Source organism: Pimelobacter sp. 30-1, assembly GCF_018831735.1.
Taxonomy (GTDB): Bacteria; Actinomycetota; Actinomycetes; order Propionibacteriales; family Nocardioidaceae; genus Nocardioides.
This window is the reverse complement of sequence record NZ_NHTS01000006.1, coordinates 246,433-358,661: the sequence shown is the minus strand read 5'-3', so window position 1 is coordinate 358,661 and position 112,229 is coordinate 246,433. Positions and strand designations below refer to the sequence as shown.

111 protein-coding genes and 1 riboswitch are annotated in these 112,229 nt (G+C 73.2%); of the genes, 62 read left to right on the top strand and 49 right to left on the bottom strand.

What is annotated here, in order from left to right; genetic code table 11:
• Nucleotides 1-22 precede the first annotated feature (22 nt).
• Entirely contained in the window at nt 23-1,033 is a 1,011-nt protein-coding gene (locus CCO04_RS16645; protein ID WP_215815245.1) for an aldo/keto reductase family protein, read from the top strand.
• 83 nt (nt 1,034-1,116) lie between these two features.
• Here CCO04_RS16645 and CCO04_RS16640 read toward each other — a convergent pair whose 3' ends face one another.
• From CCO04_RS16640 to CCO04_RS16615, 6 genes are all read right to left on the bottom strand, one after another.
• Nucleotides 1,117-1,674: a DUF2690 domain-containing protein gene (locus CCO04_RS16640; protein ID WP_215815244.1), complete on the bottom strand. Its 558-nt coding sequence runs from the start codon at nt 1,672-1,674 to the stop codon at nt 1,117-1,119.
• 314 nt (nt 1,675-1,988) lie between these two features.
• Nucleotides 1,989-2,657 (bottom strand): EthD domain-containing protein, encoded by a 669-nt coding sequence (locus CCO04_RS16635; RefSeq protein ID WP_215815243.1) that lies wholly within the window; start codon nt 2,655-2,657, stop codon nt 1,989-1,991.
• Nucleotides 2,658-2,710: 53 nt separating this feature from the next.
• The gene (locus tag CCO04_RS16630; RefSeq protein WP_215815242.1) at nt 2,711-3,298 is read right to left on the bottom strand and encodes a DUF3043 domain-containing protein; all 588 of its coding nucleotides are present in this window, start codon (nt 3,296-3,298) and stop codon (nt 2,711-2,713) included.
• Between the two features lie 2 nt (nt 3,299-3,300).
• A complete protein-coding gene (locus CCO04_RS16625; protein WP_308281290.1) occupies nt 3,301-3,681 on the bottom strand; it encodes a zinc ribbon domain-containing protein YjdM in 381 nt (126 codons plus the stop codon).
• A complete protein-coding gene (gene nadA, locus CCO04_RS16620; protein WP_215815241.1) occupies nt 3,674-4,849 on the bottom strand; it encodes a quinolinate synthase NadA in 1,176 nt (391 codons plus the stop codon). Before nadA ends, CCO04_RS16625 begins: the two co-directional genes overlap by 8 nt.
• A gap of 28 nt (nt 4,850-4,877) precedes the next feature.
• The gene (locus CCO04_RS16615) at nt 4,878-5,741 is read right to left on the bottom strand and encodes a GNAT family N-acetyltransferase (RefSeq protein ID WP_308281289.1); all 864 of its coding nucleotides are present in this window, start codon (nt 5,739-5,741) and stop codon (nt 4,878-4,880) included.
• 35 nt (nt 5,742-5,776) lie between these two features.
• Here CCO04_RS16615 and CCO04_RS16610 point away from each other — a divergent pair, with 35 nt between their 5' ends.
• The 4 genes from CCO04_RS16610 to erpA all read left to right on the top strand — a co-directional run bounded on the left by CCO04_RS16610 (nt 5,777) and on the right by erpA (nt 8,960).
• Nucleotides 5,777-6,862, top strand: a complete 1,086-nt coding sequence (locus CCO04_RS16610) for a glycerate kinase (protein WP_215815240.1) — start codon at nt 5,777-5,779, stop codon at nt 6,860-6,862.
• A 40-nt stretch (nt 6,863-6,902) separates the two neighbouring features.
• Entirely contained in the window at nt 6,903-7,373 is a 471-nt protein-coding gene (locus tag CCO04_RS16605; protein WP_215815239.1) for a DUF4334 domain-containing protein, read from the top strand.
• Nucleotides 7,370-8,473, top strand: a complete 1,104-nt coding sequence (locus CCO04_RS16600) for an NAD(P)-dependent alcohol dehydrogenase (protein WP_215815238.1) — start codon at nt 7,370-7,372, stop codon at nt 8,471-8,473. The genes CCO04_RS16605 and CCO04_RS16600 overlap by 4 nt, the downstream gene beginning before the upstream one ends.
• A gap of 70 nt (nt 8,474-8,543) precedes the next feature.
• Nucleotides 8,544-8,960: an iron-sulfur cluster insertion protein ErpA gene (gene erpA, locus CCO04_RS16595; protein WP_252373353.1), complete on the top strand. Its 417-nt coding sequence runs from the start codon at nt 8,544-8,546 to the stop codon at nt 8,958-8,960.
• A gap of 92 nt (nt 8,961-9,052) precedes the next feature.
• On the opposite strand, the gene CCO04_RS16590 is transcribed toward erpA, so the two are convergent.
• Nucleotides 9,053-9,265, bottom strand: coding sequence for a hypothetical protein (locus CCO04_RS16590; RefSeq protein ID WP_215815237.1), 213 nt, complete (start codon nt 9,263-9,265; stop codon nt 9,053-9,055).
• Nucleotides 9,266-9,348: 83 nt separating this feature from the next.
• Between CCO04_RS16590 and CCO04_RS16585 the strand changes: the two genes are divergently transcribed.
• Entirely contained in the window at nt 9,349-10,338 is a 990-nt protein-coding gene (locus CCO04_RS16585) for a carbohydrate kinase family protein (RefSeq protein WP_308220370.1), read from the top strand.
• Here CCO04_RS16585 and CCO04_RS29845 read toward each other — a convergent pair.
• Together CCO04_RS29845 and CCO04_RS16575 are read right to left on the bottom strand one after the other, a co-directional pair.
• Nucleotides 10,331-10,555, bottom strand: coding sequence for a sulfurtransferase TusA family protein (locus CCO04_RS29845; RefSeq protein ID WP_308281287.1), 225 nt, complete (start codon nt 10,553-10,555; stop codon nt 10,331-10,333). The genes CCO04_RS16585 and CCO04_RS29845 overlap by 8 nt on opposite strands.
• Entirely contained in the window at nt 10,552-11,670 is a 1,119-nt protein-coding gene (locus CCO04_RS16575) for an aminotransferase class V-fold PLP-dependent enzyme (RefSeq protein ID WP_215815235.1), read from the bottom strand. The genes CCO04_RS29845 and CCO04_RS16575 overlap by 4 nt, the downstream gene beginning before the upstream one ends.
• Before the next feature lie 293 nt (nt 11,671-11,963).
• On the opposite strand from CCO04_RS16575, the gene coxB reads away from it, so the two are divergent.
• From coxB to CCO04_RS16540, 7 genes are all read left to right on the top strand, one after another.
• Nucleotides 11,964-12,704 carry a cytochrome c oxidase subunit II gene (gene coxB / locus CCO04_RS16570; protein ID WP_215815234.1) on the top strand — a complete coding sequence of 247 codons (741 nt, stop codon included), beginning with the start codon at nt 11,964-11,966 and terminating at the stop codon, nt 12,702-12,704.
• Nucleotides 12,705-12,769: 65 nt separating this feature from the next.
• The gene (gene ctaD, locus CCO04_RS16565) at nt 12,770-14,392 is read left to right on the top strand and encodes a cytochrome c oxidase subunit I (protein WP_215815641.1); all 1,623 of its coding nucleotides are present in this window, start codon (nt 12,770-12,772) and stop codon (nt 14,390-14,392) included.
• Nucleotides 14,392-14,808, top strand: coding sequence for a cytochrome c oxidase subunit 4 (locus CCO04_RS16560; protein WP_215815233.1), 417 nt, complete (start codon nt 14,392-14,394; stop codon nt 14,806-14,808). The genes ctaD and CCO04_RS16560 overlap by 1 nt, the downstream gene beginning before the upstream one ends.
• A gap of 164 nt (nt 14,809-14,972) precedes the next feature.
• The gene (locus CCO04_RS16555) at nt 14,973-16,187 is read left to right on the top strand and encodes an Ig-like domain-containing protein (protein WP_308281286.1); all 1,215 of its coding nucleotides are present in this window, start codon (nt 14,973-14,975) and stop codon (nt 16,185-16,187) included.
• A 26-nt stretch (nt 16,188-16,213) separates the two neighbouring features.
• Nucleotides 16,214-17,401, top strand: coding sequence for a glycosyltransferase family 4 protein (locus CCO04_RS16550; protein WP_215815232.1), 1,188 nt, complete (start codon nt 16,214-16,216; stop codon nt 17,399-17,401).
• Nucleotides 17,398-18,492 (top strand): glycosyltransferase family 1 protein, encoded by a 1,095-nt coding sequence (locus CCO04_RS16545; RefSeq protein WP_215815231.1) that lies wholly within the window; start codon nt 17,398-17,400, stop codon nt 18,490-18,492. The genes CCO04_RS16550 and CCO04_RS16545 overlap by 4 nt, the downstream gene beginning before the upstream one ends.
• A 10-nt stretch (nt 18,493-18,502) precedes the next feature.
• A complete protein-coding gene (locus tag CCO04_RS16540) occupies nt 18,503-19,099 on the top strand; it encodes a bifunctional 2-polyprenyl-6-hydroxyphenol methylase/3-demethylubiquinol 3-O-methyltransferase UbiG (protein WP_215815230.1) in 597 nt (198 codons plus the stop codon).
• Between the two features lie 158 nt (nt 19,100-19,257).
• On the opposite strand, the gene CCO04_RS16535 is transcribed toward CCO04_RS16540, so the two are convergent.
• From CCO04_RS16535 to CCO04_RS16500, 8 genes are all read right to left on the bottom strand, one after another.
• Nucleotides 19,258-19,593 (bottom strand): DUF2304 family protein, encoded by a 336-nt coding sequence (locus tag CCO04_RS16535; protein ID WP_215815229.1) that lies wholly within the window; start codon nt 19,591-19,593, stop codon nt 19,258-19,260.
• On the bottom strand, nt 19,590-20,291 hold the full coding sequence (locus tag CCO04_RS16530; protein WP_257750460.1) for a glycosyltransferase family 2 protein: 702 nt from the start codon (nt 20,289-20,291) through the stop codon (nt 19,590-19,592). Before CCO04_RS16530 ends, CCO04_RS16535 begins: the two co-directional genes overlap by 4 nt.
• A 74-nt stretch (nt 20,292-20,365) precedes the next feature.
• Entirely contained in the window at nt 20,366-21,727 is a 1,362-nt protein-coding gene (locus CCO04_RS16525; protein ID WP_215815228.1) for a hypothetical protein, read from the bottom strand.
• Nucleotides 21,728-21,744: 17 nt separating this feature from the next.
• Complete coding sequence (locus CCO04_RS16520; protein ID WP_215815227.1) at nt 21,745-23,076, bottom strand: hypothetical protein; 1,332 nt, start codon at nt 23,074-23,076, stop codon at nt 21,745-21,747.
• A 44-nt stretch (nt 23,077-23,120) separates the two neighbouring features.
• On the bottom strand, nt 23,121-24,836 hold the full coding sequence (locus CCO04_RS16515) for a cytochrome bc complex cytochrome b subunit (RefSeq protein WP_215815226.1): 1,716 nt from the start codon (nt 24,834-24,836) through the stop codon (nt 23,121-23,123).
• The gene (locus CCO04_RS16510) at nt 24,826-25,926 is read right to left on the bottom strand and encodes a ubiquinol-cytochrome c reductase iron-sulfur subunit (RefSeq protein ID WP_215815225.1); all 1,101 of its coding nucleotides are present in this window, start codon (nt 25,924-25,926) and stop codon (nt 24,826-24,828) included. Before CCO04_RS16510 ends, CCO04_RS16515 begins: the two co-directional genes overlap by 11 nt.
• Nucleotides 25,923-26,798 (bottom strand): cytochrome c, encoded by an 876-nt coding sequence (locus CCO04_RS16505; protein ID WP_308281284.1) that lies wholly within the window; start codon nt 26,796-26,798, stop codon nt 25,923-25,925. Before CCO04_RS16505 ends, CCO04_RS16510 begins: the two co-directional genes overlap by 4 nt.
• A gap of 34 nt (nt 26,799-26,832) precedes the next feature.
• A complete protein-coding gene (locus CCO04_RS16500) occupies nt 26,833-27,486 on the bottom strand; it encodes a heme-copper oxidase subunit III (RefSeq protein WP_215815224.1) in 654 nt (217 codons plus the stop codon).
• Between the two features lie 102 nt (nt 27,487-27,588).
• On the opposite strand from CCO04_RS16500, the gene CCO04_RS16495 reads away from it, so the two are divergent.
• Genes CCO04_RS16495 through trpD form a run of 3 tightly spaced genes read left to right on the top strand, consistent with a single transcriptional unit; the run spans nt 27,589 to nt 29,978 of the window.
• The gene (locus tag CCO04_RS16495; RefSeq protein ID WP_215815223.1) at nt 27,589-28,539 is read left to right on the top strand and encodes a cytochrome c oxidase assembly protein; all 951 of its coding nucleotides are present in this window, start codon (nt 27,589-27,591) and stop codon (nt 28,537-28,539) included.
• A 10-nt stretch (nt 28,540-28,549) separates the two neighbouring features.
• On the top strand, nt 28,550-28,951 hold the full coding sequence (locus CCO04_RS28645) for a hypothetical protein (RefSeq protein ID WP_257750465.1): 402 nt from the start codon (nt 28,550-28,552) through the stop codon (nt 28,949-28,951).
• Between the two features lies 1 nt (nt 28,952).
• Nucleotides 28,953-29,978, top strand: coding sequence for an anthranilate phosphoribosyltransferase (trpD, locus tag CCO04_RS16490; protein ID WP_257750466.1), 1,026 nt, complete (start codon nt 28,953-28,955; stop codon nt 29,976-29,978).
• Between the two features lie 91 nt (nt 29,979-30,069).
• Here the strand turns inward: trpD and CCO04_RS16485 are convergent, their stop codons facing one another.
• Genes CCO04_RS16485 through CCO04_RS16470 form a run of 4 tightly spaced genes read right to left on the bottom strand, consistent with a single transcriptional unit; the run spans nt 30,070 to nt 34,215 of the window.
• Nucleotides 30,070-31,512: a hypothetical protein gene (locus CCO04_RS16485; RefSeq protein WP_215815221.1), complete on the bottom strand. Its 1,443-nt coding sequence runs from the start codon at nt 31,510-31,512 to the stop codon at nt 30,070-30,072.
• A gap of 19 nt (nt 31,513-31,531) precedes the next feature.
• The gene (locus CCO04_RS16480; protein ID WP_038678258.1) at nt 31,532-31,810 is read right to left on the bottom strand and encodes an Lrp/AsnC family transcriptional regulator; all 279 of its coding nucleotides are present in this window, start codon (nt 31,808-31,810) and stop codon (nt 31,532-31,534) included.
• 5 nt (nt 31,811-31,815) lie between these two features.
• Nucleotides 31,816-33,543, bottom strand: a complete 1,728-nt coding sequence (locus tag CCO04_RS16475; protein ID WP_215815220.1) for a DEDD exonuclease domain-containing protein — start codon at nt 33,541-33,543, stop codon at nt 31,816-31,818.
• 48 nt (nt 33,544-33,591) lie between these two features.
• Nucleotides 33,592-34,215: a histidine phosphatase family protein gene (locus CCO04_RS16470; RefSeq protein ID WP_215815219.1), complete on the bottom strand. Its 624-nt coding sequence runs from the start codon at nt 34,213-34,215 to the stop codon at nt 33,592-33,594.
• A 69-nt stretch (nt 34,216-34,284) separates the two neighbouring features.
• Here CCO04_RS16470 and CCO04_RS16465 point away from each other — a divergent pair, with 69 nt between their 5' ends.
• The 4 genes from CCO04_RS16465 to CCO04_RS16450 all read left to right on the top strand — a co-directional run bounded on the left by CCO04_RS16465 (nt 34,285) and on the right by CCO04_RS16450 (nt 38,491).
• The gene (locus CCO04_RS16465; RefSeq protein WP_038678262.1) at nt 34,285-34,491 is read left to right on the top strand and encodes a hypothetical protein; all 207 of its coding nucleotides are present in this window, start codon (nt 34,285-34,287) and stop codon (nt 34,489-34,491) included.
• 243 nt (nt 34,492-34,734) lie between these two features.
• A riboswitch (cyclic di-AMP (ydaO/yuaA leader) is annotated at nt 34,735-34,897 on the top strand.
• Nucleotides 34,898-34,995: 98 nt separating this feature from the next.
• Nucleotides 34,996-35,919 carry an NlpC/P60 family protein gene (locus tag CCO04_RS29840; protein WP_308281283.1) on the top strand — a complete coding sequence of 308 codons (924 nt, stop codon included), beginning with the start codon at nt 34,996-34,998 and terminating at the stop codon, nt 35,917-35,919.
• 28 nt (nt 35,920-35,947) lie between these two features.
• Nucleotides 35,948-37,156, top strand: a complete 1,209-nt coding sequence (locus CCO04_RS16455) for a basic secretory family protein (RefSeq protein ID WP_215815218.1) — start codon at nt 35,948-35,950, stop codon at nt 37,154-37,156.
• A gap of 30 nt (nt 37,157-37,186) precedes the next feature.
• Nucleotides 37,187-38,491 (top strand): M48 family metalloprotease, encoded by a 1,305-nt coding sequence (locus tag CCO04_RS16450; RefSeq protein ID WP_215815217.1) that lies wholly within the window; start codon nt 37,187-37,189, stop codon nt 38,489-38,491.
• Nucleotides 38,492-38,512: 21 nt separating this feature from the next.
• Here the strand turns inward: CCO04_RS16450 and CCO04_RS16445 are convergent, their stop codons facing one another.
• From CCO04_RS16445 to CCO04_RS16400, 10 genes are all read right to left on the bottom strand, one after another.
• Nucleotides 38,513-38,680 carry a Flp family type IVb pilin gene (locus tag CCO04_RS16445; protein WP_215815216.1) on the bottom strand — a complete coding sequence of 56 codons (168 nt, stop codon included), beginning with the start codon at nt 38,678-38,680 and terminating at the stop codon, nt 38,513-38,515.
• Nucleotides 38,681-38,773: 93 nt separating this feature from the next.
• Nucleotides 38,774-38,959, bottom strand: a complete 186-nt coding sequence (locus CCO04_RS16440; RefSeq protein WP_215815215.1) for a Flp family type IVb pilin — start codon at nt 38,957-38,959, stop codon at nt 38,774-38,776.
• 155 nt (nt 38,960-39,114) lie between these two features.
• Nucleotides 39,115-39,765 carry a response regulator transcription factor gene (locus CCO04_RS16435; RefSeq protein WP_215815214.1) on the bottom strand — a complete coding sequence of 217 codons (651 nt, stop codon included), beginning with the start codon at nt 39,763-39,765 and terminating at the stop codon, nt 39,115-39,117.
• A complete protein-coding gene (locus tag CCO04_RS16430; RefSeq protein WP_215815213.1) occupies nt 39,762-41,348 on the bottom strand; it encodes a sensor histidine kinase in 1,587 nt (528 codons plus the stop codon). Before CCO04_RS16430 ends, CCO04_RS16435 begins: the two co-directional genes overlap by 4 nt.
• A 31-nt stretch (nt 41,349-41,379) precedes the next feature.
• Nucleotides 41,380-42,300, bottom strand: a complete 921-nt coding sequence (locus CCO04_RS16425) for a type II secretion system F family protein (protein WP_215815212.1) — start codon at nt 42,298-42,300, stop codon at nt 41,380-41,382.
• Nucleotides 42,300-44,231, bottom strand: a complete 1,932-nt coding sequence (locus tag CCO04_RS16420; RefSeq protein WP_215815211.1) for a type II secretion system F family protein — start codon at nt 44,229-44,231, stop codon at nt 42,300-42,302. The genes CCO04_RS16425 and CCO04_RS16420 overlap by 1 nt, the downstream gene beginning before the upstream one ends.
• On the bottom strand, nt 44,231-45,787 hold the full coding sequence (locus tag CCO04_RS16415) for a CpaF family protein (RefSeq protein WP_215815210.1): 1,557 nt from the start codon (nt 45,785-45,787) through the stop codon (nt 44,231-44,233). The genes CCO04_RS16420 and CCO04_RS16415 overlap by 1 nt, the downstream gene beginning before the upstream one ends.
• 2 nt (nt 45,788-45,789) lie before the next feature.
• Nucleotides 45,790-46,923, bottom strand: a complete 1,134-nt coding sequence (locus tag CCO04_RS16410) for an AAA family ATPase (protein ID WP_215815209.1) — start codon at nt 46,921-46,923, stop codon at nt 45,790-45,792.
• Nucleotides 46,924-46,984: 61 nt separating this feature from the next.
• Nucleotides 46,985-47,701 (bottom strand): hypothetical protein, encoded by a 717-nt coding sequence (locus CCO04_RS16405; RefSeq protein ID WP_215815208.1) that lies wholly within the window; start codon nt 47,699-47,701, stop codon nt 46,985-46,987.
• 266 nt (nt 47,702-47,967) lie between these two features.
• The gene (locus CCO04_RS16400) at nt 47,968-49,758 is read right to left on the bottom strand and encodes a long-chain fatty acid--CoA ligase (RefSeq protein WP_215815207.1); all 1,791 of its coding nucleotides are present in this window, start codon (nt 49,756-49,758) and stop codon (nt 47,968-47,970) included.
• A gap of 285 nt (nt 49,759-50,043) precedes the next feature.
• Here CCO04_RS16400 and CCO04_RS16395 point away from each other — a divergent pair, with 285 nt between their 5' ends.
• The 6 genes from CCO04_RS16395 to CCO04_RS16370 are packed head-to-tail and all read left to right on the top strand — an operon-like array spanning nt 50,044 to nt 55,206.
• A complete protein-coding gene (locus tag CCO04_RS16395) occupies nt 50,044-50,499 on the top strand; it encodes an SRPBCC family protein (protein WP_215815206.1) in 456 nt (151 codons plus the stop codon).
• A gap of 11 nt (nt 50,500-50,510) precedes the next feature.
• The gene (locus CCO04_RS16390) at nt 50,511-51,713 is read left to right on the top strand and encodes an ArsA family ATPase (RefSeq protein ID WP_215815205.1); all 1,203 of its coding nucleotides are present in this window, start codon (nt 50,511-50,513) and stop codon (nt 51,711-51,713) included.
• Nucleotides 51,703-52,098 (top strand): hypothetical protein, encoded by a 396-nt coding sequence (locus CCO04_RS16385; RefSeq protein WP_215815204.1) that lies wholly within the window; start codon nt 51,703-51,705, stop codon nt 52,096-52,098. The genes CCO04_RS16390 and CCO04_RS16385 overlap by 11 nt, the downstream gene beginning before the upstream one ends.
• Complete coding sequence (locus CCO04_RS16380; RefSeq protein WP_215815203.1) at nt 52,095-53,030, top strand: ROK family glucokinase; 936 nt, start codon at nt 52,095-52,097, stop codon at nt 53,028-53,030. The genes CCO04_RS16385 and CCO04_RS16380 overlap by 4 nt, the downstream gene beginning before the upstream one ends.
• 2 nt (nt 53,031-53,032) lie before the next feature.
• Nucleotides 53,033-53,947, top strand: a complete 915-nt coding sequence (locus tag CCO04_RS16375; RefSeq protein ID WP_215815202.1) for an ROK family protein — start codon at nt 53,033-53,035, stop codon at nt 53,945-53,947.
• Entirely contained in the window at nt 53,944-55,206 is a 1,263-nt protein-coding gene (locus CCO04_RS16370) for a glycosyltransferase 87 family protein (RefSeq protein WP_215815201.1), read from the top strand. The genes CCO04_RS16375 and CCO04_RS16370 overlap by 4 nt, the downstream gene beginning before the upstream one ends.
• Here the strand turns inward: CCO04_RS16370 and CCO04_RS16365 are convergent.
• Together CCO04_RS16365 and CCO04_RS16360 are read right to left on the bottom strand one after the other, a co-directional pair.
• Entirely contained in the window at nt 55,151-55,579 is a 429-nt protein-coding gene (locus tag CCO04_RS16365) for a hypothetical protein (protein WP_215815200.1), read from the bottom strand. The genes CCO04_RS16370 and CCO04_RS16365 overlap by 56 nt on opposite strands.
• Nucleotides 55,580-55,603: 24 nt before the next feature.
• Nucleotides 55,604-56,383: a carboxylesterase gene (locus CCO04_RS16360; RefSeq protein ID WP_215815199.1), complete on the bottom strand. Its 780-nt coding sequence runs from the start codon at nt 56,381-56,383 to the stop codon at nt 55,604-55,606.
• A gap of 123 nt (nt 56,384-56,506) precedes the next feature.
• On the opposite strand from CCO04_RS16360, the gene CCO04_RS16355 reads away from it, so the two are divergent.
• From CCO04_RS16355 to CCO04_RS16335, 5 genes are all read left to right on the top strand, one after another.
• Nucleotides 56,507-57,226 carry a 1-acyl-sn-glycerol-3-phosphate acyltransferase gene (locus tag CCO04_RS16355; RefSeq protein WP_215815198.1) on the top strand — a complete coding sequence of 240 codons (720 nt, stop codon included), beginning with the start codon at nt 56,507-56,509 and terminating at the stop codon, nt 57,224-57,226.
• A gap of 59 nt (nt 57,227-57,285) precedes the next feature.
• Nucleotides 57,286-58,374: a MacS family sensor histidine kinase gene (gene macS / locus CCO04_RS16350; protein WP_252373351.1), complete on the top strand. Its 1,089-nt coding sequence runs from the start codon at nt 57,286-57,288 to the stop codon at nt 58,372-58,374.
• Nucleotides 58,371-58,880 (top strand): flavin reductase family protein, encoded by a 510-nt coding sequence (locus CCO04_RS16345; RefSeq protein WP_215815197.1) that lies wholly within the window; start codon nt 58,371-58,373, stop codon nt 58,878-58,880. Before macS ends, CCO04_RS16345 begins: the two co-directional genes overlap by 4 nt.
• Before the next feature lie 223 nt (nt 58,881-59,103).
• Nucleotides 59,104-60,468, top strand: coding sequence for a S9 family peptidase (locus CCO04_RS16340; protein WP_215815196.1), 1,365 nt, complete (start codon nt 59,104-59,106; stop codon nt 60,466-60,468).
• A 207-nt stretch (nt 60,469-60,675) separates the two neighbouring features.
• Nucleotides 60,676-61,329 carry a response regulator transcription factor gene (locus CCO04_RS16335; RefSeq protein WP_215815195.1) on the top strand — a complete coding sequence of 218 codons (654 nt, stop codon included), beginning with the start codon at nt 60,676-60,678 and terminating at the stop codon, nt 61,327-61,329.
• Nucleotides 61,330-61,363: 34 nt separating this feature from the next.
• Here the strand turns inward: CCO04_RS16335 and CCO04_RS16330 are convergent, their stop codons facing one another.
• A complete protein-coding gene (locus CCO04_RS16330; protein WP_215815194.1) occupies nt 61,364-62,584 on the bottom strand; it encodes an oxygenase MpaB family protein in 1,221 nt (406 codons plus the stop codon).
• Between the two features lie 56 nt (nt 62,585-62,640).
• Between CCO04_RS16330 and CCO04_RS16325 the strand changes: the two genes are divergently transcribed.
• The gene (locus tag CCO04_RS16325; RefSeq protein ID WP_215815193.1) at nt 62,641-63,243 is read left to right on the top strand and encodes a TetR/AcrR family transcriptional regulator; all 603 of its coding nucleotides are present in this window, start codon (nt 62,641-62,643) and stop codon (nt 63,241-63,243) included.
• 9 nt (nt 63,244-63,252) lie between these two features.
• On the opposite strand, the gene CCO04_RS16320 is transcribed toward CCO04_RS16325, so the two are convergent.
• Together CCO04_RS16320 and CCO04_RS16315 are read right to left on the bottom strand one after the other, a co-directional pair.
• Nucleotides 63,253-64,539, bottom strand: coding sequence for a hypothetical protein (locus CCO04_RS16320; protein WP_215815192.1), 1,287 nt, complete (start codon nt 64,537-64,539; stop codon nt 63,253-63,255).
• The gene (locus CCO04_RS16315) at nt 64,536-65,555 is read right to left on the bottom strand and encodes a hypothetical protein (protein ID WP_215815191.1); all 1,020 of its coding nucleotides are present in this window, start codon (nt 65,553-65,555) and stop codon (nt 64,536-64,538) included. The genes CCO04_RS16320 and CCO04_RS16315 overlap by 4 nt, the downstream gene beginning before the upstream one ends.
• A gap of 236 nt (nt 65,556-65,791) precedes the next feature.
• Between CCO04_RS16315 and CCO04_RS16310 the strand changes: the two genes are divergently transcribed.
• The 3 genes from CCO04_RS16310 (at nt 65,792) to CCO04_RS29835 (ending at nt 70,441) form a co-directional block, all read left to right on the top strand.
• The gene (locus CCO04_RS16310; protein ID WP_215815190.1) at nt 65,792-67,111 is read left to right on the top strand and encodes an FAD-binding oxidoreductase; all 1,320 of its coding nucleotides are present in this window, start codon (nt 65,792-65,794) and stop codon (nt 67,109-67,111) included.
• 73 nt (nt 67,112-67,184) lie between these two features.
• Nucleotides 67,185-68,441 (top strand): BTAD domain-containing putative transcriptional regulator, encoded by a 1,257-nt coding sequence (locus tag CCO04_RS16305; RefSeq protein ID WP_215815189.1) that lies wholly within the window; start codon nt 67,185-67,187, stop codon nt 68,439-68,441.
• Nucleotides 68,438-70,441: a histidine kinase gene (locus CCO04_RS29835; RefSeq protein WP_215815188.1), complete on the top strand. Its 2,004-nt coding sequence runs from the start codon at nt 68,438-68,440 to the stop codon at nt 70,439-70,441. The genes CCO04_RS16305 and CCO04_RS29835 overlap by 4 nt, the downstream gene beginning before the upstream one ends.
• On the opposite strand, the gene CCO04_RS16295 is transcribed toward CCO04_RS29835, so the two are convergent.
• Nucleotides 70,397-71,095, bottom strand: a complete 699-nt coding sequence (locus tag CCO04_RS16295; protein WP_215815187.1) for a hemerythrin domain-containing protein — start codon at nt 71,093-71,095, stop codon at nt 70,397-70,399. The genes CCO04_RS29835 and CCO04_RS16295 overlap by 45 nt on opposite strands.
• Nucleotides 71,096-71,183: 88 nt before the next feature.
• Here CCO04_RS16295 and CCO04_RS16290 point away from each other — a divergent pair, with 88 nt between their 5' ends.
• A complete protein-coding gene (locus CCO04_RS16290) occupies nt 71,184-72,080 on the top strand; it encodes a hypothetical protein (RefSeq protein ID WP_215815186.1) in 897 nt (298 codons plus the stop codon).
• A gap of 31 nt (nt 72,081-72,111) precedes the next feature.
• On the opposite strand, the gene CCO04_RS16285 is transcribed toward CCO04_RS16290, so the two are convergent.
• Nucleotides 72,112-72,933 carry a DUF1028 domain-containing protein gene (locus CCO04_RS16285; RefSeq protein ID WP_215815185.1) on the bottom strand — a complete coding sequence of 274 codons (822 nt, stop codon included), beginning with the start codon at nt 72,931-72,933 and terminating at the stop codon, nt 72,112-72,114.
• A 46-nt stretch (nt 72,934-72,979) separates the two neighbouring features.
• Between CCO04_RS16285 and CCO04_RS16280 the strand changes: the two genes are divergently transcribed.
• The 4 genes from CCO04_RS16280 to CCO04_RS16265 all read left to right on the top strand — a co-directional run bounded on the left by CCO04_RS16280 (nt 72,980) and on the right by CCO04_RS16265 (nt 77,992).
• Nucleotides 72,980-74,008, top strand: a complete 1,029-nt coding sequence (locus CCO04_RS16280) for a 6-phosphofructokinase (protein ID WP_215815184.1) — start codon at nt 72,980-72,982, stop codon at nt 74,006-74,008.
• Between the two features lie 111 nt (nt 74,009-74,119).
• Nucleotides 74,120-75,580 (top strand): APC family permease, encoded by a 1,461-nt coding sequence (locus tag CCO04_RS16275; protein WP_215815183.1) that lies wholly within the window; start codon nt 74,120-74,122, stop codon nt 75,578-75,580.
• Between the two features lie 77 nt (nt 75,581-75,657).
• Nucleotides 75,658-76,995: a class II 3-deoxy-7-phosphoheptulonate synthase gene (locus CCO04_RS16270; RefSeq protein ID WP_215815182.1), complete on the top strand. Its 1,338-nt coding sequence runs from the start codon at nt 75,658-75,660 to the stop codon at nt 76,993-76,995.
• Between the two features lie 4 nt (nt 76,996-76,999).
• Entirely contained in the window at nt 77,000-77,992 is a 993-nt protein-coding gene (locus CCO04_RS16265) for a low specificity L-threonine aldolase (protein ID WP_215815181.1), read from the top strand.
• A gap of 18 nt (nt 77,993-78,010) precedes the next feature.
• Here the strand turns inward: CCO04_RS16265 and CCO04_RS16260 are convergent, their stop codons facing one another.
• The 5 genes from CCO04_RS16260 to pknB all read right to left on the bottom strand — a co-directional run bounded on the left by CCO04_RS16260 (nt 78,011) and on the right by pknB (nt 83,538).
• Nucleotides 78,011-79,024 carry a zinc ribbon domain-containing protein gene (locus tag CCO04_RS16260; RefSeq protein ID WP_215815180.1) on the bottom strand — a complete coding sequence of 338 codons (1,014 nt, stop codon included), beginning with the start codon at nt 79,022-79,024 and terminating at the stop codon, nt 78,011-78,013.
• A gap of 62 nt (nt 79,025-79,086) precedes the next feature.
• Nucleotides 79,087-79,569: an SRPBCC family protein gene (locus tag CCO04_RS16255; protein WP_215815179.1), complete on the bottom strand. Its 483-nt coding sequence runs from the start codon at nt 79,567-79,569 to the stop codon at nt 79,087-79,089.
• 71 nt (nt 79,570-79,640) lie between these two features.
• The gene (locus CCO04_RS16250; RefSeq protein ID WP_215815178.1) at nt 79,641-80,549 is read right to left on the bottom strand and encodes a DMT family transporter; all 909 of its coding nucleotides are present in this window, start codon (nt 80,547-80,549) and stop codon (nt 79,641-79,643) included.
• Entirely contained in the window at nt 80,542-81,447 is a 906-nt protein-coding gene (locus tag CCO04_RS16245; protein WP_215815177.1) for a deoxyribonuclease IV, read from the bottom strand. The genes CCO04_RS16250 and CCO04_RS16245 overlap by 8 nt, the downstream gene beginning before the upstream one ends.
• Before the next feature lie 3 nt (nt 81,448-81,450).
• The gene (gene pknB / locus CCO04_RS16240) at nt 81,451-83,538 is read right to left on the bottom strand and encodes a Stk1 family PASTA domain-containing Ser/Thr kinase (RefSeq protein ID WP_308281279.1); all 2,088 of its coding nucleotides are present in this window, start codon (nt 83,536-83,538) and stop codon (nt 81,451-81,453) included.
• Nucleotides 83,539-83,674: 136 nt separating this feature from the next.
• Here pknB and CCO04_RS16235 point away from each other — a divergent pair, with 136 nt between their 5' ends.
• From CCO04_RS16235 to CCO04_RS29260, 3 genes are read left to right on the top strand one after another with little or no spacing between them, the layout of a single operon-like run.
• The gene (locus CCO04_RS16235) at nt 83,675-84,049 is read left to right on the top strand and encodes an Rv2175c family DNA-binding protein (protein WP_215815175.1); all 375 of its coding nucleotides are present in this window, start codon (nt 83,675-83,677) and stop codon (nt 84,047-84,049) included.
• A gap of 5 nt (nt 84,050-84,054) precedes the next feature.
• Nucleotides 84,055-84,558: a ribonuclease domain-containing protein gene (locus tag CCO04_RS28630; RefSeq protein ID WP_252373350.1), complete on the top strand. Its 504-nt coding sequence runs from the start codon at nt 84,055-84,057 to the stop codon at nt 84,556-84,558.
• Nucleotides 84,555-84,965 carry a barstar family protein gene (locus CCO04_RS29260; RefSeq protein WP_215815174.1) on the top strand — a complete coding sequence of 137 codons (411 nt, stop codon included), beginning with the start codon at nt 84,555-84,557 and terminating at the stop codon, nt 84,963-84,965. The genes CCO04_RS28630 and CCO04_RS29260 overlap by 4 nt, the downstream gene beginning before the upstream one ends.
• 3 nt (nt 84,966-84,968) lie before the next feature.
• On the opposite strand, the gene CCO04_RS16220 is transcribed toward CCO04_RS29260, so the two are convergent.
• Nucleotides 84,969-86,057 (bottom strand): polyprenyl synthetase family protein, encoded by a 1,089-nt coding sequence (locus CCO04_RS16220; protein ID WP_215815173.1) that lies wholly within the window; start codon nt 86,055-86,057, stop codon nt 84,969-84,971.
• A gap of 75 nt (nt 86,058-86,132) precedes the next feature.
• Between CCO04_RS16220 and metF the strand changes: the two genes are divergently transcribed.
• Nucleotides 86,133-87,023, top strand: a complete 891-nt coding sequence (metF, locus tag CCO04_RS16215; protein WP_215815172.1) for a methylenetetrahydrofolate reductase [NAD(P)H] — start codon at nt 86,133-86,135, stop codon at nt 87,021-87,023.
• Nucleotides 87,024-87,040: 17 nt separating this feature from the next.
• Here the strand turns inward: metF and CCO04_RS16210 are convergent, their stop codons facing one another.
• Nucleotides 87,041-88,357, bottom strand: a complete 1,317-nt coding sequence (locus CCO04_RS16210; protein ID WP_215815171.1) for an NAD(P)/FAD-dependent oxidoreductase — start codon at nt 88,355-88,357, stop codon at nt 87,041-87,043.
• Nucleotides 88,358-88,361: 4 nt separating this feature from the next.
• Nucleotides 88,362-88,841 (bottom strand): YbaK/EbsC family protein, encoded by a 480-nt coding sequence (locus tag CCO04_RS16205; protein WP_215815170.1) that lies wholly within the window; start codon nt 88,839-88,841, stop codon nt 88,362-88,364.
• 52 nt (nt 88,842-88,893) lie between these two features.
• On the opposite strand from CCO04_RS16205, the gene CCO04_RS16200 reads away from it, so the two are divergent.
• The 5 genes from CCO04_RS16200 to CCO04_RS16180 all read left to right on the top strand — a co-directional run bounded on the left by CCO04_RS16200 (nt 88,894) and on the right by CCO04_RS16180 (nt 92,601).
• Entirely contained in the window at nt 88,894-89,415 is a 522-nt protein-coding gene (locus CCO04_RS16200) for a hypothetical protein (protein ID WP_215815169.1), read from the top strand.
• Nucleotides 89,416-89,491: 76 nt separating this feature from the next.
• On the top strand, nt 89,492-89,956 hold the full coding sequence (locus CCO04_RS16195) for an SAV_6107 family HEPN domain-containing protein (protein WP_257750516.1): 465 nt from the start codon (nt 89,492-89,494) through the stop codon (nt 89,954-89,956).
• A 56-nt stretch (nt 89,957-90,012) separates the two neighbouring features.
• On the top strand, nt 90,013-90,726 hold the full coding sequence (locus CCO04_RS16190) for a methyltransferase domain-containing protein (protein ID WP_215815168.1): 714 nt from the start codon (nt 90,013-90,015) through the stop codon (nt 90,724-90,726).
• A gap of 45 nt (nt 90,727-90,771) precedes the next feature.
• Nucleotides 90,772-92,037 (top strand): DNA polymerase IV, encoded by a 1,266-nt coding sequence (dinB, locus tag CCO04_RS16185; protein WP_215815167.1) that lies wholly within the window; start codon nt 90,772-90,774, stop codon nt 92,035-92,037.
• Nucleotides 92,038-92,145: 108 nt separating this feature from the next.
• The gene (locus CCO04_RS16180; protein ID WP_215815166.1) at nt 92,146-92,601 is read left to right on the top strand and encodes a DUF3040 domain-containing protein; all 456 of its coding nucleotides are present in this window, start codon (nt 92,146-92,148) and stop codon (nt 92,599-92,601) included.
• 226 nt (nt 92,602-92,827) lie between these two features.
• Here CCO04_RS16180 and CCO04_RS16175 read toward each other — a convergent pair whose 3' ends face one another.
• From CCO04_RS16175 to CCO04_RS16165, 3 genes are read right to left on the bottom strand one after another with little or no spacing between them, the layout of a single operon-like run.
• The gene (locus tag CCO04_RS16175; protein WP_215815165.1) at nt 92,828-95,197 is read right to left on the bottom strand and encodes a DUF3488 and transglutaminase-like domain-containing protein; all 2,370 of its coding nucleotides are present in this window, start codon (nt 95,195-95,197) and stop codon (nt 92,828-92,830) included.
• A complete protein-coding gene (locus tag CCO04_RS16170; RefSeq protein WP_215815164.1) occupies nt 95,194-96,420 on the bottom strand; it encodes a DUF58 domain-containing protein in 1,227 nt (408 codons plus the stop codon). Before CCO04_RS16170 ends, CCO04_RS16175 begins: the two co-directional genes overlap by 4 nt.
• Nucleotides 96,421-96,436: 16 nt before the next feature.
• Nucleotides 96,437-97,441 carry a MoxR family ATPase gene (locus CCO04_RS16165; RefSeq protein WP_215815163.1) on the bottom strand — a complete coding sequence of 335 codons (1,005 nt, stop codon included), beginning with the start codon at nt 97,439-97,441 and terminating at the stop codon, nt 96,437-96,439.
• 459 nt (nt 97,442-97,900) lie between these two features.
• Between CCO04_RS16165 and mraZ the strand changes: the two genes are divergently transcribed.
• The 13 genes from mraZ (at nt 97,901) to CCO04_RS16100 (ending at nt 112,209) form a co-directional block, all read left to right on the top strand.
• Nucleotides 97,901-98,314 carry a division/cell wall cluster transcriptional repressor MraZ gene (gene mraZ, locus CCO04_RS16160; protein ID WP_374197009.1) on the top strand — a complete coding sequence of 138 codons (414 nt, stop codon included), beginning with the start codon at nt 97,901-97,903 and terminating at the stop codon, nt 98,312-98,314.
• Nucleotides 98,315-98,594: 280 nt separating this feature from the next.
• Nucleotides 98,595-98,750: a hypothetical protein gene (locus CCO04_RS16155; protein ID WP_215815161.1), complete on the top strand. Its 156-nt coding sequence runs from the start codon at nt 98,595-98,597 to the stop codon at nt 98,748-98,750.
• Between the two features lies 1 nt (nt 98,751).
• A complete protein-coding gene (gene rsmH / locus CCO04_RS16150) occupies nt 98,752-99,726 on the top strand; it encodes a 16S rRNA (cytosine(1402)-N(4))-methyltransferase RsmH (protein ID WP_215815160.1) in 975 nt (324 codons plus the stop codon).
• On the top strand, nt 99,726-100,265 hold the full coding sequence (locus CCO04_RS16145; protein ID WP_215815159.1) for a hypothetical protein: 540 nt from the start codon (nt 99,726-99,728) through the stop codon (nt 100,263-100,265). Before rsmH ends, CCO04_RS16145 begins: the two co-directional genes overlap by 1 nt.
• Before the next feature lie 73 nt (nt 100,266-100,338).
• A complete protein-coding gene (locus CCO04_RS16140; RefSeq protein ID WP_252373349.1) occupies nt 100,339-102,162 on the top strand; it encodes a penicillin-binding protein 2 in 1,824 nt (607 codons plus the stop codon).
• A gap of 53 nt (nt 102,163-102,215) precedes the next feature.
• A complete protein-coding gene (locus tag CCO04_RS16135) occupies nt 102,216-103,688 on the top strand; it encodes a UDP-N-acetylmuramoyl-L-alanyl-D-glutamate--2,6-diaminopimelate ligase (RefSeq protein WP_252373430.1) in 1,473 nt (490 codons plus the stop codon).
• Nucleotides 103,685-105,055: a UDP-N-acetylmuramoyl-tripeptide--D-alanyl-D-alanine ligase gene (gene murF, locus CCO04_RS16130; RefSeq protein WP_215815158.1), complete on the top strand. Its 1,371-nt coding sequence runs from the start codon at nt 103,685-103,687 to the stop codon at nt 105,053-105,055. The genes CCO04_RS16135 and murF overlap by 4 nt, the downstream gene beginning before the upstream one ends.
• Complete coding sequence (gene mraY, locus CCO04_RS16125) at nt 105,052-106,122, top strand: phospho-N-acetylmuramoyl-pentapeptide-transferase (RefSeq protein ID WP_215815157.1); 1,071 nt, start codon at nt 105,052-105,054, stop codon at nt 106,120-106,122. The genes murF and mraY overlap by 4 nt, the downstream gene beginning before the upstream one ends.
• A complete protein-coding gene (gene murD, locus CCO04_RS16120; protein WP_308281277.1) occupies nt 106,104-107,594 on the top strand; it encodes a UDP-N-acetylmuramoyl-L-alanine--D-glutamate ligase in 1,491 nt (496 codons plus the stop codon). Before mraY ends, murD begins: the two co-directional genes overlap by 19 nt.
• Before the next feature lie 88 nt (nt 107,595-107,682).
• The gene (ftsW, locus tag CCO04_RS16115) at nt 107,683-108,942 is read left to right on the top strand and encodes a putative lipid II flippase FtsW (RefSeq protein ID WP_308281275.1); all 1,260 of its coding nucleotides are present in this window, start codon (nt 107,683-107,685) and stop codon (nt 108,940-108,942) included.
• A gap of 9 nt (nt 108,943-108,951) precedes the next feature.
• Nucleotides 108,952-110,049: an undecaprenyldiphospho-muramoylpentapeptide beta-N-acetylglucosaminyltransferase gene (gene murG, locus CCO04_RS16110; RefSeq protein ID WP_215815155.1), complete on the top strand. Its 1,098-nt coding sequence runs from the start codon at nt 108,952-108,954 to the stop codon at nt 110,047-110,049.
• On the top strand, nt 110,046-111,452 hold the full coding sequence (gene murC / locus CCO04_RS16105) for a UDP-N-acetylmuramate--L-alanine ligase (RefSeq protein ID WP_215815154.1): 1,407 nt from the start codon (nt 110,046-110,048) through the stop codon (nt 111,450-111,452). Before murG ends, murC begins: the two co-directional genes overlap by 4 nt.
• Nucleotides 111,445-112,209, top strand: coding sequence for a cell division protein FtsQ/DivIB (locus tag CCO04_RS16100; protein WP_215815153.1), 765 nt, complete (start codon nt 111,445-111,447; stop codon nt 112,207-112,209). The genes murC and CCO04_RS16100 overlap by 8 nt, the downstream gene beginning before the upstream one ends.
• Nucleotides 112,210-112,229 lie beyond the last annotated feature (20 nt).

Genomic DNA, 112,229 nt, shown 5'->3' with positions numbered 1-112,229 from the left:
GCAGCGCACTAGGGTCGGGACCATGGAGATGCGCAACCTCGGCGCGAGCGGTCTGAGGATCTCGGCCCTCGCCTACGGCAACTGGATCACCCACGGCTCCCAGGTCGAGGAGGACGCCGCGCTCGCCTGCGTGCGCCAGGCCCTCGACGAGGGGATCACCACCTTCGACACCGCCGACGTCTATGCCAACACCGCCGCCGAGACCGTCCTGGGCAAGGCCCTGGCCGGCGAGCGGCGCGCCGGGCTCGAGATCTTCACCAAGGTCTTCTGGCCCACCGGCCCCGGCAAGCACAACGACCACGGCCTCTCGCGCAAGCACATCATGGAGTCGATCGACGGCTCGCTGCGCCGGCTCGGCACCGACTACGTCGACCTCTACCAGGCCCACCGCTACGACCACGAGACGCCGCTCGAGGAGACGATGCTGGCGTTCGCGGACGTCGTGCGCGCCGGCAAGGCGCTCTACATCGGCGTCTCGGAGTGGCGGGCCGAGGAGATCCGCGCCGCGGCGGACCTGGCGCGCGAGCTGCGGGTCCCGCTGATCTCGAACCAGCCCCAGTACTCCATGCTCTGGCGCGTCATCGAGTCCGAGGTGGTCCCCACCTGCCGCGAGCTCGGCATCGGCCAGATCGTCTGGTCGCCGATCGCCCAGGGCGTGCTCACCGGCAAGTACCTGCCCGGTCAGCCCCCGCCGGCCGGCTCCCGGGCCACCGACGACAAGGGCGGCGCCAACGACATCAGCCGCTGGCTGCGCGACGACGTCCTGGAGCGGGTCCAGCAGCTGCGCCCCATCGCCGAGGGCGCGGGCCTGACCCTCGCCCAGCTCGCCGTGGCCTGGGTCCTGCAGAACGACAACGTCTCCGCGGCCATCATCGGCGCCAGCCGGCCCGAGCAGGTCACCGAGAACGTCAAGGCCGCCGGGGTCCGCCTCGACGCCGACACGCTCGCGGCGATCGACCGGGTGCTCGAGGGCGTCGTCACCACCGACCCGGCGCTGACGAGGTCGCCGCGCCGCTCGGAGATCCTCGGCTAGCAGCCGGTGTGCTCGCGCGACCGCACGCGCGAGCACACCGGCGAGTTCTCGTGAACCTCAGACGCCGCGATCCGGACGAAGAGCTAGTTGACATGGATCCAATCGCACCTGGCCCCGCAGCGAACCTGCCACCACTGCGAGCTGGTCGGCTGGGTCCCAGGGAAGATGTAGAACGATCCGGTGACCTTGGTGTTCCCAGGTGCATAGAGCATGCGGCTGTACGACCACGTCGCCACGTCGTTCTCCCACGCGGTCTGACCCGCCGCGTTGTCCTGGAACCCCGGGACCATCTTCTTCTTGATCAGACGCTTGGGGCCCCACCACTCGATCCAGTTGGTCTGGCACCTCGGTGAGTAGACCATGCTCGCGGTGCCGCCCATGATCGCCTTAGACGTGATGACGTACGCGCCGGACCCGCAACCGGACTCGTACGGCAGCTTGTTGTTGTAGCTGGCGCCGGCGAGTGCCGCGCCAGAACGGAAAGACGCAGTGCTGGGCAGCCTGGAGTCGGACGTGGCTGCGGCCGGCTGGAGTCCCGTGAAGATGAGAGCCAGCAGCGCGACGAGGCCGAGGGCGGCTGTGGTTCCGACCAGCCGTGGAGTTCTGGTGCCGGTGGCTGAGTCGGGCTGTCTTCCTGTCATGTGCATTGGTTTCCTCGCTCTCGGTTGGGTCGGTCGCCCGCGAGGTTTCTGTCGGTCCTTGGGGGTGGGGGACGGGCCACTGGCACGCGCGGTCTCGACGGCGGCACTTCCCCAGGGATGTCGCTGTCCAGGCTGTCGGAGCCCGGCCCAGCGATCCCTGCCCCCAACGGCACTCCGCGGGTGGTCGTACTGCTTGAGCAATCGGTCCGGGTGCGTCCACCTGGTTGTCTACCAGTGTCGCTCCGAAGGACAGGTTTGGTCAAGGCTCGTGGAGAAGGCCGACTCGGTTGGTCAGCGCGAGTCGTGCTAGCGCCTCAGAGCGCGAACGCGTAGCGGCTGGTGGGCACCAGGTCGAGCCCGTCGGAGGCGCCGAAGCGGGCGCAGCTCTCCATGAGGGCGGTGAACCGGCGGTCCAGCTCGGCCTGGTCCCCGCCGCTGCCGTAGAACGCGTGCTGGTCGCTGAGCGCGGCCATCGGGAAGAGCTCCTCGACGATCCCAGCGACGTCCCGGCCACCGGGAGTCAGGTGCTCCACGACCGGGTTCTGGACGTAGCCGAACGTGCCCTGGGTGTCGATCGCGACCTGGGTGTGCCGCTCCAGCCAGTCGCGGAGCCAGGCCTCGTGCGCCATCGCCGCCGGGCGGCGCAGGAAGGCGATGTTGGCCAGCGCGTCCGCCCGTTCCCCCTCCGGTACGACGGGCGGCACGAGCGGCTCGCGCTCGTCGACCTGCCAGGCGTCGGCGTCCGCGTCGAGCGCGCGGACGGCGTCCAGCAGGGCGGCGGGGTCGGTGAGGCCCCAGGCGGAGACCACGGCGGTGATCGGCGTGCCCGGGCCGAAGCGCATCGCGGGCGCGACGGCGTCGTCGTCCAGGTTCACCTGGAGCCGCGACGCGCCGGCCGCGGCGGCCTGGGCACGGAACGCGGGGGAGAGCAGGGCGGCGCCCAGCCCCGGCACGGGCGCGTGCAGCGCGGCGATGACCTTCACGCCCGGCAACCTAACGCATGCTTGGCTGCCGGGGTGGGCGGAACGGACGAGGACTACTTGTCGTAGTCGTCGGGCAGCGGCTGGCCGATCTTGACGCGGGCCTTGGGCAGGCGCATGAACTTCATCTGCATCGCCCGGGTCAGCGTGTAGTAGGTGGTGCCCTTGAGCGGCTCGTCCGGGAAGCGGCGCTTGAGCTCGCGGCGCACCTTGAAGCGCAGCAGGAGCATGTCGCCCACGACGAACAGCACGGTGGCGAGCAGGATCATGCTGCTGGCCCGGGCGAGCGCGGAGTTGCCGGTGTAGCCGAGCATCAGCCCGACCAGCATCAGCGGGATGACCATCTCGACCAGGGAGAAGCGGGTGTCGACGAAGTCGCGGATGAAGCGCCGGACCGGGCCCTTGTCGCGGGGCAGGAAGTAGCGCTCGTCGCCCTTCTTCATGCCCTCGCGGATCTTGCGGCTGTTCTCGGCGCGGTACTCGCGCTGCTTCTTGGCGAGCTCACGCTTGTCGCGCGGGGCCTTGTTGCGCGCCTTGGCGGCGGCCTCGGCCTCCTTGCGCGTCGGCGTGGGCCGGCCCTTGCCGCCGGGCTTGACGACCGCCGGCTGCTCGGACTCGACGGGGGTCTTGGTGCGCTTGAACACGCTCAGGCCTTCCTGACCAGGCTGGACTTCAGTTGCATCGGGCCGAACCCGTCGACCTTGCAGTCGATGTCGTGGTCGCCGACGCGGTCGGCGGGGTCGACGATCCGGATGGCGCGGACCTTGGTGCCGGACTTGATCGGCTTGGGGGCGCCCTTGACGGGCAGGTCCTTGACGACGATCACGTCGTCACCGTCGGCGAGGGGCGTGCCGTTCGCGTCGCGGACGACGCCGGCCGCCGCGGCCTCGTCGGCCGCGGCCGCCACCTCGGCAGGCGACCACTCGTGGGCGCACTCGGGGCAGACCATGAGGTCGCCCATCGCGTAGGTGAACTCACCCCCGCACGCAGGGCAGGCGGGCAGGACGTCGGTGGCGCTCTCAGTCACGGTGCGCCTTGCCCGGCAGGTCGAGCATCCGCTGCAGCGCGGTCAGCGCGTCGGCCTCGGTCTGCGGGTCGACCTCGATCTGGTTGACCACGACGCCCTCGACCAGGTTCTCCAGCGCCCACACGAAGTGGGGCAGGTCGATCCGGTTCATCGTGGAGCAGTAGCAGACGTTGCGGTCGAGGAACATGATGTTCTTGTCCGGGTGCGCGTTCTTGAGGCGCTGGACGAGGTTGAGCTCGGTGCCGATCGCCCAGCTCGAACCGGCCGGCGCCGCCTCGATCGTCTTGATGATGTACTCCGTCGAGCCGACCTGGTCGGCCTTGAGCACGACCTCGTGCTGGCACTCGGGGTGCACGATCACGTTGAGGTCGGGGACCTTGACGCGCAGCTCGTCGATCACGTCGGCCGAGAACCGGCCGTGCACCGAGCAGTGGCCCTTCCAGAGGATGATCTTGGCCTGGGCGAGCTCGTCGGCGCTCAGGCCGCCGTTGGGCTTGTGGGGGTTCCACACGACGCACTCGTCGAGGGAGTAGCCGAGCTTGAGCACGGCGGTGTTGCGCCCGAGGTGCTGGTCGGGCAGGAAGAGGACCTTGGTGTCCTCGCCCTTCTGGGCGTAGGCCCAGTCGAGGGCGACCTCGGCGTTGGACGAGGTGCACACGACGCCGCCGTTGCGGCCGCAGAACGCCTTGATCGCGGCGCTGGAGTTCATGTAGGTGACCGGGACGACGACGTCCTGGACGCCGGCCGCGGCGAGCGCCTCCCAGGCCTTCTCGACCTGGGCGATACGGGCCATGTCGGCCATCGAGCAGCCGGCCGCGAGGTCGGGCAGGATGACCCTCTGGTCGGGGCCGGTGAGGATGTCGGCGGACTCGGCCATGAAGTGCACGCCGCAGAAGACGATGTACTCGGCGTCCGGGCGCGCGGCCGCGTCGCGGGCGAGCTTGAAGGAGTCGCCGGTGACGTCGGCGAACTGGATGACCTCGTCGCGCTGGTAGTGGTGGCCCAGCACGAACAGCTTGTCGCCGAGCTTCTCCTTGGCCGCGCGGGCACGCGCGACCAGGTCGGGGTCGGAGGCGGCGGGCAGGTCGCCCGGACACTCGACACCACGCTCGGAGAGCGGGTCGGTACCCCGGCCGAGCGGCAGCAGTGGAAGGTCCACGGTGGTCATGGCCTCATCCTAGTTTGGCCCTGCTCGTTCAGAGCAGCGCCCCGTCGTGCAGGTACGGCGCCGGGGGCGCCATCCCGCGCAGCCCGAGGTAGCCGCGGGTGGTGAGCTCGAGGCGCGCGGCCAGCCCGACGTCGACCGCCCACCCGTTGGCGGTGGTGACGTGCCCGGCGAGGAAGCCCTCGCCGGAGCGGGCCAGGCACTCCCAGAGCAGGTCGCGCGCGGTGGCCTCGTCGCGGGCGGCCAGCAGGGTCAGCTTGCTCGCGCTGGCGTAGGCGTAGCCGCTCCGGTCGGCCGCCACGACGAGGGCCTCGTCGCCGCCGAGGGCGTCGTGGTCGGCGCTGTGCGGGCCGCCGCGGTGGTGCCGGTCGATCTCGTCCATCCACTCGAGGTCCTCGGACCGGCCCGCGCGCAGCCCGGTCACGGCCGGCAGCGCGCTCCGGTCGACGGCGCCGCTGAGCCGCAGCTGGGGGTGCAGGGCGAAGCCGGCGGCGTGGTAGCGCCGGGCGGCGCGCGGGTCGGCCGACGCCGACAGCATCGCCCGCGGGCAGCCGGTGCCGTGCTGCTGGGCCGCGTCGAGGAGCCGGGCGCCGATCCCGGCGCCCTGGAGGGTGGGCCGCACGGCGAAGGTCACCAGGCACCACACGTGCTCGCGCCGGATGCTCGTGGCCAGGCCGACGACCTCGCCGGCGTCCTCGGCGACCCAGCAGCCGCCGGGGTCGGTCTCGAGGAAGCGCCGGGTCCGGGCGATCCAGCCCGCCCCGCGCTCCGCGTTGCGTCGTTCGGGCAGGGGCTCGGTGACGGCACGCAGGGCCAGGTCGAGCTCGAAGAAGGCGTCGGCGCTGATCTGCTCGGCGGCGGGGACGTCCTCGGGCGACATGGGGCGGATGTGCACACCGGGGACGGTACGGGTCCACCATGATGGGCCGCATGCGGATATTGGTCGCCCCCGACAAGTTCGCGGGCACCCTGACGGCGGTCGAGGCCGCCGAGGCGATCGCGGCCGGCTGGCACCGGCACGCGCCCGACGACGAGGTCGTGCTCGCCCCGATGTCGGACGGCGGCCCCGGCTTCGTCGACGTCCTGCACGCCTCGCTCGGGGGCGACCTGCTCGCCGTGACGGTCGAGTCGCCCTCGGGGGACGAGGTCCCGGCGACGCTGCTGCTCGTCGGCGACACGGCGTACGTCGAGAGCGCGCAGGCGTGCGGCATCCACCTGACCCGCGGCGAGCTCGGCGAGTTCGGCACCACCGTCGGCGTCGGGACGCTCGTGCTCACCGCCATCAACGCCGGCGCCCGCCGGGTGGTCGTGGGCCTCGGCGGCTCCGGCACCATCGACGGCGGTGCCGGCCTCCTCGCCGCGCTCGGTGCCGACGCCGACGTCTCGCTCGACGTCGGCGGGATCTTCCTCGACGGCATCACCGAGGTCGACCTCGGCATCGCCCGCAGTCTGGTCGACGGCGTCGAGCTGGTCGCGGCGACCGACGTGGACAACCCGCTGACCGGGCTCTTCGGCGCCGCCAAGACCTTCGGGCCGCAGAAGGGGCTCGACGACGACACCCAGGCGGTCATGGACCGCTACCTCGAGCAGCTCGCCGCCGCCACCGACCGCCGCCTGGCGCTCGAGCCGGGCGCCGGCGCGGCCGGCGGCCTGGGCTTCGCACTGCTGCTGCTCGGCGGGCACCGGGTCTCCGGCATCGAGCTGGTCGCCGAGGCCGTCGACCTCGCCGAGCAGGCCAAGGCGGCCGACCTGGTCATCACCGGCGAGGGTGCCTTCGACTTCAGCAGCCGGGCCGGCAAGGTCCCGGCCGGCGTCGCCGCGGTCGCCGCCGAGGCGCTGCGCCCCTGCGTGGCGCTCGCCGGGCAGGTGCTGGTCGGCTCGCGCGAGATGCGCGCGCTGGGCATGGACGCGGCGTACTCGCTGGTCGAGGCGGTGGGGGAGAGCCGGGCCTACGGCGACCCGGTCGGCTCGCTGAGCGAGCTGGCCGCGCGGGTGGCGCGCACCTGGTCCTCGTGACCCCTCGCCAAGAGGTGGAACGTGTTCTAGATTGCTCGGCGTGACCGACATCCGAACCCGTTTCGACGACCTGCGGGCCGCCGAGCGGGCCGAACCCGCCGATCTCGACGCCCTGTGGGCCGACCTCGCCACCGTCGAGGTCGAGGAGATGCTCGGGGCCTGGCACGGCGGCGATTTCGCCACCGGCCACGTCGCGAGCACCGTGCTGGAGCAGGTGCGCTGGCACGGCAAGCGCTTCGACAGCGCGCTCGAGGCGGTGCCGCTGGTGTGCCGGGGCGAGGACGGAGAGCTCTACTCCAACCTCGCCGCCGGGGGCGGTGGGGAGGCCTCGTTGTGGTCCGTCGGGTTCCGTGGCGAGGTCACGGCGACGATGGTCTACGACAAGATGCCGGTCTTCGACCACTTCAAGAAGGTCGATGACGACACCGTCATGGGGATCATGAACGGCAAGCTCGCCGGGACGTTCGGGATCGACGACCTCTACTACTTCTGGCTGGAGCGTGACGCGTGAAGACCACTGCCTACCTCGTCGAGGAGCCCGGGGGCGACTTCGTCGTCGCCGACGTCGAGCTCGAGGAGCCCCGCGACGACGAGGTGCTCGTCCGGATCGTCGCGACCGGGTTGTGCCACACCGATCTGACCGTCCCGACGATGCTGCCGCAGGAGATGCTGCCGACCGTCGTGGGCCACGAGGGCACCGGTGTCGTCGAGAAGGTCGGTGCGGGCGTGAGCGGCATCGCGGTGGGTGACCACGTCGTGCTGAGCTTCCGCTCCTGCCGTGCGTGCGGACCCTGCCAGGCTGGCGACGTCGGCTACTGCGAGCAGTCGCTGCTGCTCAACTACATGGGCATGCGCGCGGACGGCTCGACCACGATGAAGCGCGGCGAGCAGACCGTGTTCGGCAGCTTCTTCGGCCAGTCGAGCTTCGCCCGCCACGCCCTCGCGTACGCCGACAACTGCGTCGTCGTCGACAAGTCCCTCGACCTGACCCGGCTGGCCCCGTTCGCCTGCGGCTTCCAGACCGGCGCCGGCACGGTGCTCAACGTCCTCGACGCGACCCCCGACCGCCCGATCGTCGTGTTCGGCGCCGGTGCGGTCGGCCTGGCCGCCGTGGCCGCGGCCCGCGGCGCGGGCGTCGAGACCGTCGTCGCCGTCGACCCGGTCGCGGCCCGCCGCGAGCTCGCCGAGGGCTACGGCGCCCACGCGATCGACCCGGCCGACGAGGCGGCCGGCCCGGTCGAGGAGCAGGTCAAGGCGCTGACCGGCGGGGGAGCGGCGTACGCGATCGACACCACGGCCATCCCGGCCGTGGTGCTCCAGGCGCAGCACTCGCTGCGCTCGCGGGGCATGCTCGTCGCGCTCGGCCTGGGCGCGCCGGAGTACACGATCGACGCGATCGACCTGCTCCAGTCCGGCAAGATCGTCCGCTCCTCGATCGAGGGCGAGGCCGACCCGCTGGTCACCATCCCCGAGCTGATCGCGCTGCGCGAGGCCGGGCGGCTCGACGTGGACCACCTGGTCACGACGTACCCGTTCGAGAAGATCGCCGACGCCGTCGCCGACTCGAAGTCCGGTGCCGTGGTCAAGCCGGTGCTCGTGTGGGGGGAATAACCAACACTGTGCGACCATTGGGCTAGTCGAACACCCTTCGGCTACACAGCCTGACACACCTGGAGTGAGCATGAGCGACGCCTGCTGCGGAGGCGGCAACAGCCACGACGCCCACGGCGCGACCACGACCGTCGCGACCCCCGTGGACCTCGACCGCCGTGAGGACCAGATCAACCTGAGCCCGGTGGCGGCCACCAAGGTCAAGAGCCTGCTCGAGCAGGAGGGGCGTGACGACCTCGCGCTGCGCATCTCGGTGCAGCCCGGCGGTTGCTCGGGCCTGCGCTACCAGCTCTTCTTCGACGAGCGCACCCTCGACGGTGACGTCGTCACCGACTTCGACGGTGTGGCCGTCGTCGTCGACCGGATGAGCGTGCCCTACCTCAACGGTGCGGTCATCGACTTCGTCGACACCATCGAGAAGCAGGGCTTCACGATCGACAACCCCAACGCCACGGGTTCGTGCGCGTGCGGTGACTCGTTCAACTGACGAAGTGCGGGGGTTGCTCCCCCGAAATGCGGAACGCGCCCCGGTTGCCCGGGGCGCGTTCCGCATTTCGGGGGAGCAACCCCCGCACTTCGTCAGTCCAGGTGCAGGTGCAGCGCGTTGGCGAGGCGCTGGGCGGCTTCGCTGATCTCGATCTCGCGCTTGGGGGTCTCGCGGGGCAGCTCGTCGAAGTGGATGCTGGGCGCCGGACGGGTCGCCTTGACCGCGGCCTCGGCCAGCCGGCGGCTCACGGCCTCGCAGTCGGCGTGCAGGTCGGCGGGGGCGGCGAGCTCTTCGTAGGACGACATATGCCGACGGTAGGCGTTACCCCCGGGTAGACCCAGTGGGATCGCGGGTCAGGACCGCGACGGCTCGGTTAATGTTCCGTGTCGTGACTGCACCCACGGGCTCCCTCCTGATCGCCGGCTCGATCGCGACCGATCACCTCATGACCTTCGGCGGCAAGTTCGCCGACTCCCTCGTGGTCGACCAGCTGGACAAGCTGTCGGTCTCGTTCCTGGTGAACGACCTCGAGATCCGCCGCGGCGGTGTCGCCCCCAACATGTGCTTCGGCCTGGCCCGGCTGGGCCTGCGCCCGGTCCTGGTCGGCGCGGCGGGCGAGGACTTCGCCGACTACCGCTCCTGGCTCGAGCGCAACGGCGTCGACTGTGACTCGGTCCACATCTCCGACCACAAGCACACCGCCCGCTTCGTGTGCACCACCGACACCACGATGGCCCAGTTCGCCTCGTTCTACCCGGGCGCGATGAGCGAGGCCAGCCAGATCGAGCTGCTGCCGATCGTCGAGCGCGTCGGTACGCCGATGTACGTCCTCATCGGCGCCGACGACCCCGAGGCGATGAAGCGCCACACCGAGGAGTGCCGCCAGCGCGGCTACGCCTTCATCGCCGACTGCTCCCAGCAGCTCGCCTTCGCCGAGGGCGACCTCATCCGCGAGCTCATCGACGGTGCGGCGATCCTGTTCTCCAACGAGTACGAGTCGCACGTCATCGAGAAGAAGACCGGCTGGACCTCCGACGAGGTGCTGGCCCGCGTCGGCATCCAGGTGACGACCCTCGGCAAGGACGGCGTCCGGGTCACCACCAACGACGGCACCTCGTTCGAGGTCGCCGCCGCCAAGGACGTGGCCGCGGTCGAGCCGACCGGTGTCGGCGACGCCTTCCGCTCCGGCTTCCTCGCCGCGCTCTCGTGGGGCACCTCGCTCGAGCGGGCCGCCCAGGTCGGCTGCGTCCTCGCGGCCTACGTCGTCGAGACCGTCGGCACCCAGGAGTACGACTTCACCGCCGAGCAGTTCGTCGACCGGGTCCGCCTCTCCTACGGCGACGCGCCGGCCGACGAGGTCGCCGCGTTCGTCAAGTGAGCCGGCGCACGACGTAGCGGGGCGCGCCGTCCGCGGCGCGCTCCTCGCCGACGTACTCCTGGCCGCGCATCCGGCACCACGCCGGTACGTCGTACCGGGCGGCGGGGTCGTGGGCCACCACGGCCAGCAGGTCGCCCACGGCGACGTCCGGCAGCGCCTTGGCCAGCTCGATGATCGGGCGCGGGCAGGGCAGGTCGCGGCAGTCGATCTCGATCACAGCCCGGCCCTCGCCCGGATCGCGCCGACCGCCTCGCCGAGCGCCGCGCCGAAGGCGGCGACCTGCTCGTCGGTCGTCTCCCGGGTCAGCGAGACCCGCACGTTGCCGTGGGTGAGCGCGCCCATCGCGGCCAGCACGTGGCTCGGCTCCAGCGTGGACGCCGTGCAGGCCGAGCCGCTCGCCACGCCGAAGCCGCGCCGGGCCAGCTCGTCGACGATCTCGTCGCCGCCGACGTAGAGGCACGAGAAGGTCACCAGGTGGGGCAGTCGGGCCTCGGGATCGCCCACCACCTCGGTGTCGGGCAGCGCCGCGGCAACGGCCCGGATCGTCTCGACCTGGCGGAACTGCCGCGCCGCGACCTCCTCGCGCTCGGCGAGCACCGCCTGGAGCGCCGCCGCCGCGGCCAGCGCGGCCGGGACGTTGGGGAAGCCGCCGAGCTCCTCGAGGCCGTCGTCGCCGGGGAACGGCTGGGTCCACCGCGTCCCCCGTCGTACGACGAGCACGCCGACGCCCGCCGGCCCGCCCCACTTGTGCGCCGACGCGGTCAGCACCGACCAGCGCCGGGGGAGCGGTACGTGGCCCACGGCCGCGGCCGCGTCCACCAGCAGCGGTACGCCGTCGGGCACCTCGGCCTCGTCGACCGGCTGGAGCGTGCCGACCTCCTGGTTGGCCGCCTGGAGCGCCACGGCGCCCACCCCGGGCCGTCCGGCGGCCGCGGCGAGCGCCGCGAGGTCCACCCGGCCCCGGGCGTCGACCCCGACGCTCGCGGTGGCGGGGGAGGGTCGCCACGCGGCCGCGTGCAGGACCGCGGAGTGCTCGACCGCGCTGTGCACGATCCCGTCGCGCCCGGTGGCCGTGGTCAGGCCCAGCAGGCCGCGGTGCACCGCGTCGGTGCCCGAGGCGGTGAAGCCGACCTCGTCGGCGCGCACGCCCAGGGCGTCGGCGACCACGGCGCGCGCGTTGTCGAGGAGCAGGCGGGCGTCCCGGCCGGCGCGGTGCAGGCGCCGCGGGTCGGCGTACCCCCGCTCCAGGGCGGCCGCGAGCGTGTCGCGGGCGGCCGGGTGGAGCCGCTCGGAGGAGGCGGCGTCGAGGTAGACCTCGGGGGTGCTGCTCACGCTCCGACCCTAGAGGAGAGCCCCGGGCCCCGCTTGGGGGGCGTGGCTACGCTCAGGACGGGTGCGACGCGCGCTCTAGGACCCACCCCGCGCGCCGCCCAGAGCCGCTCTCCGCTACTGTTCGCAGTAGTTCTGACCCTCGAGAGGAAGGCTCGTTCGTGGGCTGGTGGCACCCCGAGCGCACGCGTGGAGCGCAGCGACGATTCCGTCGCACGATCCCGCTCGCCGGATTCGTCGTACTCGCGGCCGCGTTGTCCGGTTGCTCCACTGACACCCAGTGGGAGCGCTTCGGCATGCCGAAGATCGTCTCCGAGCAGGGCACGCACATCCTGCAGCTGTGGCAGGGCGCGTGGATCGCTGCGCTGGTCGTCGGTGTGATCACCTGGGCGCTGATCATCGGCGTCCCGCTGTGGTTCCGTCGTCGTAGCGACGACGAGGTCCCGGTGCAGACCCGGTACAACCTGCCGATCGAGATCTTCTACACGATCTTCCCGGTCATCATGGTGATCGCGTTCTTCTCCCAGACCGTGCGCGTGCAGAACATCGCACTCGAGCACGCGCAGCCGGACGTGGTGGTCAAGGTCGTCGGCCAGAAGTGGCAGTGGACCTTCAACTACCCCGACTCGGTGCAGACCCCTGAGGGCACCAACGTCTTCGTCGCGGGCACCGGTGAGGACATCCCCACCCTGGTGATCCCGGTCGACAAGACCGTGGAGTTCCAGCTCTACAGCCCCGACGTCATCCACAACTTCGGCGTGCCGGCCTTCGCCATGCGCATGGACGTCGTGCCGGGCAACAACAACTCGTACCAGGTCAAGCCGACCGAGACCGGCGAGTACGCCGGCAAGTGCTACGAGCTGTGCGGCGCCTACCACTCGCGGATGCTCTTCAACGTGAAGGTCGTCACCGAGGCCGAGTACGAGGCCTACCTCGCCGACCTGGCGGAGAACCCGCAGAACGTCTCCGAGGGTCCGGTCCAGGGTGGCAAGTACTCCACCGAACTGATCACCGACGACGAGGGAGGCCACGAGTGACTACTCTCGCGCGCTCCACGGACCTCTCCCAGCGCAAGCCGCTGGGCCAGCAGCTGGTCCGCATCATGACGACGACCGATCACAAGCTGATCGGCAACCTCTACTTCGTCACCGCCATGGCCTGGTTCATCGCCGGCGGCATCATGGCGCTCCTGATCCGCTCCGAGCTCGCCTACCCGGGCAGCCAGCTGGTCAACGAGGAGCTCTACAACCAGCTCTTCACCATGCACGGCACGATCATGCTGCTGCTGTTCGCGACGCCGCTGTTCTTCGGCTTCGGCAACGCGATCATGCCGCTCCAGATCGGCGCACCCGACGTCGCGTTCCCGCGCCTCAACATGTTCAGCTACTGGCTGTACCTGTTCGGTGGCCTCATCGCCGGCGCCGGCTTCCTTGCGCCGGGCGGTGCCGCGTCGTTCGGCTGGTTCGCCTACACGCCGCTGTCCGACTCGGTCAACAGCCCCGGCGTGGGCGGCGACCTGTGGATCATGGGTCTGTGGATGGGTGGTCTCGGCACCATCCTCGGTGCGGTCAACTTCATCACCACGATCATCTGCATGCGGGCCCCCGGCATGACCATGTTCCGGATGCCGATCTTCGTGTGGACCGTGCTGATCACCGCGATCCTCGTGCTGGTCGCCTTCCCGATCCTGGCCGGCGCGCTGCTCTCGCTCGAGGCCGATCGCCAGATCGGGGCCCATGTCTTCGACAGCTCGCACGGTGGTGCGATCCTCTGGCAACACCTGTTCTGGTTCTTCGGGCACCCAGAGGTCTACATCATCGCCCTGCCGTTCTTCGGCATCATCTCCGAGATCCTGCCGGTCTTCAGCCGCAAGCCGATCTTCGGCTACATCGGCCTGGTCGGCGCGACGCTCGGCATCGCGATCCTCTCGGTGGCGGTGTGGGCGCACCACATGTTCGTCACCGGCGCGGTCAACCTGCCGTTCTTCTCCGGCATGACCTTCCTGATCGCCGTCCCAACGGGCGTCAAGTTCTTCAACTGGATCGGCACGATGTGGGGCGGATCAGTCCGCATGGACACCCCCATGCTGTGGTCGATCGGCTTCCTGACGACCTTCCTCTTCGGTGGTCTGACGGGCATCATCCTGGCCAGCCCGCCGCTCGACTTCCACGTCTCCGACTCCTACTTCGTGGTGGCGCACTTCCACTACACGGTGTTCGGCACGGTCGTCTTCGCGATGTTCGCCGGCTTCTACTTCTGGTGGCCCAAGCTCACCGGACGGATGCTCGACGAGCGCCTCGGCAAGATCCACTTCTGGCTGCTGTTCATCGGCTTCCACACCACCTTCCTCATCCAGCACTGGCTGGGTATCGAGGGCATGCCGCGTCGCTACGCCGACTACCTGCCCGGTGACGGCTGGGAGTTCATGAACCAGGTCTCGACGATCGGCGCCTTCGTCCTGGCGTCCTCGCTCCTGCCCTTCTTCTACAACGTCTACGTCTCCCGCAAGGGCCCGCTGGTCAACACCGACGACCCGTGGGGCTGGGGCCGGTCGCTGGAGTGGGCCACGAGCTGCCCGCCGCCGCGCCACAACTTCCACTCGATCCCGCGGATCCGGTCGGAGTCGCCCGCGTTCGACCTTCACCACCCGGAGATCGCCGCCATCGAGATGTACGACGACGAGCCGGCCGCCGAGCTGGCCGGCACGAAGGGAACCGACGCCTGATGAAGATCGAAGCCTGGATCTTCGGCGTGACCACGGTCTTCCTGGTCCTGGTCAGCCCCGCCTACTGGTTCATCACCGACGCCAGCGACCACGGCGCCGACTGGACCGGTACCTCCGCCCTGGTCATGACCACCCTGCTGTGCGCGATGGTCACCCTCTACCTCGGGTTCCACGCCCAGCGGATGGACGCCCGTCCCGAGGACCGCAAGGACGGCGAGATCGCCGACGGCGCGGGCGAGCTCGGCTTCTTCCCGCCGTACTCGTGGTGGCCGTTCTGGTGCGCGCTCACCCTGGGCCTGATCGTGTTCTCGGTCGCCGTGCTCGCGTGGTGGCTGATGATCATCGGGTTCGTGCTCGGTGCGGTCGCGGTCAGCGGCTGGGTCTTCGAGTACTACCGCGGAAACTACGCTCACTGATTGACTGGGCCGAGCGTGTCTTCGGCGCCCGAAAGGCAGCAAGCTGCCCGAGCGGCGCCTCTCGACACGCTGCCGGCCTCCTGTCGGCGGTGTCACACCCTGGTGTGACACCGCCGACGTGCATCATCACGGGATTTCGTGGTGGTGCCGGTTACGCTTTCTCGGTGCCCTTCCCCGCCGCTCCCCGTCGCTCGCGCGTGCTGCGCGCCGCGGCCGTCCTCGTGACGGTCGCCGTCCTGGCCGCCGCGTGCGACGGTTCCGGCTTCTCGCCCACGGGCGGCGGTGGGTCCGACGACAAGACGACCGCTGCGGCCGCGACCGAGGCGGTGCTGAGCACCAACGTGGCCGACAAGGCGAGCGGCGTGCCGGTCGACAAGGTGGTCAAGGTCAGTGCCGAGCACGGCAAGATCACCGACGTCGTGGTCCGCTCCAAGGCCGGCAAGGTGAGCGGGCGGCTGGTCGCCGACGGTTCCCGCTGGGTGTCCACGGGCGGGCTCGAGCCGGGCGTGCGCTACCGGGTCCGGGCCACGGCCCAGAACGGCGACGGCAAGCAGGTCGAGAACATCTCCTCGTTCACGACCCAGGCGCTGAGCCTCGACCAGCAGACCTACCCGTCGGTGGCGCCGCTGCAGGGCGAGACGGTCGGCATCGGTATGCCGGTCATCGTCACCTTCGACCTTCCGGTCACCGACAAGGCGAGCTTCGAGCGGCACATGAAGGTCGCCACGACGCCGGTCCAGCAGGGCTCCTGGCGCTGGGTGAGCGACACGGTCGCGCACTGGCGGCCCAAGGCGTACTGGAAGGCCGGCACCAAGGTCAGCGTCGACATCGGCATCAACGGGGTCGCGGCCGGCGGCGGTATCTACGGCCAGGAGGACCGCAAGGTCGACTTCAAGGTCGGTGACGCCCACGTCTACAAGGTCAACGCCGCGACTCACCAGATGAAGGTCTTCTCCAACGGCAAGCTGCTGCGCACGCTGCCGATCACGACCGGCAAGCCCGGCTTCACGACGCGCTCGGGCGTCAAGGTGATCATGGAGAAGTTCGCCACCCGGCGGATGAACTCCGAGACCGTCGGCATCCCGCAGGGCTCGGCCGAGGCCTACGACATCAACGACGTGCGCTGGGCGATGCGGCTGACCAACTCCGGTGAGTTCATCCACGCCGCCCCGTGGTCGGTCGGCTCCCAGGGGCGCGCCAACGTCTCGCACGGCTGCACCGGCCTGAGCACCGACAACGCGAGCTGGCTCTACGACATGACCCGGCGCGGCGACGTGGTGACCTACACCGGCACGGACCGGCCGATGGAGCCCGACAACGGCTACGGCGACTGGAACATCCCGTGGAAGGACTACGTCGCGGGATCCGCCCTGCACTGAGCCGGCCGGCCGGGCAGGATGGCGTCGTGCGGATCGCCATCGCCTACGACTGCCTCTACCCCTGGACCCTCGGGGGCGGGGAGCGGCAGTACCGCGCGTTCGCCGAGGAGCTCGCCGCGCGCGGGCACACCGTCACCTACCTGACCCGGCGCCAGTGGGACGGCGCGGCGCCGGACCTCGACGGGGTCCGGGTGCGCGCGGTCGCCGGCCGTGCCGAGCTGTACGACGACGCCGGCGCCCGCCGCCTCGGACCGGCCCTCGGCTACGCCCTGGCGCTGCTGACCCACCTCCTGCGCGCCCGGCACCGGTACGACGTGGTGCTGGTCAGCGCGCTGCCCGCCACCAACGTCCCGGCCGCTCGGCTGGCCCTGGCGCTCACCCTCAGCCGGGCGCTGCTGGTCACCGACTGGCTGGAGGTCTGGCCGCGGGAGCGCTGGCGCGCCTACAGCGGACCCGTCGTCGGCCGGCTGGCCTGGTGGGTGCAGCGGCTCGCGGCCGGGCTCTCGCCGGTGGCCACCTGCCACTCCGCGCTGAGCGCGCGCCGGCTCGTCGCGAGCGGGCTGCGCTCGACGCCGGTGGTGAGCCCGGGGCTGGTCTTCCCCAAGGACCCCGGGGACCGCGGGGCGCCGCGGCTCGGCGTACCGGAGGAGGCGGGAGCGGTGCCGCAGGTGGTCTACGTCGGCCGGCACATCCCGGACAAGCACGTCGAGGCCCTGCCCGCGGCGCTCGCGCACGCCCGGACCCGGCTGCCGGACCTCACCGCCGCGATCTACGGCGACGGCCCCTCGCGCCCGGCGGTGCTGCGCGAGATCGAGCGGTCCGGGCTGTCCGCAGCGGTCAGCGCCCCCGGGTTCGTCGCGCGCGAGGTGCTCGATGCCGCGGTGCGCGCGGCCGCGGTGCTCGTCAACCCCTCGGCGCGCGAGGGCTACGGCCTCGTGGTCGACGAGGCCAACGCCGTCGGGACACCTGTGGTGCTCGTCGACGGTCCCGACAACGCCGCGGTCGAGCGGGTGACCGAGGGCGTCAACGGCCTCGTCGCGGCCTCGACCGACCCGGTCGTGCTGGGCGAGGCGATCGTGCGCGCGGTCGAGGGCGGCGCCGACCTGCGGCGCAGCGCCCACGAGCGCTACACCGAGGCGGCCCGGACCGGCTCGATCGCGGCGACGGTCGACCGGATCCTCGCCGTCGCCACTGGGCTGGGGGCGCCCCGATGAGGGTGGCCGTCGAGCTCGTCTACTTCACCGGCCGCAAGGGCGGCACCGAGACCTACGCGCGCCTGCTGTTCGCAGCGCTCGGCGCGCTGCCCGACGCGGGCGTCGAGCTGGTCGGCATCGCCGGGCGCGAGCTCCGCGCGGCGCCGCCGGACTGGTTCCCCGGCGAGATCGTGCACCTGCCCGTCTCGGGCGAGAGCCGGCCCCAGTGGGCGGCCGGGGTCGCACTGGCCGTCGCCCCGCGGGCCCGGGCGCTGCGGGCCGACCTGCTCCACTGCCCGGCCAACTTCGGACCCGCGCTGCACGTGCTGCCGACCGTGGTGACCGTCCACGACCTGCTGCCGCTGCGCCACCCCGAGTGGGTGCCGGGTGGCCGCGCGGACGCCGTACGGCGGCTCCAGCGCCGCACGATCGCCGTGGCCGACCGGGTCATCGCCGACAGCGCGGCGACCGCCGCCGACGTGGTCGCGCTGGGCGGGCGCGTCACGGCCGACGTCGACGTCGTCCCGCTCGGGGCGCCGGAGCCGAGCGGGGTGGCGCCGCCCCCGGTGCCGCGGCCGTTCGTGCTCGCCGGCGGCAACCGGATGCCGCACAAGAACTTCGACCGGCTCATCGAGGCGTGGTCGCTGATCCCGGCGGGGGAGCGGCCGCTGCTGGTCGTCACCGGCAGCCACCGCGAGGACCCCCTCGACGCCGAGGTACGACGCCGCGGCCTGGCCGGCGACGTCGACCTGCGCGGATGGGTCGACGCCGACGAGCTGGCCGGCCTCTACGCCTCAGCCAGCGCGTACGTCTTCCCGACCCGGTTCGAGGGCTTCGGGCTGCCGGTGCTCGAGGCGATGGCCGCCGGCTGCCCGGTGCTCGCCTCCGAGCTCCCGGTGCTCCGCGAGGCCGGCGGCGCGGCGATGGAGACCTTCGACCCCACCTCGGCACCCGCCATCGCGACGGCGGTGCGCCGGCTGGTCGCCGATCCTGCCCGGCAGGAGGCGCTGCGGGCCGCGGGACGGGCCCGGGCGGCGGAGTTCACCTGGCGTCGTACGGCGGAGGCGACGGTGGCCTCCTATCGCCGGACGGTGGCGGCCACGGCGCCCTAGACTCCGGGCCGTGGGCTATCACGAGTGGCACGCGCGGCCGGGCTACTACCGCGACGTCGTCCGTCATTTCGAGCCGGGCAGCCGGATCCTCGACATCGGCTGCGGCACCGGCTGGCTCTCGGAGGACTTCCCGGAGTACGTCGGCCTCGACCACACCCCGGCCGCCGTCGACGCGGCCCGGGAGCGGGGTGTCGACGTACGCCTGGCGGACCTCGAGCAGGCGTTGCCGGTCCCGGACGCCTCGTTCGACGGCGTGGTGCTCAAGGACGTCCTGGAGCACCTCCTGGACCCCGTGGGCGTGGTGGCCGAGGCGTTCCGCGTCGTGCGGCCCGGGGGACGGGTGTTCGCCTCGTCGCCGGACGCCCAGCGCTGGGCCTGGCACGACTACACCCACCGCCGCCCGTGGACGCGCACCTCGATGCGCCGGATCTTCGCCGACCAGGGCTTCGCGGTCGAGCGGGTGTCGTACGAGAGCGTCGCGCCGGGGACCGGGATCGTCTCCGGGTGGTTCCCGCGCAAGCGGCGCCCGCGGGTGCTCGCGGTGCTGACCTGGCTGCCCGGGTGGCGGCGCAACGTGTGGATCGTGGCGCGCCGGCCGCTCGGCTAGGGCGTGTCTCTCAAGTCCCCGCCTGCTGCGCGACGTTTGCGACTCGATCTGGCGGCGTTGTCGCAGACTCGACGGGCCTCCGGCCCGCCTTCGCTGCTCCGCCTTGCCAGATCGGCCGCAAACGCCGCTCGCGACGGCGCGGACTTGAGAGACACGCCCTAGACCCGCTCGCGGTCCACGTCGGCGAGCGCCTGGGCGCGGGCGAGCTGGGCGAGGCGGCGCTCGAGCTCGCGCATCCGCATGCCCTGCACGATCGTGGTGAAGACGAAGACCACGACGAGCACGTAGAGGATCAGGTTCGGGCCCTCACGGACCCCGACCAGGTGGGCCGCGTCGGTGACCAGACCCGGTGCGACGACGCTCGCGGCGGCCCCCGCGGCCACGGCGAAGCCGGCCATCCGGGTGAGCGCCAGCCGGCTGCCGCTGGGCCGCGTGCGCAGCAGCCACACGACGCCGACGAGGATGCTGGCGAGCAGGAAGAGCCGGATGATCATGCGGTCGCTCCCAGGCGCTCGGCGGCGAGGTCGTAGAGGATGTTGAGCGCGTTGAGGTTGGACTGCCCCTTGCCGCGCGAGTAGTCCGAGTAGCGCATCGTCACCGGGTGCTCGCGCCACGACAGCGACGCCGCGACGATCCGGGACTCGATCTCGGAGGCGTGGGCCATCCCGTGCTGGCGCAGGTTCATGCTGGCCGCCGCGTGCCGGTTGAGCACCCGCAGCCCGTTGTGGGTGTCGGTGAGCCGGATCCCGGTGATCGAGCGCGAGAAGCGCAGCGCCGCCGCCATCAGCACCCGCCGGGCCACCGGCTGCCCCTCGGTGCTGCCCAGGTTGCGCGAGCCGAGCACGATGTCGACCTCGCTCTGCACCGCGACCTCGACCATCGCCGCGGCGTCCTCGACGAGGTACTGCCCGTCGGCGTCGAAGGTCACCAGGTGCCGCGCCGTCGTCCGCCCCAGCACGTAGTCGAAGCCCGTCTGCAGGGCCGCGCCCTGCCCCAGGTTGACCGGGTGCCGCAGTACCGTCGCCCCCGCGGCCCGGGCGGCGTCCGCGGAGCCGTCACGCGAGCCGTCGTCCACGCACACGACGTGGGGGAAGACCTCGCGGAGCTCGCTGACGACCGTGCCCACCATCGCGCCCTCGTTGTACGTCGGCACGACGACGACGGTGCGGTCAAAGGCGGTGGGGGTGCTCACGCGGTCGAGAGTAGTGAGCCGGGACCGTCGCCGACATGGGTCGCGGGCAACTGTGACCGACAGTCCTCGCGGCCCTAGCCCGTTCTGACTACGTGAGCGTCCTCACCGTCGTCGGCCCCGGCGAGCGCCTCGCGCAGCCACCCCCGCGCCAGGTACGCCGTGACCAGGCCCAGCCCGATCACCACGACGACGACCGGTGCGGAGATGCTGGCCGTGGTCGCGATCGTGTAGTGCGTCCACCCCCACGAGGCCGTCTTCTGGACCAGCCCGAGCCCAAGGGCGGCCCCGAGTGCGATGGTGCCGAGCTGGTAGCCGAGCACCGGGGTCAGCCAGGCCCGCGCCCGCGCTCCCATCCGGTGCAGCGAGACCATCAGGAGCGGGAAGGCGCAGCACAGCGCCTCGAGCGGCAGCCGGTAGCCCCAGAAGCCGTTCCCGCCGTGGTACGGGTTCAGGTAGACCTGGACCAGCAGGTAGGCCAGCCCGCCGAGCGCCAGGCCACGGGTCCAGTCGGGCGCGCTCGACCAGCTCCGGACGACCGCCGGCCCGAGCAGCAGGAGCACCGGCGTCCAGACGAGAACGCCGTAGCCGGGGGAGACGAAGACCCCGGCGAGGTCGCCCAGCTGCTCCCACCAGGTCCGGGTGGCGGGCCACGCGGCGAGGTCGCCGGCGGCGTACCCGGTGGTGGGGCTCCAGGAGCCGTAGAACCAGTGCCCCCACAGCGCCAGGAGCCCGATCGTGGGGATGCTGGTCGCGGCGACCTTGAGCGCGATGCCCGGGCGCCGGCGCGCGTACGCGACGACGATGCCGAGCACGGCGACGGTGAGCGCCAGGTGCAGCCGCCCGAGCAGCGCCACGCCGCCGAACATCCCGACCAGCCACCAGCGTTCGCGGTGCGCGGCCCAGGCCATGCCGCCGATGCCGACCGCGGTGACGGTGTGCGGCCACATCGCGGCAGCGATGACGGTCCAGTACGGCGTGGTGAAGGCCAGCGCCGCCGTACCGGCGATGGTGACCGGCAGCGGCACCGAGCGGGGGATGCTCCCGGCGAGCAGCAGGAGCGCCACGACCGCGAGGAGGGCCGCGGTCAGCGCCGCGGGGGCGAACGTCAGGGAGTCGTCGCTCCGGCCGCCCGTCAGCAGCCGCTCGACGACGTACGCCGGCACGGCGGCCGCGATCGGCCCGGCGCTGCGCGCGATGACCTCCTCGCCGTTGTCGGAGTTCGTGGCCACGAAGAGGTCGTCGGTCTCCCAGTCGCCGGGCATCGCGGCGTCGTCGTGAGCGCGGTCGAGCCACGGCGCGCCCGTGGTCGCGAGCTTCCACGACGCGACGTTGGTCGAGACGACGTCGGTCGTGCGGGGGACGTGGAGGGCGCTGAGCCCGAAGAGCAGCCCGGAGACGACCCCGAGCAGCGCGAACCAGCGAAGGCGACGTGACACGCGCTGATTGTCGGTGATCAGGCCCGGTCGCGAGACTCGATCGCCGGAACTGGCGCGCGCGGGCCGAGCCGGTGACCGGCGAGGACGGCTCCGGCGGCGCCCAGCAGGACGACCAGGACGAAGGCGGCGGGGTTCTCCCGGAACGTCTCCGCGAGGACGCTGTGGGTCCACGGCGTCGCGTCGGTGTTGCTGGAGGCCAGGCCGAACACCACCCCGATCAGCAGCACCCCCGCCTGGGCACCGGCCAGCGCCAGCGCCAGTGTGCGAGCGCGGCGGCCGAGCCGCACCGCGGCGAGGAGCAGCAGCGGGAAGCAGGCGACGAGCGTCTCGAGCGGCAGCCGGTAGCCCCAGAACCCGGAGCCGCCGTGGAACGGGTTGAGGTAGACCTGCACCAGCAGGTAGCCGACCCCGCCGACGGCCAGCGCCCGCACCCAGTCGGGGGCGGCGCGCCAGGCGCGGGGGAGGTGCGGCAGCAGTACCAGCAGGCAGGGCGTCCACACCAGGACGCCGACGCCGGGGGAGACGAGGGTGCCGAGCAGGTCCGCGGCCCGCTCGGGCCAGGTGCGGGAGGCGGGCCAGGCGCCCAGGGTGCTCGTGGCGTAGCCGGTGGTGGGGCTCCAGGACCCGTAGAGCCAGCGGCCCCACAACGAGCACAGCGCGACGAACGGCAGGCTGCCGGCGGCGACCTGGAGCGCGATCGAGGGCCGGCGGCGGGCCAGGGCGACGCCCAGGCCGACGGCGGCGACGACCACGGCGAGGTGGAGCCGGCCGGTCAGGGCGACGCCGCCCAGAACGCCGACGAGCCACCAGCGCTCGCGCCCGGCCGCCCAGGCCGCTCCGGCGATGCCGAGGATGCCGACCGTGTGCGGCCACAGGTCGTTGCCGGCCACGCTCCACACCGGGGTCGCGACGGCCAGGACGGCGGTGCCGGCCACGGCCGCGCCGGGTGGGGCCAGCCGCAGGGCCACGGCCAGGAGCAGGGTGGCGGCCGCCGCGGCGAGCAGGGCCGCGGTCAGCGAGCCCGGGACGTCGGAGAGCCGGCCGTCGGCGCCGTCGCCGAACCACCCCGCGACGGCGTACGCCGGCACCGCCGCGAGCACGACGCCCGGGCTGCGCGCGACGACCCGGTGCCCGTTGTCGGGGTTGATCGCGGTCCACAGCGCGCCGCTCCCGATGTCGTCGGCCTGGTACCAGTGCCCGGGCAGCTGGGCGGGGGAGACCCCGTCGAGCCAGGGCGTGCCGGTGGTCGCCAGGCGCCAGGCGCCGAGCTCGGCGGACCAGACGTCACCGGTGATCGGCGCCTGCCGGGCCCCGAGGGAGAACAGCAGGAACACAGCGACCCCGAACACCGCCAGAAGACGGTGCCGGGGTCGGCTGTGGTCGAGCGTGGTGCTCAGTGGTCCGCAGGACCGTGCCGGTTGGGACCGGCCGCGATCTGCGACTCGAGCTCGTGGAGCTCGTGCTCGGCGTGGTGCTGAGCCTCGTGGATCTCCTCGGCGGTCGGCTTCTGGACGTTGTCCGCGAAGAACAGCGTCGCGAGCTTGGCCCGCAGCTTGCGCTTGCGCAGGTCCTTGCCGGTGGCGCCGCTGGCCTCGATCTCCTCGACCGTCTCGGGCACGGGGTCGTTGTCGCGCGCCGTGAGGGTGTAGGCCTCGGACTCGGGAAGCGGCAGGTGCTTCTCGGCGTAGGCACCGTCCGCGGAGCGGACCAGGACACCCGACTCGAAGCCGTGGAGCAGCTTGCCCTCGTCGTGACGCTGGAGCGAGATGCACCAGCGGCGCGTGATGATGAAGGCGATCACCGGTCCGATGAAGACCGCGGCCCGCATGAAGTAGGTGATCTGGTTGATGCTCAGGTGCATCTTGATCGCGATGATGTCGTTGCCGCCCGCGGCCCACGAGAGGCCGTAGAAGGTCATCAGCGCGACCATGATCGCCGTACGGGTCGGGGCGTTGCGGGGACGCTGGAGCAGGTGGTGCTCGCGCTTGTCACCGGTGATCCACGACTCGATGAACGGCAGCGCCATCAGGATCATCAGCATCAGCGGAGGCATGACCAGGATCGGGATCATGACGTTCCACGAGACCGTGATGCCCCAGATGTGCGTCTCCCACGCGGGGATGATGCGCAGGAGGCCGTCGGGCCAGCCCATGTACCAGTCCGGCTGCGAGCCCGCGGTGACCTTGGACGGGTCGTACGGTCCGAGCTTCCAGACGTTGTTGATGGAGAACAGGCCGCCCATGAGCGCGGTGACGCCGAAGACGATGAAGAAGAAGCCGCCGGCCTTGGCCGCGTAGACGGGGAGCATCGGGTAGCCCACGACGTTCTGCTCGGTCCGGCCGGGACCAGGCCACTGCGTGTGCTTGTGGTAAACGAGCAGCAGCATGTGCGCGGCGACCAGGGCGAGCAGCAGGCCCGGGATGAGCAGGATGTGCATCGCGTAGAACCGCGGGATGATCGCGTCGCCCGGGAACTCGCCGCCGAACAGGAAGAACGACATGTACGTGCCGACCACCGGGGTGGCCTTCATGAAGCCGTCCGCGGCCCGGACGCCGGTGCCCGAGAGCAGGTCGTCGGGGAGCGAGTAGCCGGTGAAGCCCTCGATCGTGCCCAGCAGCAGGAGCAGGCAGCCGATGATCCAGTTGACCTCGCGCGGCTTGCGGAAGGCGCCGGTCAGGTAGACCCGGAGCATGTGGATCATCATCGAGGCGATGAAGATCATCGCGGCCCAGTGGTGCATCTGCCGCATGAGCAGACCGCCGCGCACGTCGAACGAGATGTCGAGCGTGGAGGCCATCGCCGAGGACATGTGGACGCCGCGGAGCGGGTCGTAGGAGCCGTTGTACTGGATCTCGGTCATGCTCGGGTCGAACCAGAGCGTGAGGAAGACACCGGTCAGCAGCAGGACGACGAAGCTCCACAGAGCGATCTCGCCGAGCATGAAGGACCAGTGGTCCGGGAAGACCTTGCGGATGTTCTTCTTGAGCGCGCTGCCGAGGCCGAGGCGCTCGTCGGCCCAGTTGGCGATCGCACCGGCGCGCTGAGCGCCCTTGGTGGTCGCGGGGGTCGAGCCGTTGGTCGTGGCGACCTTGCTCACATCAACGCTCATAGTAGTCACGCTCCCAGAAGCTCGGGCCGACCGGTTCGTCGAAGTCGTGCTGCGCGACGAGGTAGCCCTCGTCGTCCACCGCGATCGCGAGCTGCGGCAGCGGACGCCCGGCGGGGCCGAACACGACGCGGCCGGAGTCGGCCAGGTCGAAGGTGGACTGGTGGCACGGGCACAGCAGGTGGTGCGTCGTGCGCTCGTTCAGGGAGATCGGGCAACCGACGTGGGTGCAGATCTTGGAGTAGGCGACGATGCCGTCGACCGTCCAGTTCTCGCGGCTGCTGCCGTCGGCGGCCTTGCCCGGCTTGATGTCGCCCGGGTTCATCCGGAGCAGGATCAGCGAGGCCTTCGACTTGTGGATCTGCAGGTTGACGCCCTCGACCTCGGACGGGTCGAGGCCGTAGCGCTCGGGGTTGTGCAGCGCGTCGGGCTGGCAGTTGACCAGGTCGCCGATCTCGAGGTCGGAGGCCAGGATCGGGGTCCAGATGCCGTCGCGGACGATGCGCATCGGAGCCTGCTTGGTGCCGTCGCCCCAGATCGTGTGGTACAGCTTCTTGCCCGGCAGGGGACCGAGGTCGCGCAGCAGCACGACCGCCGGCAGACCGAGCAGGCCGACCGCGCCCAGCAGGGAGTTGCGGATCAGCGGACGGCGGCCGATGCCGGACTCGTTGAGCCCGTCGGTCAGCGCCTGGACGGCGACCTCGCGGTCCTCCTCGGGGGAGGCCGCGGCGTGCCGCATCTCGACCAGCTCGTGGTCGGCCATGAGCTTGCGGGCCCAGTGGATGATGCCGACGCCGATGAACATCAGGGCCAGACCCAGGGTCAGGCCGAGCGCCATCGTCGAGGCGCCGAAGCCGCCGATGACGGTCCAGTTGTCACCGATGTCGAAGGTGAAGTAGGCGACCAGGAAGGCCAGCGTGCTGAGCGCGGAGAGGCCGAAGAGGATGGCCACCTGGCGCTCGGCCCGCTTCTCCTTGGCGGGGTCGACGTCCGTCGGCCGCCACTGGTGCTCCGGGAGCCCCGGGTCGGCGATCGGCCCCGTGGGCACGATCTCGCCGCCCTGGGGGGAGTGGGTGTCGTGTGCGTCGGTCACGCTGCCGCCTCGTCCTTCTTCTTGCTCGAGCGGGTGGTGTGGGCCGCGATCCAGACGGCGAAGCCGACCAGGATGCCGAGGCCGCCGATCCAGGCGATGATGCCCTCGCTCACCGGGCCGAGGCTGCCCAGCGTGAAGCCGCTGTAGCTCGGGTTCTCGTCCAGCTTGTTGAGGTAGGCGATGACGGCCTTCTTGTCCTCGGGCGGGATGTTGCCGTCGGAGAAGGTGTCCATCGACTGCGGACCGGTCAGCATCGCCTCGTAGATGTGCTTGGAGTCGACGCCGCGGATCTTGGGCGCGAAGCCGCCGCGCGGCATGGCGCCGCCGGAGCCCTCGAAGTTGTGGCACGCCGTGCAGTTGGCGAGGAAGATCTGGCCGCCGCGCGAGACGAGCTCGTCGACGTCCTTCTGGCTCATGCCCTCGGTGGAGTAGAGCTCCTTGTCCGGGATCTGCGGGCCGGTGCCGAGCGAGCCGACGTACGCCGAGAGGGCGGCGATCTCGTCCTTGGTGTAGACGACCTCCTTGCGCGGCGCCTGGGCGCCGGGCTGGGCCATCGGCATCCGGCCGGTGCCGACCTGGAAGTCGACCGCGGCGGAGCCGACGTCGGTCAGCGCGGGGCCGTACTGCGAGCCGCCCTGGGTCAGGACGCCCTCGCCGCTCTGGCCGTGGCAGAAGGCGCAGCCGACCAGGAAGAGCTCGCGCCCCTCCTTGACCAGCTCGTCCTGGCTCTGGTTCGAGTCGGCCTGGGCCGGCGCGAAGGCGGCGTAGAGGCCGCCAGTCAGCAGCAGGCCGCAGACCAGCACCATCAGGCCGGCGAGCGGGCCGCGACGGTGCCGGGAGAGGCGACCGGCGGAGCGGTTCAGAAGACGCACAATCAGTCCTTGAGAGTCCGGGTCGGGGCGGGGGTCACTTGATGAGGTAGATCGTGGCGAACAGCCCGATCCACACCACGTCGACGAAGTGCCAGTAGTAGGAGACGACGATCGCGCTGACCGCCTGCTCATGGGTGAACCGCTTGGCGACATAGGTGCGGCCCAGGACGAAGAGGAACGCGATGAGTCCGCCGGTCACGTGGATGCCGTGGAAGCCGGTCGTCAGGTAGAACATCGTGCCGTAGGCGTCGTTCGGGATCGTGACGCCCTCGTGGATCAGCTCGGCGTACTCGAGCGCCTGGCCGCCGACGAAGATGGCCCCCATCACGTAGGTGAGGATGAACCACTCGCGCAGGCCCCACTTGCCCACCTGGAGCAGCGAGCCGGCCCGGCTGACCTGGCCGCGCTCGGCGGCGAAGACGCCCAGCTGGCAGGTGAACGACGAGAGCACCAGGATCGTGGTGTTGATCGAGGCGAACGGGACGTTCAGCAGCTCGGTGTTCTGCGACCACATCTCGGGCGAGACCGAGCGGATCGTGAAGTACGACGCGAAGAGCGCCGCGAAGAACATGAGCTCGCTGGACAGCCAGATGATGGTTCCGACCGCCACCATGCTGGGTCGGTCGTGCTGGCCGTGAAGGCGCGAGGCAGGAAGAGATGCCGAAGCTGAGATCGCCACGGGCGCCATTATGGCGGTTCGCGTCGGCGACGGCACCCCGACCCCCTGTTCTGGCGCGTTGCCAGGCGCGTCCTACGCTCGAACAGGTCTCCAACGAGAGGTAGCACGCCCATGCAAGCCGGGCTGGCGGTCGCCGCCGGGAGCGTCCAGGACCTCCCGCCCTTCGGCGCGGGCACGTTCTGGACCCAGTGGGGTCTGGAACCGGTTCCCCTGGTGCTCACGGTGTGGGGTGCGGGCCTCTACCTCGTCGGCGTGGCCGCGCTGCGCCGGCGCGGGGACGCCTGGCCGGCCGGGCGCACGATCGCGTGGCTGACCGGGATGCTCGCGTTCTACGTCGCGACCTCGTCGGGGCTGGCGGCGTACGACACGGTGCTGGTGAGCGTGCACATGGTCCAGCACATGGTGCTGTCGATGATCGTGCCGCTCTCCCTGGCCCTCGGTGCGCCGGTGACGCTCGCGCTGCGCACCCTGCCGCGCACGCCGCGCGGGTGGCTGCTCGCCGTGCTGCACTCCCGGGTCGCCCGGGTGCTCGGCTTCCCGCCGCTGGCCTTCGCGCTCTACGTGCTCTCGCCGTGGGCGCTCTACTTCTCCGGCTGGTACGACGCCTCGCTCCGGTCGACGTACGTGCACGAGATGATGCACGTGCACCTGGTGGTGGTCGGCGCGCTGTTCTTCTGGCCGATCGTGGGGGTGGACCCCCTGCCCGGGCGCGTCGCGCACCCGTTCCGGGTGCTGCTGACGGTGCTGACGCTGCCGTTCCACGCCTTCCTGGGGGTGACGATCATGGGGCAGGCCACGCTGCTCGGCGGCGACTGGTACCCCTCGCTCCACGACGGCCCGCTCGGCGCCTGGCTGCCCGACCCGGCGGCCGACCAGCGGCTCGCCGGCGGCATCCTCTGGGGCGCCGGGGACCTGGTCGGCATCGTGTTCTTCGTGGTGCTGTTCGCGCAGTGGGTGCGCTCCTCGATCAAGGAGGCCGAGCGCGAGGACCGGCGCCTGGACCGCCTCGAACGGCTCGCCGCCCGCGAGGGGGCGCCCCCGGAGCGGCCCGCGTCCGAGTAGCATCGCGCGGGTGACGTCTCCCAAGACTCTGAAGGTGCTCGTCTACAGCGACGACGTGCACACCCGCGAGCAGGTCATCCTGGCGCTGGGACGCCGTCCCCACCCGGACCTGCCCGAGCTCGAGTACGTCGAGGTCGCCACCGAGCCCGTCGTCATCCAGAACATGGATGCCGGCCACGTCGCGCTCGCGATCCTGGACGGCGAGGCGGTCCCGGCTGGTGGCATGGGCATCGCCAAGCAGCTCAAGGACGAGATCCTCGACTGCCCGCCGCTCCTCGTGCTCACCGGACGGCCCCAGGACGCCTGGCTGGCCACCTGGTCGCGGGCGGACGCCGCCGTCCCGCACCCGATCGACCCGATCCAGCTCGCGGAGGCGGTCGTCTCGCTGCTCCGCGCCCGCGTCCCCGCCTGACGTGGCGACCTGGCCTGACGTCCTCGGCGCCCTCGTCGCCGGGGAGGACCTGACGCCTGCCCAGGCGACCTGGGCGATGGGCGAGATCCTCGCCGGATCGGCCACGCCGGCCCAGATCGCCGGCTTCGTCGTGGCGCTGCGCGCCAAGGGCGAGTCGATCGAGGAGCTCACCGGCCTCGTCGAGGCGATGTACGACGTGATGACGCCCATCGCGGTGCCCGGCCGGGTGCTCGACGTGGTCGGCACCGGCGGCGACCGGTCGTTCTCGGTCAACATCTCGACCATGGCGGCGATCGTGGCCGCGGGCGCCGGCGCGCGCGTGGTCAAGCACGGCAACCGCTCGGCCTCGTCGCAGTCCGGCACCGCCGACGTCCTCGAGGCGCTCGGCGTCCGCCTGGACCTGCCCGCCGACCGCGTCGCCGAGGTGGCCGAGGAGGCGGGCATCACCTTCTGCTTCGCCGCGCTCTTCCACCCCGCCATGCGCCACGCCGCCGTGCCGCGCCGCGAGCTCGGCATCGGCACCGCCTTCAACGTGCTCGGCCCGCTGGCCAACCCGACCAAGCCCGCCGCCCAGGCGATCGGCTGCGCCGACCCGCGCCTGGCGCCGGTGATGGCCGGCGTCTTCGCCCGCCGCGGCGTCGACGCGTGGGTGTTCCGCGGGGACGACGGGCTCGACGAGCTCACCACGACCACCACCTCGAAGCTGTGGGTCGTCCACGGCGGCGAGGTCACCCCGGTCTCCGTCGACCCGGCCGCGCTCGGCTTCGCGCCCGCCACCACCGAGGACCTGCGCGGCGGCGACGCCGCGCACAACGCCGGTGTCGTGCTGCGCCTGCTCGACGGCGAGACCGGACCCGTCCGCGACGCCGTCCTGCTCAACGCCGGCGCCGCCCTTGCCGTCTACGACGCCCCGGGCACGCCGGTCGCCGAGTCGCTGCCCGCCGGGATCGCCCGCGCGGCGCAGGCCATCGACTCCGGGGCCGCGCGGGCCACGCTCGAGCGCTGGGTGGCGGCGACCTCAACCTGAACGCGCGCGTTCGGGATTCATGCGGTTTGGGACCAAACCGCATGAATTCGGGCCTCGGACCTGCGGTTTGTGACCAAACCGCACGCCGATCTCAGCCCGGCGGGACGAGGTAGACCAGGTCGTCCGCGCGCTGGGCGACCCGCCAGCCCCGGGCGGCCAGGCCGCCGGCGAGCGGGGCGTCCTCGGGCAGCAGGGCGGCCGCGGGGGACAGCTCGGCCAGCGTGGCGTCCCAGCCGGGGACGAGGGCCTCCAGGTCGTCGTACCGGTCGAGCTCGGCGTCGGTGTAGACGTCCCCGTAGCCGTGCAGCGGGACGTCGAGCGCCGGCTCGGTCCACAGCAGTACCGCGCCGGTCGTCCGGTCGGTGAGCACGACGCTGCCCGGGGCGAGGGCGCCGAGCCGGTCGTTGAACGGGCGGACGTCGGCCGCGGGGTCGTCCAGCACCGACTGGGCGGGGGCGACGGCGACCACCGCGATCGCCAGGGCGGCGACGGCGGCGAGCTCGGGGCGGCGTACGGGCGGGCGGGAGGCCGGCCGCAGGGCGCTCAGCTCGGAGGCGACGACCGCGGCCAGGACGACCACCGCGAGCGGGAGCGTCCGCCCGGAGTAGACCGCGAACACGCCGCCCAGCGCGAGCAGCGCGATGTCGTAGGGCCGGGGCCGGGGGAGCGCGGCCTTGCGGCTGACCATGAGCACCACGGCCGCGAACAGCAGCAGCGTGACGGGTGCGGTGCCGAGGCTGATCAGCTCGGGTGCGCTCCACTCCGCGAAGTGCTCCGCGCGGGAGCTCACCAGCGCGACCGCGCCGAGCAGCCGCGGGCCGACCGGGGTGAGCAGGGCGGCGACCAGCATCCCCGCCGGTACGGCGAGCAGGCCCAGCGCCGCGCGCCGGCCGGGGCGCCGCTCCAGGCAGACCGCGACGGCCAGCACCGCGGCGGTGCCGATGCCGAGGATCCACATGCCGTGGCTCATCGCCCACAGCCAGGACAGCGGGACCAGCAGCCAGGGGGCGCGGCCGGTACGGCGGGTCCGGTCCCAGGCGGCGAGCACCAGGACCAGGAAGAGATAGCTCAGCAGCTGGGGGCGCAGCGACAGGCTGGGCAGGCAGCCGAGCACCACCAGCGCGGTCAGCGCGACGGCGGTGCCGGGGCCGGTCCGGTGGCGCAGGAGCAGGTAGGTCGCCGCCACGAAGGCCACCACGACCACCGCGAACGTGACCACCAGGCCGGTCGTGCCCGCCTGGTCGGAGATCCAGGACAGCGCGACCTGGGACAGCCACTGGGTCGGCACCCAGTCGGCGCTGGAGGCGGTGCTGAGCTGGCCGGGGTGGGCGATCGACCAGTCGTGGCGGAACTCCTCGCCGAAGCGCAGGTGGAAGAACGTGTCGAACGCCCGGAACGGTCGCCGTACGAGCGCGGCGAGGAGGGCCGCCAGGAGCACGCCGGCCAGGAGCGGCGCGACCCGCGCGAGCAGCGGGAAGCGCGATGCCGACGCCGGCGCGGGTACGGCGGGCGCGGACGCGGCCTGGTCGGGCACGGCGGGCGGTCGGGGTCGGCTAGTCGAGCCCGAGCGAGAAGGCCGCCTCGAGGTCGTGGCGGGAGTAGGCGCGGTAGGCGATGTGGGTCTCGGTGTCCACGACGCCGTCGACCTTGTTGAGCCGGTCGGCGACCACGGTGGCGATGTCGTCGTGCGAGCTGACCCGGACCAGGGCGATCAGGTCGATCTGGCCGGTCACCGAGTAGACCTCGCTCACGCCCTCCAGCGCCGCGATCGCCTCGGCGACCTCGGGGATCCGGGCGGTCTCGGCCTGGACGAAGACGATGGCGGTGATCATGGGGCTCACTCTAGGGGCGGCTCCTTGATGCGCGGCGCCGATCGGGCGGTGTGGCGCCCGGCGCCCTGGACCGGGCAGGCCCACTCGCCGACCACCTCGACCAGCCGCACGCCGGGCGACTCCAGCCAGCGCAGGATCTGCTCGGACTCCTCGGCCGTCGCCGCCGGGGTCGGGCCGATCGTGGGTAGGACGGTCTCGGCGCTGGCACGCAGCCCCTCGACGTAGGCGACGGCGTCGGTGCCGGCCGGGATGACGCCCGCCGCGGCCAGCCGGCCGTGACGCACGACGTGGACCGCCCAGCGACCGTCGTCCTCGCGGCGCGCGGCGACCACCTCGGGGCAGCCGGTGAGCGCGGTGAGCCGCTGGGTCCGGGCGGCGGCCCGGACGAAGTCGGCGAGCCGGTCGCGGTGGTGGGCGGCCTCCTCGAAGCGCTCCTCGTCGGCCAGTGCGCTCATCCGCGCGTGGACCAGGTCGACGACGTCGTCGGGACGGCGCAGCAGGGTGTCGCGCAGCTGGCGCACGACCGCGGCGTAGGTCTGGGGGTCGACGCTGCCGTCGCAGGGGGACAGGCAGCGCCCCATCTCGGCCAGCACGCAGGCGCTGCGCCGCGGCTTGCGGGCCAGGCGGTCGCGGCACTGCCGGATCGGGAACACCTCGTGGAGCGCGGCCAGCGAGCTCTCGGCGGCCGCCTTGGACGAGAACGGCCCGAGGTAGTCGGCGTCGTCGTCGAGCACCCGCTTGACCAGCGAGAGCCGCGGCCACGCCTCGCGGGTGAGCTTGAGCCAGGTGACCTTCTCGGGGTGGCGCGAGCGGCGGTTGTAGGGCGGTTTGTGCTCGGCGATGAGGCGCAGCTCGCGCACCGACGCCTCGAGCGGGGTCGCGCACTCGACGGCGCTGACCGACGCCGCGATCTGGACCATCTCGCCGATCCGCGAGCGCTTCTCGGAGGCGGTGAAGTAGCTGCGGACCCGGCGCCGCAGGTCGCGCGACGTACCGATGTAGAGCACCCGGGAGCCCTCGTCGCGGAACAGGTAGACGCCGGGCGCGTGGGGGAGCTGGTCGGCGAGGTGGCGCTTGCGGCGGGTCACCGAGGCGACCTTGGCGGAGTAGCTCTGGAGCTCCTCGAGCGTCTGGACGCCGAGGCCCCCGAGGCGCTCCATGAGGCCGTGGAGCACGTCGACGGTGGCCCGGGCGTCCTCGAGCGCGCGGTGGTTGGGCGTCGTGGCCGAGCGGAAGACGCGGGCCAGCGAGGACAGCTTGTGGTTGGGCGACTCGTCGCGGGTCACCACGTGCCGGGCGAGCTTGACCGTGTCGAGGATCTCGAAGTCGGGCCAGACGATGTCGAGGCGGCGCGCGTCGTTCTTGAGGAAGCCGACGTCGAACCGGGCGTTGTGGGCGACCAGCACCGAGCCGGCGGCGAACTCGAGGAAGGCCGGCAGCGCCGCCTCGATCGGGGGCGCGTCGGCGACCATGCCGTTGGTGATGCCGGTCAGCACCGCGATGAACGCCGGGATCGCCGTGTGCGGGTTGACCAGGGTCTGGAACTCGCCGAGCACCTCGCCGCCGCGCACCTTGACCGCACCGATCTCGGTGATCTGGTCGCCGTCGCCGGGGGAGCCGCCCGTGGTCTCGAGGTCGACCACGCAGAACGTCACGTCGCGCAACGGGCGGCCGAGCTCGTCGAAGCCGCGCTGGAGCTCCCAGCGCTGGTCCGCGGACGAGGTGGTGGTCATGGGGCGACGGTAGGACGCAGGTCCGACAGAACCCGGGAACCGGGCCGCTCAGAGCCTCAGGTGCTCGGGAAAGCCGGTCCAGCGCAGCGCGTCGGGCAGGTGGGTCATGTCGTTGAACACGACCAGGGACGGCGGCCGGTCGGGCGCGTAGCGCAGCACGGTGAGCGCGGCGTGGCCGTGGTTGAGCCCCCACCAGCGCCACGGCGGGGCGGCGCAGGCGTGCGCGACCAGCCAGCCGATGGTGAAGGCGTGGGTCACGACGAGGTGGTGGCCCTCGTCGGAGCCGTCCTCCGGGCCGGTCAGCAGCCGGAGGGCCTCGGCGGCGAGCGCCGCGCCCTCGGTCGCCTCGGCGGGCGAGACGTCCGCGAGGGAGTCCTGGAGGGCCGCACGGTGCTCCGGTTCGAGGCTGTCGAGGTCGTCGGGGGCGGGGACGTGGGGGACGTAGTCGCCGGCGGCGCCCAGCACGCTCACCGGCACGTCCGGCGCGAGCTCCTGGACGAGGCGCCGCGCGGTCTGCTCGGCCCGCGGCAGCGGGCCGTGCCGGACCGACCGCAGGGGGACGCCCGCCAGCCGCCGGCCGAGGAGGGCGGCCTGCTGGAGCCCACGCTCGGTCAGCCCGCCGTCGTCGCCGGGCTCGCCGTGGCGGGCGAGGTAGAGATGGCGCACGGGCATGCCGGGCATTCCACCACGGCCGGCGCCGCTCGGGGGTTTGTGTCGGGCCCTCCTGGCAGCGTCTGCGCCATGACGACAAGGATCGATTGCGACACGTGCGTGGTACGAGGCCTGGCCTGCCACGACTGCGTGGTCACCGTGCTGCTCGGGCCGCCGCCCGAGCTGATGATCGACGACGACGAGCTGCGCGCCCTCGACGTGCTGGCCGACGGGGGTCTGGTGCCTCCGCTGCGGCTGGTGCGGCCGGTCGACGGGCCGCAGGTGGAGTCGGCGTGAGTCCCCGCCGGATCGACCCGGAGCGCCCGCCGGTGCTCCGTCTCGACCCGCGCCGTCCCGGGGGCGCGCCCGTCCCGCGACGGGGCCCGAGAGGCGGGTGAGACCGATGAGACGCATGTGACGGGAGTGACGATGGTTTTCGTCCCCAACACGCGAGGCGGGGTTTGGCCTCGCCGGTGGCCTCCCTTAGGCTGCTCGATCAGGTGTCCGAGGCAGTGGGTCGACCGACCCGCGCGGGCACCGCGCTGAGTCTGGGACCACTCGGGGTCCCGGAGCCGGGGAACCAACCACTCTGGGGTGAATCCCGTACGAGGTGCGACCACGACGTCCGATCGGGCGGCGGGGGAGCGAGGAGTACGGGTAGGGCGAGTCGTGCCCGAATCCGTCAGCTCACCCGGTAGGCGTACGACAACCAGAGGGGACCGCCAGCTCGTGCTGAACGGCCGGACACGTACCACCGCTGCGCTCGCAGCACTCGCCGTCACCGGATCCATCACGTTCTGCGTGAGTGCGGCCACCAGTCCCGCGCAGGCCAAGCCGGACATCGAGACCGTGCGGGCCAAGGTCGACCGGCTCTTCCACGAGTCCGAGCAGGCCGCCGAGCGCTACAACGACGCCCGCCTCGAGCTCGGCGAGCTCAACGAGGACCTCAGCTCCCTCGAGGCCGACCAGACCCGCCAGGGCGACGCCCTCGACGGCGTCCGCTCCGACGTGCGCGCCTCGATCATCCAGCGCTACCAGTCCGGCGGCCTCGGCCCGGCCGGCGAGCTGCTGGCCTCCGACTCCGAGGGCTTCCTCGACGAGCTCTCCACCAGCGCCACCGTGGGCGACCTGCAGGACTCCCTGCTGACCTCCTACGGCACCGAGCTCAAGGCCTACTCGATCCGCAAGGACCAGACCGAGAAGCGCCGCGACGACATCGTCGAGCTCAAGGACACCCTGGCCGAGCAGAAGAAGACCGCCGACGCCAAGCTCGCCGAGGCCAAGGAGCTGCTCTCCAAGCTCGAGGCCGAGCAGCGCGCCGCGATCATGTCGCGCGACTCCGGCCGTCCGGTCGACGCCTCCTCGATCCCGGCCAGCGGTCGCGCGGCCGTCGCGATCAAGTACGCGCTCGCCCAGGTCGGCGACGCCTACGTCTGGGGTGCCGCCGGTCCCAACGCCTTCGACTGCTCGGGCCTGACGATGATGGCCTACGCCCAGGCCGACGTGAGCCTGCCGCACTCCTCGCGCGCCCAGTACAGCAGCGGCACGCACGTCGCCAAGAGCGACCTGCAGCCGGGCGACCTGGTCTTCTACTACAGCCCGATCAGCCACGTCGGCATCTACCTCGGCAACGGCATGATCGTCCACGCCGCCAACCCCGGCGCCGGCGTCAAGGTCTCTGACCTCGACGAGATGCCCTACGCCGGAGCGGTCCGCCCGGGCTGAGCCCGCGGGGACTGTCGGGAGGCAGCCCATGCCCGGGTCCGGACGGGTCCTGACGGCACTGCTGCTCTGCGTCGCGCTGGTCGCGAGCGGGTGCTCGGGCGACGACTACGTCGCGCCGCCCCCGCCGACGACCAGCGAGGTCGCCGACCCGGTCGCGGCCGCCGCCACGGTGACCGCGCTGCAGGACGCGATCCGCTCCGGTGACGCCGACGCGGCCTCCGGGTTGGGGTCCTCGCCCGAGGCGTCGGCCCTGCTCGCCGCGGTGGTCGGCAACGCCACCGCGCTGGGACTGGACGACGTGAGCCTGCGCTACGTCACCGAGACCGGGCGCACCGACGGCGGCGACGGCTGGGACGCCCAGGTGGCGCTCACCTGGCGGGTGGGCGGCTTCGACACCGCCTCGTCGCGCACCGAGGTCCCGTTCTCGTTCGCTGCGGGCGGCAGCCAGATCGCCGCCCTCGACGTCGGGCAGGGGCGGTTGCCGCTGTGGCTCGGCGGGCCGCTCGACGTACGGCGTGCGGGGCCGGTGCTCGTCGCCGCCGCGGAGCCGGCCCGGGCCCGGCGCTACCTGCCCGCGGCACGCCGCGCGCTCGACCAGGTCCGCGCGGTGGTCGGGGGCCGTACCGGCCTCGTCGTCGAGGTCCCGGCCGACAGTGCCGGCCTGCACCGCGCCCTGGGCGTCGAGCAGGGCCGCTACGACGCGATCGCGGCGATCACCGCGCCGGTCGACGGCGTCGCCGTCGCGGGCAGCCCGATCCACGTCTTCCTCGACCGCCCGGTCTACGACGCGCTCGACCCGGTCGCCGCTCAGGTCGTGATGACCCACGAGGCCGTCCACGCCCTCACCGACGCGCCGCTGGCCCAGCGCGCGCCGATGTGGCTGGTCGAGGGCTTCGCCGACTACGTCGCGCTGCGCGACGTCGACCTGCCGAGCAGCCGTACGGCCGCCCAGATCGCGCGCCAGGTCCGTACCGACGGCCTGCCCGACGCGCTGCCGGCGACCAGCGACTTCGACCCGGCGGCGAGCCACCTCGGCGCGGTCTACGAGGCGGCGTGGCTGGTCTGCGTGACGCTCGCCGAGCACCGGGGGGAGCGGGCCCTGGTCGACGTCTACCGCCAGGTGCTCGAGGGCCAGGACTTCGCCGCGGCGCTGCGCTCGGGCTTCGGCTGGAGCGAGCGGGACCTGACCGCCGCCTGGCGCGACCGGCTGGCCGACCTCGCGGGAGTGGCGGGCTAGCGCTCGGGGTCCACGCCCTACCCTGGGGCCGTGGAGAACCGATCGGCAGTACGCCGGGTGGCCCTCGGCACGGTCCTGATCGGGGTCGCGGCCTTCGTCCTCATCGCGACGACCCAGGTGCCGTGGCATCCCGTCCCCGGCGGCACACCCGACCCGGTTGCCGCCTCCTCGGTCTTCAGCCGGGCCGAGATCGACCGCGCCGAGAACTTCGCCCTGTGGGGCCGGGCGTGGAGCTGGTCGGCGCTCGCGGTCTCGCTCGCCGTCGCCTGCTGGCTGGGCTTCGGCCGGACCGGCCGCGCGCTCGTCGCCCGGCTCCGCGGCTGGTGGTGGGTGCGCGTGCTGGTCGTCGTCACCGTACTGACCCTCGTCGGTGAGCTGGTCACGCTGCCCTTCGGCATCGCGCTGCGCCGGCTGCGTCTCGACGAGGGCCTCGCCGCGGGCTCGTGGGGCGCCTGGGCTCTGGACGTGGTCAAGGGCGACCTGGTGGCCATCGTGACCACCGCGCTCGCCGTCATCGCCCTGGTCGCCTGCATCCGCCGCCTGCCCCGGCTGTGGCCCGCCGTCGCCGGCCTCGCCGCCGCCGGACTGGTGGTGCTCGGCTCGTTCGTCTACCCGGTCGTCGTGGAGCCGGTGTTCAACCACTTCACGCCCCTGCCGGACGGCCCGCTGCGCACCCAGATCCTCGACCTCGCGCAGACCGAGGACGTCAAGGTCGACGACGTCCTCGTCGCCGACGCCTCACGGCGCACGACCACCCTCAACGCCTACGTCTCCGGCTTCGGCCAGACCCGCCGGGTGGTCCTCTACGACACCCTCGTCGACAGCTCACCCACCGACGAGACGCTCTCGGTGGTGGCCCACGAGCTCGCGCACGCCAAGTACGACGACGTGATGACCGGCACCGCGCTGGGCGCGGCCGGGGCGCTGCTCGGCGTCGGGCTGCTGGGGCTGCTGCTGCCGGTGCCGCGGCGCCCGCGCGCGGGCGACACCGCCGACGAGGAAGGCAACGAGGCCGGCGAGACCGGGGCCGGCGGCGACGCGTCGTACCTGGGCGGGGTGGGGGTGGTGCCCCGGGTTCTCGCCCTGGTCGCGATCGGCACGCTCCTCGCGGCGCCCGTCCAGAACGGGATCAGCCGCCAGCTGGAGACCCGGGCAGATCAGACGGCGCTGGAGGTGACGAAAGCCCCCCAGGCGTTCGTCGACCTGCAGCGCCGTCTGGCCCTGCGTTCCCACGCCGACCCCACACCTCCGGAGTGGTCGCAGTGGTGGTTCGGCTCGCACCCCACGGTCCTGCAGCGGATCGGGTTGGCGAACCAGTTCGAGGCTGAGCGGTGAGCGTCGGTCCCTGACCGGCGATCACGGGGTGACGGCGTGCTCGACGCTCTGCTGGGAGTCGCCGAAGAGGCCGCCGACGCCGCCACCGAAGAGGAGGACGGCGCCCACCATCATCGCGGCGACCAGCGTCACGATGAGCGCGTACTCGACCGCGGTCGCGCCGCGCTCGTCTCGGTGGCGCTCGTTCATCGTGGGTCCTGTCGTCGCAGCGTGGTCGGAAAAGGAGCGGGGGCCGTACCGACCGGGTCAGCACGGCCCCACCGCGTCCGGAGACGGTCGTCGTTACTTCTTGACCGAGTCCGCGACCTTGTCGAACAGGCCGCTCAGGTTGCCACCGAGGAGCGTGACCGCAGCGATGATCGCGATGGCGATCAGGGCGACGAGCAGGCCGTACTCGACGGCGGTGGCGCCGCGCTCGTCCGACTTGACGAGCCGGGCGTTGAGCAGGATCTGGAGGTACTGGATCATCGGGATCTCCCTGTGCACTGTGGTTCGTTGTCCCCGGGGAGTGCTTCCCCGATGACCTGAACTCTGCCGGAGGGCGGAGATGGTGTGATCGGGAGTTCGTCTCTTCGCTGCTAGTCACTTCTGACTAGGGTCGGGCGACGTGCTGTCGGTCACGTTCAGCGGGCCGAGGGCTGCACCGTGGAGAGCAGCCCGATCCGCATCGCGGTGACCAGTGCCTGGGCCCGGTTGGCGGCGCCCAGCTTCTGGTAGATCCGGGCGATGTGGGACTTCGTCGTCGACTCGGACAGGTAGAGCTTCTGGCCGATCGCGGCGGCGTTGAGGCCCTCGGCGAGCAGCAGCAGGACGTCGTGCTCGCGCTCGGTGAGGGCGGTCGACTCGGCGGACTGGCGGCGCATCATCGCGCCCACCAGGCCGGCGCAGACGAACGCCTTGGGGGAGACCGCCGCATGGCGCGCGGCCTTGATCACCTCGGTGGAAGGAGCGTCCTTGCCGACGAAGCCGGACGCACCGGCCTGCATCGCGGCGAAGATCTGCTCGTCGCCGGAGTGCATGGTGAGCACGATGAGACCGATCTCGTCGCTCTCCTTGCGCAGCGTGCGGACGACGTCGAGGCCGGTACCGTCCTGCATCTGCAGGTCGGTGATGACCACGTCGGGGCGCACCTCGCGGGCGCGGTGGATCCCCTCTTGGACCGAGCCGGCCGTCGCGACGACGCGCAGGTCGGGCTCGAGGTCGAGCACCGCGCCGAGCCCGTCGCGGATCAGCTCGTGGTCGTCGATCAGGAGGACCGAGATGGTGTCGCTCATCGCTTCTCCAGAAGTGTCGGGGAGCCCGCGTCGGCGACAGCGTCGGCGTGGGCGGTGCTCCGGGGGATCTTCAGTGCTACCGAGACCGTGAGTCCGCGGCTGGCGTTGTCACGGACGATGAGCTCCGCGCCGATCAGTCTGGCACGTTCGCGCATGATCTTGAGGCCGTGCGAGTCGGTTCGCGCGGTCTGGAGTCCCACGCCGTTGTCGGTGATGGTGATGATCGCCTCGGGAGCGTAGACCTGGCAGCGCACGTCGATGGACGTCGCACGTGCGTGCTTGACCGCGTTGTTCATCGCTTCCTGGGCGATCCGGAACAGCTCGGCCTCGACCTCGGGGCGCAGCCGGGTGGGCTGCTCGTCCAACCGGACCCTGATGGGGATCCCCGAGGACTCTGACAGGTGCCGGGCCACGTTGCTGATCGCCGCGCCGAGGCTCTCGTTCTCGCCGATGCTGGTCCGCAGGTTCATCACCGACTGGCGGACCTCGGCGACGACCTTGGTCACCCGGTCGCGCAGCATGCCCAGCGCCTTGGCCTGCTGCTCGTCGGCGGGACGGGCGGCGAGCGCGTCGATGATGTAGCCGAGCGAGGCGATGTCCTGGGCGACGCCGTCGTGCATCTCGCGCGCCAGGCGGCTGCGCTCGTCGGCAGTGGCGGCGTCGCGGAACTGGGCGAACAGCAGCGCGGCGTCGAGCTTGACCGCGGTGTCGGCGATGTCGCGGGCCACCGCGGCGAGGGGGAGCGGGCGTCCGGCATCGGACTCGGAGGGACGCAGCCCGGCGACGATCGCCTGCTCGCTGACCCGGAAGGCGAAGCCCTGGCCGATCTGGATCGGTGCGGGGTCGGTGCCGGCCTGCATCCGTACGTCGTTGGCCAGGGTCTCGCTGGCCATGGCATCGGGAGACTCGAGCTCGACCGTCGAGGCCACGGGCGTGAGGGCCTCGCCGCGCGGGACGTAGAGGACCAGGCCCCGGTTGGGGATGTCGTCGCTGACCTGGCTGAGCAGCTCGCCGCCGAGCACGCCGACGTCGAGGCCGGAGCTGAGGCTCCCGGCGAGGTCCAGGAGCTGCTTGAGGTGCTCCTGCGCGTCACGGTAGGGCGCCAGCGGGTCGGGGATCCGGTCGGAGGAGAAGGTGACCGCGGCGATGAGACTCAGCCCGAGGCCGGCCATCACCCAGGTGAAGATCGAGACCGCCTGCTCCGAGGAGATCTCCTGCCACCACATCAGGCCGAGCGCGACGACGGAGATGAGCTCGACGAGGACCGTCCGGATCATCGTCCGGATGCCCGCGACCGCGGTGGCATAGAGCGGCGGGACCACCAGCGCGGCCAGGATGACGGGCGAGTCGCCCATGCCGAGTGCGCAGATGACGCCGATCGTCGCCGCTTCGGTCGAGGGGCTCAGCGAGAGCTCGAGCTCGCGGCGCGTCGACGTCACGCCCTGGTAGACCCACACCCCGCTGAGCACGGCGAGGCCGAGCAGGCCCTGCTCCTGGTGGAGCCAGACGATGGGGATGCCGATGGCGAGCAGGGCGAACAGGCGCGCCGCTCCCACGACGGCGTACGTCTGGCTGCTCGGCATCAGTCCAGCCTAGGGCTCGGGCTCGCGGACGTCAGTTGTTGGTGAACGAGTCGTAGGCGGAGATCACGGCCGGCCCGAGGATGACGACGAACAAGCAGGGGAGGATGAAGAGGATCAGCGGGATCATGATCTTCACCGGCACCTGCTGGGCCTTCTCCTCGGCGTACTGGCGCCGCTTCACCCGGATCTCGCCCGACTGCACGCGCAGCACCTGGCCGATCGGGATGCCGAAGGCGTCGGCCTGGACCATCGAGCCGACGAAGGTGTTGAGGTCGTCGACATTGCTGCGGGCGGCCATCGACCGCAGGGCGTCGGACCGGCTCTTGCCGAGCTGCATCTCCCGCAGCACGCGGGCGAACTCCTCGGCGACCGGGCCGCCCGTGTGGCGAGCGACCTGCTGGAGCGCGGCGTCGAAGCCGAGACCGGCCTCGACGCTGATGGTGAGCAGGTCCACGGCGTCGGCGAGCGTCCGCTTGATCTGGTCGGAGCGGTGCACACCGCGGTTGTAGAGGTACAGGTCGGGGGCCACGAATCCGAGGACCAGACCGCCGATGCCGACGAGCAGCAGCAACGTCACCGGGATGTGGATCAGGACGCCGTACGCGACACCCAGCAGGGGGAGCGCGACCGCGAACATGACCTTGAACGACACGACGCGGTCGACGGTCCAGCCGGCCGGGTTGCCGGCGAGGTCGAGGCGACGGCGGATCCGTTCGGCCTTGTCGGCGCCGGTGATCCGGCGTCCGACCTTGACCGCCCGCTCCTGGAAGGGGCCCACGACCCGGTCCGCGAAGGACCGGTCGGCCTCCTCGGCCAGCTCGCGGCCGGGCTGCCCGGAGCGCTCCAGCGCCTCGAGGGCGCGGGCGAGGCCCTGGGGCTGCTCCTTGGTGAAGGCGGCGCCGACGGCGGCGATGGATCCCAGCAGGAGCACGAAAGCGAGCAGGAGCAGCATCACGCCTCCACCTTGACCATGCGCGACATCGCGAAGACACCGATGCTCATCCAGATCACGCCGAACGCCGACAGCACCCAGCCGCGGGGGTCGTGGATCAGCGGATCGAGGAACGCGGGGTTCGTGACGAGGAAGAACAGCAGGAAGGCGACCGGCAGGACGCACAGGATGACCGCGGACAGCCGGCCCTCGGCCGACAGGGCGCGCACGTGGCGGCGCAGGAACTGCCGCTCCCGCATCGTCGCCGCGACGGTCGTCAGCAGCTCGGCGAGGTTGCCGCCGACCTGACGCTGGATCCGGATGGCCATCACGGCCCAGCCGAAGTCCTTGCTCTGGAAGCGGGCGGCGACGCCCTCGAAGGCGTCCTCGATGGAGACACCGATCCGGGCCTCGACCAGGACGCGCTTGAACTCGGAGGCGATGGGCTCCGGGCCCTCGCGGACGACCGTGTCGACCGCCTGGGCCAGGGACAGACCCGCGCTCAGCGCACCCGACAAGAGCTGGAGGACCTCCGGCAGCGCGTTGTCGAACGAGCGGCGACGGCGTCCGGTCATGAAGCGCAGGTAGACCGGCGGGATCACGAAGCCGATCACCATGAAGAGCAGGCCGACGAAGATGTTGCCGCGGCCGAGCAGGAGGCCGATCACACCGGCGGCGAGCACCGTGCCGATGTGGACGAGCAGCCACTCCGAGGGCTTGAACTCGCTGCCGGCGGCGGCGAGGCGGCGGGTCATCCGGTCGTTGAGGGCGCTGTTGTGCTCGAGCACGCTGGCGGCGGCGGCCTTGGCCTGGTCGAGGACGGGCTCGGACGGGGCCTTGGCGGCGTGGTGGTCCTCGAGGCCCGTCACCCGCGTGCTGTACGCCGTCACGCGGTCCGCGATGGTCATCGGGGCCGGGCGGGACGGCACGAGCAGCACGGCGACCGCGAGCAGGCCCAGGGCGAAGACGCCGAGTCCCGCCCAGAGCAGCCAGCCGGGGGCGACCCAGCCGCGGTCGTCGGTGAGCGTGGGCAGGGGGGCCGGGGCGACGGGGGCGGTGCCGGCGGACTGCACGGGGGCCAGGGCGCGGGCGACGAGCGTGCCGGAGCCGGTGGGCAGGGAGACCTCGACGTTGGCGAGCTCGGCGTCGAAGCCGTCGGGCAGGGGAGCGGTGACCAGGACCTGGTCGGCGAGGGCCTCGGCCTCGGCGGCGAAGGTCTGGGCGAGGGCCGTTCCGGTGGCGGTGATGACCTCGCCCTTGCCGGCGGTGGCGAGGGTGGTCAGCGGGGCGAGCTGCTTCGCACCGAGGTCGAGACCGACCGCGTGGACCCGCACGCCGGAGTCCTCGATCGCCGTGGTGGCGGCGTCGAGGGTGGCGGTGCTGCCGGCGTCGGCGCCGTCGGAGAGCACGAGAAGGGTGCGCTGGCCGTCGTCGCCGGCGGCCTCGGCGGCGGCGATCACGCCGTCGTACAGGAGGGTGTCGCGGTGCAGCGCGAGCCCGTCGACGACGGCCTGCGCGGCGGCGCGGTCGGTGGTGGGCGCGAGGGCGACCGAGACCAGGCTGTCGAAGGTGACGATGCCGACCGCGACGTCGTCGGGGACGGCGTCCAGGTAGGTCGTCGCGGCCTCCTTGGCCGCCGCGAACCGGCCCTGGCGCCGCATCGAGTTGCTGGTGTCGATGACGAGGATGGTGGTGCGCTTGACCACCGAACCGCTGCTGGTGCCCTCGGCGGTGGCGTCGAGCGCCTGTCCCTCGAGGGTGGCCGTGACGCCGGCGAGGTCCACCTGCACCCCCGCCGGTACGTCGACCAGGATCCGCAGGCCCTCGCCGGTGGACTCGACGTGGCCGATGGTCGCGTCCTCGGCGTACGCCTGGGCCGGGACCAGGAGCACGGCGAGCACGGCGACGAGCAGCGCCGCGAAGCGGCGGAGAACAGCCCGACGCCCGGACATCAGAGGCGTTCCGTCCGGAAGATCGTCGGGTCGACCGCGACGTTGGCGTAGGCGAGCTTCTCCAGGAACTTCGGCCGCAGGCCGGTCGAGCGCAGCCGGCCGAGGATGCGGCCGTTCTCGTCGAAACCGGCGGAGTTGTCGAAGACGAAGATGTCCTGGAGGGTGATGATGTCGCCCTCCATCCGCTCCACCTCGGTGATGTGGGTGATCCGGCGCGAGCCGTCCTTGAAGCGCGTCTGGTGCACGATCAGGTCGACCGCGGAGGCGACCTGCTCGCGGATCGCGCGGATCGGCAGCTCCATGCCGGCCATCAGCACCATCGTCTCCATGCGGGAGAGCGTGTCGCGGGGGCCGTTGGAGTGCAGGGTGCAGATCGAGCCGTCGTGGCCGGTGTTCATGGCCTGGAGCATGTCGAGCGCGGAGGCGTCGCGGACCTCGCCGACGACGATGCGGTCGGGGCGCATGCGCAGGCAGTTGCGGACCAGGTCGCGGATGGTGACCGCGCCCTTGCCCTCGATGTTGGCGGGCCGCGACTCCAGGCGGACGACGTGGTCCTGCTTGAGCTGGAGCTCGGCGGCGTCCTCGATGGTGACGATCCGCTCGTCGCGCGGGATGAACGACGACAGCACGTTGAGCGTCGTGGTCTTTCCGGCGCCGGTACCGCCGGAGACGATCACGTTGAGGCGGCCGCGCACGCAGGCGTCGAGGAAGTCGGCGGTCTGGGGCGTCAGCGACCCGAAGTTGATCAGGTCCTGCACGGTGAGCGGGTCGGTCGAGAACTTCCGGATCGTCAGCGCGGAGCCGTCGATCGAGAGCGGCGGGATGATCGCGTTGACCCGGCTGCCGTCGGGGAGGCGGGCGTCGACCATGGGGGAGGACTCGTCGACGCGGCGGCCGATGCGGGAGACGATCTTGTCGATCGTGCGGCGCAGGTGGGACTCGTCGGCGAAGTGCGCCTCGGCCTTGACGAGGCGGCCGTCGCGCTCCAGCCAGACGTCGTCGTGGCCGTTGACCATGACCTCGGAGACCTCGGGGTCGCGCAGGTAGGGGTCGATCGGGCCGTAGCCGAGGATGTCGTCGGTGATCTCCTGGGTGACCCGGGCGCGATCGGCCGCGCTGAGCGGCCGGTCCTGGGCGCCGAGGACCTCGGAGAGCACCGAGCGGACCGTCTGGTCGAGCTCGTCCTGGTCCATCTCGGCGTCGTAGAGGTGAGGGCCGAGCTGCTTGATGAGCTCGCCGTGCACGCTGGCCTTGAGGTCCTCGAGCCGGTCGAGGTCGTTGCCGGCGAGGCGGCGTCCGGGGCGGTGGTCACCGGCCGCGGCGGCGGCGCGCGAGGACAGCGGACCCGGGCCCGGCGCAGCGCTCGCCTCGGCGGGTGCGGGAGCCGGCGCCTGAGCAGCCGGTACGACGGGCGTCGGCGCGGCAGGCGCGGGCGCGTTGGCGGCGTCGACGACATCGGCGAGCAGGGCCGCGTCGGCGGCGGGCGTGGCGGCGTGCTTGCCTTGCGCGGCGGCCTCGCGGCGAGCCGCGGCGAGGCGGTCGGAGAGGCTGGACATGCTCAGCTCCTTCCGCGGCGGAACAGGCCGCGCGAGCGGGGCTGCTCGGCCTGGGTCGCTGCTGTCGGCACCGGTACGGCGACCGGCTCGCCCGTCACCGAGGAGGCGAGGTGGGCGTAGGCCTGGCTCGCCGGGTGGCCCGGCTTGTGGGACACGATCGGGGTGCCGGCGTTGGTGGCGGCGGCGATGTCGACGGCTGTGGCGACCTGGGCGGTCACCGGCATGTTGAGGATGCTCTCGACCTTCTCGACGCTGATGCCGACGAGCTCGTCGGCCCGGTTGAGCAGCAGGTGCCGGTGGCCGCGGGCGATGCTCAGCATGTCCATGGTCTCGAGCGCGACCTTGACGTTCTTGAGCGTCGGTACGTCGAGCGTGGCGACGATGACGCACTCGTCGGTCTCGTCGAGGGCGGTGAGCGTCGCGTCGTCGAAGGACGGCGAGGTGTCGACCACGATGTAGTCGAAGCCGTCGCGCAGGGCCCGCAGGATGCGGGAGATGAGCAGCGGCGTGACCCGCTCGCGCACGTCGGGGTGAGCCGGCGCGGCGAGCACGGTGAGCGAGTCCTCGTGCCGGGTGAGGAGACCCTCGAGCATCGAGAGGTCGATGGAGTCCTCGGACCCGACGGCCTGCTCGATGGAGTGGGTCGGGAAGAGCTGCATGGTGATCGCGACGTCGCCGAAGGCGAGGTCGAGGTCGACCAGGCAGACCTTGCGCGCCCCGCGGTCGGTGAGCGCGAGCGCCAGGTTGACCGACGAGGTGGTCTTGCCGACGCCGCCCTTGGGGGAGAACACGGTGACCACGCGACCGAGCTGACGGGCGCCGCCGGGCCCGCGCAGGGCCTGGAAGAGCTGGTGGGCGCGCTCGACGGCGCTGGTGAGCGCCTTCTCGTCGCCGCCCGCGACGACGACGTCGCGCACGCCGGCGTGCATGGACTTGGTCAGCACGTCCGTGTCGAACTGGTCGCGGACCAGGACGACGCTGACGGTGGGCCGCTTGATGCGGAGCTCCTCGGCCGCGGCCAGCGCCGACGGGAGGTCGACGGAGGGGCCGAGGACGACGACGTACTCGTCCGCGTGCTGGTCGAGCCACGCCTGGCCCCGCTCGGTCGTGGAGACCGCGTGGGAGCCGGTGGGCATCGCCCGGAGCAGGCTCTCGACGAGCGACGGATCCTGTTCGACTAGAACCGGCATGACGTCCTCACTGAGCGTTGCGGATGGTGGTGCAGACGTTGTTGCCCTTGTCGACCTCGACCTGGCTCTCCTTGTTCAGGAGGGCCACCGAGAGCTTGCCGCGCTCGCGCCCGTCCTGCAGCCACTCGAACTGCTGCTGGGTGACGGCGAGGTGCAGGGCCGGAGCGCCGCCCTCGGCGGGAGCGCCGTCCTCGGTCGCGACGGTGGTCGTGGTCTGCGCGCCCTTGGAGAGCACGGTGACCCGGTCGATGAGCAGGCAGGTCGGCGTGCCGGGGTTGATGGTGAGGAACACCGCGAGCTGCGAGCCGGGCTCGATGAACGAGCCGACCGGCAGGTCGAAGGACTCCGGCTTGGCGATGAGACCGGTCGGCAGCGGCAGCGAGGCCACCTCGACGGGGTCGCCGACGCCGCCGAACTTGGTGGAGAGCAGCTGCTCGCCGGCGTAGAGCGTGGTCAGCGCGACCTTGTCGTCGATGTCGCCGAGGTCGCTCTGGCGCAGGGCGTTCTCGAGGACCTGGCCCTCGGGGACCTGGGTCTCGGCGAGCTTGCCGGTGTCGAGCGCCGACTTGATGCTCTCGCCGGGCAGCACGGTCTTGCCCGCGGCCACGGTGACGACGCTGGTGGTCTGGTACTTCTCGGCGGCGCGCGTCTCGGCGCCCCGAGCGAAGACGAAGACGAGCCCGACCCCGAGCGCGGCGATCACCGCGGCGACGACGAGCAACAACCTACGACGGTCCACTTCAGAGCCCTCCCGCTCCCCATGGCTGCCGTCCGCCCCTCCCGGCACGTTCGGTCAGCGACTCCACTGAAGCAAAGTCATTTCCGCCCGCAACCCTCCCCGGCTGCGGCGCAGGCCGAGGCTAGCGCGTCCGGCGGCGAGTGTGGCGAAAATCGCGGAATCCCCAGAATTGATGACCGATCGCGGGTTGCGGGTGGCCCGACTGGGCTATGCCGCGGTCGTGGTCAGGGAGGTCAGGGAGGTCGGGGAGGTCAGGAGTAGAGCGCCGCGATCTCGTCGCGGCACTCGCGCATGACCACGTTGCGCTTGAGCTTGAGGCTCGGCGTCACCTGGCCGGCCTCCTCGGTCCAGTCGGTCGGCAGGATCGTGAACTTGCGGATCGACTCGGCCTTGGACACCGCCTTGTTGGCCTCGTCGACGGCGGCCTGGATCTCGGCGCGCAGGTCCTCGTCGTCGACCAGGTCGGCGATCTTGCCGGACTTGCCGTGGTGCTCGGCCCAGGCCGGGAAGGCCTCCTCGTCGATCGTGACGAGCGCGCCGATGAACGGCTGCCCGTCGCCGACGACCAGGCACTGGCTGACCAGGGCGGACGCGCGGACGCGGTCCTCGAGGACGGCGGGTGCGACGTTCTTGCCGCCCGCGGTCACCAGGATCTCCTTCTTGCGCCCGGTGATCCGGACGAATCCCTCGTCGTCGACCTCGCCGACGTCGCCGGTGTGGAACCAGCCGCCCTCGTCGAGCGCCTCGGCGGTCGCGGCGGGGTTGTTCCAGTAGCCGGTGAAGACCTGGCCGCCGCGGAAGAGCAGCTCGCCGTCGTCCGCGATCCGTACGGCGGTCCCGGGCAGCGGCCGCCCGACGGTGCCGACCTTCTGGGCGTCGGGGAGGTTGACCGTCAGCGCCGCGGTGGTCTCGGTCAGGCCGTAGCCCTCGAGCACGGTGACGCCGATGCCCCGGTAGAAGTGGCCGAGCCGCTCACCGAGCGGGGCGCCGCCGGAGACGGCGAACTCGCAGTTGCCGCCCAGCGCGGTGCGGAGCTTGCCGTAGACCAGGCGTCCGAAGAGCGCGTGCTGGGTGCGGACCCGCAGCGGCACCCGGCCACCGTCGAGCGCGCGGGAGTAGGCGATGGCGGTCTCGGCGGCGCGGTCGAAGATCTTGCCCTTGCCGTCGGCGGTCGCCTTCTGCGAGGCGGTGTTGAAGACCTTCTCGAAGACGCGGGGGACCGCGAGGATGAAGGTCGGCCGGAACGTGGCGAGCTGGGGGAGCAGGTTCTTGATGTCGGCACTGTGGCCCAGCCGGGTGCGCGACTTGATGCAGCCGACCTGGATGATCCGCGCGAACACGTGCGCCAGGGGCAGGAACAGCAGCGTGGAGGCGCCCTCGGTGTCGAAGAGCCGCTCCAGCTCGTCGACCGCGACGACCAGCTCGGTCTGGAAGTTGTCGTGGGTGAGCATGCAGCCCTTGGGCCGCCCGGTCGTGCCCGACGTGTAGATCAGCGTGGCGAGCCCCTCGGGCCCGACCGACGTACGACGCTCCTCGAGGTCGGCGTCCGCCACCCCGGCGCCGGCGGTGGTCAGGGCGGCGACGGCGCCGTTCTCGATCACCCAGACGTGCTCCAGGTCGGTCAGTCCGGCCCGCAGGGGCTCGATCCGAGCCAGGTGGGTGGCGTCCTCGCAGACGACGGCGCGGGCGCCGGAGTCGGACAGAATCCACTGGATCTGCTCCTCCGAGGAGGACTCGTAGATCGGCACGGTGGCGGCCCCGGCGAACCAGATCGCGTAGTCGAGCAGCGTCCACTCGTAGCGGGTCCGCGAGATCAGGGCGACCCGGTCGCCGGGCCCGATGCCCGAGGCGATGAGGCCCTTGGCGACGGCGCTCACCTCGTCGAGGAAGGTGGCGCAGGTGACGTCCTCCCAGTCCCCGCCGGCCGTGGCCCGGCTGAACTGCACGCTCTGCGGCGCCTCGGCCGCGTTGCGGATCACGTCATCGGTCAGGTTGCCGGTCGTGGGGATCGACACGGTCTGCGGGGTGGAGTACTCGCGCACGATCGCAGGTTACCGCCGAGTTAGGGCGTGTCCCTCACGTCCCCGCCTGCTGCGCGGCGTTTGCGACTCGATCTGGCGGCGTTCTCGGAGACTCGACGGGCCTCCGGCCCGCCTTCGCTCCTCGGCCTTGCCAGATCGGCCGCAAACACCGCTCGCGACGGCGCGGACGTGAGGGACACGCCCTAGGGCAGGTGGTGCCTGCCCGCGGTGGTGCCGGTGCCCGGAGAGGCCCGCGTCACGTCCGGTGCCCGCCCGGGGCGGGACCAGGTCCGGTAGCCTTCCCGCATGGCCGAACAGACGTCCTCGTCGATCGTCGTCGACGCACCGCCCGCCGAGGTGATGGCCGTCATCGCCGACTTCGCGGCCTACCCCGCGTGGGCCAAGGGCGTCACCGTCGCCGACGTCCGCTCGTCCTACGACGACAGCGACCCGGCCCAGGCCGGCCGGGCGCGCGAGGTGTTCTTCGCCCTCGATGTGTCGCCGATCAAGGACGAGTACACCCTCGCCTACGTCTGGGACGGCGACCGCCAGGTCACCTGGACCCTCGCCGAGGGCAAGATGCTCAAGGCCCTCGACGGCGCCTACGTGCTGCGCGCGAGCGGCTCCGGCACCGAGGTGACCTACCGGCTGGCCCTCGACGTCTCGATCCCGCTGATCGGCATGCTCAAGCGCAAGGGCGAGAAGATCCTCATCGACACCGCGCTCAAGGGCCTGAAGAAGCGCGTCGAGTCCGGCGCCTGAGGTCTGCCGGCGTGCGGATCGTTCTCTTCACCGGCAAGGGCGGCGTCGGCAAGTCCACCGTCGCGGCCGGTACGGCGGCGCTCGCGGCCGCGCGCGGCCTGCGCACGCTGGTGATCTCGACCGACGCCGCGCACTCGCTCGCCGATGCCTACGGCGCCGGCCCGACCGGCGCGGAGCCCACCGAGGTGGCGCCCGGTCTGTTCCTCCAGCAGGTCGACGCCCAGCTGCGCTTCGAGCAGTCCTGGGCCGACATCCAGCGCTACCTGCTCTCGGTGCTCGACGCGGTGGGCATGGACCCGGTCGCGGCCGAGGAGATGACCGTCATCCCGGGCGCCGAGGAGGTGCTCGCCCTGCTCGAGCTGCGCCAGCACGCCCGCTCGGGCCGCTGGGACGTGATCGTCGTCGACTGCGCGCCGACCGCCGAGACGCTGCGGCTCCTGGCGCTGCCCGAGGCGCTCGGGTGGTACCTCGAGCGGCTGCTGCCGATCCAGCGCCGGCTGGTCAAGGCGCTGCGCCCGGTGCTCAACCGCGCGGCCGGCGTACCGATGCCGGGGGACGCGGTCTTCGACGCGATCACCCGCCTGCACGGCGAGCTGGACGACGTCCACGCGCTCCTGTCGGGGCCCGAGGCGAGCGTGCGGCTGGTGCTCACCCCGGAGCAGGTGGTGCTCGCCGAGGCGCGCCGCGCCTACACGAGCCTGTGCCTGTTCGGCTACCGCGTCGACGGCGTGGTCGCCAACCGGGTCTTCCCCGACGGTGACGGCGACCCGTGGCGGGCCGGGTGGGTGGCCGCCCAGGCGGGCGTGCTGCGCGAGGTGGCCCAGTCGTTCGGCGGGCTGCCGGTGTGGACCTCGCAGTACCAGGCGGCCGAGCCGGTGGGCGTCGCGGCGCTCGCGGACCTCGCCACCGGCCTGTACGACGGCGCGGACCCGCTCGCCGTACCGGCGGGGGAGGGACCGTTCCGGGTCACCCGGGGCGAGAGCGGCGCGGTCGCCCACCTGGCGCTGCCGTTCGTGACCCGGGCCGAGGTCGACCTGGCCCGCAACGGCGACGAGCTCGTGATGACCGTCGGCTCCTACCGGCGGCTGATGACGCTGCCGCCGGGCCTGGCCCGGCTCCGGGTGGCGGGGGCCAGCGTGGTCGAGGGCGAGCTGCGGGTACGGTTCGCGGAGCCCGATCCGGTGGCGATGGGAGACCAGCACCATGCCCGATGACGACATCGGCAGCGTCGGCGAGGAGGCGATGAAGCTCCTCGGCGCCTTCGCCGACCTGGCCAAGCAGCACACCGGCGACACCGCCGGCGGGCTCGGCAACCTGGCCGGCCAGGCCGCTGCGATGGCCCACGACGTCAACGAGCACCTCGCGACCGACGCGGCCGAGTGCCGCTACTGCCCGGTGTGCCGGGTGGTGCACGCGGTCCGGCAGACCTCGCCGGAGGTCAAGGCGCACCTCACGGTCGCCGCCTCCTCCCTGCTCCAGGCCGCGGCGGGCCTGCTCGAGACGCTGCCCCAGCCGCCCGACAGCGGCTCCGGCGCCGCTCGTGGGCCCGAGGTGCAGCACATCGACCTCGACGACGACGGGCCGGACCCGGGCCCGTGACCGGCGACCTGACCTGCGGGATCGACATCGGCGGCACCAAGATCGCCGGTGCGGTGGTCGATGCCGGCGGCACGGTCGTTGCCGAGTCCCGCGTCGAGTCGCCCGCCGCCGACGCGAGCGCCATCGCCACCACCGTCGCGGCGCTCGTCGCCGAGCTGACCGGGCCGGGCGGTCACCCGGTGCGCGCGGTCGGGGTGGGTGCCGCGGGCTACGTCGCGGCCGACCGCTCGACCGTGCTCTTCGCGCCCAACATCGCCTGGCGCAACGAGCCGCTCGGTGCCGACCTCGCGCGCCGCACGGGTCTGCCCGTGGTCGTCGAGAACGACGCCAACGCCGCCGCCTGGGGCGAGTTCCGCCACGGCGCGGGCCGCGACGCCGACGACCAGCTCATGGTGACCGTCGGCACCGGCGTGGGTGGCGGCGTCGTGACCGAGGGGCGGCTGCTGCGCGGTGCCTACGGCGTGGCCGCCGAGATCGGCCACCTGTGCGTCGTACCGGACGGGCTGGTGTGCGGCTGCGGCAACCGCGGCTGCCTCGAGTCCTACGCCAGCGGCACCGCGCTGGTCCGCGCCGCGCAGGCCGCGCCCGGCGCGGCGATCCTGGACGCCGCCGGCGGCGACCCGTCCGCGATCACCGGGCCGATGGTCACCGCGGCCGCCGTGGCCGGAGATGCCACCGCCGCGGGCCTGCTCGCCGACCTGGGCGGCTGGCTCGGGCACGGCATCGCCTCGCTCGTCGCGGTCCTCGACCCGGCGGTCATCGTCGTCGGGGGCGGCGTCGCCGCGGCCGGCGACCTGCTGCTGGACCCGGTACGGGCGGCGTTCGACCGCGAGCTGACCGGCCGGGGCTTCCGTCCCCGCGCCGCGATCGTGCCCGCCGTCCTCGGCAACCGCGCCGGCATGATCGGCGCCGCGGACCTCGCACGGGGGTGAGCATGGGCGCGGGCTACGTCGGCGTCGACGTCGGCGGCACCAAGGTGCTGGCAGTACGCGTGTCCGCGGCCGGTGCGGTCGAGGCGAGCGCCACCCGGCCGATGCCGGGCCGGACCGCGCCCGTCACCGAGGTCGAGGACGCGATCGTCGCCGCGGTCCGGGCGGTCCAGGACGGCGCGCACCCGCCCGCCGGGCTCGGCATCTCCGCCGCCGGGCTCGTCGACGCCGCCGGCGAGCGCTTCCTCTTCGGCGCCCACCTGCCGTGGCGCGACGCCCCGGTGCGCCGGGTGATCGCGGAGCGCACCGCTCTGCCCGTCGTCCTCGACAACGACGCCAACTGCGCGGCCCATGCCGAGCTCGTGGCCGGTGCCGCGCGCGGGGTCGACGCGGCGCTGCTCATCACGATCGGCACGGGCATCGGCGGGGCGCTGGTGCTCGGCGGCCGGGTCGTGCGCGGCGCGCACGGACTGGCGGGGGAGTTCGGCCACATGCAGGTGGTGCCCGGTGGGCTCGCCTGCGAGTGCGGCCTGCGCGGCTGCTGGGAGCAGTACTGCAGCGGGCGCGCCCTCGAACGGGTCACCCGCGTCGCCCTGGGCCGTCACCTCGAGGGGCCCGAGGTGACCGCGCTGGCCCGGGCCGGCGACGAGGTCGCCCGCCACGCCTTCGGCTCGATCGGCACCTGGCTCGGCGTCGGCGCGGCCGGGCTCGTCTCGGCGTTCGACCCCGAGGTGGTCGTGGTCGGCGGCGGGGTCTCCGCGGTCGGCGACCTGCTGCTGGCGCCGGCCCGCCGGGCGCTGGAGGAGTCCCTGCAGGGCACGGACTACCGCGCCGTGCCGCCGCTGGTCCCGGCCACGCTGGGTCCGGAGGCGGGTGCGGTCGGCGCCGCGCTCCTGGCCCGCGACGGACGCGGCCGATGACGCCCGACCGCGCCCGGGTGTGGGCGCTCTGGGGGCTGAGCCGGCTGGTCGTGCTGCTGCTCTTCGTGACCGTCGAGACCGGCTCGGCCTTCGACCTGAAGTACTACGCCGCCAACCTCGACAGCCTCGGCGCCGAGGGCGTCGGGGGCACCCTGCGCGAGTACCCCGTACCCGCCTTCCTCGTGCTCGCGCTGCCCTACGGGCTGCTCCACCTGGTCGGCCTGAGCGCGATCTACCCGGCGGTGGTCTTCGCGCTGGCCCTGCTCCTCGACGCCTGGTTCCTGCACGTGCTCGTGGGCCGGGCCCGTACCCCGGGCGCGTCCAGCGCGCCGGTCTGGGCGTGGCTGGCCGCGACGCCGGCGCTCGGCGCGCTGTCGTTCGCGCGCTTCGACCTGCTGCCCGGCGTGCTGGTCGCCCTCGCCCTGCTCACCTACGTCGACGCCCCGCGCCGCGCGGCCGTCCTCGGCGTCCTGGCCACCGGCGTGAAGTACAGCCCCGCCCTGGTGCTGCCCGGGCTCGCCGCGCCCGCCGCGAGCCGGCTCCGGGTCGTGGTGTCCGGTGCCGTCGCCGGTGTCGTCCTGGTGCTGGTCAGCATCGCGGTCGGCGGCTGGGACCGGGTCGTCTCGCCGCTGTCGTACCAGGGCCGCCGCGGGCTCCAGATCGAGTCGCTCGCCGCGACGCCGGCCATGGTGCGCTGGGCCTTCTCCCCCCACCAGTACGACGTGTTCTACGCGCCGTCCAAGGCCTGGGAGGTCCGCGGCCCCGGCGTCGACGCCCTGCTCACCGCCAGCACGGTCGCCACCGCGCTGCTGCTCGCCGTCCTGGTCGCGCTCTGGGTCCTCGCCTGGGTGCGGCTGCCCGACCCGCGCACCGGCCTGACCGCCGTGGTCTGGCTGACGCTCGCGGCGGTGCTGGCGTTCATCGCCGGCGGCAAGGTGCTCAGCCCGCAGTACCTGCTCTGGGTGCTGCCGCCCGCCTGCGCCGGCCTGGCGCTCGTCGACGCGGCCGACCGGCGCCGGCTCGGCCGCTGGACCGCCGTGCTGCTCGTGACGACCGCGCTGACCCACCTCATCTACCCGGTCGGCTACAACCACCTGCTCGGGCACGACGGCTGGAGCGGCGTGATGGTCGCGGTCCTCACCGTGCGCAACCTGCTGCTCGCCGGGCTGTGCGTGAGCGCGCTCGTCGCGGCCCACGCAGCGATCAGACGCGTGCCCCGTCGTCCCAGGGATCGCGCGGCGAGCCCGGCATCCGGATGACCAGGTAGCAGAAGCCGAGCACGAAGCCGCCCACGAGCAGCCAGCCCAGCCAGCCCGGCATGCTCAGCCCGGAGATCAGGAAGACCAGCAGGATCGTGGGCGAGCCGAAGACACCGGCCCACGCGAGCAGCCGGTCGAACGGCGGGATCGGCACCGGAGGCGGGTCCTCGGGCACGAACCGGTCGAACGCGGGGATGTCGTCCTCGGGGTCGTCGGGGTCGTCGTCCCCGAGCTCGGCCGGCTCGTCGAGGTCGTCGGCGGGGTCCACACGGACCGGTTCGGGCTCGGCCTCCGGCTCGAGCTCGGCGCGCTCGCCGTAGTTGTCGACGATGGCCTGCCAGGCGGCGTCCTCGTCCGGGTCTTCCCGCTGCACGGCTCCAGCGTAGGACCTGCGCGGTCAGGCGCCGCCGGTCACCCGCGCCACGAACGCCGCCGACTGCTCGAAGATGAGCGGAGCGTCGTTGTCGAGCGTGGCCACGTGGTAGCTCTCCGGCAGCTCGACCCGGGTCACGTCGGTGGAGGAGACGGCCCCGAGGACCAGCGGCTCGGACGACTCGTCGACCACGTGGTCCTCGGGGGAGCGGAAGTAGATCATCGGCACCGTGATCCGGGACAGGTCGGCGCGCAGGTGCGGCCAGGCCTGCATCATCGAGTGCGCCGCCTTGAGCGGCGTGCGGTCGTAGCCGTTCTCGCTGACGCCCGGCTTCTTGATGTCGCCGGCGATCGCCGGGAACGACGGCACCAGGTGCTTGAGCACCGGCAGCAGCTTGACGTCGAGCCGCTTGGTCGCGACCGCGGGGTTGACCACCATGACCCCGGCCAGGTCGGCGTCGCGGTCGGCGGCCAGCCGCAGCACCAGCGCACCGCCCATCGACAGCCCGCCGACCACCACGGCGTCGTGCTCGGCGCGCAGCGCGTCGAAGGCGTCGGTGATCGCGCCGTACCAGTCCTGCCAGCGCCGGGTGTTGAGGTCGCGCCAGGTGGTGCCGTGGCCGGGCAGCAGCGGCGCGTGCACGCCGTACCCGAGGGCGGCGAGGTGCTCGCCCCACGGCCGCATCGACACCGGCGAGCCGGTGAAGCCGTGGCTGAGCAGCACGCCGATCCGGCGTCCGCCGGTCAGCTCGGGACGTGCGGCGACGGTCAGCGGCGCGGCGGGGTCATCAGCGGTCGGCGGCATGAGGTGATTGTGCCGCACCGACGGCCCGTGGTCGCCGGGTCGGCAGATGTGCGCCAAGGCACTACGCTTCGATCAGTCGGCGCCCGTCCGGGCGGGTGCACGCGCAGGGGAAGGTGCGGTCGGTTGTTCTACTGGTTCCTGAAGTTCATCGCTCTCGGGCCGTTGCTCAAGGTGATCTTCCGCCCCCGTGCCGAGGGCGTCGAGAACGTCCCCACCGAGGGGCCCGCCATCCTGGCGAGCAACCACCTGTCCTACGCCGACTGGCTGTTCATGCCGCTGGTCGTGCCGCGCAAGGTCAGCTTCGTCGCCAAGGCGGAGTACTTCACCTCGCCGGGCATCAAGGGCTGGCTCCAGAAGAACTTCTTCAGCGGCACCGGCAACATCCCGATCGACCGCTCCGGCGCCAACGCGGCCGCGGGCGCGCTGATCTCGGCCAAGAAGGTCCTCTCCGACGGCGACCTCTTCGGCATCTACCCCGAGGGCACCCGCTCCCACGACGGCCGCCTCTACCGCGGCAAGACCGGCATCGCGCGCCTGGCGCTCGAGACCGGGGTTCCGGTGATCCCGGTCGCCGTGGTCGGTACCGACATCGTCGCGCCGCCGGGCAAGACCTTCGGGCGCTGGACCCGTCCGCACGTGCGCTTCGGCAAGCCGATGGACTTCTCGCGCTACGCCGGCATGGAGAACGACCGCTTCATCCTGCGCTCGATCACCGACGAGATCATGTACGAGATCATGCGGCTCTCCCAGCAGGAGTACGTCGACATGTACGCCACCCGCGCCAAGTCCGAGGCCAAGAAGGCCGAGCACGGCGACGGCGAGCAGCGGAAGCTCGCGTCCTGACGGACCCGGGCGCGGGGACCGCGGCGGCGACGCGAGCAGCGATCGCCGTCGAGGACCGGATGTTCCGGGCACTGGCGGTGCTCCGGGTGGTCGTCCTCGGCTACACGGTGGCGATCAACGCCTACCGCAACAACTTCGAGCACCCGGTGCTCGGCTGGGCCTGCGTGGGCCTGATGGTGGTCGCGACGGCCGTCTCGATCGTCGTGTACGCCGCGCCCGAGCGCCGGATCCCGGCGGTGCTGCTGGCCGACCTGGCCCTGGCCGTCGGCCTGCTGCTGGTCACGCCCGTGGTCAAGGGGGAGTGGTTCAACGCGACCATCCCCGGCTACTGGATCGTCGGCGCGCTGCTGGCCTGGGCGGTCCGCTACGGCTGGCGCGGCGGGACGGCGGCCGCGGTGCTGCTCGGCGCCGTCGACCTGCTCACCCGCAGCGAGGTGCACCAGAAGGACTGGGGCAACGTCTTCCTGCTGCTCCTGGGCGGCTCGATGCTCGGCTTCGTGTGCGAGTCGCTCAAGCAGATGGCCGCCGAGCGCGACCGCGCCCAGCGCGAGGCGGCCGCCGCCTCCGAGCGCGCCCGGCTGGCCCGCGTGGTCCACGACGGGGTGCTCCAGGTGCTGGCGCTCGTGCAGCGCCGCGGCGGTGAGCTCGGGGGCGAGGCCGCCGAGCTCGGCCGGCTCGCGGGCGAGCAGGAGCAGGCGCTGCGCACGCTCATCCGCTCCCAGGAGGCGGTGACCGCCTCCGCGGTCGCCACCACCACCGCCGACCTCGCCGCGCTCCTGGGGCCGCTCGGCAGCCGGCCCCGCACCGAGGTGGCGCTCCCGGCCGGTGCCGTCCCGCTGCCCGCGCCCGCGGCGGCCGAGCTGGTCGCGGTGGTCCGCGCCTGCCTCGACAACGTCGAGCGCCACGTCGGCGCCGGCGCGCCCGCGTGGATCCTGCTCGAGGACCTGGGCGACCGGGTCGAGGTGTCCGTGCGCGACGAAGGACCCGGGATCCCCGAGGGACGGCTCGACGCGGCCGCCGCCGAGGGCCGGATGGGGGTCAGCGAGTCCATCCGGGGCCGGATCCGCGACCTGGGCGGGACCGCCACGCTCGACACCGGCGGCTACGGCACGGAGTGGGTTCTCGTCGTACCGAGGGAGCAGGGATGACCATCCACAGCACGCACCCGTTCGCGGACGCCGATCCCGACCCGGCCCGGCGCTTCCGCGGCCACGTCGGCGGCGCCGTCACCCTCTGGACCGCGGGCGACGACACCGAGCGGGCCGGCCTGACGGTTAGCTCGCACATGGTCGCGCTCGGTCCCCAGCCGGTCGTCCTGGCCCTGCTCGACCCCGACTCCGACCTGCTCGACGTGCTGCGCACCAGCGGCTGGGGCGTGGTCCAGCTGCTCTCGTGGGCCGACCGCCAGCTCGCGGAGGCCTTCGCGGGCACGGCGCCCGCGCCCGGGGGGCCGTTCCGGCAGGCGGCGTTCACCGCGACGCCGTACGGGCCGCGGTTGGTGTCGGCCACGACCTGGGCCGGCGTCCGCCTGGCCAGTGAACGCGAGGTCGGCTGGTCGGTCGAGGTCACCGCCGCGATCGAGCACGTCGAGATCGGCGCCGAGGACGACGACGCGCTGCTCCACCGGCGCGGGCGCTTCCACCGCGCCCCTTGAGGGGGTGGCTCCCACGTCGGCGCCTGCTGCGCGGTGTTGGCGACTCGATCTGGCGGCGTTCTCGCCGACTCGACGGGCCTCCGGCCCGCCTTCGCGACTCGGCCTTGCCAGATCGGCCGCCAACACCGCTCGCGACGGCGCCGACGTGGGAGCCACCCCCTAGGGGCAAGAGCCCGGGACCTTCCCGATGTGCCGGACCCGCGGCCCGACCTAGCGTCGCGCCATGTCCCGATCATCCCCCCGCATCATCGTCCTCGCCCTCGCCGTCCTCGCGCTCGTCCTGAGCGCCTGCTCCCAGGACGACAAGAAGAAGCCCGCCGCCGAGAAGCCGCCCACCGCGCAGGAGCCCCGTGGTCTCGACGGCGACTGGGCCGGCGTCATCGAGGTGCCCGGCGCACCGGTCGACGTCGGCCTCACGTTCTCCGGCGACGGCGCGACGATCACCATCCCCGCGCAGGGCCTGGAGGACGCCGAGCTCACGGGCGTCCGCACGACCGACACCGAGGTCGCGTTCGAGGCGCCGCAGATCGCGCCCGACGCGACGTTCGCCGGTACCTACGCCGCCGCGACCGACCGCATCACCGGCAAGCTGACCGCCGGGGGCCAGGACCTCGCCGTCAGCCTCGAGCGGGGCACGGTCGCCCCGCTGGAGCGCCCCCAGGAGCCGGAGGAGCCCCTGCCGTACCGCAGCGAGGACGTCTCGTTCGAGGCCGGCGACGTCACCATCGCCGGCACCCTCACCTCGCCCGAGGGTGAGGGCCCGTTCCCGGCCGTGGTGCTGCTGACCGGCGCCGGCGCGCAGGACCGCGACGAGCAGGGCTTCGCGCACAAGCCGTTCCTGGTGCTCTCCGACGCCCTCACCCGCGCCGGGTACGCCGTGCTGCGCACCGACGACCGCGGCGTCGGTGGAACCACCGGCAGCGACGCCGACGCGACGTACGACGACCTGACCGCCGACGCCCTGGCGATGACCGACTTCCTGCGCGAGCGTCCCGAGATCGACCCGGAGCGGATCGGCCTGATGGGGCACAGCCAGGGCGGCTACCTGGCGCCGCTGGCGGCGTCCCGGGCACCGGAGAAGGTGGCGTTCGTCGTCCTGATGGCGGGGCCCGCGCAGACCGGCTGCGAGGTGCTGAAGTACCAGGCCCGGGCCCAGCTCGAGCTCCAGCAGCAGGGCACCCCGGACAAGCTGAAGGAGAGCGACGCCGCCAACCAGCGCCTGTGCGACCTCCTGACGGCCGGTGACCTCGACGGCGCCCGCGCGCTCGACCCGACCGTCACGCCGACCATGGCCGCGCAGACGGCGTACGACCCGGAGCCCGCGCTCCGCGCGCTGCGGGTGCCGACGCTGGCGTTCTTCGGCAGCAAGGACATCCAGGTGCCGCCCTCGCTCAACGAGCCGCTGATGCGCCGCTTCCTGAGCGAGGACGCCGATGCGACGGTGCACGTCTTCGCCGGCGCCAACCACCTGATGCAGCCCGCCACGTCGGGAACGCCCGACGAGTACGCGCAGATCACGACGACCATCGACCCCGACGTGCTCACCTACGTCACCACGTGGCTGGAGGAGCACGTGCCGTCCGCCTGACCTGCCTCACCGGATCGGCGACGACCATGGCCCAGGCCATGGCGGCCTCTTGCTCGCCTGCTGCGCGGCACTTGCGACTCGATCGGGCGGCGTTGTCGCAGACTCGACGGGCCTCCGGCCCGCCTTCGCTGCTCCGCCTTGCCCGATCGGCCGCAAGCACCGCTCGCGACGGCGACCAAGAGGCCGCCATGGCCTAGGGTCCCTCCCATGACGGACCGGATCCGGGTCATGGTCGTCGACGACCACCCCATGTGGCGTGACGCTGTCGAGCGCGACCTCGCCGCGGCGGGCTTCGAGGTGGTCGCGGTCGCGGCGACGGGGACCGAGGCGGTCAACCGGTTCAACGCGACCCGGCCCCAGGTCGTCGTCCTCGACCTGCAGATCCCGGAGCCCAGCGGGGTCGAGGTGACCGCGCAGGTGCTGGCCAGCGAGCCGTCCTCGCGGGTGCTGATCCTGTCGGCCTCCGGCGAGCAGGACGACGTGCTCGCGGCGGTCAAGGCGGGCGCGACCGGCTACCTGGTCAAGTCCGCCTCGCGCGACGAGCTCATCGACGCCGTACGACGCGTGGCCGCCGGCGACAGCGTCTTCACCCCCGGCCTGGCCGCCCTGGTGCTGGGGGAGTTCCGGCGGATGGACCAGCCCGCGATGCCGCCCGGTGAGCGGCTCACCGACCGCGAGACCGAGATCCTCAAGATGGTCGCCAAGGGGATGTCCTACAAGCAGATCGCCGAGCGCCTCGTGCTCTCGCACCGCACCGTGCAGAACCACGTGCAGAACACCCTGCGCAAGCTCCAGATGCACAACCGCGTCGAGCTGACCCGCTACGTCATCGAGCAGGGCCTCGACGACGAGGACGAGTGAGCCCGCGCGGGCTCACCCCTCAGGTCCCCAGGCCTCAGCCGTCGCCGCGTGCCGGGTGCGGCCGCCCGCCGCCGGGTGAGGCGTCGACCAGGTCGTGCTGGACGTTCCAGTCGCGGCGCAGCCGCTCCTCCTGCTCGGCCTCGTAGGCCTTGCCCTTGCGGGTGCGCGGCCCGAGCGTGCCGGGGACCAGGTCGCGCAGGTGGTTGACCAGGCTGAGGACCGGGCCGAGCAGCGCGAGCACCCGGGTCAGCCGGGTCCGGGGGACGGCGAGCTCGTCGGCGATCTCGTCGCCGAGGAAGAGCCGCTCCAGCGCGTGCACGACCCGCGGCGCCTGGCGGGCGAGCGGCCGGGGCAGGACGCCCTCGATCTCGGGGACCAGGAACTCCCGGTTGATGCTGGCGACCAGCGCCCGGCAGTAGTCGTCGACCACCGGCCGGGTCAGCAGGTAGATCTCCTCGAGCCGCTCCTGCTCGGCGGCGTTGCGGGGGAGCAGGCCGTCCTCGATGCCGAGCAGGTGACCGAGGTAGCGCCAGCGGGCGTAGGCGGCCGCCTCCTCGTGCGCCAGGTACGGCGCCCCGATCCGCCGCATCGCGCGCAGCGGGATGAGCGTGAACTCGACGAGCGTGTAGGCCAGGTAGGACTGCGAGATCGGCAGCCCCCACGCGGCCTCGTCCCAGTCGGGGCGCTCGCGCAGACTCGCCCGCACGAGGGCGTGGATGATCCGCACCCGCACGGTCAGCTCGAAGCCGTCGCTGAACCGGGTCAGGCCGCCCGGCTGGTTGACCGCGAGCAGCCAGGAGCCGACCTCGATGGTCCGGGCGCCGGCGTTCTCGACGTACCGGCCGGTGAGCTCGAGGGGCCGCGAGGCCGCGGAGTTGGCGTAGCCGCTGACCAGCGAGGCCGCGCCGAGCACGATGCCGGAGGCCCGGGAGTAGCGCGAGGTGTAGCGCGAGTCGTGGTCGATCGCGGCGGTGTCGACCCAGGCGGGGACCGCGTCGAGCTCGGCGAAGAGCGCGACCAGCGAGTCCGGCGCGTCCGGTACGGCGCCGATGCCCTCGCGGCACGCCGTGCGCAGCATCCGCATCGCCTTGCCGTGCCCGAGCCCGGGGAAGTCGGCGACGAAGGCGTCGGCGAGCGGGTCGCCGTCCGCCATGGCGGCGAGGTAGCGCTCGGCGAAGGGACCGAACCGGGCCCGCGCCTCGGCGACGCGGCGGAGGCTGGTGGGGATCGTCTGCGGGACCTGTCGCGTGGTCATGCGACGAGGCTAAAGTGAGAGATCCTCACCTTCTATTCACTTTTGCGGAGGCGCACGTGGCGCAGCGGCAGCGGGCCCGCCCGCGGCAGGACCGGGCGGTCCAGACCCGCCGCCTGCTCCTCGACACCGCGGTGCGGATCCTCGACCGCGACGGCATCGAGCGGCTCTCCACCACGGCCGTGATCCGTGACGCCCACGTGAGCAGCGGGACGTTCTACCGCTACTTCAACGACCGCGGCGAGCTGCTCGGCGTCCTGCGCGAGGAGGCGGTGCGCGCCATCAGCGACGACCTCATGGTCAGCGTCGTCGACGCCCTCGAGCTCGACCTGGACGACGCCCTACGGCTCGTCGTGCGCACCCTCGTCGCCGGTTTCGAGCAGCACCGCGGCGTCATCGCGGCGATGGTCAACCAGCTGCCCGCCGGCAACAACGCCAACGTGCTGCCCGAGATCGAGGGCGACCTGCACCGTCTCGCCTCGCTGCTGCCGCGCCGGCACCGCCCCGACCTCGCTCCCGAGCAGCTGGAGGGGGTCGTCTTCATGCTGATGGGGGTCCTGGTCTCGACCTGCCTGCGCATCGCGCTCGGGCGTCCGGAGGACGTCGACCGCGAGCAGCTGGTGGACCTCACCGTCGCGATGATCGGGGCGGGGCTGCGCTGACGGCGTGGATCAGCGCCGGACGCGGACCGGGGCCGAGACGACCTTCTTGGTGCCGAAGCCGGGCCGGGTCAGCGTGACCGCGACTCGCAGCGTCTTGCCGCGGTCCTTGCGGGTGACCTTGTAGCGCGCCTGGGTGGCGCCCCGGATCGCCGTGCTGCCACGCAGCCACTGGTAGCGGACGCCGCTCGCCCGCGGCGAGACGACCGGTGCCACCGCGGTGAGGCTCCGGCCGGCCTTCGGGGCGCCGGTGATCCGCGGACCCCGCGCCACCGAGAACGCGTACGACGGCCGCGAGGTCTGCAGCGTCGCCGGCGAGAACGCGGGCGCCGAGCCGCCCGGGATGACCCGGGTCGGCTCGATCTCGCAGGGAGCCGCGCCCAGGCGCATCATCCAGATCCCGTCGGGCTCGGCCCACGCCCCGAGCGCGCCGTCGGCCGAGAGCGTCGGCGAGGTGATGCCGAGCTGCGGCGTGGTGGCGCAGAAGCCCTCCGGGATCGGCGGCCGGCCGCCGTTGCGGTAGTTGCCGCTGACCCGGTAGTAGACGACGTGCGCGTCGTCGCCGGTGCTGCGGATCGCCGTGGCGTAGCCGGCGTTGCGGGCGACCTCGAAGTCGAAGAGCGGGCGGTCGTCGGTGCGGTAGTCGTCCTCGTCGAACCAGTGCGTCGTGCCGCGGCCGAGGTCGAAGAGGTTGATGTTGTCGATCAGGTCGGCGTTGACCGCGACCCGGCTGTCGGTGATCCACGACGGGTTGTCGTCGTACGTCACGCCCCAGGTGTCGGGCGAGGTGACCGCGCGCGAGGACGTGAACGCGGTGACGTAGCGGATCCGGCACGCCAGGTTGGGCGGGCACGAGTACTTCTCGTACGTGTAGGCGATCTTGGTGCCGTCGGGCGAGACCGCCAGGTGCGCGGGCGGTCCGCCGAGCAGCTCACCGGCCGAGCTGCGCAGGTCCGGCGGGTCGAGGGTGTCGAGCACCGTGCCCCACTGGTCCATCCGGTGCACGAGGTTGCCGCGCCCGGCCACGATGTGGCCGTCGTCGGAGGACGTCGGCGAGCGCCACGGGGAGGCCGCCGTCCCGCCGGAGGTGACCTGGCGCGCGCCGCTGCCGTCGGCCCGGGCCACCCAGACGTTGTGGCCGCGGACGTAGGTGATCGTGCCGCCGGCCGACGCGGCGGCTGCGGCGGTGGCCGCGACCGGTGGCGCGCTCGTGGCCGCGGTGGGTACGGCGGTGAGGACGGCGAGGGCCGCCGCCGCGGCGGCGAGCGGGGCTCGCAGGTGTCGGGGGTGCAGGTTCATCGTCGTGCCTTTCGGGTCTCGGTGGAGGTCGTGCCGTCGGCGTGGCGGTAGGTCAGCCGCAGCCGGACGCCGCCGGCCTTCTTGACCAGGCCGCGCTTGCCGGGCGGGATCGCGACCTTGACGGTCGTGACCCGGCCGGGAGACGGGGTCACCTTGCGGACCGCGAGGGTGGGTCCGCCGGAGAGCGGGGTGACCTTGAGCGTGACCGTGCACCGCGCGGGGCAGCGGACGCCGGCGGTCACCTTCTTCGCGCCCGGGGCGAGGACGGCGCCCCGGGGCGGGGCGGGCGGCTTCGGGGGAGCGGGCGGGACCTTGCGCAGCAGGTGCAGGTCCAGCGTGCCCTCGATGGCGTAGTGGCACACGGGCGTCTGGCCGGCGATGTAGCCGGGGCACTCGTCCGGCCGCGTCAGCGGCGCCGTGCCGCGCTCCACGCGGAACGGCAGGCTCAGGGACGGGGCACCGGCGGGGCCGCCGTGGGTCAGCGCGAGCATCGCCTCGTACTCGAAGGTCGTCGCCGAGGGCGGGCCCTCGCTGTCGGTGCACGACCCGGGCAGCTCGAGGAAGGCGAACGGCACGAAGTCGTTGGTCTGCAAGAGCGGGTCCGGCCAGAGCACCGGCTTGCCGGTGGCGGTGCCGGACGAGGCGGTGCAGGTCCGGACGTGCTGGCCGCTGTTGGTGCGGGTGACGCCCTCGGCCTGGGCCGCGACCACCTTGACCACGCTGGTGGGGATGCTGGTCGAGGTCAGGTCGAGGGCCTGGTCCATCGTGATGCTGGGGATGGCGCCCTGGAGCCGGACCTCGAGGGTCTGCTCGTCGCTGTCGCCGTCGGCCCAGTCGACGAAGAGCGCATGGGTGACCGTCGCGGAGAAGGTCGCGCGGTAGACGTAGGTCGTGCCGGGCGGGTCGCCCTGAGGAGCCGCGCTCGCCGCGCTCGCCGCGGCACCGGGGAGGCCGGCGAGCAGGACGGCGGCCAGGCCACCGGCCGCGGCTCGGCGCAGGTACGTGCGTGAGGTCATGGGGAGGTCCACCTCCGTGGGGCCGGGACGACGGGGATCGGGTGCGCCCCCGGTCGCGGTGGACGAGGCGCCCCACACGCGCTCGCCCACCGCTTTTCCGGGGGGAGGCTCCAGGCTGGCGGCGGCGCCTGGGCAGGCACTGGAGACCGACTGGGGACCGGGCCCGGAGGTCCTCCAGCCCACGTCCAGCGGGGCTGGCGACGCTGGGCGCCCACCGACCGAGAGAAGTAACCGCCATGCCCGACGCGCCTGCTGCGCCCGCTGCGCCCGCTGCCCTGCCCCTGTTCAACCTGGCCCACCGCCACGCCCCCGACGAGGTGGCCGAGCCGGGCACCGCGGCCGAGGTCGCCGCCGCCGTACGGCGCGCGGCCGGGGCCGGCCGCCAGGTCCACCCCGTCGGTACCGGCCACGGTTGGACCCACCCGATCGAGGGCGGCCTCGCGCTGCTCACCCGCGGGCTCGCCGGCGTGCGCGTGGACGCGGCGCGCGGAAGCGCCCGGATCGGCGCCGGGACCACGTGGGCCGAGGTCGCCGAGGCGGCGGCACCCCACGGCCTGACCCCGCTGTCCGGCTCGGCGCCGGGCGTCGGTGCGATCGGCTTCCTGCTCGGCGGCGGGCTGAGCCCGCTCGGGCGCACCTACGGCTGGGCCAGCGACTACGTGCGCTCCGCCGAGGTCGTCACCGGCACGGGCGAGGTCGTGTCCGCCTCGGCGTCCAGCCACCCGGACCTGTTCTGGGCGCTGCTCGGGGGCAAGCACGTCCCGGGCGTCGTCACCGCGGTCGAGGTCGACCTGCTCCCGCTCACCCGGGTCTACGGCGGCGGGCTGTTCTTCGCCGCGACCGACGCCGAGGCCGTGCTCACCGCGTGGGCCGCCTGGTCGGCGCAGGTGCCCGACCTGGTCAACACCTCGGTCGCGCTGCTCCAACTGCCCGACCTCCCGTTCGTCCCCGAGCCGCTGCGGGGGCGGTTCGTGGTCCACGTGCGGATCGCCGTCCCGCTCGACGCGACGGCGGAGCCGGGCCTGGCGGCCGGGCTCGTCGAGCCGATGCGCACGGTCGCCGAGCCGGTCGTCGACACGCTCGCGGAGCTGCCCGCGGCCGCGATCGGCGCGGTCCACGCCGACCCGGACCAGCCGATGCCGGTGCTGGAGGCGGGCGCCCTGCTGCGCGCCTTCGACGCCGACGCCGCCCGCGCGATGCTCGCGGCCGCCGGGCCGCAGACGGGCGCACCGCTGGCGGTCGTCGAGGTACGCCGCCTCGGGGGCCGGCTCGCGCAGGCACCGGCCGTGCCCGATGCGGTCGCGGGACGCGACGCGGCGTACGGGCTCTTCGTGGTCAGCGCCCCGGTGCCCGAGCTGTTCGCCGGCCCGGTCCCGGCGGCGGTGGGTGCGCTGGCCCAGGCGATGGCGCCGTGGGCGAGCGGCACCTTCCAGCCGAACTTCATCGGCGCGCTCAACAAGCCCGACGCGTGGGACACAGCCTGGCCCGGCGGCGTCGCCGCCCGGCTCGACGAGGTCCGGGCGGCGTACGACCCGGCCGGCGTCATCGGCCACTGACGAGGTCGTCCGATGGGGGAGCAAGCACGCCAACCGCCGGTGCGGAGGGCCGGACGTGGCTAGCCTGTCGCGCGTGAGAGTGCGCGTGCTCGGTCCGGTCGAGGTCGAGGTCGACGGCCGGGTCCTGGACCTCGGCGCGCCCAAGCCGCGCCAGGTGCTGGCCGCGCTCGCGCTCCACGCGGGACGCCCGGTCAGCCTGGACGGCCTTGTCGAGGCGCTGTGGGGCGACGAGCCGCCGACGAGCCACGTCGTCACCGTGCAGGGCTACGTCGCCGGCCTGCGCAAGGTGCTGGAGCCCGGACGGGCGCCGCGCGGTGCGGGCACGGTGATCCGGACCTCCTCGCTGGGCTACGCGCTGCGGCTGCCCACCGACGCGATCGACGCCCGGCTCCTGGAGTCCGCCGTGGAGACCGCGGCCGCGACCCTGCGCACCGACCCCGAGCGGCCCTGGACGCTGCGCGGCACGCCCGACGCGGCCACGCTCGCCCCCGTCACCGCCGGGCTCGACGAGGCCCTGGCCGCCTGGCGCGGCGAGCCGTACGCCGAGCTCGGCGACGCCCCGGCCATCGTCGCGGAGCGGGCCCGGCTCCACGAGGTGCGCACCGCGGCCGTCGAGCTGCGCGAGCTGGTCCGGATCCACGAGGGCGGCGCCGCGGAGGCCGCGCGCCGGCTCGAGCCCGAGACCGCGCGGCACCCCCACCGTGAACGGCTCTGGCTGCTCCACGCCGCCGCGCTGGTGCGGGCCGAGCGCCAGGTCGACGGCCTCGCCGCGCTGCGCCGGCTGCGCGAGACGCTGCGCGACGACCTCGGCGTCGACGCGAGCGCCGCGGTCGGCGCCCTGGAGACCGCCATCCTCCAGCAGCGCGTGACCGGCGAGGTGCCGGTCGAAGCCGCTGCGGCGGCCACGGCGCTGCTCCGGGTCGCGGTCGTCGACGACCACCCGATGTTCCGGATGGGCATGACCGGGCTCCTCGGCTCGCTCGAGGGACTCGAGCTCGTCGGTGCCGCCGGCGACGCCGCGGGTGCCCGGGCGCTGGTCGGGCGCGGGGTCGACGTCGTCCTGATGGACCTCGACCTGGCGGGGGAGTCGGGCATCGAGCTCACCCGCGAGCTGGTGCGCGCGCACCCGGACCTCAAGGTGCTCGTGATGACCATGCACGAGGACGACGACCACGTCGCCGGAGCGCTCGAGGCCGGCGCGGCCGGCTACCTGCTCAAGTCCGCCGAGGCCGACGACGTGCAGCGCGCGATCCGCGGCGTGGCCCGCGGCGAGCTCATCATCGGGTCCGCGGTGGCCCGCGCCGCCCGCTCCCGCCTGGCGCGACCGTGACCGCGCGGTCCACCCGCCGCTGGCACGTCCTGGCCTGGCTGGTCGCCGGCACGTCGTGGCTGCTGGCCGCGGGCGCCGTGGTGGCCCTGATCGGCACCGGCACCGCGCCGCCCAACGTCGCCGACTGGATCATGGACGTCGTCACGGCGGTCGTCTACGGCGGCGTCGTGCTGATGATGCTGCCCCGGGCGCGCCACCCGGTGGTCTGGATCCTGGCGATCACCGCCCTCGGGTGCGGTGCCTCCGGCCTCGCCGCCGGGTACGTCGCGCTCGACGACGCCTGGCCCGGGCAGGACCTCGCGGTGTACCTGCCCTACTGGGCGTGGGTGCCGGGTGTCTACGCGACCGTGGCCGTCGTCCCGCTGCTCGTGGTGCCGGGCGGCCGGCGCCGGTGGCCCGCCGTCGCGGTGGCGGTCGGCGCGATCGTGGTCTCCACCCTGCCGAGCCTGACCGTCGTGGTGCCGGGTCTGCCGCCGAACCCGTTCGGGATCGACGTCGCCTGGTGGCAGTCGTTGCTGCGCAGCCTGGGGCTCTGGCCCGACCGCACCGTCGCCCTGCTCGGCGTGGGCGTCTGGATCTGGCTGCTGGTGCGCGTACGCCGGGCCCCGCCCGCGGAGCGCGGCGGCCTGGGCTGGCTGCTGGCCGGGCACGGCGCGATGGTCGTGGCGCTGGTGGCGTTCCTGATGCCGATGTCGGACGACTGGACCGGCACGGCGGCCGAGGTGAGCGGCGCACTGCTGCTGGTGGCCCAGCTGTTCCTGCCGGCCGCGCTGCTCGTGCTGGTCCTCGGCCGGCGGATGTGGGGCGTCGACGCCCGGGTCAACCGCGGCGTCGTCTGGGCGATGATGACCGTGGCGATCGCACTGGCCTACCTGCTCCTCATCGCGGTCGCCACCCAGGTCCTGCCCGGTCAGTCGGACGTCGCCCTCGCGCTCGCCGTGGGCCTGGTCGGCCTGGGCGCGACCCCGCTGCGCCGGCTGGTGCAGCGGCGCGTGGACCACCTCGTCTACGGCACCGGGGCCGACCCGGCGCGGCTGCTGTCGAGCGCCGACGGCCGGGACGGCTTCGACCTCGACGCCCTCGCCGCCGGCCTGTGCCGGAGCCTGCGCCTGGCCGACGTGCACCTCGTCGCGCCCGGGACCGCCGAGGTGCCGGCGCCGGGCGGGGACGACCTGGTGCTGACCCTGACCAGCCGCGGCCGCGACGTCGGCCGGCTGGTCGCCCGGCCCCGTCCGGGGGAGCGGCTCGACCAGCGCACCACGCGGATGCTCACCGAGGTGGCCGGCCTGGTCGGCATGACCATCGACCTGACCCAGTCGGTCGACGCCCTGACCACCGCGCGGCGCCGGATGGCCGGCGTACGGCACGAGGAGCGGCGGATGCTGCGCCGTGACCTGCACGACGGCCTCGGCCCGGCGCTGGCCGGCATCCGGCTCGGGCTGGTCGCCGCCCGGGGCCTGCGCGAGCGTGACCCGCAGGCGGCCGAGGACATGCTCGACATGCTGGAGCGCGAGCTGGCCCAGCAGGGCGAGGAGGTACGCCGGCTGAGCCGGTCGCTGGTCCCGCTGGCCCTGGAGGACGGCGACCTCGCGACCGCGCTCGCCGCGCTGGCCGAGCGGTTCACCGGCGACGAGCTCGCCGTGCACGTCACCGTCGCCGCCGACGTCGACCTGGAGCCGCCGATCCAGGTCGCGGTCTACCAGATGGCGAGCGAGGCGCTGCTCAACGTCAGCCGGCACGCCCAGGCGAGCCGCTGCGACGTCCACCTGCGCCGTCGCGCGGACGGCGACACGCTCTTCGTCGTCTCCGACGACGGGGTCGGTCTCCCGCCCGACAAGGTCGAGGGCATCGGCCTGCGCTCGATGCGCGAGCGCGCCGACGAGCTCGGCGCGGTGCTCCGGCTGGGCGCCGGGAGCACCGGCCTCGGCTGCAAGGTCGAGCTCCGGCTCCCGGCGTCAGCCGAGGGCCGCACGCTCGCGGCGCTCGAAGCCGCGCCGTGAGCTGGCCAGCAGCAGCCGCATGCCGGGCCCGCCGATCGCCAGGACCCGGTCGGCGGCGTCCGCGCCGAGCCCCTTGAAGATCCAGGGCAGGAACCGGCGCGCGTGGCCCACCGAGGGACGTCCCCGGAACTTCTCGCGCTCGATCACCTCCCACTCCTCGCCGGCGACGTAGCGCTGCAGGATCGGCACCGCTGCCGACTCCTCGTGGCCCAGGTGCCGGTCGAGCGCCGCGTCCAGCTCGGCGAGGTCGTCGCGCAGGTCGCCGAGCACGTCCGGGTCGGCCTGGGCGGCCAGCGCGGTGAAACCGGCGTCGCACGAGGTCAGCAGGGGATCGAGCACCCCGTGCTCGGCCTCCATCTCGCGCAGCACCCGCAGGCTGTCGAGGTCGGCGGCCTCGCGGGCCCGGCCGGCCAGCAGCGGCCAGAGGATCTCGTCCTCCTTGGTGTGGTGGGTGTGCAGCTCGGAGGTGAAGAGCCCCCAGCGCTCGCGCAGCCGGCCCCAGGCGGCCTGGTCGTCTGCCGCGACCCCCTCCACGATGGCGCGGAAGTCGCGCAGGTCGCGCCGGAACGCGTGGTGCAGGACGTACATCATCGTCATGTCGGCCGGCCCGGCCGGGGCGGCGGCCTGGCCGGGCAGCAGGATCTGGTCGGTCATTCGGGACTCCTTCGGGTCAGTGTCGCCACGACCGTCGCAGGACGGACTGGGGACGCGTTGGCGTCCGACTGGATGACAGACTCAGCGGATGGCCGACCTGCTGGAGATCGCCGACGACCTCTACGCCCTGCCGCTGGGGGACTTCACCCCGGCGCGCGACGCGCGGGCCAAGGAGCTCAAGGGGACGCCGCTCGCCGCGCAGGTCAAGGCGCTGCGCAAGCCGAGCACCGCCGCCTGGGTCGTCGACCTGCTCGTGCGCCGCGAGGCCGCCCAGGTCGACCAGGTGCTCAACGTCGGCGCCGCGCTGCGCGAGGCGCAGGAGGCGATGTCCGCCGGTGAGCTGCGCACGCTGACCAAGCAGCGCCGCCAGGTCACCGCCGCCGTCACCACCCAGGCGCGCCGGCTCGCCCTCGACGAGGGCCTGCGGGTCACCGAGGCGGTCGCCGAGCAGGTCGAGGCGACCCTCACCGCCGCGATGATCGACGCCGAGTGCGGGCGCGCCGTCCGCAGCGGCCTACTCGTCAGCGCCCTGCGCACCACCGGCATCGAGCCGATGGACCCGGCCGACCTGGTGAGCGCGATCGCGGTCCCTGAGGCGCTGGGGTTCGCGGCCACGCCGCGCGAGGCGCCGCGTCCAGGACCGCCCGACCTGCACGTCGTACCGGACCCGGACAAGGCGGCCAAGGCCCGCGCCACCGCGGACGAGCGCCTCGCCGCCGCCACCGACGAGTACGACGCCGCGCTGGCCGCGCACGAGGACGCCGGCGCCGAGGTCGACCGCCTCGCCGCCCGCGCACTGCAGCTCCAGGCCGAGATCGACGAGCTGCGCCGGCGCCTCTCCGACCTCGAGGAGCAGTCCGACGAGCTCGACGAGGAGGTCGCCGAGGCCGAGGAGGTCCGCGACGGCACCGGTGCCGAGCTGCGCACCGCCACCGCCGAGCGCGACGCGGCGCAGGCCGCGCGGGACCGGCTCAGCGCCCGGTGACCTCGTCGGCCGGCCTCGATCCTCGACCTGCTCAGCGGTCCTCGCCGCGCACGATCGCCAGCACCCGCCGGTCGATCCAGCCCAGGTCGGCCGCGACCCGCATCTCGTAGTTCTCGGTGCCGACCCAGGCGTGGAAGTCGCGGTGCCCGCCGGCCGCGGCGAACTCCTCGAGCTCGGCGCGCAGGGCGTCGTCGACGGTGACCTTCTCGTCCTCGGTGGATGCGGTGAGGTAGAGCTCGTGCAGGTCCAGGAGCCGCTTCAGCTCGTCGATCGGCACCTCGTGGTCGTCGACGCGCAGGTCGACGGCGACGTCGTCGAGGCCGCCGTACCCGGCGCCGTCGCGGACCACCAGGATCGCCGCGGACTGCCGGCCCCGGCGGTCGCCGCCGGCCGCGTCGCCCGCGGACAGCGCAGCCACGAGCCGGTCCTGCAGGGGAGCGTCGGTGTCGCCGGCCAGCCAGGCCGCCTCCATCGCCTCGACGACCTCCTCGCCGGTCAGGCAGTTGCCCTGGACGGCGTACCCGTCGCCGATCCGGCCGCCGGCCCACGGGATGCACTCGGTGCCGGTGTGCGAGGCCGCGCCGCCGTCGATGTCGACGATGCCGACCTGGCGGTGGTCGCGGCCGTCGTCCTCCTCGATGAGGCGCTGGAGCGCGATCGGCGCGGTCGCGCCCTCGTCGAGGTGGGAGAGCGCGAGGCCCTTGTAGGCGACGTTGGCGTCGGCCTGGGTGGCGACGGCACCCACGCCGGCGACGGCGGCCGGGACGGCGGAGCCGACCGCGAGGAACTTCGAGGCGACGGCGACGCCCCACGACTCGCCGTCGGCGGAACGGGCCACGATGGAGAAGGTCATGGACTCACCCTAGAGAGCGCGACCGTCCCCGACGTAGGTTGGCGGCATGCGCGTCGGAGTGCTGACCGGTGGCGGTGACTGCCCGGGCCTGAACGCCGTGATCCGGGCCGTGGTGCGCAAGGGGGTGAACGGGCACGGCTTCGAGTTCGTCGGCTTCCGCGACGGCTGGCGCGGCCCCCTCGACGGCGTCACGGTCCCTCTCGGCATCGAGCAGTGCCGCGGCATCCTCCCGCGCGGCGGCACGATCCTCGGCTCCTCGCGGACCAACCCCTTCGCCGTCGACGACGGCGTCGCGCGGATCAAGGACAACCTCGCCGCGGCTGGCGTCGATGCCCTGGTCGCCATCGGCGGCGAGGACACGCTCGGTGTCGCCACGAAGCTCGCCGAGCTCGGCGTCCGCGTGGTCGGCGTACCCAAGACGATCGACAACGACCTGTCCGGCACCGACTTCACCTTCGGCTTCGACACCGCCGTCAACATCGCCACCGAGGCGATCGACCGCCTCCACACCACCGCCGAGTCGCACCACCGCGCCATCGTCGTCGAGGTGATGGGCCGCCACGCCGGCTGGATCGCCCTCCACGCCGGCATCGCCGGCGGCGCCAGCGCCGTCCTCATCCCCGAGGTCCCCTTCGACATCGAGGCCGTCTGCGCCCATGTCGAGACCCGCTTCCGCAGCGAGTACGCCCCCATCATCGTCGTCTCCGAGGGCGCCGTCCCCGCCGACGGCACCGGCATGACCCTGGTCAGCGGCGAGAAGGACGCCTTCGGCCACGTCCGCCTCGGCGGCATCGGCGACCGCCTGGCCCACGAGATCGAGCAGCGCACCGGCAAGGAGGCGCGCGCCGTCGTCCTGGGCCACGTCCAGCGCGGCGGCACCCCCACCGCCTTCGACCGCTGGCTCGCCACCCGCTTCGGCCTCCAGGCCATCGACGCCGTCGCCGAGGGCGAGTACGGCGTCATGGTGGCCCTGCGCGGGACCGACATCGTGCGGGTGCCGCTGGTCGAGGGGACCGGCGAGCTCAAGCTCGTCAGCCCCCGCGAGTACGACGAGGCCCGGGTCTTCTTCGGCTAGGCACAGCCGGCGGGCCGACCGCGCCGCATGGGCCAAATGCTTCCCTTTCGCCGTCGGCTGAGCCAAGGTGAGTCGCGAGAACTTCCATACTCGGGGAAGGAAACGACACTCATGTCAACGGAGACGACCGACGCTCGATCGTCGGACCAGCACGGCCAGCCGGAGCTCAAGCGGGTCCTCGGACCAGGCCTGCTCCTGCTCTTCATCGTCGGCGACATCCTCGGCGCCGGCGTCTACGCCGTCACGGGTCGCCTGGCCGGTCAGGTCGGTGGCATCGCCTGGTTGCCCTTCCTGGTCGCGTTCGCGATCGCCACCCTGACGGCGTACTCCTACCTCGAGCTCGTCACGAAGTACCCCCAGGCCGCCGGCGCCGCGCTCTACGCGCACAAGGCCTTCGGCATCCACTTCGTGACCTTCCTCGTCGCGTTCACCGTGGTCTGCTCGGGCATCACGAGCGCCTCGACGTCCTCGGGCCTGCTGGCCTCGAACCTGCTGATCGGGCTCGGCAACGACGCGCCGAGCAAGGGTCTGGTGCTGGCGGTCGCGCTGGGCTTCATGCTCGTGCTGGCGCTGATCAACCTGCGCGGTGTCGGCGAGAGCGTGAAGTTCAACGTCGTGCTCACCGTGATCGAGATGGCCGCGCTGGCGATCGTCATCGGCATCGGGATCTGGGTGATCGGCAAGGGCGACGGCGACCTCGACCGGATCACCGTGTTCGAGAGCCCCGACGACAAGGGCCTGTTCATGGCCGTCACGATCGCCACCGCGATCGCGTTCTTCTCGATGGTGGGCTTCGAGGACTCGGTCAACATGGTCGAGGAGACCAAGGACCCCGAGCGGATCTTCCCCCGCATGATGCTGACCGGTCTGGGCATCGCGGTGATCATCTACATGCTGGTCGCGATCTCGGTGGTGGCGGTGATCCCGGCCGACAAGATCGGCGCACCGACCAACGCCGAGGCCGGCATCCTCATCGACGTCGTCAAGATCGGCGCACCGGACCTGCCGATCGACGACTTCTTCCCGTTCATGACGGTCTTCGCGGTCGCCAACACGGCCCTGATCAACATGCTCATGGCGAGCCGGCTGATCTACGGCATGGCCCGCCAGCAGGTGCTGCCGCCCGTGCTCGGCAAGGTGCTGCCGGGCCGCCGCTCGCCCTACGTCGCGATCGCCTTCACCACGCTCCTCGCGTTCGGCCTGATCACCTACGTCCGGCTCGGCTCCGAGAGCACGATCGTGGGCTCCCTGTCCGGGACGACCGCGCTCCTGCTGCTCGCGGTGTTCACGATCGTCAACGTCGCCTGCCTGGTCCTGCGCCGGGACCCGGCCCGGCCCCACGGGTTCCGGGCGCCGACGATCGTCCCGGTGCTGGGCGCGATCCTGTGCGCCTACCTGCTCGGCCCCTGGGCCCGGCTCGAGGCGGACATGATCCAGTACAAGATCGCCGCCGGCCTGCTCGTCATCGGCGTCGTGCTGTGGGCGCTGACCCGGCTGTTCTACAAGCCCGAGGGCGGTCACTTCGCCGACATCGAGCACATGGACATCGACCCGACCGACGACCCGCGCTGAGTCGACCGGCGTGAGGGCACCGTCCACGAGCGGCCGCCGACTCGGCGGCCGCTCGGCCGGAGCCGTACGCTGGGGGAGTGAGCACCCTCCCGTCCCTCGAGCAGTTGCACGCCATCGGAGCGAAGCAGCAGCCGTCGTACGACGACCCCGCGGCCCTCGCCGCGACCGTCCAGCGACTGCGCACGCTGCCCCCGCTGGTGTTTGCGGGCGAGTGCGACGAGCTCAAGGCCAAGATCGCCGCGGCGAGCCGGGGTGAGGCTTTCATCCTCCAGGGCGGCGACTGCGCCGAGACGTTCGTCGACGCCACGGCCGACAACACCCGCAACAAGCTGCGGGTGCTGCTGCAGATGGCGGTCGTGCTGACCTACGCCGCGTCCGTGCCGGTGGTCAAGGTCGGCCGGCTCGCGGGCCAGTACGCCAAGCCGCGCTCCTCCGACACCGAGACCCGCGGCGATGTGACCCTGCCGGCCTACCGCGGTGACGCGGTCAACGGCTTCGAGTTCACCCCCGAGTCGCGCCGGCCCGACCCGCAGCGGCTGCTCGACGTCTACCACGCGTCGGCGTCCACGCTGAACCTCGTGCGCGCGTTCACCACCGGTGGCTACGCCGACCTGCGCCAGGTGCACACCTGGAACTCCGAGTTCGTCCGCAACAGCCCCGTCGGCCAGCACTACGAGGCGATGGCGGCCGAGATCGACCGGGCGCTGACCTTCATGCAGGCGATCGGTGCCGACCCCGAGGAGTTCCACCGGGTCGACTTCTACTCCTCGCACGAGGCGCTGCTCATGGAGTACGAGCACGCGATGACCCGCATCGACTCGCGCACCGAGAAGCCCTACAACGTCTCGGGCCACATGGTCTGGATCGGTGAGCGCACCCGTCAGCTCGACGGCGCCCACGTGGAGTACTTCAGCCACATCAGCAACCCGATCGGCTGCAAGCTCGGCCCCAACGCGACCGCGGACGACGCGCTCGCGCTGGCCGCCAAGCTCAACCCGACCAACGAGCCCGGCCGGCTCACGTTCATCACCCGCTTCGGTGCGGCCAAGATCCGCGACGGCCTGCCGGCGCTGGTCGAGAAGGTCACCGCCGAGGGGGTCGACGTGGCGTGGGTGTGCGACGCCATGCACGGCAACACCTTCGAGGCCTCCAACGGCTACAAGACCCGCCGCTTCGAGGACGTCCTCGACGAGGTCCAGGGATTCTTCGACGTGCACCGCGCGCTCGGCACCGTCCCGGCCGGCATCCTCGTCGAGAACACCGGCGACGACGTCACCGAGATCGTCGGCGGCGGCGAGGAGCTCGACGAGCAGGGCCTGGCCCACCGCTACGAGTCGGTCGTCGACCCGCGGCTCAACCGGGTGCAGTCGCTCGAGATGGCCTTCCAGGTCGCCAGCATGCTCCAGAAGCGCTGACCCGTTGATCGACCTGCGCAGCGACACCGTCACGCGTCCGACGGAGGCGATGCGCGCCGCGATGGCCGCCGCCGAGGTCGGTGACGACGTCTACGGCGAGGACCCGACCGTCCGCGCGCTCGAGGAGCGGGTGGCGGGGCTGTTCGGTCACCAGGCCGCGCTGTTCACGCCGACCGGGTCGCTGGCCAACGTGCTGGCGGTCGCGGCCGTCGTCGCGCCCGGCCAGGAGGTGCTGTGCGAGGCGCGCGCCCACATCGCGCGCGCCGAGCTCGGCGCCCACGGTGCGGTCTCCGGCCTCACCATGCGCACCTGGTCGCACCCCCGCGGGCAGGTCGACCTCGCCGTCGTCGACGAGCTGTTCGCGCCCGACCTCGGGCCCTACTTCGTGCGGACGGCGGCGCTCTCGGTCGAGAACACCCACAACTTCGCCGGGGGAGCCGTCGTACCGCTGGCCGACCTCCAGGCGCTGCGGGCCTACGCCGACGAGCGCGCGGTCGCCGTCCACCTCGACGGTGCCCGGATCTGGAACGCCCACGTCGCCACCGGTACGCCGCTCGCCGACTACGGCGCGGTCGCCGACGTCCTCGCCGTGTGCCTGTCCAAGGGCCTCGGCGCCCCCGCCGGCTCGCTCGTCCTCGGCAGCGCCGACCAGGTCGCCGAGGCGCGCGTGCGCCGCAAGCGCCTCGGCGCCGGCATGCGCCAGGTCGGCATCCTCGCCGCGGCCGGCCTGCACGCCCTCGACCACCACGTCGAGCGGCTCGCCGACGACCACGCCCACGCCCGCCTGCTGGCCGAGGCCTGCGGCGCGGACCCGGCGGCGGTCGACACCAACATCGTCACCTTCGACCGCTCCGACGCGCCGGTCTTCGTCGCGCGGGCGCGCGAGGCCGGCGTCCTGATCGGCGCGGTGGGTGCGCGCACGATCCGGCTCGTCACCCACCTCGACGTCAGCCGCGACGACGCCGAGCGGGCCGCCAAGGTGCTCGCGTCCCTCTGAGCCCGGGCACGCCCGGCCTCAGGCGGGAGCGCCGCGGAAGCGGACCTCGCTGATCGCGGTGAAGTCGCGCCCGTTGGGCCCCTTGCCCGGCGGCGTCACCGTCACCAGGTGCAGCACCACGCGGGTGGTCGTGACCGGGCCGACCGGGATCAGCTGGACGGTACGGCGATCGGTCAGGTCCTGGGTGATCCGGGTGCCGTCGTCCAGCTCCCACTGCACCGCGCGGATCCGGCGGTTGCCGCGGTACCAGTTGTCGGCGCCGTCGACCTTGGCGTAGCCGTTGATGATGCCCACCTCGGTGAGCACCACCTCGCGGCCGAGGTCGAAGGTCAGCGTCGCGCCGGTGCCGTCGCCGGCCATCCGCCACGACGTGCGCGGCTGCCCGTCGAGCATGTTGCGGGCCTCGAAGGTGACCGGGTGGTTGTCCCGGTCGCGGCTGCCGGGGGCGGTCGCGGGCACCTGGGCGCTCGCGCCGGCGGTCAGGTCGACGACATCGCCGGGCGCGGGCGGCTCGACCGGGCTGCCGGTCCCGGTGCTGTCGGGCTCGACCGGGGCGCCGGTCGTGGGCTCCGTGGGCTTCGTGGCGGGCGGCGCGCCGCCGTCGTTCGCCCGGTCCTGGGTGCTGGGGGAGTCGTCACCGCCGGCGCTGACCACGAGGAAGGCGCCGATCCCGGCGACCAGGGCGACCACGACCACCGCGATCGCCCACGGCACCCAGGACCGCGACCGTCCCGGCGCCGGGGCCGGCGTCACCGGCGGCGCGTACGGCGGCGGGGGCGTGGGCACCGCGGCGGTCGGCGGGGCGGCGGGCGGCGCGGGCGGCGCGGCCGGCGGGGCACCGTCGGCGAACAGCGGGTAGCGCGCGGCGGGCGGCAGCTGCCCGGTCGGGGGCGGGACCACTGCGGTCACGGGCGCGCCGGAAGCGGGCGCCGCCTCGGGGTGCCGGCCGGGCACCGGCTGCCCGCAGTTGGTGCAGAACCGGCCGATCCCGAGCTCGTGCCCGCAGCTGGTGCAGTACGTCGGGGTGGTCATCGCGGGGTCACCGTACCGTGACCCCACGGTGTCCCGTCAGGTCAAGCGCCCCTCGGGCACGCTCAGGCGCTGAGCGCGCGCCGGCACGCCTCGGCCTCGATGTCCTCCAGGTCGTGCTCCAGGATCCGCCGGGTGCGGTCGTAGCTGAACCCGCCGAACATCGCCCACATCGCCCGGGACAACGTCGAGCGTCCGCTCATCACGACCGTCGTGGTCATGGCGAGGCGGGTCTCGCGGTGGTCCGGGCCGGCGGGCGTGAGCCGGTAGGCGGTGCGGATGACGTCGTGCCCGACCTCCGCCTCGACGACGGTGCGCCGGGGCGGTTCGGAGGCGACGACCTGCAGCTCCTCGGGACCGTGGTGCCCGAAGAGGGTACGGCGCTCGCGCCACGTCGTCCCGACGTCGTACCCGCCCTCGGTGAGCAGGAACGGCTCGCTCACGCTGCGCAGGACGTCGTCGGCGTGGGCGATGTCGGTGATGACCTCCCAGACCTGCTCGGGCGGGGCCGGGATGGTGCCGTGGACGTGGATGATGTGACCAGCCATGGTGACTCCGGTGTCGGTTGGACCCCCAGGCACCCATGGTGCTCCTCCGCGGCCGAGGACGCCAGGGGCGCTCACACCGCCAGGTGGGTGACCTCACCCTCGATCCGGCGCCGGGGCACCAGCTCGACCACGAGCATCGCGGTCAGCACCAGCGCGCCGCCGAGGAGCATCCGCGTGGTCAGCGACTCGCCGCCCAGCAGCACCGCGAAGAACGTCGCGAAGACCGGCTCGGTGCTCATCACGATCGCGCTGCGGGTCGGCGGCAGGTGCGCCTGCGCCCAGGTCTGCGCGAGCAGCGCGCCCGCGCCCGCGACGAGCGCCATGTAGACGACCGAGGCCCAGTCGCCGCCGCGCTCGGGCAGCACGACGCCGGGCGCGCCGGACACCAGCGCCGCGACGAGGCAGATCACCGCGATCACCAGCAGCTGGAGGATCGACATGCCCAGCGCGTCCGCCGGGCGCGACCACGCACCGAGCCCGACGATGTGCAGTGCGTAGAGGACCGCCGCGACCAGCGTGATCGCCTCGCCGTAGCCGATCGAGAGACCGTCGAGGGTCAGCACGGCCAGCCCCGCGGTCGCCAGCACCACCGCACCCCAGGTGGCGGCGGTGATCCGGGTGCGCAGCAGGACGGCGGCCAGGAGCGGGGTGGCGACGACGTAGAGGCCGGTCACGAAGCCGGACACGCTCGCGGGGGTGTGCGCCAGTCCGGCGGTCTGCAAGATCTGGGCGACGCCGTACAGGGCGCCGAGGACGAGGGCCCGGTTGCGCACGCCGGGCGCGAGCCGGGCCACCGCGCGCGGCGCGATCGCGAGCATCACCAGTCCGGCGATGAGGAAGCGCACCGCCAGGAAGTCGACGGTGGGCACCCGGTCGAGCAGGTCCTTGATCAGGAAGAACGTCGAGCCCCAGCAGGCCGTGGTGGCGAGCAGCGCCAGCGTCGCCAGCAGCGCCGTACGGCGACCGGCGGCCTCAGCCACCGAACGGTCCGTCGCGCAACGCCTTGAGCAGCGCGAGGTCGGGGTCGTCGGCGTCGCGCGAGCCGGGCGTCTCGAGCACGAACGGCACGCCCTCGGTCGCCGGGTGGGCGAACAGCTCGGCGAAGGCGTCGGTGCCGATGTGGCCCTGGCCGATCTTCTCGTGCCGGTCCTTGAACGCCCCGCGGACGTCCTTGGAGTCGTTGGCGTGCACCAGGCGCAGCCGTCCGGGGCCACCGATCTCGACGATCCGGTCGAGCATCGCCTTGGCGCCGCCGGGCTCGTCGAGCGGCTCGCCCGCGGCGAACACGTGACAGGTGTCGAGGCAGATGCCCGCCTTGGGGTGGAGGTCCACCGCCCCCAGGTACGCCGCCAGGTCGTCCACGCCCGCGCACAGCGAGCGCCCCTGGCCGGCGGTCGGCTCCAGCAGCAGCCAGGGCGCGGCGTCGTCCTCGACGGTGTCGAGCAGGGGGAGCAGCCCCTCGCGGATCCGGGCCAGCGCCGCGGTGTGGCGCGCGGTGGCGCCGCCGGGGTCGCCGGCCGGGTCGACGTACGAGCCGGTGTGGACCACGACGCCCTCGGCGCCGATCTCGACGGCCCGGCGCAGGTTGTGGGCGATCACGGCGAGCGACTTCTCGTAGGTCGCCGGCGTCGGGGAGCCCGGGTTGACCAGGTAGGGCGTGTGGATCACGACGCGCAGCCCGGCCTCGGCGGTGCGGTCGCGGAAGCGCCGGTCCACGGCGGGATCGCCGGCGCTGAGCGTCCAGCCGCGCGGGTTGCCGCAGAACACCTGGATCGCCTCGCAGCCGGTGGCGAGCGCGGTCCGCAGGGCGCCGTCGACGAGGTTCTTGCCGACCGGGACGTGGCTGCCGACCGGGCGGGAGAGGTGGGGCTGCGTCACCGATCAGACGATATAGAGCACGATCGTGCTGCCCTTGCGCACCTTGGACCCGGCGTCGGGATCGGTGCTCCAGGCCACATTGCCGGACAGGTAGATCGTGGCGTGCTCGGTGCGCACCTTGAGCCCGAGGTCCTCGAGCTTGGCGATCGCGTCGTCGGTGGAGGAGTAGCGCACCGAGGGGACGGTCACCAGCGGCGGGCCCTGGGACACGGTGAGGGTGACGGTCTCGCCCTTGAACAGCGTGCCGTCGCGCGGGCTCTGGCTGATCACCCGGCCCTCGGGCACGTCCTCGCTGTACTTCTTCTCGATGTCGACGTCGAGGCCGCGCTTGCGCAGCACCCGCTCGGCGCGCTCGGCACTCTTGCCGGTCCAGGCGCCGACCTCGATCGGCTTGCGGCCCTTGCTGATGACGAGCTCGACGACCGTGCCCACGGGCAGGGTCTTGGCCGCGGGGGTGCCGTAGGCCGGGTTGCTCGTGATCACCTTGCCGGCGCCGACGGTCTCGGAGAACTTCTCCACGACCCGCCCGCCCTGGAACTTCACCTCGGCCAGCGCCGCCTCGGCCTGGTCGCGGGTGAGCCCGGCCAACCGGGGCAGGTCGTAGCGCTCGGGTCCCAGCGAGATGACGAGGGTGACCTCGCCACCGGGCAGGATCCGGTCGCCCGGGCCGGGGTCGGTGGAGATGACCTCGCCCTTGTCGACGGTCTCGGAGTAGGACTCCTCGCCGACCCGGACGGCGAGCCCGGCGTCGTCGATCTTGGCCTCGGCAGCGGCCGAGGTCAGCCCGATCACGCCCGGCGTCGAGGTGTAGCGGCCCCAGCCGAGCCACCAGCCGCCGGTACCGGCCACGGCGAGGAGCAGCGCGAGCACGATCACCCAGACCAACCCGCGCCGGCGCCGGCGCGGCCGCTGAGGGGCCGGTGCGGCGGCCGGGGTGGCCGGGACGGACGGCGGCGGGGGCGGCGGCGGTGCGGCGGCGATGACCGAGGTGCGCTCCCGGTCCCGGTCCCGGTCGCCACGCGGCGCGTCGGGGGAGACGAGGTCGGCGATGCCGTCCCACAGCGAGCTCACCGGCTCGGGCGTGGTGTCCGTGCCGGCCTCGTCGGACTCGGTGACCCGCGCCGACGGCAGCAGGTCGGCGACCAGCTCGGGGTCCTCGCGCACGCCGGCCCGCAGCGCCTGCTGGACCCGGTGCACCTGGTGGAGCAGGACGGCGGCGTCGCTGGAGCGCAGGCTGGGGTCGCGGGAGGTGGCGCGGGCGACGAGGGCGTCGACGTACGCCGGGATGCCGGGGACCACCGAGGACGGCGCGGGCACGTCGTGGTGGACGTGGCGGTAGGCGACCGCGATCGGCGTCTCACCGGTGTGCGGCTTGGTGCCGGTCAGCAGCTCGAACAGGATCACGCCCGCGGCGTAGACGTCGGCGCGGGCGTCGGCCCGCTGCTCGACCACCAGCTCGGGCGCGAGGTAGGAGACCGTCCCGATGAGCACGCCGTTGGTCGCGGTGTGCTGGGTGTCGGCGGTGACCGCCTTGGCCAGGCCGAAGTCGGCGACCTTGATCCGGCCGTCGTCGGCGATGAGGACGTTCTCGGGCTTGACGTCGCGGTGCACCAGGCCGGCCCGGTGCGCCGAGGCCAGCGCGGAGAGGATGGGGTCGAGCAGCGCCAGCGCCCGCTCGGGCGCCATCGGCGCCTCCTTGGCGATGGTGTCGCGCAGGGTGTGGCCCGGCACGTACTCCATGACCAGGTAGACCGTGCCGTCGCTGTCGTCGCGGCCCTGGTCGTAGACGGCGACCACGTGCGGGTGGGAGAGCCGGGCCGCGGCCTTGGCCTCGCGCACGAACCGCCGCGCGAACGTGTCGTCGTCCGCCGTCGTCGCGTCGCCCAGGCCCGGGTGCATGATCTTGACCGCGACCGTGCGGTCGAGCCGGCTGTCGACGGCCTCGTAGACGCTGGCCATGCCGCCGCGCGCGATGCGCGCGCCGACCCGGTAGCGCCCGTCGAGCAACCGCCCGAACTGGTGGTCCTCAGTGCGTGCGGGGTCGCCGGGGCGCGCGGCGCTGTCGCCGCGGGCGCGCTGGTCGTCGTGCACAGCGACCCTCCTGTGCATGTTCTGCTGGACCGGCCGGGGAAGGTGACCGGAACGACCATCGTACGGCGCGACCCCTCACGGACGCGGAGGCCACGCCGAGAGGTCTCCTCCCGGCTCCGTGGGGGAAGATGGCCCCATGACCGAACCGCGACTCGCCGACCACGACCTCGCCGCCCTCGTCGAGGCGTGGCTCGACTGGGACCAGGCCGCCGAGCTGATCGGGGTCACCGCCGCCAAGGTGCGCACGATGGTGCGCGACCACCAGCTCGCCGCGGCCGTGCCCGGCGACGGCCGCAAGCAGGGCGTCCCGGCCCTCTTCCTGACCGAGGACGGCGAGCCGGTCAAGGGCCTGCCCGGCCTGCTCACCGTGCTCCACGACAACGGCTTCGACGACCGCGAGTGCATCGCCTGGATCTTCCTCGACGCCGACCTCCCCGGCCGCCCGATCGACGCCCTGCTCGAGAACCGCGGCTCCGAGGTCAAGCGCCGCGCCCAAGCGCTGGCCCTCTGAGCACGATGCCGCGGCTCGGGGGGACGACCGGCAAGGTCGTCTCGACGCTCGTCACCGTCGTCCTGGTCCTGGGGCTGTGGTGGCTCCAGAGCCGCGGCTCCGACGGCTCCGACGAGCCCGTCGCCCGCGACCCGGAGACCTCCGCGCCGTCGTCCGGATCGGGACCGTCCTCGGCCCCGGCGTCGGCGCCGGCGTCGATGCCGCACGCCGACGAGGACGGCATCGCCTACGTCGCGCTCACCTCGCTGCCCCGCGAGGCGGCCACGACGGTCCGGCTGATCGACGCGGGCGGCCCGTACCCCTACCCGAGCAAGGACGGCTCGACCTTCGGCAACTTCGAGGGTGAGCTGCCCCAGCGCCCGCGCGGCTACTACGCCGAGTACACCGTCGAGACCCCCGGCCTCTCCCACCGCGGCGCCCGCCGGATCATCGCCGGCGACGGCGGCCAGCTCTACTGGACCGAGGACCACTACGCGTCCTTCGAGCGGATCTGGCGGGCCGGCCGGTGAGCGGCCTCGCCGCCGTCCTGGCCGGCCGGCACACCCCCGGCGTGCACCGCTGGGAGTCCGCGCTCGACGTCGCCGACGTCCGCCACGCCGTCGAGCACGCCGGCTGGACCTTCGGGTACGTCGACGGCGCCCCCCTCGACACCACGCCCGCCGTGCTGCGCGCGATCGGCGACGCGCTCGCCTTCCCCGACCACTACGGCGTCAACCTCGACGCCCTCAACGACTGCCTGCGCGACCTGCCCGGTCCCACGGTGCTGCTGTGGGACGCCTGGAGCGGCTACGCGCGGGCCGAGCCGGCGCGGTTCGCGGTCGTCGTCGAGATCCTGGGGGAGCGGGGGCCCGAGGAGCCGCTGCTCGAGGTGCTGCTGCGCGGGCCGGGTCCCGACGGAGTGCCGGTCCTCGCGTAGGCGTCAGTAGGCGCGGCGCGTGGCCGCGGCGGCCAGCTGCTCCAGCACCCCGCACGCCTCGGCGTCCCAGCCCGCCTCGGCCTGACCGCGGCGCAGCGCCGCGACGGCCTGGTCGGCCAGCTCGTCGATGAGCGTGTCGACCTGGGCGCGGGCGCCGCAGCCGTCGATGATCGTGCGCAGGTCGGCCACCTCGGCCTCGGACAGCGAGGTGCCCAGGGCGGCGTCGAGCCGGGCGGCGTCGGCCTCGGGTGCGGCGTCGAGCGCCATCGCGACCAGGACGGTCCGCTTGCCCTCGACGAGGTCGTCACCGGCCGGCTTGCCGGTGGTGTCCGGGTCGCCGAAGACGCCGAGCACGTCGTCGCGCAGCTGGAAGGCCTCGCCCAGGGGCAGGCCGAACGCGGTGAGCAGGTCGAGCGTGGTGGCGTCGGCCCCGGCGAGCGCGGCGCCGACGTGGATCGGGCGCTCGATGGAGTACTTCGCCGACTTGTAGCGCAGCACGGTCATCGCCTGCTCGACGCTGGCCCGCCCGCGCGCCTGCACCGAGACGTCGAGGAACTGCCCGGCGATCACCTCGGAGCGGCACAGGTCGAAGACGTCGAGCGCGGGACCGACCCGGTCCCACCCGAGGCCGCAGTGGCGCAGCAGCTCGTCGGACCACGACAGCAGCAGGTCGCCGAGCAGGATGGCGGCCGCGGCGCCGTACTGCTGGGGCTGGCCGCGCCAGCCGTCGCTGCGGTGCTCGGCCTCGAAGGCGCGGTGGGTCGCGGCGCGGCCGCGGCGGGTGTCGCTGGCGTCCATCAGGTCGTCGTGGACCAGGGCGCTGGCGTGGAGCAGCTCGAGCGACGCCGCCGCCCGTCGTACGGCGGCCGCGTCGGCGCCGCTCGGAGCCCCCGCGAGCGCGGCGTAGCCCCAGTGGCAGAAGGCCGCGCGGAAGCGCTTGCCGCCCGACACGGTGACCCGGGCCTCGGCCAGCAGCCGGGCGGCGTCGTCGCCGAGCGGGGCGAGCCGGTCGGCCTGGGTGGCGAGGAAGGCGTCGAGGGTGGCCTGGACCTCGGTGCGGAAGGCGGTCGGGTCCCATGCCGGATTGGTCACCCCCTGAGCCTAGTGAGCGGGGGAATCCGCGAGATGGCGGGTCCGGGGCCGTCTCACCCTCCTACACTTCGCCCCATGACTACCGGTGCCGGACGCTCCCTCGGCGAGATCATCCGTGAGGGCGGGCGATCTTTCTCCTTCGAGTTCTTCCCCCCGAAGGACGAGGCGGGTGAAGCCCAGCTGTGGGACGCCATCCGCGCGTTGGAGCCCTATCGGCCCACCTTCGTCTCGGTGACCTACGGCGCCGGCGGCAGCACGCGCGACAAGACCGTCGCGATCACCGGCCGGATCGCCCGGGAGACCTCGCTGGTGCCGATGGCGCACCTGACCTGCGTCGGTCACACCCGCGACGAGCTGGGCACGATCCTCGACTCCTACGTCGCCGAGGGCGTCAGCCACGTCATGGCCCTGCGCGGTGACCCGCAGGAGGGCCCCCGCGCCGACTGGACGCCGACCGACGGCGGGCTCAACTACGCGCTCGACCTGGTCGAGCTCGCCCGCTCGCGCGGTGACTTCCGGGTCGGCGTCGCGGCGTTCCCCGAGGGTCACCCGTCGGCCGGCTCGCTCGACGCCGACGCCGACGTCCTCGCCGCCAAGGCCCGTGCGGGCGCCGAGTTCGCGGTGACCCAGATGTTCTTCCGCGCCTCGGACTACTTCTCGTTGGTCGAGCGGGTGCGCGAGCGCGGCGTCGACATCCCGATCCTGCCGGGCATCATGCCGATCCTGAACCTCAGCGCCATCCGCCGCCAGGGCGAGCTGATCGGCACGAGCGTCCCCGACGACATCGTCGCCCGGATCAGCGCCTACGACGGTGACCCCGCCGCGGTCCGTGCCGAGGGCATCAAGGTCGCCGCCGAGCTGTGCGACGAGCTGCTGGCCGGCGGTGCGCCGGGCCTGCACTTCTACACGCTCAACCGCTCCAAGGCGACGCTGGAGATCTTCGAGGCGCTCCAGATCACCGTCTGATCCCTCAGGCCGATTCCTCAGGCGGGGCCGATCAGCTGCGCGACGAGGGCGGCCGACTGGGTCACGAACGGCACGCCCGCGCCCGGAGCGGCGTGCGCCCCTGCGGCGTACACGCCCGGGATGGGGGTGCTCGGACCGAGCCGGTTCCGCACGGTGCCCCGGCCCTGCCACAGCACGCCCATCGGCGAGCCGCGCCACTGCTCCACGAGGTCGCGGGGGGACAGGTCGACCCGGGTGACGACGTGCTCGCGGACGTCGATCTTGTGCCGGGCCAGCGCGTCGAGCAGGTCCTCGGCGATCTTGCCGCGGCCGTGCACGGTCCAGGCGGTGCAGCCGTCGGGGGCGATGCCGCCCGGGCGCACCGTCAGCATCGGCTCCTCGTGGATCACCAGCTCGTGCTCCAGCTCGGGTACGTCGCCGCGCAGGCCCAGGTGCGCCACCACCGGCGGGATCGCCGGCATGGTCCGCTCGACGTACGGCGCGAGCGCGGGCAGCCGGCGCGGGTCGACCGCCACCACGACGGCATCGGCCTCGGCGTCGCCCTCGGCGGTGCGCACCGCGGCGACCCGCCCCTCGCGCACCACCAGGTCGAGCACCTCGACGCCGGTACGGACCGTGACCCCGCGGGTCTGCAGCCGTGCGCCGAGCAGGTAGGCGATCCGCCCCATCCCGCCGGGCACCCGCCAGCCCCCGAAGATCTGCTCGACGTAGCTGTGCACACCCACCCACGAGGGGACGTTGCGCAGGTCGTGCCCCTCGGCGACCGCCGGGTAGCCCGCCACCAGCGCCAGCCGCTCGTCGCGGAAGTCGTGGCGCAGCCGCTTGTAGAGCGTCTCGCGGATGGCGAACAGGGCGGCGAGCTCCTTGGGCACCGCGCCCTTCGTGTACGGGTCCCAGGGCGCCTCGACGTAGTGCTGGCGCAGCAGCGTCCACACGTCGGCGTAGATGTCGACGTGGCGGACCCACTTGTCGCCCAGCCCGGTCCCGAGCTCCTCGAACGCCGCGTGCTGGTCGGCCCGGGAGCCGCCGGGCAGGCGGATCGAGGTGCGGTCGGCGAACCGGTGCTCGCGCACGATCGGCAGCGGCTCGAGGTCGGCTCCGAGCTCCTTCTCCAGCGGCCGGCCGGACTTGCGGAACAGGTCGCGCAGCGCGGCCGGCAGCAGTGTGGACCCCGGGCCGGCGTCCCAGACGAAGCCGTCGCGCTCGACCGGCGCGAGCGCGCCGCCGAGCTGGCCGGAGGCCTCCAGGAGCGCGACCTCGTGGCCGAGCTTGGCCAGCCGGGCCCCGGCGGCCATGCCGCCCAGGCCGCCGCCGATGACGACGATGCGTGCCACGGGCTCAGTCCTCCGCGACGACGAGGGGCGTCGCGCCGGTCAGGCTGCGCAGCTCGTCGTAGGTCGTGGCGAAGACGGCGGCCGGGTGGCCCGCGGCGGCCCACACCACGTCGTACCGCTCGAGCCAGGGGTCGAGGTAGGTCGCGACCGGGGTGGGGTGGCCGATGGGGGAGACGCCGCCGATGACCTGGCCGGTGTGCTCGCGGACGAACTCCGGCTTCGCCCGGCGCAGGGCCGGCCCGCCGAGCGTCGTACGGACCAGGTCGGTGTCGACCCGGTGCGCTCCCGACGTGAGGATCAGCACAGGGGTTCCGTCGGCATCGAAGAGCAGACTGTTGGCGATCGCCCCCACCTCGCAGCCGAGCGCCTCGGCGGCCAGTGCGGCGGTGTGGACCGAGTCGGGCAGAATGACGATCTGGCCGGTTCCACCCCGGCGCTGGTGCTCGTCGCGGAACCGGGTGATCGAGGGATGCTCGGCCGACATGGGGCTGACCCTATCGACCGAGTCCCGGAACGACCCACGTACTGGAGGAACGATGATCAAGCGCCCGGCCGCAGTCGAGCTCGCCTGCTGGCTGCTGTGGTTCCTGGTGGCCGCCGGTCTGCTCGTGTGCGTGCTCGTCGTCGTGCAGCGCGACCAGCTCGGCTCGGTGTGGTCGCCGATGCAGGTCGGTGACAGCACGGTGCAGCCGGTGGAGTTCGTGCCGGTCATCCTCGTGCTCTACGGCGTGACCGCGGTGCTCGCCCTCACCCTGATCGCGCTCTACCGCGCCGGGCACAACTGGGCGCGCCACTCGCTGGCCGCCATCGCGGCCGGGATCTTCGTCGTCGCCGTCGGCACCGTGCGCACCAACCCGCCGACCCTGGTCGACGGCATGGCCATCGCGGCCGCGGTGATCAGCGCGGTGACGCTCGTGTTCGTCTGGCACCCCCAGAGCCGCGAGTTCGTCCGGACCATGGGCGTGCCGCCCGAGCTGCGCGAGGGCGCTGCCGAGGCTCCCGTCGCTGCCGAGGCCGACCAGGACGCCCCGCGCGCCGAGGTCCCCACCGACTCTTGACCTTGTGTCGGAGGGCGGGTGTACCGTCGGAGACGTTCGAACAGATGTTCGAACACGACCCGAAGGAGACCCCGCCGTGGCCCCGCACAACGCACCCTTCACGGTCAGCCCGCACAGCCTGCCGGCGACCACCCACAACTACCTCCTGCGCTCGGCGGAGTCGCTGAGCGAGGCGGTGGCCGCGCGCGACGTCCCGACCCGCTACGCGTGCGCCCACGTCGCCGCGCTGCGCGCCGCGGCCGCGCTGCTCGCCGCCCGGGCTCGCCCGGCCGCCCCGCCGCGCCGGCGCGGCCAGAAGAACGCCTGGGTCCTGCTCGCCGAGGTGGCTCCCGAGCTCGGTGAGTGGGCGACCTTCTTCGCGGCCGGTGCCGCCAAGCGGGCCGCCGCCGAGGCGGGCTCGACCCGCGCGGTGACCGAGCGCGAGGCCGACGACCTGGTCCGCGACGCCGACCGCTTCCTGGCCCTGGTCGAGCAGTCCCTCGGCCTGACCCCCCACCGGCTGCTGGGCGAGCGGCTCGCCGGGCGCGCGGTGGCCGGCTGAGGGCCGCCCGACGCGTCGGCGGGGTCTGGGGCAGGGGGATCAGTAGTGTTCAGCGCATGGCCTCTCGCGAGCAGCGTGGATCGGTGCGGACCGCGGTCGTCTGGGACGCCCTCGAGGCGGCGCTCTCGGGCGGTCCGCGCGACGTGGTCGACCTGGGTGGCGGCACCGGCGGGTTCGCCGTACGGCTGGCGGAGTCGGGTCACCGGGTCCGCGTGGTCGACCCGAGCCCGGACGCGCTGGCGGCGCTGGCGCGCCGCGCGCGCGAGGTCGACCTCGACGTCTCCGGCCTCCAGGGCGATGTCGCCGACCTGGTCGACGTCGTCGGCCCCGGCAGCGCCGACGTCGTCTTGTGCCACGGCGTCCTCGAGGTCGTCGACCCCGTCCTCGCCCTCGACCGGATCAGCCAGGTCCTGCGCCCCGGCGGCCTGCTCAGCCTCGTCGTCGGCCAGCGCCACGCCGCCGTCATCACCCGCGCCATGGCCGGCCACTTCCAGCTCGCCCGGACCCTCCTCGACGACCCGGCCCCCGTCGACGCCCGCACCGGACGCCGCTTCACCGCCCCCGAGATCACCGACCTCCTCGCCGCGGCCGGCTTCGGCGACCTCTCGGTCCACGCGGTCCGGGTCTTCGCCGACCTCGTCCCGGCCGCCCTCGTCGACCACGAGCCCGGCGCCGCGGCGGCGCTGGTCGACCTGGAGCGCGCGGTCGCCCAACGCCCCGAGTACCTCCCGCTCGCCACGCAGCTGCACGTCCTCGCCACCCGGGGCTGAGCCCCGCCCCGGCCTCAGGCCCGGCCCTCGTCCGGGGTCGCGCCGATGACCGGGGCCAGCGACGGCGCCGAGACCGAGCGCGCACCCGAGCGCGCACCCGAGCCGGCGCCGGTGCGCTGCCCGATCCTGCACGTCGACATGGACGCCTTCTACGCGTCGGTGATGATCCGCGACCGCCCCGAGCTCCAGCACGTGCCGGTCGTGGTCGGCGGCGGCCACCGCGGCGTGGTGCTCTCGGCCAACTACCCGGCGCGGGCCTACGGCATCCGCTCGGGCATGTCCGGCACCGAGGCCCAGCGGCTGTGCCCGGGCGCGATCACCGTGCCGCCCGACTTCAGCGTGCTCACGCCGGTGTCCAAGGCGATCATGGAGACCTTCCGCACGGTGACCCCCGTGGTCGAGGTGACCTCCCTCGACGAGGCCTTCCTCGACGTGCGCGGCGCGGTCCGGCTGTTCGGCCCGCCCGAGGCGATCGCCGAGCGGATCCGCGCGACCATCCGCGCCGAGCACGGCATCGCCTGCTCGGTCGGCATCGCCGCCTCCGTCTCGGTCGCCAAGCTTGCCAGTCGCCAGGCCAAGCCCGACGGCGTCCGGGTGATCAGCCCCGACCGGTTCGTGGCCGAGGTCCACCCGCTCGACGTGGGGGTCCTCTACGGCGTCGGCGAGGCGACCCGGCAGCGCCTGCACCGGATCGGGCTGATCACGGTGGGCGACGTCGCCACGTTCTCGCGTGAGCAGCTGCGCCAGATGCTCGGACGTCACCTCGGCGGCCACCTCCACGCCCTGGTGTGGGGCCTGGACCGGACCGAGCTCGTCCCCGGCGGCGCGGGGGTCTTCGGCTTCGGCGAGGGCGAGCCCGAGGGCAGCATGGGCGCCCAGCACACGCTCGCGATCGACCTGCGCGACCGCGCGGCGCTGCGCCGCGAGCTGCTCCGGCTCACCGCCCGGGTCGTGGCCCGGGTCCGCGGCGCCGGACGCCGGGGGCGCACGGTGACCGTGACGGTGCGGTTCACCGACTTCACGACCGTCCAGCGCTCGCGCACCCTCCCGGAGCCGACCGACATCACCCAGGAGGTCTACGCGACCGCCGTACCGCTGCTCGAGGGGCTGCTCGACGACCGCTGCCCCCGCCCGGTCGCGGTCCGCCTGGTCGGCGTCCGGGTCGAGGGACTGCGCCACCGGCGCCCCGGCGACGGCCGCCAGCTCGCCCTCGGCGAGCGCGACCCGGGCTGGTCCGACGCCGACCGCGCGGTCGACCGGGCCACCGACCGCTTCGGTCACGCGGCCGTACGACGGGCCAGCCTGCTCTGATCGGGACCGGCAATTTCGGGGGAGCCCTACCACCGCTGGACCCGGCTGCCTACACTTGGAGGAAGTCAACGGCGGAGCCATTCCGCCTCGCATGTGTCGGAGGAGCCGGTGCCACTCTCGGAAGAGGAGCTGCGTCTGCTGGAGCAGATGGAGCGCGCCCTCAGCGAGGAAGACCCGAAGTTCGCCTCCACCCTGCGCGGAACCACCTTGCGCCAGGCGGCTCGCCGCCGCGCGATCCTCGCCGGCGTCGTCTTCGCCGTCGGTGTCGCGGTGATGATGGGCGGTGCCGTCAGCGGCTACTGGCCCGTCGGCGTGGCCGGCTTCGTGATCATGCTGGCCTCGGCCACCCTGCTGCTGAGCTCCGTACGCGGCCAGCGCGGCGGCGCCGCAGCCCCCTCGGTCTCCTCGCACCCCTCCGGCTTCGGCGTGATCGACGGTGGCCGACGCCACCACCACGGTCGCGGCGGCCACGGTCACAACCGTGGCGGCGGCCGGTCCTCGTCGGGGTTCATGGACAACCTCCAGGCGCGCTGGCGCCGGCGCCGCGACGGCGGCGGCTACTGAGCCTTCCGGCTCGCCGCCTCACGCCTCACCGCCCGCTCGGCAACCCGGCAACCCGGCAGTCCGTCGGCCGCGCCCAGAGCGCGCCGGCCCCTAGGGGCGCGCCGCCGCCCCGCGCGCGGAGGGCGCTGAGAGCTGAGGTGAGCTCAGAGCCGCGCTGCCGGTCTAGGCCGGGCCCGGCCCGCCCGGCGTGCCCGATCGGCGTAGGGCCGCCGGACCGGCGTCAGCCTCAGCGCCGGAGCAGCGCCTGCCACACCGACCGCGGCACCCAGGTTGCCCGCCGCCGCGCCCGCGGCGTGACCCCCGCCTCGAGCGAGGCGACGACCAGGGCGGCGTCGGTGGACAGGGAGGTGTCGGCGCGCTCCAGGGTGGCGACGGCGCCGGGGCGCGCGTAGCGGGCGTGCTCGACGCGGCGGACGAGCCGGTCGAGGGCGTCGGTGGCGTCGGGGGCGACCTCGGGGCCGGTCCGGGGGCGTTCGGGACGCCGGTCCGGGTCGGTGGTGGGGTCGGCGAGGTGGTCGACGAGGACGGTGCTGACCTCGCGCGGGGAGCGGCCGTCGGTCCAGGGGATGCCGAGGTCGCGGGCGGTGGCGCGCAGCTCGGCCCAGGCCTGGTCCGGGTCGCCGGAGGCGAGGCGGTGCTGCCGGTCGCGACGGCGTACGGCGCGCGGCCCGCCGAGGGCGCCCGCAGCGAGCAGCAGCACCAGGAGGCTGATCCCGCCGCCGATGAGGACCGGCGTCGGGATGCCCTGGTCCTGGCCGGCGCCGTCGGCCCCGGTGTCGCGCTCGGGCCGCGGCTTGGCGCTGGGCCGCTGGTTCGGGCCGACGGTGGTGGTGCCGCCCGAGGGAGCCTGGCTGCTCGACGACGGCAGGTCGGTCGGGTCCACGCCGCTGCCCGCGACCGGCACCCGGCTGTAGGCCGGAACGTCCTCGACGCGTCCGCTCGGGGTCGGCTCGAAGCGGACCCAGCCGGCGCCGGCGAAGTACAGCTCGGGCCAGGCGTGGAGGTCGTGGCTGCTGTACTCCCACACGCCGGCGTCGATCTCGGTCGGCTCCAGGAAGCCGACCGCGACCCGGGCGGGGATGCCGAGGGTGCGCGCCATCACGGCCATGGCGGAGGCGTACTGCTCGCAGTAGCCGACCCGGCCGTCGCGGGCCAGGAAGGTCGCGAGGGTCTCGTTGCCGGTGCCGTCCGGGGCGCGGCGCAGGTCGTAGGTGAAGCCGCCGTCCTGGCGGAACCAGCGCTGCAGCAGCAGCGCGCGCTCGTAGTCGTCGCGGGCGGGCTCGGTGACGCTGTCGGCGAGGTTGCGCACGATCGGGGGCACGGTGCCGGGCACGCGGAGCAGCTCGGGAGGGACGTCGTTGGGCTGGGGGTCGCCGAAGAAGCGGCCGTCGGTGCCGTAGTCCGGGTCGATCCCGGTCATCGTGTAGTCGAGGCCCTGGGTGGTGAGCCCGTTGTCGGCGGCGAGGAAGTCCATCGTCGTGGGGTCGAAGCGCCAGTCGCCCTCGGCGTCGACGGCCGCGGCCGGGAACTGGGTGGGCAGCCAGGTCGAGTCGAAGGCGTCGGTGATGGAGACGTCGTAGTCGTAGGTCGTCGTGGGTACGTCGGGGGAGAGCCCCTGGGGGCGGGGGAGCGCACCGTCGGCGACGTCATTGCTCGCCACGTCGCGGTCGCCGCTGCTCCACTCGTCGCCGGTGTAGCGGTTGAGCACCGACACCCGCAGGTACGACGGCGCCGGGTCGTCCGTGCTGATCCGGATCAGCGGCACGTCCCGCCCGCGCTCCAGGTCGCGGCGCATGTCGGCGATGGGCTTGCGGATCCGGATGTCGCCGTCGCCGCTCCCGGTCCCGAGGTCGAGGACGTCGACCGCCAGGACCGGCACGAAGGTGGGCACGACGAGCGCGAGGGCGGTGGCGGTGACGCCGATCCGCCCGGCGCCGGCGCGCATCGCCTCGCGCAGCGGGTTGCCGTGGCGCCACAGGGTGTCGTCCTCGGGGCCGACGGTGCGACCCCAGCGCAGCAGGTGGTCGCGCGACTCGAGGTGGAGCAGCACGAGGAAGCCGGCCGCCGCGGCGGCGAAGCTGCCCCAGCCGGGGCCGGTGTCGAGCAGTCCGCTGGGCACCGAGTAGACGGCGAGCAGGACCAGTCCGGCGATCGGCACCCGGTGGTAGGTGCAGGCGATGATGTCGACGAGCACGATGAACAGCGCGCCGAGCACGACCAGGAGCGGCCAGACCGGCGGGACGCTGGCGCTGATCGGGGCGGCGTACTGGCGGGCGGAGTCGAGGGAGGTCTCGACCGCGTGCCACAGCTCGGTGCCCGCCCCGCCCAGGGGCAGGAGGGCGCCGGTGATCTCGCGGGTGACCAGGACGGTGCCGAGGAGCACCTGGGCGAGCGCGGTGACCCAGCGCGGCGCACCGACCCAGCGCAGGACGGCGCCGAGCAGGGCGACGAGGACGGCGAGCACGGCGAGCGGTCCGAGATAGCTGCCGCGCTCGACGACGAAGCCGTGCCACGAGGTCAGTGCCGCCCAGGCGGTGAGCGCGGCGACGACGCTGACCAGCAGGGTGGGGCCGATCGGCCCGCGGTGCGGGCTCATCGGGCGCCCCCTCCGCGGACGGGGGAGCGGCCGAGGTCGCGCCAGGCGGTGTCGAGGCTGTCGCGCGGGCCGAGCCCGGTCGCGCGCCACGACATCGAGAGCAGGGGAGCGGCGGCCGCGGCGGGCCCGGGGCCGACCCGGGACGGCGACCACTGCTCGACGTCGAGGACCAGCGCGAGCGCGGTCCCGGCGTCGTGACGGATGCGGCGCAGCGACGCGGTGTCGTTGGGCAGGAAGCCTCCGAGCACGGCGACGACCACGCCGCCGCGCGCCTGCTCGCCGGACCAGCCGACCTCGAGCGTGGCCCGGTGGCTGAGGTCGAGCACGGCGAGCCGCTCCAGCGCATCCTCGGCGCCGTCGGCGGCCGCGCCGTCGGCCGCCGCCAGGCGTACGGCGTACCCGTGCTGCTCGAGGTGGACCGCGACGGACGCGGCGGTGATGATCGCGGCCTCCAGGCTGGAGGCGGGTCCCTGGCCGCGGTGGGCCAGGTTGCGGTTGTCGAGCAGGACCGTCGCGTGCGCCTCCCAGGGCTGCTCCTCGCGGCGCACCATCAGCTCGCCGATCCGCGCCGAGCTGCGCCAGTGGACCCGGCGCAGGTCGTCGCCGCGGCGGTACTCGCGCACGCTGACGTCCTCGGACGAGCCCGATGCGAACGCCTGCGGCCGGTGCTCGCCGGCGCCCTGCCAGCCGCCCGACAGTGGGATCGACGGCAGCGGGACGACGCGCGGCGTGACCGTCAGCTGGGCGGTCGTGCCGATCGCCCGGCGCCGCTCGACCAGGCCGAAGGGGTCGACCAGCCGCGCGACGAGCGGGCCCACGACGTAGCGGCCGCGGATGTCGGAGCGCACCGGGTACGACACGGTCCGCTCCCACTGCCCGCCCAGACCCTGGAGCACGAAGCGGGCCCGGCCGCCGAGCGCGTAGGGGAGCGTGTCCTCGATGAGGAGGGCGCCGTCGGAGCGCTTGCGCTCGCTGGCGATCGTCAGGTCGATCCGTGCGGACTCACCCGCGCGCAGGAGCCGTGGCCAGACGGTCCGGCTGACCGTGGGGTCGTGCTTGCGGCGCGAGACCACCAGCGCGGCCAGCAGCGGCAGCGTCGCGATCAGCACGCCCACCCGGGTCAGCGCCGGCTGGCCGAAGACGACCGCGCACAGGATCGCGGTGATCCCCGCCGCGACGAACGCGCGGCCGCGGAGCGTCAGGGACGACAGGGCACGGCGCACGGACCGGGACCTCCCCTCACGCGGAAGGATCGGGTACCGGCACCTGGGCGGCGATCCCGTCCAGGATGCCGGCCAGGCTGCGACCACCCACGGCGGCCTCGGCGCTGGGCAGGAGGCGGTGGGCGAGGACCGGCTGGACCAGCGCCCGCAGGTCGTCGGGGATCACGTAGTCACGGTGGTGCAGCGCCGCGCGCGCCTTGGCGGCGCGGACCAGGTGGAGCGTGGCGCGCGGCGAGGCGCCCAGCACCAGCTCGGGGCTGGACCGGGTCGCGGAGGTCAGCGCGACGGCGTACCGCTGGACGGCGTCGGCGACGTGCACCTGCGCGACGATCCCGCACAGCTTGCGGATCTCGGCGCTGTCGGTGACCGGCTCCAGGTCGTCGAGCGGGCTGACGGCGCCGTGGTTGGCCAGCATCGCGATCTCGGCCGCCGGCACCGGGTACCCGATCGACACGCGCGCCATGAAGCGGTCGCGCTGGGCCTCGGGCAGCGGGTAGGTGCCCTCCATCTCGACCGGGTTCTGGGTCGCGATCACCATGAACGGCGTGTCGAGGTGGTAGGTCACGTTGTCGACGGTCACCTGGCGCTCGGCCATGCACTCCAGCAGCGCCGACTGGGTCTTGGGCGAGGCCCGGTTGATCTCGTCGCCGATCACCACGTTGGCGAACACGCCGCCCGGCCGGAACTCGAACTCCCGAGTCGACTGGTTGAACACCGAGACGCCCGTGATGTCGGAGGGCAGCAGGTCCGGCGTGAACTGGATGCGCCGCACCGTCGAGTCGACGCTGCGCGCCAGCGCCTTGCTCAGCATCGTCTTGCCGACGCCGGGCACGTCCTCGAGCAGCAGGTGACCCTCGGCGAGCAGGACGACGATCGCCGCGGCCACCACGTCGCTCTTGCCCTCGATGACCTTCTCGACGTTCGCCTGGATGCGGCCGGCGACGCGCGCGACCGTGTCGACGTCGGTGCTCCCGGTCGGTACCGGGGCAGGGGCGCTGGTCGACGACTCCACGGAACTCATCCTTCTCCTGCGGCTACGGGCTTCCCGGCGGTGGTGCCGGGGTGGAGCAAACCCTAGATCAGCGTGCCCAACTCGGGGGCTGCTGTCACCTACCTCGCGGGTGCCGGGGCGAAGTGCGGGGGTTGCTGGTCCGACGTGCGCGGGTTGCGGAGGCAACCGCCGTCCCTCGCCGCAGCAGCTCCCGCACCTCGTCCCAGCGACCCGCGCACCTCGTGGGGTGGGGTGGGGCGCGCGCCACGCCCGGGCGGCATTTCTCCCCACTGGCGCTCCACTCCTCCTCCACCCCGCTCCACCAGCGCGTTCAGACGTCTGACCTGCGGGTTTTCGGGCGCGGGGGAGCGAAACGACCGCCGAAACGGGGTGTTCGGTGGTTGACGGTGGAGGAAAGTGGAGTACTGTGGGGGAAAGTGGAGGAAAGGTGATCCACGTCGACCGGCTGGGGGGTGCCCGATGCTCTTCATGGGCACCTACACCCCGAAGCTCGACGACAAGGGCCGCCTCTTCCTCCCGGCGAAGTTCAGGGATCGACTGGCGGAGGGCCTCGTGGTCACACAGGGACAGGACAAGTGCCTCGTCGTCTGGCCGACCGATGTCTTCGCCGACGAGGCCGAGCGGGCAGCCGCCCGGCCGATGACCAACCGCGCCGCCCGGCGCTACGCACGGGTCCTCTTCGCCGGTGGCGACGAGAGCACCCCTGACAAGCAGGGCCGGGTCGGTATCCCGGCCCACCTCCGGGAGTACGCCGGACTCGAGCGCGACGTGGTCGTGATCGGGGTCCGGGACCGCCTGGAGATCTGGAACCCGGCCGCGTGGCGCGAGTTCCAGCTCGAGGCGCTGGAGGAGTTCGCCGACCTCGACGAGGACGACGACTAGTCACCGCCCCGGCCGGGACGCCCGGCCACCAGCAGCAGCACTGACAACAGAACAGCGGATCCGCAGGACGAGGTCTCAGCCCGCTCCCGCTCCCGACAGCTCCGGTGCCACACCTCCTGTGACACCTTCCCCGGCCACAGGCGGGGCAGCACCCGAGCATCCCGCCTTCTGGGGCACCTTCCCCGGCACCAGACGGCACCCGAACAACGCCGGCGCGGGAGCGGGCAGGGACCTGGCTCTGCGGATCCGTTCCATTTCCCAGGGTCGAGGGGTCGAAATCATGAGGGTCGTACGCACGCTTCCGCCGGAGGTCTCCTCCGGCGAGCCTCGTGTGCGCGAGCTGGCGCGGGACGCCCTCACGTTGATGGCGTTCTCCGCGGCGGTCTCCGTCGGGTGCGCGTGCCTGTTCCTCCTCACCCACCTCGCCGGGCGCTGACATGAGCAGCCCCCGCCACGTCCCCGTCCTGCTGGACCGGGTCGTCGCCCTGCTGGCGCCCGCGCTCGAGCGTGAGGGCGCCGTGCTCGTCGACTGCACGCTCGGTCTCGGTGGGCACACCGAGGCGGTCCTGCAGCGGCTGCCGCAGGCGCGCGTGATCGGTATCGACCGCGACCCGCAGGCGCTGGCGATGAGCCGGGAGCGGCTCGCGCCGTTCGGTGAGCGGTTCACCGGCGTCCAGGCCGTGTACGACGAGATCGCCGACGTGATCGCCGGCCAGGGGCTGAGCGAGGTCGACGCCGTGCTGTTCGACCTCGGCGTCTCCTCGATGCAGCTCGACCTGCCCGAGCGCGGCTTCGCGTACGCCGTGGACGCGCCGCTCGACATGCGGATGGGGAGCACCGGGCCGACCGCGGCCGACGTGCTCAACACCTACAGCGCCGCCGAGCTCACCCGCATCCTCAAGGAGTACGGCGAGGAGAAGATGGCGCGCCGGATCGCCGACGCCGTCGTGCGGGAGCGGGAGAAGGAGCCGTTCACCAGCTCCGGGCGCCTGGTCGCCCTCCTGTACGACGCCATCCCGGCCCCCGCGCGCCGCACCGGCGGGCACCCGGCCAAGCGCACCTTCCAGGCGCTGCGGATGGAGGTCAACGACGAGCTGCGGGTGCTGCAGCGCGCGATGCCCGCCGCGGTCGAGGCGATCGGGGTCGGCGGCCGGGTGGTCGTCGAGTCCTACCACTCGCTCGAGGACCGGCTGGTCAAGCGGACGTTCGCCGCCGCCACCCGGCTCGACGTCCCCGACGACCTGCCGTTCGTGCCCGAGGGGGCCGAGCCGTCGTACCGGCTCGTCACCCGGGGGGCCGAGCAGGCCAACGAGGAGGAGATCGAGGAGAACCCTCGGGCCGCCTCCGTCCGACTTCGCGCCGTCGAGCGCATCCGTCCGAGCAACGCATCGATCGGCAGGGGGACCCACTGATGTCGAGCACCGCACCACAGCCCAGGAACCGGCTCCCGCACGTCGCACCGCGGCTGGCCCAGGCCGCGCTCCAGCGCGCCCGGCTCAGCGTGGTGCCGCGGCGCCGCTCGCGCGCGCCCCGGATGCCCTTCGTCGCCTTCGTCAGCGTGATCCTGCTGGCCGGCGTGATCGGGCTGCTCCTCTTCAACACCTCGATGCAGCAGGCCTCGTTCCGCGAGACCGCGCTGGAGCGGCAGGCCACCGACCTCGGCGTCCAGCAGGAGGCCCTGGAGATGGACCTGCAGACCCTCGACAACCAGGAGCGGGTGGCCGCGGCCGCCGAGAAGCTCGGCATGGTGATCCCGTCCACGCCGGCCGGGGTGCTGCACCTCGGCTCGGGCCGGATCACGGGCAAGCCGACCCCGGCCAGCGGTGCCGACCGGCTCCCGCTGCGGATGCCCGGGCCGCGCAAGCCCGCCTCGCTGGACCCCAAGCAGGTGACGGTGCGGACCGGCACGGCCGAGACGCCCGCGAACGGCGCGCCCAACCGCGATCGCTGACCGTCTCGCCGTAAGTTGGTGGTCCCCGCCTTCCGCGACCCGAGAGTGACCGAGAGCGACCAGAGAGCGACCGTTGAGCCGACCGAAGACCAGCCGTCTCCTGCGCCGTACCGGTGAGGTCCGGCGCGGCTCGCCGCACCGCCGGATGCAGATCGGGTTCCTGATCATCGCGATGGTGCTCTCGGTGTTCGCCGCGCGCCTGGTCCAGCTCCAGGGCGTCGACCCGCGCTCGTACGCCCAGATGGCCGCCGCCGAGGGCACCACCAACGTGGTGCTCCCGGCGACCCGCGGCGAGATCGTCGACCGCAAGGGCCGTCCGCTCGCCGAGAGCGTCGACGGGCGGATGATCGTCGCCGACCCCAAGGTGACCAGCAAGGTCGCCCCCGAGCTGGCCACGATCCTGGCCGACAGGCTGGGCATCGACTACTTCGAGGCGCTCAAGCGGCTGCGCGCCGAGGGCAGCCGGTTCGAGTACCTCGCCCGCCAGGTCCCGGCGAGCAAGGCCGAGCAGGTCGTCGACGAGATCCGCGAGCAGTTCAAGGACGACAAGGGCAACCCGTTCTCCGGTCTGTCCGTACGCCGCGACCCGCTGCGGGTCTACCCGAGCCGCTCGGTCGCGGCCAACCTGCTCGGGTTCCTCGGGACGCCGACCAACAAGGGCGCTGCCCAGCCGCTCGCCGGGCTCGAGGCCTCGTTCAACAAGTACCTCTCGGGCAAGGACGGCAAGGCTCGCTTCACCCGCGGCGCCGGCAACCAGATCCCGCTCGGCGACAACACGATCACCCCGGCGGTCGACGGCAAGCTGCTGCGGCTGACGATCGACAGCGACCTGCAGTTCTACACCCAGCGGGTGCTGCAGAAGACCGTCGTCGGGGCGGGCGGCGAGTCGGGCATCGCCGTGGTCATGGACAGCCGCACCGGTGAGGTGCTGGCGCTGGCCGACTACCCGACGTACGACGCGTCGGACCCCTATCGCAACGCCGGCGACAAGGAGCTCTACAAGTCGGCCGCGCTGACCGACGTCTACGAGCCGGGCTCGGTCGAGAAGGTGCTCACCATGAGCGCCCTCATCGACGCCGGGCTCGCCTACAAGGACCAGAAGTTCAAGGTCCCGCCCAAGCTCTTCCGCCAGGACAAGCCGATCGGCGACTACTGGGACCACCCCACGCTCAAGCTGACCCTGGCCGGCATCCTGGCCAAGTCCTCCAACATCGGCACCGTGCTCGCTGCCGACCAGTTCAAGAACGGCCAGCTGCGCCAGTACCTCCAGCGCTTCGGGCTCGGTAGCCGCACCGGCGTCGGCCTCGCCGGCGAGACCAACGGCCTCCTGCCCCAGGGTGCGGCGTGGACCTCCCAGGTCGGCGACCGCATCGCCTTCGGCCAGTCGCTCTCGGTCAACGCCCTGCAGATGGCGGCCGCGGTCAACACGATCGCCAACGGCGGCGTGCGGATCGACCCCAGCCTGGTGCGCGGCTCGGCGACCACCGACGGTGGCGCGAGCGTCGGCACCGACAACGCGACCACCCGCCGGGTGATCAGCGAGAAGGCCGCGCACGAGACGATGCTCATGATGGAGCGCGTGGTCGACCCCGACGCCGGCGTCGCCCCCAAGGCGGCGATCCCCGGCTACCGGGTCGCGGGCAAGACCGGAACCGCCCAGCGCGTCGGCGACGACGGCCGCGGGTACGACGGCTCGACCACCGTCTCCTTCGCCGGCTTCGCGCCGGCCGACGAGCCCCGCTTCACCGTCTACATCGTGGTGCACAAGCCGCGCGCGGGCAGCGGCGGTGGCAGCACCGCGGGCCCGGCCTTCGCCGAGCTGATGAGCTACACGCTGCGCCGCTACGGCGTGGCGCCGACCGGGGCCAAGCCCAACCAGACGCCGGTGACGTGGTGAGTGCCCCGGACCCCACCCTCGCCGCGCGCCCCGCGCACCCGCCCGCCACGCCCCTGGTGGACGTGGCCCGGGCGCTGGGCCTGGCGGGGGCCTACCCGGACGTCGCCGTCACCGGGATCACCCTCGACTCGCGCCGGGTCCGCCCCGGCGACCTGTACGCCGGCCTGGCCGGCGCCCGCGCCCACGGCGCGCGCTTCGCCGTCCAGGCGGCCGAGTCGGGCGCGGTCGCGATCCTCACCGATGCCGAGGGAGCCGCGCTGGCGCGTGACTCGGGCCTGCCCGCGCTCGTCGTGGCCCACCCCCGTGCGGTGCTGGGGGAGACCGCGGCGTCGGTCTACGGCCACCCGGCCGCCGCGCTGCGCACCATCGGCGTGACCGGCACCCAGGGCAAGACCACCGTGACCCGGCTGCTCGACGGCGGGCTGCTCGCGGCCGGCGTCCGCAGCGCCGCGATCGGCACGGTCGGCACCCGGATCGCCGGCGAGGAGGTCAAGACCTCCCTCACCACGCCCGAGGCGCCCGACCTGCACGCTCTCTTCGCCCGGATGCGCGAGCTCGACGTGAGCGCCTGCGCGATGGAGGTCTCCAGCCACGCGCTGGTGATGGGCCGGGTCGACGGGGTCGTCTTCGACGTGGCCGTCTTCACCAACCTGGGCCGTGACCACCTCGACTTCCACGCCGACGTCGAGGACTACTTCCAGGCCAAGGCGACGCTCTTCACCCCCGCGCACGCGCGTATCGGGCTGGTCTGCGTCGACGACGAGCACGGCCGCCGGCTGGTGACCGAGGCGTCGGTCCCGATCCGTACCTACGCCGTCGGCGACGACCGCGCCGCCGACTGGACCGTGCGCGAGGTCGTGCTCGGCCCCGACGGGTCCTCCTTCGTCGTGCACGGCCCCGGCGGGGTCCGCGTGCCCGGACGGGTGCCGCTCGCCGGTGAGTTCAACGTCGCCAACGCGCTCGCCGCGATCGCCGCGGCGGCCGAGGCCGGCTTCGACCCGCAGGCGGTCGCCGACGGGATCGCCCGCTCCGGCGGCGTCCCCGGGCGCCTCGAGCGGATCCCCACCGACCGCGACCTGACGGTGGTCGTCGACTACGCCCACAAGCCCGACGCGGTCGACGCCGTCCTGCGCACGCTGCGCCCGGTCACCCGTGGCAGGCTGATCGTCGTGATCGGTGCAGGGGGAGACCGCGACCGCGGCAAGCGCCCGGTGATGGGGGCGATCGCGGCCGAGCTGGCCGACCTCGTCGTCGTCACCGACGACAACCCGCGCACCGAGGACCCCGTCGCGATCCGGGCCGAGGTGCTGGCCGGTGCCCGCACCGGCACCGCCGAGGTCCGCGAGATCGGCGACCGCCGTACGGCGATCGGCGAGGCGCTCGCGCTGGCGGGCGACGGCGACGTCGTCCTGGTCGCCGGCAAGGGCCACGAGACCGGCCAGGAGGTCGCCGGCGTGGTGCACCCGTTCGACGACCGCGAGGTCGTGCGCGAGGTGCTCGCCGAGCTCGCGGGCGGCGCGCGATGATCCCGCTGCGGCTCTCCGAGATCGCGGCCGTCACCGGCGGAACCCTCCACGGCGAGGACGTCACGGTCGCCGGTCCGGCCTACCTCGACAGCCGGGCGCCGGTCGCCGACGGCCTCTTCGTCGCCGTCGTGGGGGAGCGGGTCGACGGCCATGCCTACGCCGACGGCGCGCACGCCGTGCTCGGCAGCCGGCCCACGACCGCGCCCACCGTCGTCGTCGCCGACCCCGTGGTCGCGCTGGGGGTGCTCGCCCGCCACGTGCTCGACCGGCTCGACCCCGTCGTGCTGGCGATGACCGGCTCCCAGGGCAAGACCGGCACCAAGGACTACCTCGCCGCGGTGCTGCGCACGCTCGGCGGCGCCGGGAGCGTCGTGGCGACCACGGCCAACCACAACAACGAGCTCGGCGTCCCCCTGACCGTGCTGCACGCCGACGCCGGGACCCGGCACCTCGTGGTCGAGATGGGCGCGCGCGGCGTGGGCCACATCTCCTACCTGTGCGAGATCGCGCCGCCGCACATCGCCGCGGTGCTCAACGTCGGCACCGCCCACGTCGGCGAGTTCGGCGGACGCGACCAGATCGCCCGGGCCAAGGGCGAGATCGTCGAGGCGCTGCCCGCCGGCGGGACCGCCGTGCTCAACGCCGACGACCCGCTGGTCGCGCCGATGGCGGCGCGGACCGGAGCCGCGGTGATCACCTTCGGCACGTCCGGAGACGTGCGCTGGCACGACGTCCGCCTCGACGAGCGCGGCCGGCCCGGCTTCGTGCTGGTCCACGACGGCGAGTCCCACCCCGTGCAGCTGCGCCAGAGCGGGCTGCACCAGGTCCCCAACGCCGCCGCGGCCGCCGCGATGGCGCTCGCCGCGGGGCTGCCGCTCGCCGACGTCGCCGCGGCGCTGGGCGAGGCCGACGCCGCCTCGCGCTGGCGGATGGAGGTCACCGAGCGCGCCGACGGGCTGGTGCTGGTCAACGACGCCTACAACGCCAACCCCGACTCCATGCGCGCCGCGCTCGAGGCGCTGGTCGCGATCGGGCGCGGGGACACGAGCCGTCCGCGCCGTACGGTCGCGGTGCTGGGCGAGATGCGCGAGCTCGGCGACGAGCACGACGCCGCCCACCGCGCCGTCGGTACGACGGCCGCCGAGCTCGGCGTCGACGTCGTGGTGGTCGTCACCGAAGCGGCCCGCGGCATCGCCGACGGAGCCTCCGGAGGCACCGGTGAGGTGATCGTCACGGCGGGGCGGGACGAAGCCGAGGCCTGGGTGCGGCAGAATGCCGGTCCGGAGGACGTCGTCCTCGTCAAGGCGTCGCGCGGCGTCGCCTTGGAAGTGGTGGCACAGGCGATCCTGGAGGAGACGACGGCGTGAGAGCGATCCTGCTCGGCGGTGGCATCGCCCTGCTGATCTCGCTGCTCGGCACCCGGGTGGCGATCAACGCGTTCACCAAGCTGGGCTACGGCCAGGAGATCCGCGACGACGGACCGACCAGCCACCACACCAAGCGCGGCACGCCCACCATGGGCGGCGTCGTGATCATCCTGGCGGCGGTGGTCGGCTACTTCCTGGCCAAGCTGATCACGATGACCACGCCCAGCGCCTCGGCGCTGCTGCTGCTCTTCCTGTTCGTCGGGATGGGCCTGGTCGGCTTCCTCGACGACTTCATCAAGATCTACAAGCAGCGCAGCCTCGGTCTGCGCAGCAAGGCCAAGATGGCCGGGCAGACCGTGATCGCGCTGGTCTTCGGCTGGTTGGCGCTCTCGCCCTGGCTCGAGGACTCCCACGGCCGCACGCCGGCCAGCGAGAAGGTCTCGTTCCTGCGCGAGCTCGACTGGTTCGTGCTGCCCACGATCCTGGCGATCCTGCTGATCTGGCTCTTCGTCGCGGGCTTCAGCAACGCGGTCAACCTCACCGACGGGCTCGACGGCCTCGCGGCCGGCGCCTCGGTGATGGTCTTCGGCGCCTACACGCTGGTGAACATCTGGCAGAGCAACCAGTTCTGCCAGGAGCAGCCCAGCGCCAGCTGCTACAACGTGCGCGACCCGCTCGACCTGGCGATCATCGCCGCGGCGATCACCGGGGCCTGCTTCGGCTTCCTGTGGTGGAACGCCTCACCGGCCAAGATCTTCATGGGCGACACCGGCTCGCTGGCGCTCGGCAGCGCCCTGGCCGGCTTCGCGATCCTGACCCGGACCGAGCTGCTGCTGGTCATCCTGGGCGGCCTGTTCGTCCTCGAGACGGTCTCGGTGATGATGCAGGTCGGCTTCTTCAAGCTCACCAAGGGCCGGCGGATCTTCCGGATGGCGCCGATCCACCACCACTTCGAGATGCTCGGGTGGGAGCAGGTCACCGTGGTGATCCGGTTCTGGATCATCACCGGCCTCTTCGTCGCCACCGGCCTCGGGATCTTCTACGCCGAGTGGGTGTCGCGACTGTGACGACCGACGTCTCCACGCTCGGGCGCAAGGACTCCTGGGAGGGCGTGCGGGCGGTCGTCGCCGGCTTCGGCACCAGCGGCGCGGCCGCGGTCGACAACCTGCTCCACCTCGGCGCGAGCGTCCACGCGGTCGCCGAGAGCGCGCACCCGCGGATCCTCGAGCGTGCCGAGCTGCTCGAGGTGCTCGGCGCGACCATCGACATCCACGAGGGGGCGACCGCGGCGCTGCCCGAGGAGGCCGACCTGCTCGTCGTCTCGCCGGGCTTCCGGCCCGACGCCCCGATCATCGTGGCGGCGCGCGAGCGCGGCGTACCGGTGTGGGGGGAGGTCGAGCTGGCCTGGCGCCTGCGCGACCCCGACCAGCCCGCCCCGTGGCTGTGCATCACCGGCACCAACGGCAAGACCACGACCGTGCAGATGCTCGACAGCATCCTGCGCGCCGCGGGCCTGCGCAGCGTCGCGGCCGGCAACGTCGGACTGCCGCTGACCGAGGCGGTCATGGACCCCGAGCCCTACGACGTCATCGCAGTCGAGCTGTCGAGCTTCCAGCTCCACTACACCGACTCGATGGCGGCCGAGAGCGCCGTCGTCCTCAACGTCGCCGAGGACCACCTCGACTGGTACGACGGCCCGGCCGGGATGGACGACTACGCCCGCGACAAGGGCCGGATCTACCAGAACGTCGAGCGCGCCTGCGTCTACAACGTCGCCGACGCGGTGACCGAGGACCTGGTCCGCGAGGCCGACGTGGTCGAGGGTGCCCGGGCGATCGGGTTCACCCTCGGGATGCCCGCCGTCGGCATGCTCGGCGTGGTCGAGGACATCCTCGTCGACCGCGCCTTCATCGAGCAGCGCGAATCGAGCGCGGCCGAGCTGTGCACCCTCGACGACCTGGCCTCGACCGCCCCCCACTTCGTCGCCAACGCGCTCGCCGCGGCGGCGCTCGCCCGGGCCCACGGCATCAGCCAGGCCGCGGTGCGCGACGGGCTGCGCGCCTTCCGTCCCGACGGCCACCGGATCGCGGTCGTCGCCGAGCACGACGCGATCACCTGGGTCGACGACTCCAAGGCGACCAACCCCCACGCGGCGGCCTCGTCGCTGGCGGCGTTCGCACCGGTCGTGTGGGTCGCCGGGGGACTGGCCAAGGGGGCGCACTTCGACGACCTCGTGAGCAGCGTGGGGGACCGGCTGCGGGCCGTGGTCCTCATCGGCCGCGACCGCCAGGTGATCGCCGACGCGCTTTCGCGACACGCACCCGATGTGCCGGTGTTCCAGGTCGAGACCCCTGAGACTGGTGGGGCAGTCGGTGACGACCTCATGAGACGGGTCGTGGCGACCGCGGCCGAGGCCGCCCAGCCGGGCGACACCGTGCTGCTGGCGCCGGGATGCGCCTCGATGGACCAGTTCACCGACTACGCCGCACGAGGCGATGCCTTCGCCACCGCGGTACGGGAGCACGTCGGCACGAGCTGAGCAGGACCGGAACGGGAGCGAGGGGGTCGTCATCACCACTGCGAACCCCGAGCGCACCCGGCCGGGTCTCTCTGGTCTCCTGCGCCGCGTGCCGCGCCCGCGGCTGAGCCGGCTGCCCTCGCTCCGCACGCTGCGCGAGGTCCGCTCCAGCAGCACCCGCACCGGGTGGACCCGCACGCTCAAGGACGCGCTCGACCGGCCGCTGACGACGTACTACCTGCTCCTCGGCGCCACCGCCCTGCTGCTCACCATCGGCCTGATCATGGTGCTCAGCGCGTCGAGCGTGTCGTCGTACCGGGCGACGGGGGACTCGTACACGATCGTCAAGCGCCAGGTGATGTGGGTCGCGCTCGGCATCCCGTGCGCGTTCATCGCCTCCCGGGTCTCGATCAAGTGGGTGCGCGGGCTGGCCTACCCGGCGTTCTCGATCTCGTTGATCCTGCTCGGCCTGACCGCGCTCGTCGGCGTCGAGGTCAACGGCAACACCAACTGGCTCGCCCTGGGCCCGGTGCAGATCCAGCCCTCCGAGATCGCCAAGCTCTCCCTGGTCATCTGGGCCAGCCACATCTACGCCAACAAGGAACGCCGCCTCGGCAACCTGCACCAGATGCTGGTGCCGGTGGTGCCCGGGATGATCCTGGCCACCGGCCTGGTCGTGATCGGCCGCGACCTCGGTACGGCGCTCATCTTCTTCGCTCTGCTCGTCGCGATGCTCTGGGTGGTCGGCGCCCCGGCGCGGCTGTTCGTGATGAGCTTCCTCGTGGTCAGCGTCCTCGCGCTGGCGCTGGCCGCGACCAACCCGGTCCGCATGGCGCGCATCTCGAGCTTCACCAACCCCCTGCGCGAGGACATCTACCACTCGACGGGCTGGCAGCCGGCCCACGGTCTCTACGCGATGTCCAGCGGGGGCATCTTCGGCGAGGGCATCGGCGCCAGCCAGCAGAAGTGGGGCTCGCTGCCCGAGGCCCACACCGACTTCATCTTCGCCGTCCTCGGCGAGGAGCTCGGCCTGGTCGGCACGCTGCTGGTGATCGGGCTCTTCCTGGTCATCGCGTACGCCGGCCTGCGGGTCGCGCGCGAGACCACGCAGCCGTTCGTGCGCTACTGCACCTTCGGGATCATGGTCTGGCTGATCGGCCAGATGATGATCAACGTCGGCATGGTGCTCGCCATGCTCCCCGTCATCGGCATCCCCCTGCCCCTGGTCTCCTACGGCGGCTCGAGCCTGCTGCCGACCCTGGCCGCGCTGGGCCTGGTGATCGGCTTCGCCCGGCGCGAACCCGCGGCGGCGCGCGCGCTGGCGCAACGGCGGCGGGCCCGGTCGGCCGGTCTGTCGGCGCGCGGATAGGTTCTCCCCGTGAGGATTCTTCTGGCCGGTGGGGGGACGGCGGGGCACACCTCGCCGCTGCTCGCGACCGCCGACGCGCTGCGCCGACTCGACCCCGACGTCGAGATCACCTGCCTGGGCACGCCCCGGGGCCTGGAGAACAAGGTCGTGCCCGCGGCCGGGTACCCGCTGCGGCTGGTGCCGCCGGTGCCGCTGCCGCGCAAGCCCGGCAAGGACCTCGCCCTGGTGCCCCAGCGGCTGCGCGCCGCGGTCAAGGCGGCCCTCGACGTCGTCGACGACGTCCGGCCCGACGTGATCGTCGGCTACGGCGGCTACGTGTCGATGCCGGCCTACCTCGCCGCGCGCCGGCGCAAGCTGCCCCTGGTCGTGCACGAGCAGAACGCGCTGCCCGGCATCGCCAACAAGTTCGGCGCCCGGATCGCGACCCGGGTCGCGGTGAGCTTCCCCGACACGCCCCTGAAGAAGGCCGAGTACGTCGGTCTGCCCGTGCGCCGGATGATCAGCACCCTCGACCGGGCCGCCCTGCGCGGTGAGGCGCGGGCGTTCTTCGGCCTCGACCCCGAGCTGCCCACGCTCGTGGTGACCGGCGGCTCCCAGGGCGCGCGCCGGCTCAACCAGGCGATCAGCGGCGCCGCCGCGGCGCTCGGCTCGGCCGGGGTCCAGGTGCTCCACGTGATCGGTCCCAACGGCGCCAGCGACCCGAGCTGGTCCGCGCCCGTCGCGACCGGCGTCCCCTACGTCGTGCTGCCGTTCGTCGAGCGGATGGACTACGCCCTGGCCGCCGCCGACCTCATGGTCTGCCGCTCCGGCGCCTCCAGCGTGGTCGAGGCCGCGTCGAGCGGCGTACCGGCGATCTTCGTGCCGCTGCCCATCGGCAACGGCGAGCAGGCGCTCAACGCCCGCCCGGTCGTCGAGGCCGGGGGAGCGCTGCTGGTCGAGGACGCCTCGTTCAGCGCCGACTACGTCGCCGACACCGTCCCCGCGCTGGTCCGCGACGCCGAGCGCCTGGCCCGGATGGGCGCCGCCGCCTCCGAGCTGGTCCCGCGCGACGCCGACGACCAGCTCGCCCGGATCATTCGGGACGTCGCCGCCGGAGCGCGCCGGTGAAGATCCCGGTCCCCGACGAGATCCTTCCCGCCGACCGGCTCGGCCGGGTCCACCTCGTCGGCATCGGCGGCGCGGGTCTCTCGGCCATCGCCCGGTTGATGCACCAGTCCGGCGTCGCGGTCAGCGGCAGCGACGCCCACGACTCCGCGGTCGTCGCGGCGCTGCGCTCCGAGGGGATCACCGTCCACCTCGGCCACGACGCCGCCTACCTCGACGGCGTCGACACGGTCATCGCCACCACGGCCGCCCGCGAGGACAACCCCGAGATCGTCGCCGCGCTCGCGCGGGGACTGCGCCTGTGGCCGCGCTCGGCCGGCCTGCAGTCGGTGCTGCTCGGACGCCGCGTCGTCGCCGTCGGCGGCACCCACGGCAAGACCACGACCACCGCGATGCTCACCGTCGCGCTCCAGGAGGCCGGGCTCGACCCGACCTTCGCCATCGGCGCCGAGGTCGCGAGCCTGGGCACCAACGCCCGGCTCGGCACCGGCGACGTCGCCGTCGTCGAGGCCGACGAGTCCGACGGCGCCTTCCTCGTCTACACCCCCGAGATCGCCGTCGTCACCAACGTCGACGCCGACCACCTCGACCACTGGGGCACGCCCGAGGCCTACGCCGATGCCTTCGCCCGCTTCGTCGAGGGCGCCTCCGCCGGCGCGGTCGTCAACACCGACGACGCCGGCGCCGCCGCCCTGGTCGTCGACGGGACCGGCGTGGCCGGCGCCGGCTTCGCCGAGGGTGCCGCCGTGCGCGGCAGCGAGCTCGTGATGTCCGGCGGTACGACGACCTTCCGGGTCGAGGTCGGCGACGTCGACCTGGGCCGGGTCGAGCTCGGCGTGCCCGGGCGCCACTACGCCCAGGACGCGCTTCTCGCGCTCGCCGTCGGTCTCGACCTCGGGGCCGAGCCGGCCGACCTGGTCCGCGGCCTGGCCCGGCACCGCGGTGCCAAGCGCCGCATGGAGCACGTCGGCACCGCGGCCGGGGTCCGGGTCTACGACTCCTACGCCCACCACCCCAGCGAGATCCGCGGCGACCTCGAGGCCGCCCGCTCGCTGGTGGGTGACGAGGGCCGCCTGGTCGTCTGCTTCCAGCCGCACCTGGTCTCGCGCACCCGGATCTTCGGTGCCGAGATGGGGCACGAGCTCGGCGCGGCCGACGAGGTCGTGCTGCTCGACGTCTACGTCGCCCGCGAGGACCCCGACCCCGCGGTGACCGGTGCGCTGGTGGCCGCCGCGGTGCCGCTGCCGGCGGAGCAGGTGCGCTTCGTGGCCGACCGGTCCGCCGTACTGGAGGTGCTGGGGGGCATCGCCCGCCCCGGCGACCTCGTGCTCACCCTCGGCGCGGGCGATGTCACCACGATCGCGCCCGCCCTGGTCGCTGCCCTCGCGGAGCGGGGCGATGGCTAGGGGCAAGGCCCGCGAGAAGCGGCCGCGCGGCGGGGCCGCCGACACCCTCGAGCGCACCCGCAAGGCCTTCGCCCGGCGCCAGCGCGCCCGGCGCTGGCTGACCTGGCGCTACCTGCTCGCCGCCTTCGTGCTCGTCGGCGCGATCGGGTTCGGCGTCTACGCCCTCTACTTCTCCTCGTGGCTGCGTACCGAGGGGGTCGACCTGGTCGGCAACGCCCAGCTCAGCGACAAGCAGGTCCTCGCCGTCGCCGACGTACCCACCGGGGGACCGCTCGCGACCGTCGACCTCCAGGCGATCGAGCTGCGGGTCAAGGCCCTGGCCACGGTCAAGAGCGTGGACGTCTCGCGCAAGTGGCCCCACCAGGTGCGCATCGTGGTCGTCGAGCGCACCCCGATCGCCGTCCTCGACCGGGGCGACCGGCTCACCAACCTCGACGCCGGCGGCGTCGCCTTCGGGCAGCTGGCCAAGGCCCCGGCCGGACTGCCGCGGGTCAAGATCGGGCCCGGTGCCTCCGGCGACGCGCTGGTCGAGGGCGCCCACGTCGTCGCCGCGCTCGACCCCCAGGTCACCGAGCTCGTCGACTTCGTCGAGGTGCAGACCGTCGACGAGATCCTGCTCCACCTGCGCGACGGCCGCCTGGTGCGCTGGGGGAGTGCGGACCAGGCCGACGACAAGGCCGCGGTGCTGCTCGAGCTGCTCGACCGCAAGGCCCAGGTGTACGACGTCTCGGTCCCCGGAGCCCCGACCACCCGCTAGATCCCACGAAGTGCGGGGGT

Bases quoted from the DNA above. Each gene is read 5' to 3' on its own strand.
- metF (WP_215815172.1), top strand. From the start codon at position 86,133: ATGACTACCGGTGCCGGACGCTCCCTCGGCGAGATCATCCGTGAGGGC.
- CCO04_RS16190 (WP_215815168.1), top strand. From the start codon at position 90,013: ATGGCCTCTCGCGAGCAGCGTGGATCGGTGCGGACCGCGGTCGTCTGG.
- CCO04_RS16445 (WP_215815216.1), bottom strand. From the start codon at position 38,680: ATGAACGAGCGCCACCGAGACGAGCGCGGCGCGACCGCGGTCGAGTAC.
- CCO04_RS16430 (WP_215815213.1), bottom strand. From the start codon at position 41,348: ATGCCGAGCAGCCAGACGTACGCCGTCGTGGGAGCGGCGCGCCTGTTC.
- CCO04_RS16395 (WP_215815206.1), top strand. From the start codon at position 50,044: ATGGCCGAACAGACGTCCTCGTCGATCGTCGTCGACGCACCGCCCGCC.
- CCO04_RS16345 (WP_215815197.1), top strand. From the start codon at position 58,371: ATGACCATCCACAGCACGCACCCGTTCGCGGACGCCGATCCCGACCCG.
- CCO04_RS16315 (WP_215815191.1), bottom strand. From the start codon at position 65,555: ATGACCTCACGCACGTACCTGCGCCGAGCCGCGGCCGGTGGCCTGGCC.
- CCO04_RS16495 (WP_215815223.1), top strand. From the start codon at position 27,589: ATGCAAGCCGGGCTGGCGGTCGCCGCCGGGAGCGTCCAGGACCTCCCG.
- CCO04_RS16260 (WP_215815180.1), bottom strand. From the start codon at position 79,024: ATGACCACCCCGACGTACTGCACCAGCTGCGGGCACGAGCTCGGGATC.
- CCO04_RS16165 (WP_215815163.1), bottom strand. From the start codon at position 97,441: ATGAGTTCCGTGGAGTCGTCGACCAGCGCCCCTGCCCCGGTACCGACC.
- CCO04_RS16590 (WP_215815237.1), bottom strand. From the start codon at position 9,265: ATGTCGTCCTACGAAGAGCTCGCCGCCCCCGCCGACCTGCACGCCGAC.
- CCO04_RS16200 (WP_215815169.1), top strand. From the start codon at position 88,894: ATGATCAAGCGCCCGGCCGCAGTCGAGCTCGCCTGCTGGCTGCTGTGG.
- CCO04_RS16500 (WP_215815224.1), bottom strand. From the start codon at position 27,486: ATGGCGCCCGTGGCGATCTCAGCTTCGGCATCTCTTCCTGCCTCGCGC.
- CCO04_RS28630 (WP_252373350.1), top strand. From the start codon at position 84,055: ATGCCGCGGCTCGGGGGGACGACCGGCAAGGTCGTCTCGACGCTCGTC.
- CCO04_RS16280 (WP_215815184.1), top strand. From the start codon at position 72,980: ATGCGCGTCGGAGTGCTGACCGGTGGCGGTGACTGCCCGGGCCTGAAC.
- CCO04_RS16335 (WP_215815195.1), top strand. From the start codon at position 60,676: ATGACGGACCGGATCCGGGTCATGGTCGTCGACGACCACCCCATGTGG.
- CCO04_RS16560 (WP_215815233.1), top strand. From the start codon at position 14,392: ATGAAGATCGAAGCCTGGATCTTCGGCGTGACCACGGTCTTCCTGGTC.
- CCO04_RS16480 (WP_038678258.1), bottom strand. From the start codon at position 31,810: ATGATCACCGCCATCGTCTTCGTCCAGGCCGAGACCGCCCGGATCCCC.
- CCO04_RS16330 (WP_215815194.1), bottom strand. From the start codon at position 62,584: ATGACCACGCGACAGGTCCCGCAGACGATCCCCACCAGCCTCCGCCGC.
- CCO04_RS16255 (WP_215815179.1), bottom strand. From the start codon at position 79,569: ATGGCTGGTCACATCATCCACGTCCACGGCACCATCCCGGCCCCGCCC.
- CCO04_RS16425 (WP_215815212.1), bottom strand. From the start codon at position 42,300: ATGCTGCTCCTGCTCGCTTTCGTGCTCCTGCTGGGATCCATCGCCGCC.
- CCO04_RS16385 (WP_215815204.1), top strand. From the start codon at position 51,703: ATGCCCGATGACGACATCGGCAGCGTCGGCGAGGAGGCGATGAAGCTC.
- CCO04_RS16310 (WP_215815190.1), top strand. From the start codon at position 65,792: ATGCCCGACGCGCCTGCTGCGCCCGCTGCGCCCGCTGCCCTGCCCCTG.
- nadA (WP_215815241.1), bottom strand. From the start codon at position 4,849: ATGACCACCGTGGACCTTCCACTGCTGCCGCTCGGCCGGGGTACCGAC.
- CCO04_RS16410 (WP_215815209.1), bottom strand. From the start codon at position 46,923: ATGCCCACCGGCTCCCACGCGGTCTCCACGACCGAGCGGGGCCAGGCG.
- CCO04_RS16545 (WP_215815231.1), top strand. From the start codon at position 17,398: ATGAGGGTGGCCGTCGAGCTCGTCTACTTCACCGGCCGCAAGGGCGGC.
- CCO04_RS16290 (WP_215815186.1), top strand. From the start codon at position 71,184: ATGGCCGACCTGCTGGAGATCGCCGACGACCTCTACGCCCTGCCGCTG.
- ctaD (WP_215815641.1), top strand. From the start codon at position 12,770: ATGACGACGACCGATCACAAGCTGATCGGCAACCTCTACTTCGTCACC.
- CCO04_RS16100 (WP_215815153.1), top strand. From the start codon at position 111,445: ATGGCTAGGGGCAAGGCCCGCGAGAAGCGGCCGCGCGGCGGGGCCGCC.
- CCO04_RS16175 (WP_215815165.1), bottom strand. From the start codon at position 95,197: ATGAGCCCGCACCGCGGGCCGATCGGCCCCACCCTGCTGGTCAGCGTC.
- rsmH (WP_215815160.1), top strand. From the start codon at position 98,752: ATGAGCAGCCCCCGCCACGTCCCCGTCCTGCTGGACCGGGTCGTCGCC.
- CCO04_RS16375 (WP_215815202.1), top strand. From the start codon at position 53,033: ATGGGCGCGGGCTACGTCGGCGTCGACGTCGGCGGCACCAAGGTGCTG.
- CCO04_RS16435 (WP_215815214.1), bottom strand. From the start codon at position 39,765: ATGAGCGACACCATCTCGGTCCTCCTGATCGACGACCACGAGCTGATC.
- CCO04_RS16295 (WP_215815187.1), bottom strand. From the start codon at position 71,095: ATGACCGACCAGATCCTGCTGCCCGGCCAGGCCGCCGCCCCGGCCGGG.
- CCO04_RS16320 (WP_215815192.1), bottom strand. From the start codon at position 64,539: ATGAACCTGCACCCCCGACACCTGCGAGCCCCGCTCGCCGCCGCGGCG.
- CCO04_RS16275 (WP_215815183.1), top strand. From the start codon at position 74,120: ATGTCAACGGAGACGACCGACGCTCGATCGTCGGACCAGCACGGCCAG.
- CCO04_RS16235 (WP_215815175.1), top strand. From the start codon at position 83,675: ATGACCGAACCGCGACTCGCCGACCACGACCTCGCCGCCCTCGTCGAG.
- CCO04_RS16145 (WP_215815159.1), top strand. From the start codon at position 99,726: ATGTCGAGCACCGCACCACAGCCCAGGAACCGGCTCCCGCACGTCGCA.
- CCO04_RS16370 (WP_215815201.1), top strand. From the start codon at position 53,944: ATGACGCCCGACCGCGCCCGGGTGTGGGCGCTCTGGGGGCTGAGCCGG.
- CCO04_RS16465 (WP_038678262.1), top strand. From the start codon at position 34,285: ATGACGACAAGGATCGATTGCGACACGTGCGTGGTACGAGGCCTGGCC.
- CCO04_RS16535 (WP_215815229.1), bottom strand. From the start codon at position 19,593: ATGATCATCCGGCTCTTCCTGCTCGCCAGCATCCTCGTCGGCGTCGTG.
- CCO04_RS16645 (WP_215815245.1), top strand. From the start codon at position 23: ATGGAGATGCGCAACCTCGGCGCGAGCGGTCTGAGGATCTCGGCCCTC.
- dinB (WP_215815167.1), top strand. From the start codon at position 90,772: ATGACCGGGGCCAGCGACGGCGCCGAGACCGAGCGCGCACCCGAGCGC.
- CCO04_RS16610 (WP_215815240.1), top strand. From the start codon at position 5,777: ATGCGGATATTGGTCGCCCCCGACAAGTTCGCGGGCACCCTGACGGCG.
- CCO04_RS16340 (WP_215815196.1), top strand. From the start codon at position 59,104: ATGTCCCGATCATCCCCCCGCATCATCGTCCTCGCCCTCGCCGTCCTC.
- coxB (WP_215815234.1), top strand. From the start codon at position 11,964: ATGCCGAAGATCGTCTCCGAGCAGGGCACGCACATCCTGCAGCTGTGG.
- macS (WP_252373351.1), top strand. From the start codon at position 57,286: ATGTTCCGGGCACTGGCGGTGCTCCGGGTGGTCGTCCTCGGCTACACG.
- CCO04_RS16415 (WP_215815210.1), bottom strand. From the start codon at position 45,787: ATGTCCAGCCTCTCCGACCGCCTCGCCGCGGCTCGCCGCGAGGCCGCC.
- CCO04_RS16205 (WP_215815170.1), bottom strand. From the start codon at position 88,841: ATGTCGGCCGAGCATCCCTCGATCACCCGGTTCCGCGACGAGCACCAG.
- CCO04_RS16285 (WP_215815185.1), bottom strand. From the start codon at position 72,933: ATGACCTTCTCCATCGTGGCCCGTTCCGCCGACGGCGAGTCGTGGGGC.
- CCO04_RS16640 (WP_215815244.1), bottom strand. From the start codon at position 1,674: ATGACAGGAAGACAGCCCGACTCAGCCACCGGCACCAGAACTCCACGG.
- CCO04_RS16515 (WP_215815226.1), bottom strand. From the start codon at position 24,836: ATGAGCGTTGATGTGAGCAAGGTCGCCACGACCAACGGCTCGACCCCC.
- CCO04_RS16420 (WP_215815211.1), bottom strand. From the start codon at position 44,231: ATGTCCGGGCGTCGGGCTGTTCTCCGCCGCTTCGCGGCGCTGCTCGTC.
- CCO04_RS16360 (WP_215815199.1), bottom strand. From the start codon at position 56,383: ATGCCGCCGACCGCTGATGACCCCGCCGCGCCGCTGACCGTCGCCGCA.
- erpA (WP_252373353.1), top strand. From the start codon at position 8,544: ATGAGCGACGCCTGCTGCGGAGGCGGCAACAGCCACGACGCCCACGGC.
- CCO04_RS16440 (WP_215815215.1), bottom strand. From the start codon at position 38,959: ATGATCCAGTACCTCCAGATCCTGCTCAACGCCCGGCTCGTCAAGTCG.
- CCO04_RS16455 (WP_215815218.1), top strand. From the start codon at position 35,948: ATGCCCGGGTCCGGACGGGTCCTGACGGCACTGCTGCTCTGCGTCGCG.
- CCO04_RS16155 (WP_215815161.1), top strand. From the start codon at position 98,595: ATGAGGGTCGTACGCACGCTTCCGCCGGAGGTCTCCTCCGGCGAGCCT.
- CCO04_RS16475 (WP_215815220.1), bottom strand. From the start codon at position 33,543: ATGACCACCACCTCGTCCGCGGACCAGCGCTGGGAGCTCCAGCGCGGC.
- mraZ (WP_374197009.1), top strand. From the start codon at position 97,901: ATGGGCACCTACACCCCGAAGCTCGACGACAAGGGCCGCCTCTTCCTC.
- CCO04_RS16470 (WP_215815219.1), bottom strand. From the start codon at position 34,215: ATGCCCGTGCGCCATCTCTACCTCGCCCGCCACGGCGAGCCCGGCGAC.
- murF (WP_215815158.1), top strand. From the start codon at position 103,685: ATGATCCCGCTGCGGCTCTCCGAGATCGCGGCCGTCACCGGCGGAACC.